This is a genomic window from Methylorubrum salsuginis (genome assembly GCF_900114375.1).
Classification (GTDB): Bacteria; Pseudomonadota; Alphaproteobacteria; order Rhizobiales; family Beijerinckiaceae; genus Methylobacterium; species Methylobacterium salsuginis.
This window is the reverse complement of sequence record NZ_FOSV01000013.1, coordinates 54607-137585: the sequence shown is the minus strand read 5'-3', so window position 1 is coordinate 137585 and position 82979 is coordinate 54607. Positions and strand designations below refer to the sequence as shown.

Below are 82979 nucleotides of genomic sequence, written 5' to 3'. Positions count from 1 at the left end.
GGCGCTGCGCAAGTGGGTCGCCAAGGTCGGACCGCAGATCCAGTACATCGCACCCGGCTCGCCGTGGGAGAACGGGTACTGCGAAAGCTTCAACGGCAAGCTTCGTGATGAGTGCCTACGTCAAGAAATCTTCTACTCGTTGAGGGAGGCGCAGACTGTGATCGCCCTCTGGCAGAACACCTATAACCGCGTCCGGCCGCACTCGTCGCTGGGCTACCGGCCACCTGCGCCCGTCACCGTCCCGGATCGAGCCTTCCGGCTACCCATGGCCGCCACCATGCAGTAGCCTCTCAATCGGCTCGGTCCAAAATGCCGGTCAGGTCAGTCGGCGCCACCACCATCAGGCTCAATTTCTCGATGTGGATGGTGAAATGCTCGTTCCGCAGGTTGGACCGTCCCAAGCGCACCGCATTACCCCGGCGTAGAGCAGGATGCCAAGCGGTGACTGGGCCGGATACACCTGCGTCCCGACCGCTATCGCGTCCACGCAGGAGGCGAGGCGAACCCAGGAGGCAGCAGCCGGCGATCGCCCGCCGTGGCCGAGGATCGTCCCGTTGCTCGCAACGCCATTCGGATCGGACTTTCCGAACATGGTCGGGGACGGCCGCGCTACCAGGCTCGAACGGTCTGGCCGCCGAAGATGGTCGGCAGCGGCAGGTCGAAGATGAAGTAGGGATTGAGGCTCGTTGGCTTGCCGGCGACGTCCAACCGCTCCTGCTGGTCGGCGGTCAACCCGATATCCAGCGCGGCGATGTTCTGCTCCAGTTGCTCCAGGCGGCTCGCACCGATCAGGACCGACGAAACTCCGGGCCGGCGTGCCACCCAGGCGAGCGCCACCTGCGCCATCGGACGGCCGATCTCCTCCGCCACCGCCCTCAGCACATCCACGACCGCGAAGTTCGCCTCCGTGAAGAGCATGCCGCCGAACGGATTGTCGCCGTTGAGCCGCCCGTCGCTGCCGCCCTCGACCGTCTCGCCGGCCCGGTCCGGGAGCGACACCGCCGATCCGGCCCTGGCGAGCATCTCGCGTCCGTACTTGCCGGTCAGCAGGCCCGCCGCCAGCGGGCTCCATGGCACCAGCCCCATGCCCAGCGCTCGGCCCGCGGGAAGGACGTCGAGCTCCACGCCCCGATCGACCAGCGAGTAGGCGTATTGCAGTCCGATCGGTTCCGGCAGGCCGTGGGCACGCGCGAGGGTGGCGATCTGCGCCGCGTACCAGGCCGGGGCGTTCGAGAAGCCGTAGTAGAGGATCTCACCGCGACCGACGGCGTCGGTCAGGGCGCGCAGCACCTCCTCGGGCGGCGTGGTCCGGTCCCAGACATGGGTCCAGTACAGGTCGATCCGGTCGGTGCGCAGCCGCCGCAGCGAGCCCTCCACGCCGAGGCGGATGTTGCGGGCGCTGTTGCCGCCCGCGAGCGGCGTGCCCTGTTCGCGCGAGAAGCCGGACTTCGTGGCGATGACGAGACGGTCGCGCAACCCGCGTTCGGAGACGAGCCGACCGAGCATCGTCTCGCTCTGTCCGCCCGAATAGACGTCGGCGGTGTCGACGAAATTGCCGCCCGCCGCGACGTAGCGGTCGAGAATTTCGGCAGAGGTCGCCGCGTCGCTGCCCCAGCGGCCCGCGCCGAAGGTCATCGTGCCGAGCGCGAGCGGGCTCACCGTAAGGCCGGAACGCCCCAGGGTTCGATAGTGCGTCAGGTTCATCGGCCGGGTCCCCTTCGAGGATGTCTCCTTGTGAGAAGCGAGAGGTAATCCGTGACGTGGGGCGTCATTATCCGCTAGGATCGGCATGGGCTTGTGAGCTTGGCTCAAGAATGCGGCGTAGCACCCTCGACGAGTTGGCGGCCTTCGCGGCGGTGGCGCGTCATCGCAGCTTCACCCGGGCAGCGGCCGAGATGGGGCTGTCGCCCTCCGCGCTCAGCCACACGCTGCGCGCGCTGGAGGAGCGTCACGGCGTCCGGCTCCTGGCGCGCACGACCCGCAGCGTGGCCCCGACCACGGCGGGCGAGCGGCTGCTGCGGACCATCGGCCCCGCCCTCGACGATGTCGCGCGGGGTCTCGACGCGCTGGCCGACTGGCGCGGCGAGCTGTCGGGACGCCTGCGCCTGACGACCTTCGCCTACGCCGCCCGCGCCGTCCTCGAACCGCGGCTGCCGCGCTTCCTGATCGACCATCCCGCCGTCTCGATCGAAGTCGTCGTCGACGACCGCCTGACCGACATCGTCGCGGCGGGCTTCGATGCCGGAATTCGGTTCGGCGAGACGGTCGAGAAGGACATGATCGCCGTGCGGGTCGGGCCGGACCTGCGCACGGTGGTGGTCGGCACACCGGACTACTTCGCCCGACATCCGCGCCCCGATACCCCGTCCGACCTAGAGGCGCATCGCTGCGTGAACTACCGCCTCGTCGGCGGAGGCGGCTTACTGCCCTGGGAGTTCGCCGGCGATGGACGCGAGCTGCGGGTGCGCGTGGGAGGCCAGTTGATCGTCAACGACGGGCAACTCGCCGCCGCCGCGGTGCGGGCCGGGGCCGGACTCGGTTACATGCTGGAGGACGAGGTCGCCGACGATCTGGCCGCCGGTCGTCTCGTCCAGGCGCTGGGGCCGTGGTGCCAGCCGTTCCCCGGCTGCCACCTGTACTATCCCGACCGGCAGGTCACGCCGGCCCTGCGGAGCCTGGCCACCGCTCTGCGATGGCGGGAGGAGGCGCCGCGCGTCGTCGCGCCGCCTTCGACGCCCAGCGAGGAGGTTCAGGCGCTGCGCCATTCCCGTGCGGCCTCGGCGGCGAAATCGCGGTAGCTGCCCGGCCTGCGCCCGAGCAGATCGGCGAATCGCTCGATCTCCGCCTCCGTCGCGACCGCGCCGTCCTCCTGGTAGCGGCGCATCGTCACCCGCAGATCGCAGGCGAGCCAAGCCGGCGCGAAGGCGCGCAGGCGGCCCTCCATCGCGTCGAGGTCGCCGCCGCAGCGCACCTCGCGTCCGAAGGCCTGGGGACCGACGAGGTCGTAGGTCTTGGCCGGTTAGCGGGCCTCCGCCCGCTCGCGATGCGGCAACGCGACGGCGGCCGCCTCGGCGATGACGCGGATGTCGACCATCGCGACATCGGCATGGCCGAGTGGTATCCCGAAGATGCCGTCGCCGAGCAGCGGCGCCTTCTGCGCGAAGTCGTTCTGCATGAAGTAGGCCGGGCGAAGAATCGTGACCGGCGGGTTCATCGGTCCTCGACGCCAATGCCCGTGATCCGAACGACCGAAGCGGTACGATCGCTATGCGCGCGTCGCGAGATGCCGGCTGCCGGTCGGCCGCCGACGACGCGCGACGGGGCCGCATGGTTGTAAAGTCGGCGAACGGGTGCCGGACGCGACCTGGGGGCCGGACCCGGAACCGAGACGGGCCGTCGCGTTTGCGTCTCCATGAGCCGGCGCCAGCCGGCGGGGAGACGGATCATGTCCACCGACACCGACAAGCACCGCGGGCTGCTCGAGGCCCTCAGGATCGCTCAGGGCAAACGTGACGGCACTTTCGAGAAGGCCGTCACCGCCGCCTTCGAACATGTGTTCGAGCACTTGGACCGACTGAACGACCACGTCTCGCCCGGTGGCCCGGATGGCGGAGACCGTCACCTGAAGCCGGGTGAGTCACCGACCCTCCGGTAGCCGTAACAGTGACCGAAGGCGCATTGGCTGCTCGCCGAGCGACGGCTTCGCGAGGGCTCAGTCGCTCTCAGCCGCCGTGGTTCCGGCGGGCAGCACCCAGTTGGGGCGCACGAAGTGGCAGGTGTAGCCGTCCGGCCGGCGTTCCAGATAGTCCTGGTGCTCCGGCTCGGCCTCCCAGAACGGACCTGCCGGCGCCACCTCGGTGACCACTTTCCCCGGCCAGAGGCCGGATGCGTCAACATCGGCGATGGTGGCCTCGGCGACCCGACGCTGGTCGTCGTCGACGTAGAAAATGGCCGAGCGGTAGCTGAGGCCCCGGTCGTTACCCTGCCGGTTCGGCGTGGTCGGATCGTGGATCTGGAAGAAGAACTCCAGGATCCGCCGGTAACTCGTGACGGCCGGATCGAACACGATCTCGATGCCCTCGGCATGCGTCCCGTGGTTTCGATAGGTCGCATCCGGCACGTCGCCACCCGTGTAGCCGACACGGGTCGACAGCACGCCTTCCTGCCGACGGATCAGGTCCTGCATGCCCCAGAAGCAGCCGCCTGCCAGCACCGCTCTTTCGCTACCCATATCGCTCCTCCGTGAGCCGCACGTATCCCCGCTACATGGGGACCGCGACGGCCATTTGCTCTGCGGCCCGGTATCCGTTCCCGATGCGAGATGACGGGGCACCGCGCCCTCGGCCGCCCCGACCGGCATGAAGGACAATATGGGGTCCGGGAGAGCGCGGTTCGGCGGGATCAGTGATCGTGAGAGCGGAGCGCCGACCGGCCCGGCCGGCAGACGAGAGGGGCGCTTGCTCGTGCCGCTTCTCGTGCCCTTCCGGAAACAACGGAGTCTCGCCCAGGCGAGGCGCGGCCGGGCCGGGTCGAGTTCAGCGGTCCGCTTTGACCATCGAGCGACCGGCCGACGCAACCGGAGCGAACTCGCGTCCCGGCCTCGCCGTCTCCCCCAGGAGCCCGCGTCTACGACCGGGCCGGGTGGTAACCTTTCGGTAAACAGACATGCCTAACATCGTCTTAGGACATCGGACCCGATCGCGGCCTCGCTCGTGACGAGCGGCGTGCCTGCGGGGGCGGGCCGGCGCCTCGCGTACGGCGGTCGCGCGGCTCGTCGAGCCCGGCCGGACCCTGCGCGCTGGACATCCATCAGGGAAAGCCCGGGTCATGGCGGAGTCGGTCGGAGCGGAGAAGGCGGCCCCCGCGGGCAAGGCCACCCCGGAAGAGATGCTGAAGCAGGCGGTGGGCGCGGCAAGCGCGAAGCTGGCCGAGGCGGGAGCTGCCATCGCCGCGCCGACGCGCCGACCGTTCCGGCTCAAGGCCAACGGGCGGCTCGCCGTGGCCTCCGGCGCCGCGCTTCTCGGCGGCATCTGCATCGGCTTGGGACTGGCGGATCCGCCGCGGGAGCGATCCGGCGAGGCGCTGGTGCAGCTGCGCGCCGGGATCGAGGCCGGTCGCGCCGAAACGCTGCGGCTGTCGCAGGAGGTGGAGCGGCTGGCCCGCACGGCCTCGGGCCTGCGCGAAGGGAACGAGGCCCTCCGCACCGAGACCAAGGCGCTCGGCGGCAGTCTCGGTGAGCGGATCGGACGTCTGGAGCAGGGCATGGACAAGCGCCTCGCCGCCCTGTCGGACACCTTCGCCCAGTCCGAGCGCGAGCAGGGGGGCCGCCTCGCCGGGCTGAGCCTGCTGATCGACAAGAAACTTCAGGCCACCGCCACCGCCCTGCCGAAACCGGAAGCCCGCATCGAGGCTAAACCCGAAACCCGGTCCGAGCCCCGCGCAGAGGCCAAGCCGGATCCGGTCCAGACCGGGAGCCTGCCGGATCGGACGAAACCCGAGACCGTCGAGGGCTGGGCGGTGCGCGATGTCTATGACGGCGTCGCCATCCTGGAGGATCGCCGCCGTCGGCTCGTGGAAGTCGGCGCGGGCGACGCGGTGCCGGGGGTCGGCCGCGTGGAGGCGATCGAGCGCCGCGGCCGCAACTGGGTCGTGGTCACGCGCCAGGGCCTGATCACCCCGCAGGCTTGGTGAGAATTAGACCGCCGGAGCGGCGTCCCGCACGGTCAGCGCTGCGAGCGTGGTGCCCGGTAAGGCGGGCGCCAGTTCGGCCAGCATCGTGGCCCGCTCGATCCGGGCCCGGCCCCGCTCGCGTGCCTGCTCTCGGGCCGCGGGGGTCGGGTGAAGGATCGTCGCGAGGAGGTTCAGGTCCTCGTCTCGGTGGGGCAGATTCTTCGCATCGAAGACTGGCATGACCGGCTCCCGCCCCGGTTCAGGGCATGCGGCCGCCGAGCACAAGCTCGACTGTGCGTGAATAACGAGGGCAGCGGGGGCAAGTTCCGCGTCCCGTCCACATTTTTACCGCAAATTCATATTTGCGCCGCCGCAGGTTTTGGTGCGGTGCGAATTGTCACCCGAGGATGCCAATAGTGCGCCTGTGCCGGTTTCGCGGCGGCCCTGCCGCTTCGGTTTTCGAGTGTGGTCAGCAGCCCTGAAGGTTTCGCAAGGCCGAAGCGTCAAATTTGCAAGGTTCGCGAGGCGTGGCGAAACAAGGCTGACGAAACCGGTTGAACTTCGCGAAACGGCGCCTGCGACGCCTTGGTTGACAATCGGCTTTGCGGCTAAGCTCCCGCCGCCAAGCCACCTGCACCCTGCAGCCGCGCGCTGGCCGTCCTGTCGGAGAGCATCGGTGCGCCCCTTCCCCTTCCTGGCGACGGCGTTGTCCGTCGCGTTCCTGCCGACCCTCGCCGAGGCGGCGCCGCGCGAGCCGTTCGAGATGGCGAAGGGCTGGGAGATCGAGCGCACGGTCGGCGACGCCAGCGCCAATCCCTGCCTGATGACCCACACCTACGAGGACAAGGACGACAACAACGCGACGAACGCGGTCGTCTTCGCCCTCGACGGCGACAAGGCGAGCCTCGTGCTGGCCTATCAGGGCTGGGACTTCGACAAGGACGAGGCGGTGAAGGTGCCGCTCTTCCTCGACAAGAAGGCGATCAAGACCAAGGTGACGTGGACCGGCGACGGCAAGACCCTTCGGGCGCAGTTCCCCGACACGCTGGTCCCCGATCTCCTCGCCGCCAAGACCGTGATCCTGCGCTTCGAGAACGGCGACGCCGACTTCCGGATTCCGAATTTCGCCGCTGGCTACGAGGCCCTGCGCCGCTGCGATGCCGCCCCGGCGAAATCCGCGCCGCAATCGGCGATCGGCGCGGCCATCGCCAGCCCGGCGCCGGCGTTGCCGCCCCAGGCCCGGATCGCGACCTACGCGGTCGGCATCGCGCTCCAGCGAGTGCTGAAGGAATGCGATGTCGCCTCGACCGGCCGGCAGCGCGCCGCGGTGGAGGCCCGGATGGCGGCGCTCCAGCCGGAGATGGCCCCGTTCGAGGCGAACATCCGCGAGCAGCTCGGCAAGAAGGGCTTCAGCTGCCCACCCGCCGACAAGGAGCCGGACTTCCAGGCGGCGATGACCCGCTTCATCGACCTCTCGCCGGAAGCCTTCGCGGCGGCGATGGAGAAGCAGGGCGAACCGGAGAAATCGGCCGAGGTCGCACCGAAGCCGTAACGGTTCCCCAGAGCGTCGGCCCTAAAGGCGGGAACCGGCTTTCGGATAAAAGCCGTTGCACCACAATAACGGCGAGGCTCGTCCTGGATCTGAAATCCAGGACGATGCTCTAAGAGCGGTTCCTAGGGCGGGGCGCCGGGTCGGTGCCCCGGCTTCCCTTCACCAGGGCTCTGCCCCGGACCCGCGAAAGGACGCGTCCTTTCGAAACCGGGATCTGCCGTCGCGGGTCAGTCGAACAGGGCGTCGATGGCGTCCTGGGGGGTGGCCGGGCCGCCCTTCTGCGGTCCGTTGAGCAGCAGCGACTCGTTGCGCTTGCGCCGGTCGACTTCCGACTCGTCGACGCCGCCAGCGTCGCGGGCCTTCACCGCCACGCTGAAGCGGGCGAGCCGGCCTTCCAGGAGGCTCATCGCCTCGGCGACCTTCGCGATGCGCTGGCCTGTGATGTCCTGGAAGGCGCAGGCCTCGAAGACCGCGAAAATCTTCGCCTCGACCGCGGCGCGGTAGCCGGGACCGTCGGGAAGGGCGAGGATGCCCTCGGCGCTCCCCATGATCGCGTTCGTGGCGCTCGCCGTGGCAGCGACCACCTCGCCGAGCTCTTCGTGAACCATCGGGAGACGGTCACGGGTGAGTTCATTCGCCCGCAGCAGCGCGATCGCGTCGCGTAGCTTGGCGATGTAATCCGCGATGTCGAGAAGTTCCTGGATCATCGCCGACGGGGTACTGGTCGGCGTCCGGGCATCGCGCGGGAAAGCCATCGATCCCATGGATATTCTCTCGAGCGTCCCTCGACCGGGGGACGATGCGGGATGGACCGGAGAGGGGCACCCGCCCCCGACGCGCGGCTTTCGCGCGACGGGGGTGGGCCTGCGGGCGTCACGCGCCGCAGACTGCCTCGATCTTCGTCTTCAGCGTCGCGGCGTTGAAGGGCTTCACGATGTAGTTGTTCACGCCGGCCTTCTTGGCGGCGATGACGTTCTCGGTCTTCGACTCGGCCGTGACCATGATGAACGGCGTCGTGCGCAGGCCTTCGTCGGCGCGGACATGGCGCAGCAGCTCGTAGCCCGTCATCGGCTCCATGTTCCAGTCGGAGATGACGAGGCCGTATTTGCGGCCCTTGAGGCGGGCGAGCGCGGCGGTGCCGTCGGAGGCCTCATCCACATCCTCGAAGCCGAGCTGCTTCAGGAGGTTGCGGATGATGCGCACCATGGTCTGGTAGTCGTCGACCACCAGGATCGGCATGCTGAGGTCGAGGGCCATGTGAATCGTGCTCCGTTGTCCCTGATATCGGTGCTGGCGGCTCTATCGGGCGACGGCATCGCCGCCCGAGCGCGAGTGCGGAGGAGCCTCCCGTCCTCGTGACAATAAGCAGCCGCGGATTGCGAAAGGTTTAACTGCCGCGCTTCGGCGGCGCCCCCGATGTCCCGGTTCGCCTTGGCCGGCGCGGCTGCGGTCTTCGCGTCGCGCGCCGCTACGGCGGCGAGGCCCGATGTCCGGCCTCACCGCCGGGGTCGTGGCCCCGCCTCGCTTGACCGGGCATCCGGTTTTCGCCAAGCCGCAGGATACGGTGCGGGCGCCCCTTGGCGCAGCCCTTTGGCGCAGCCCGCCTCCGGTTCGCCGTCATGCCCCGCAGGAGCCGATGCCGTCAGGCGATATCAAGAGCGAGCCCCGCTCCCCCTTCACGGTCTGCAGGGCGGGCGATCCCGTGCCGCCCGCGCTCCGCGGCGCCGTCGCAGCCCTCGGCAATTTCGACGGGGTGCATCGCGGCCACCGTGCCCTGATCGAGGCGGTCCGTGAGGAGGCCGGCCCGCGGCCCGCCGTCGTGCTGACCTTCGAGCCGCATCCGCGCGCCTTCTTCGCCCCCGACCAGCCGATGTTCCGCCTTACCGGTCCCCGGGCCAAGGAGATCGTGTTCGCCCGGCTGGGGCTCGACGGGTTGTTCGTGCGCCGGTTCGATGCGCGCCTTGCGGCGACCTCACCGCGCGGCTTCGTCGAAGGCTGGCTGCGTGACGACCTCGGCCTGTCGGGCGTCGTCATCGGCCACGATTTCCATTTCGGGCAGGGCCGGGCCGGCACGCCCGCGATCCTGGCCGAGCTTTGCCGGGAGGCCGGCATCGCCTGTCGGATCGTGCCCGCCGTGGCGGCCGGTGCAGGGGCTGAACCGATCTCGTCGAGCGCGATTCGCGCGGCTCTGGCCGCGGGCGACCTGGCGCGCGCCAACGCATTGCTCGGCTATCGCTGGTTCGTGCTGGCCGAGGTGCGCCACGGTGACAAGCGCGGGCGCACGCTCGGCTATCCCACCGCCAACCTCACCCTCGATTCCTGCGGCCTAGCCCATGGCATCTATGCCGTGCGGGTGCGCCTCGCCGACGGCCGCCTCGTGCCGGGCGTCGCGAGCTACGGCCGCCGCCCGACCTTCGACGACGGCGCACCGCTGCTGGAGGTCCATCTGTTCGACTTTTCCGGCGACCTCTACGGGCAGGAGGTCGCGGTCGAGCTGCTGAGCTTCCTGCGCGGCGAGGAGAAGTTCGCGAGCGCCGAGGCGCTGATCGCCCAGATGGATATCGATTCGGCGCGGGCGAGAGCGGCGATCCGGACGGACGCAGTGGCGTCGATGCTGGGGTAAGGCCGCAGCGCACAGCTCTTCAACGGCTCACCGGTCGCGTATCCCCTCGCCGCGCCCTACGCGAAAAATGGGGAGCCGGGCCGATCGCGAGGCGGTCAGCCGAACGCCGTTCTCATACGGAGCGGCACGGAACCGGACCGATGGTCCTGTTGCGTGCGTCCGGCGGACGCACGCCGCCCCGCCGTCGTGGGGGGGCTATCGGCGATGCATCAGGATCATCGCCGATTGGACTTACAGCATGCTCGGAAGGATCCGGTCCGGCGGGCGGTGGCCGTCCATGAAGGTCTTGATGTTGATGATGACCTTCTCGCCCATCTCGGTGCGGCTCTCGTGGGTGGCCGAGCCCATATGCGGCAGCAGCACGACCTTCCCGGTGCGGGCGAGCCGCACGAGGCGCGGGCTCACCGCCGGCTCCTGCTCGAACACGTCGAGGCCGGCGGCCGAGACCTCCCCCGCCTCGATCAGGCGCGCCAGCGCGTTCTCGTCGATCACCTCGCCGCGGGCGGTGTTGACCACGATCGCCTCGGGCTTGAGCAGCTTGAGGCGGCGGGCCGAGAGCAGGTGGTAGGTCGCCGGGGTATGCGGGCAATTGACCGAGACGATGTCGACGCGCGCCAGCATCTGGTCCAGCGATTCCCAGTAGGTCGCGTCGAGGGATTCCTCGATGGCGGTCGGGACGCGGCGGCGGTTGTGATAGTGGATCGACAGCCCGAACGCCTTGGCGCGGCGGGCGAGCGCCTGGCCGATGCGGCCCATGCCGACGATGCCGAGGCGCTTTCCAGTGATGCGGCGCCCGAGCATCCAGGTCGGCGACCAACCGGTGGTCCAGTCGTCGTCGGGGATGATGCGCGCGCCTTCCGCGATCCGGCGGGCCACCGCCAGGATCAGCGCCATGGTCATGTCGGCGGTGTCCTCCGTCAGCACGCCCGGCGTGTTGGTGACGGTGATGCCCCGCTCCAACGCCGCGCCGACATCGATGTGATCGACGCCGTTGCCGAAATTGGCGATCAGCCGCAGATTCGGGCCGGCCTGGGCCAGCAGGCCGGGGCCGATCTCGTCGGTGACGGTCGGGACCAGCACGTCGGCCTCCCGGATCGCCGTGGCGAGGGCCTCGGGGGAGAGGGGCGCGTCGTCGTGGTTGAGGCGCGTGTCGAACAATTCGCGCATGCGCGTCTCGACCGCGTCCGGCAGGCGCCGGGTGACGACCACGAGCGGCTTGCGCTTCAATGACGGCATGATCCCTCCCGGCGGCGCCGGCCCGGATGCGGTCCGGCTTACGCTCCCTTAACCACGCCGCGGCCAGATGGGGCCGGTGGCGTGCCGGCCTCCGGCCACGCCGCAGGACATCGGCCTCTCTATCAGAGAGGTCGGGGAACACAATGCAACACAATGCGGACCGGTTCGCGGCGCACCGGGATCCGGTCCGCGACGGTTTTTCGAGGACCCCGGTTCGGAGACGAGGACGATGCGCCCGCCCGCCCTTCCCCTGGTGAATCCCGCCCGCCTTGCGATTCTCGCGGCGGCGTTGGCCCTGCTCGCGCCGCTGACCGCGCGGGCCGCCCCACCCGCGCCCGCGGCCTCCGAGGTCGGCAAGGGGCCGGTCACGAAACTGCCGCTGCCGCGCTATGCCAGCCTCAAGACCGATCGCGTCAATCTGCGCGAGGGGCCCTCGAAGGATCACCGCACGCTTTGGGTGTTCCAGCGCGCCGGCCTGCCGATCGAGATCGTCGCCGAGTTCGAGACGTGGCGGCGCATCCGCGATTCGGAGGGCACCGAGGGCTGGGTGCTGCACTCGCTGCTCTCGGGCCGGCGCACGGCCGTGGTCATCCCGCCCTCGGGCGAGAAGGCGGATGCGGCCAAGACCACCGTGCCGCTCAAGGCGCGGGCCGACGAGGGGGCCGGCGAGCAGGCGCGGTTACAGCCCGGCGTGATCGGCAGCGTGAAGACCTGCAGCGGCCAATGGTGTCGCCTCGTCGTGGCCCTGCCGCAGAAGCAGGGCGACGTCGACGGCTATATCCGTCAGGACCGGCTCTGGGGCGTCTACCCGGACGAGAAGATCGACTGAGACAAACGATAAAGGGCCCGGCGAACCGGGCCCTTTATCGTTGTCGAGCTGGGAAAAGACTCAGCCGCGGCCGGACACGGCGCGGCGGCGCAGACGCACGATCACCTCGACGCCGGCGATCTCCATGCCCTCGGGGGCATCGGGGAGCGAATCGACCGAGATGCCGCATTCCGGCATGTCGAGCACTTCGCCTTCCTCTTCCAGGAAAAAGTGGTGATGCTCGCTCGGGTTGGTGTCGAAATAGGCCTTCGACCCGTCCAGGGCGAGCTGGCGCAGCAGGCCGACTTCGGTGAACTGGTGCAGCGTGTTGTAGACTGTGGCGAGCGAGACCGGCACCTTGGCGCGCATGGCCTCGTCGTAGAGCATTTCCGCGGTCAGGTGGCGGTCGCCGCGCCCGAACAGGAGCCAGCCCAGCGAAAGGCGCTGGCGGGTCGGGCGCAGGCCGGCGCGGCGCAGGCGGTCGCGCAGATCGGACAGCGGGCAGCCGCGGCGCGGGCCGGAACCATCGGCCGACAGAGGGCTCCGCGCGTTCAGCACGGCCTGGAGAGGCGTCAGATCGGACATCGCGGGGAGTGATTCCCAACCTTTGAACGGAAAAAGATCGAACGAGTATACGGATGCCCCCCGCCTGCGGCAACCCGAAGCATGGCGTTGCGGGCGGGTTACCCCCGTGGTGCATGGCTCGGTATCGTTTCGGGATCTCCGGCACTCCGTCGACAATGCTCGGAGTGCGTGGCTTGGAGCGCGTGCGGCGCCTGTGCTAACGAGGCGCCGATCCCGTCATTCCCCGTCCGGCGACCGATCGGACTCGTCCGTTACCGAGGACGCACCCCTCCATGGCCTCTTCCGACCCGCAGACCGACACCGCCCCCCCGCAGCGGGCGTCGAGCTATTCTTACGAGAAGCTGCTGGCCTGCGGACGCGGCGAGCTGTTCGGCGCCGGCAACGCCCAGCTTCCGCTGCCGCCGATGCTGATGTTCGACCGCATCACCTCGATCGGCACCGAGGGCGGCGCCCATGGCAAGGGCCACGTGCTGGCCGAGTTCGACATCCGTCCCGATCTCTGGTTCTTCCCCTGCCACTTCAAGGGCGATCCGGTGATGCCGGGCTGCCTCGGCCTCGACGCCCTATGGCAGCTCGTCGGCTTCCATCTTGGCTGGCTCGGCGCGCCGGGCCGCGGCCGTGCGCTCGGCGTCGGCGAGGTGAAGTTCTCGGATCAGGTGCTGCCGACCGTGAAGCAGGTCGTCTACGGCATCGACATCAAGCGGGTCCGCACGGGCAAGCTGGTGCTGGGCATCGCCGACGGCTGGCTGGAAGCCGACGGCCGCCGCATCTACGAGGCGAGCGACCTGCGCGTGGCCCTGTTCCAGGCCCAGGCGTAAGCCGCAGACGCACCTCAGCCTTCTCCAATGCGCTGCCGCCTCCGGTTGAACGGGCGGCAGCACCGTATAACCCGGCGCGAAGAGCGCCGCGCGCAGCGGCCTCGGCCGCGCCGAGGCGTCTAGCGGAGCGATAGCCCAAGGCCGCGGATGCGGCCGCCGGCGCCTGAGGCCACACAAAAAGACAGCAGTTGAGATTGATCGCGGGTCATCCTAGTTGACCCGTTAACGAAGTGCCGCGCGTCCGCGGCGCAGCAAGCCCGAGCCACCATGCGGCGTGTCGTCATCACCGGGATGGGCATCGTCTCGTCCATCGGCAACAACACCCAGGAAGTCCTGGCGTCCCTGCGCGAGGCCCGCTCCGGGATCGCGCGCTCGGAGTCCCAGGCCGAGCACGGCTTCCGCAGTCAGGTCGCGGGGATGCCGACCCTCGTGGCCGAGGAGGCGGTGGACCGTCGCGCCATGCGCTTCCACGGCGGCGGCACCGCCTGGAACCACGTCGCCATGGATCAGGCGATCCGCGACGCGGGGCTGGAGGCCAACGAGGTCTCGAACGAGCGTACCGGCATCATCATGGGCTCGGGCGGCCCCTCCACCCGTACCATCGTCGAATCGGCGGCGATCGCGCGCGACAAGGGTCCGAAGCGCGTCGGCCCCTTCGCCGTCCCCAAGGCGATGTCCTCGACGGCGTCCGCCACGCTCGCGACCTGGTTCAAAATCCGCGGCGTGAACTATTCGATCTCCTCGGCCTGCGCGACCTCGAACCATTGCATCGGCAACGCCGCCGAGATCATCCGCGGCGGTCGTCAGGACGTGATCTTCGCGGGCGGCTGCGAGGATCTCGACTGGACGCTCTCGGTCCTGTTCGACGCCATGGGCGCCATGTCCTCGCGCTACAACGACACCCCGGCCCGCGCGTCCCGCGCCTACGACAAGAACCGCGACGGCTTCGTCATCGCCGGCGGTGCGGGCGTTCTGGTGCTTGAGGAGTTGGAGCACGCGAAAGCCCGCGGCGCGCGGATCTACGGCGAGGTCGCGGGTTACGGCGCGACGTCGGACGGCCACGACATGGTCGCCCCCTCGGGGGAGGGCGCCGTGCGCTGCATGCGCCAGGCCATGGAAGAGCTGAAGGGCGCGAAGATCGACTACATTAACCCGCACGCCACCTCGACGCCGGTCGGCGACGACAAGGAGATCGAGGCGATCCGCGAGGTGTTCGGTGCCGGCGATGCCTGCCCGCCGATCTCCGCGACCAAGTCGCTCACCGGTCACTCGCTGGGGGCCACCGGCGTGCAGGAGGCGATCTACGCGCTTCTGATGATGAACAACGGCTTCATCTGCGAGAGCGCGCATATCGACGAACTCGACCCGGCCTTCGCCGACATGCCGATCTTGCGCGAGCGGCGCGACGGGGCCAAACTCGGCCACGTCATGTCGAATTCGTTCGGCTTCGGCGGCACCAACGCCACGCTCGTTCTCAAGCATCCCGACGCCTGAACGGACGAGCATTCTCCAGCCAAGGTTCTCGTCGCACTGCCCAGACGAGACTTCGCAACTGCGAACATACGGCCGAGCTTAGGCTCGGCCCTCCATTGAAGAGGCTGCGGAACCACGCCGTTAAAGTGGCGTTAATGGGAACGTAGCCAGGATCACTTCATGATCGGTTTACTCGCATTCCTTGGTGTGACCGGCGTCGCTGTCGTCGCCAGCGTGGCTTGGCGCGCCAAGCAGACGCTGATCAACGACGCTCAGTCCGGCACGCGCGGCTACTTCTGACAACCATCACCGACGCGGCTTGAAGGCCCCGTCCCGCGCGAGCGGGCGGGGCCTTCGCGTTTTCGCTCGTGCGTGGACAGGCCCGCATCCGGCGCGCTAAGCGTCAACGGCGGTGCCGAGGCGCCCCACCTGAAACGCGTACGGGTTTGAAGCGAATGACAGGGTTGATGGCGGGCAAGCGCGGCCTGATCATGGGCGTCGCCAACGATCACTCGATCGCCTGGGGCATCGCCAAGACGCTGCACCGGCACGGCGCCGAACTCGCCTTCACCTATCAGGGCGACGCCTTGGGCAAGCGGGTCACGCCGCTCGCGGCCTCGGTCGGCTCCGACATCGTGCTGCCCTGCGATGTCGAGGACATCGACAGCGTGGACGCCGTGTTCACTGCCCTCGACGAGCGCTTCCCCGACGGGATCGACTTCATCGTCCACGCCATCGGCTTCTCCGACAAGTCGCAGCTCAAGGGCCGCTACGTCGACGTGACGACGCGGGCGAACTTTTCGCGGACGATGACGATCTCGTGCTTCTCCTTCACCGAGATCGCCCAGCGCGCGGCCGCGCGCATGCCCCGCGGCGGCGCCCTGCTGACGCTGACCTATGCCGGCTCCACCCGCGTCATGCCGAACTACAACGTGATGGGCGTGGCCAAAGCCGCCCTCGAAGCCTCGGTGCGCTACCTCGCCACCGATCTCGGCCCCGACGGCGTACGGGTGAACGCGCTGTCGGCCGGCCCGATGCGGACGCTGGCAGGCGCCGGCATCGCGGATGCCCGCCTCATGTACAATCACCAGAAGGCGCACGCCCCGTTGCGCCGCACGGTGACGCTGGAGGATGTCGGCAATTCCGCTCTCTACCTCCTGTCGGACCTCTCGGGCGGCGTGACCGGCGAGGTCCATTTCGTCGATTCGGGCTACAACATCATCTCGATGCCCCGCCCCGCCGTGCTCCAGGCGCAGGACGAGGCCGGCGTCGTCGGCGACGGCGAGATCTGAGGCGGGCTTGTCCGGTGGGGAGCCGCGTCCCACGGTGCTGCCCGCGATGATCCGGTCGAATCGAATCCGTTCCGCCGCGCTGGCCGCGCTGCTCGTCGCGGGCAGCGCCGGTGCGGCGTGGGCGCAGAGCGTCACCCTCGATCTCGGCGCGGGCGGGACGACCGAGCGGGCGCTGCAACTCGTCGCCCTCGTCACCGTCCTGGCGCTGGCGCCCTCGGTTCTGGTGATGGCGACCGCCTTCACCCGCATCGTCGTGGTGCTGTCGATCCTGCGTTCGGCCCTCGGCACGCAGACCGCCCCGCCCAACGCCGTCGTCACGAGTCTCGCCCTGTTCCTCACTGCCTTCGTGATGGCCCCGACGGCGCGGGAGGCCTACACCGCCGGGATCGAGCCGCTTCTGGCCAACCGGATCAGCCAGTCGCAGGCGTTCGAGCGGGCGTCCGCCCCGTTCAAGACCTTCATGCTGCGCAACACCCGCGAGAAGGACCTGAAGCTCTTCCTCGACATGGCGCGCCAGCCCGCGCCCGCGGGGCCGGAGGCGATCGGGCTTGAGATCGTGACGCCCGCCTTCATGATCTCGGAGCTTCGACGCGCCTTCGAGATCGGCTTCCTCCTGTTCATCCCGTTTCTGATCATCGATCTCGTCGTCGCCTCGGTGCTGATGGCGATGGGCATGATGATGCTGCCGCCCGCGACCGTGGCGCTGCCGTTCAAGCTGATCTTCTTCGTGCTCGTCGATGGCTGGACGCTGGTGGCGGGTTCGCTCGTTCAGAGCTACGGAAGCTGAACGGGGCGAACCGAACCGAAAGACCGACGATGGACCTGACGACCACCACCGCCTCCTGGGCGCCCCGCATGCTGAGCGTCCTGCGGATCGTCTCGGCGCTGATCTTCATGGCGCACGGCACGCAGAAGATCCTGGGATTCCCGGCCAGCACCATGAACCCGGCGATGTTCAGCCTGCCGTGGATCGCGGGCGTGCTCGAACTCGTCGGCGGCGCGCTCCTCCTGATCGGATTGTTCAGCCGCCCGGTCGCCTTCGTCCTGTCGGGCGAGATGGCCTTCGCCTACTTCCTCGGCCACGCGCCCAAGAGCCTCTATCCGGCGCTGAACGGGGGAGACGCGGCGATCCTCTACTGCTTCGTCTTCCTCTACATCGCCTTCGCCGGCCCGGGGCCCTGGAGCGTGGACGCGCTGCGGGCGCGGGGTCGGTACTGAACGGTCAGCCCCGCCCCAGGCGCCGCAGCCTTTGCGCTGCGGCGAACAGCCGGGGCGAGCGCTTGATGCGGTGCTTCAATCGCACCGCGCTTCCGGCGGCCAGGGCGAAGAGATGGCCGGCGGCGCTCACCGGCACCACGGACTCCACGAGTTCGATGGTCTCGTCGCAGGTCTTGGCCTTGTAGCTCGCCTCGCCCACGCCGAGGTCGAGCGCCCGCCGCCCGCGGGCGGACTGATCGCCGATCAGCCGGTGCAGCAGGATCTCGCCGGGGCTGAAGCGGCCGAGTTCGGGATCGGTGTCGAACGAGGTCCACATTCCGCAGAAGCGGTGGGCATCGACCGCCCCGCCGAAGGTGGCGAGCACCCGGCCGGATTCGGTCTCCAGCGCATGCACCTCGATCGCCGGCCCGCGCCCCTCGGCGCCGGGGGCCGTGGCGGCGGCGACGAAGCGGCGAACCGCCGGATCGGCATAGGCGTCGGCGATGCCGAGCGCGGCGAAGCGCGCCGCCTTCTGCGCATAGAACGCCGCCTGGATCTCCGCCGCCTCCTCGGCGTTCGTCGCCACGCGGTGGCGCACCGGTCCCAGGACCTCGACCAGCTTGCGTTCCTTGGCCCGCACCTTCTTGCGCGCATCGCCGCTGAAGACGCGCCGCAGGGTCGCCTCCGCGTCGGGGCCGAGCATCAGGCCGTAGGCGTCGCTCGGCGCGGGCAGGCCGCCGCGGCTCAGCGGGTTCGGCACCCCGTCCCAGAAGCGCGGCTGATGGCCGAACCGGAACGCGTCGATCCCGGCCTTGCGCCCGGCCCGCACCAGCGCCTCGGCCAGTGCCTCGGGGCGCATCGCCGCCGCCTCGCGGCAGGCGAAGAGCGGCATATGGAAGTTGGCGTGGCGATCACCGATCATCCGCGCGATCCGCAGCGGCCCGAGGCGCCCGACCGCGAGCGGGATCAGCAGACGCGGGCGCGAAGCCTCGTCCTTCAGGAGGAGCACCAGCGTCTCGTCGCCGGTCTCGATCCCGGCGCCGACATAGGCCCGGACCCAGTCGATGCGCTGATACGGCGTCATCAGCGCCGCCGGGTCGGCTTCCAGTGCCCGCCATGCGGTTTCGACGACCGCCAGATCGCGAACGACCTCGACGGTCAGTCCATCGCGGGGGGCGGCCCCGTCGCGTTCGGTCCGACCCAGAGTCTCGGCGAGTGCCGTCATGATAGGTGATCCCTGGGGGCGATCCCGGCTGCGCCGCCGGCCAGCGCGCGGCCGAAGCGAAGGACCTGACCCTCGCCGCGATTCCCTCAAGCGACGGTTGACGCGCACCGTCGATCCGCCGCGATGGGTAACGAATGCTTGTCGGGGCGCCGTTACGATGCGGCCCATGTCCTCGTCCCGCCACCGTCTGTTCCGCGCCGGATTCGCCGCGATCACCGCGCTCGGGGCCGACCGCTGGCTCGCGCCCCTCGCCCGCGGGCGTGGCATCATCCTGACCTTCCACCACGTCAGGCCCGAGCCACCCGAAGCCTTCGCCCCGAACGCGCTCCTGTCGATCACCCCGGCCTTCCTCGATCGGACGCTGACCCGGCTGAAGGATCGCGGCTTCGAGATCGTCGGGCTCGACGATCTGCCCGAGCGCCTCGCGGATCCGGCGCCGCGCCGTCCCTTCGTGGTGCTGACCTTCGACGACGGTTATCGGGACAACCTCATCCACGCCCGGCCGGTGCTGGCGCGGCACGGCGCGCCGTGGACGCTGTTCGTGACGGGCGATTTCGCCGACCAGGGCGGGCGCCTGTGGTGGATCGAATTGGAGCGTGCGGTCGCTCGCCTCGACCGGGTGACGCTCGCGAGCGGCCTCGATTGCCAGGCGCGGAGCGGCCGGGAGAAGAGCGCCGCGTTCGAGGCCGCCTACCGGACGTTGCGGGCCGGGCCGGAACAGGTGCTCTTGGAAGAGATCGCCGGATTGTGCCGCCGCGCCGGCCTCGAACCCGGAACGGTGGCCGCGGAGCTGTGCCTGACCTGGGACGAACTCCGCGCGCTCGCCCGCGACCCTGCCGTGACGATCGGGGCGCACACGCTCTCGCATCCGATGCTCGCCAAGCACGATGCCGACTTCGCCCGCCGCGAACTGGCCGAGAGTCGAAGCCGGATCGAGGCCGAGACCGGAGGCTGCGTGCGCCACCTGTCCTATCCGGTCGGCGATCCGACCTCGGCGGGGGCCCGCGACTTCGCGCTCGCCCGCGACCTCGGCTTCACGACCGCCGTCACGACGCGGCCGGGCCACCTCTTCGCCGGGCACGCCGCTCATCTCCACGCCCTACCGCGGGTCTCGGTGAACGGGCTGCATCAGACCGAAGCGGCCCTGGCGAGCCTTCTGTCCGGCGTGCCGTTCCTGGCCTGGAATCGCGGGCGACGCCTCGATGTCGGTTGAGGACGGGCGACGGCCCGGCCCGCGTTTTATGAGGCATTCCTAAGGCCGCGCTCCCGAGCCTGCCCCTCGCCAATCGAATCGTATGTTGGCACATGGGGCGGACGCGGATGACCGGACCCAAGCCCTTGAAGAGGCTCCGGAGCCCGCCTCGCCGCTTCGGTGAGGGTGGGCGCATCCACCCATCGGCCGAGAGCTGCGACCCGACGCGACATGATCGGGCGGGCTCGAAGGAGGAAAGCACCCATGAGACATCGCGCCGCCGCCGCGGCCTTCCTACTCGCGCTGCCGCTCGCCGCGGGCGCACAGGAGGTTCCGAAGGACGCCACCCAGGTCGCTCCGAAGGAGACGCCTGCGGAGGCCCCGAAGGATGCCGCCCAACCGGAGCCGAACCGGCAGCAGGCCAATGCGGCCAAGCTCGCCGGATTGATCCGCTTCGTCGGCGAGTCCTGCCAGGATGTGCGGCCCGACTACGAGCGCTTCAAGTCGGTCGTCGCCGCCATGGGCGTCGATCTCGACGCGATCTCGAAGGGCGAATTGCTCATGCGCAGCATGAGCTACACCGAGGCCTATCGGAAGAACGTCGAGGAGAGCTGCCGGAAGGCAGCCGAGCTGTTCGGCGAGAAGGGCACCAGCATCCCCGGCCTCGTGCTGCGCAAGGCCTCTTAGAGCTGTGCCTCACAGCTTGAGGTTGGGACGAATCTCCAAGCCTTTGGTGTGCCGCGCTTTCCGACGAACCGGTCTCCGCTTCGTCGGAAAGCGTTCTCGCCCATCGCCGCCTTAAGCGCCCATTCACCGCGTTGGGCGAGACTGCCCGGCACGAGTGGCGTTCGGCGGCACGAGCCCGTTGGGGTCGGCGCCGCCGCGAGTGTGGGCGGGGGCGATGCAGGGAGGGTTCGGTCGGGCATCGCGTCATCGACCGGGCAGGACGTTCCTGCGGGCCGGGCTCGCGCTCGGCCTGTGCCTGACCGCGCTCGGCGCCGAAGCCGCCAAGCTCGTCTCGGCCAAGGGCAGCCAGGCCGAGGGCTACGGCCGCATCGTTCTCACCTTCGACACGCCGGTGTCGGTGAAGGCCCGGCAATCCGGTACGGTGCTGGTGCTCGGCTTCGGCGAGGCGGTCTCCGCCGGCCCCGAGAGGATCGCCGCCGGCATGCCCGATTACGTCTCGGCGGTGCGGCGCGATCCCGACGGCGCGGCGATGCGCCTCGCGCTTCAGCGCGGCTACCGGATCAACGTGCAGGATGCTGCCGAGCAGGTCTTCATCGACCTTCTGCCCGAGAGCTGGAGCGGCTTCCCGCCGCCGCTGCCGCCGGAGGTGGTGGCCGACCTCGCCCGCCGGGCCGCCGCGGCGGAAGCCCAGCTCAAGGCCCGCAACCCGCTCCCGGCCCGGCGTACGCTCTCCCTCGAACTGTCGCACAACCCCCAGCGCACGCGACTGAGCCTCGCCCTTCCCGAGGGCACCGAGGCCGCCTTCACCCCACAAGGCACGGCCACCCGGCTGACGCTGCCGGGGGTATGGCGCATCGACGACCGCAGCCTGCGCGGGCGCTTCGATCCGGCGCTCGGTCACGTCGCCGTGGATGCCGACGACAAGGAGGCGCATCTCCTGGTCACGCCCGCCGACGGCGTCACCGTCCTGACCGCCCGCGACGGCGACATCCTCACGGTCGATCTTCTGACCAAGCCGCTGCCGGCGCCCGCGCTGCCTGCCGTTCGGGAGGCCGCGGCCGCCCCGGCCCCGCCCCCCGCCAAGGCCGGGGAGGCGGCGCCCGTGGTCGCGCCGCCACGCGTCGCGCCGCCCGCCCTGCCCAAGGCCGGCGCCGGCCTCGTCTTCCCGTTCCAGAAGCGGGTGCCGGCGGCCCTGTTCGAACGCGGCGGCGTCGTCACGCTGGTCTTCGCCACGACCGATCCGGTGGTGCTGCCTGCGAAGGCTCCGGCCGATCTCGTCGCCCTGGGCGAGCCGTCCCGCAGCGGCGGCTTCACCGTGCTGCGCTTCGCCAAGCCCGCCGGCCGCCTCGTCGATCTGTTCCCGGTCACCGAGCCGGACGGGTGGGAACTCGCCTCGGGCGACGGCACGGTCGCGAGCGAGAGCCTGACGGCGCAGAGGCGCCAGGGCCAGCGCGAGCGCATCGGCGTTGCCGTGCGGCTGCCCGGCGCCGGTCCCGCGGGCTGGCTCGACCTCGACGGCGAGCGCATCGCCGTCGTCACCGCCGACGGCCTGAAGCGGGCGGCGGTCGCCAAGGCGCAGCGCTTCGTCGAATTCGAGCTGATCCCGAGCCGGGTCGGGCTCGCGGTGCTGGCGCTCGCCGACGACCTGACGGTCCGGCCCGATCTCGACGGCGTCGCGATCGGCCGCGAGGGCGGCATGGCCGTCTCCGGCTCGGACAACGTCGCGGCCGCTTCCGGTCCCCCGCGCGCGCCCGATCCACCGGTCGGCGCCGTGTCGGACCTCGTCATCGACAGCGACGCCTGGGAGCGGGCGCGGCGCGGGGACGTGCGCACCGCCCTGCGCGAGGGATACAATCAGGTCGCCGAGGCGAGCCGCCGCGATCGGGGTGCCGCCCAGGTGGCGCTGGCCCGGACCATGATGGCCAACGGCCTCGACGCCGAGGCGCTGGGCGCCCTGACGACCGCCGCCGCCGACGACGTGGTGGTCGAGGGCGATCCGATGACCGGATTGATGCGGGGTATCCTGCTCACCCGGATGGGACGCCTTCAGGAGGCGCGCCCGCTGCTCACCGCGAACCAACTCGTCGCCAACCCCGAGGCGCGGCTGTGGCGCGGCCTGCTCGACGCCGAGGCCGGGCGCTGGAGCGATGCCCGCGCCGCGTTCCAGGCGGGGGGCGGGGTGCTGCGGCGCTATCCCGACGAGGTCGCCGCCCGCTTCAACGTCGTTGCCGCCGAGACCGCGGTGGAACTGGGCGACTGGGAGGAGGCCTCCCGAGCCCTCACGGCCGCCGGCCGCGGGGCGAGCGACGAGATTCGCGACCGGATCACCCTTCTGCGCGCTCGCATCGACGAGGCGACGGGCCGTGGCACCGCGGCGCTCGCCGCCTACGAGGCGCTGAGCACCCAGTCGGCCTGGCCGGTCGCCGCGGCGGCGACCCTGCGGGCGACCGCGCTCGGCCACATGCTCGGCAAGACGACCCTGCCCGACGCCATCGACCGGCTGGAGGGACTCCAACTCACGTGGCATGGCGGGCCGACCGAGATCGGTACGCTCGCCGCCCTCGGCGGCCTCTACGAGGAGGCCGGCCGCTGGCGCAAGGTGTTCACCACCGCGCGGCGCGGCACCGCCCTGGCTCCCGAAGCCCCGGCGATCCGATCCCTTCAGGAGCACGCCCAGACGGCGTTCGAGGACCTGTTCCTCGGTGCCCGCGGCGAGAAGCTCGGCGGGGTCGAGGCGCTGGCGCTCTATTTCGACTTCAAGGATTTCGCCCCGCCGGGGCGTCGAGCCGACGAGATCGTGCGTCGCCTCGCCGACCGGCTCGTCGCCCTCGACCTGCTCGATTCCGCCGACGAGCTCCTGCAATACCAGATCGAGCGCCGCCTCACCGGCCCGGCCCGCGCCTCGGTCTCGGCCCGGCTCGCCACCATCCGGCTGATGGAGGGCAAGCCCCTGGAGGCGCTTGCCACCCTCGATGCCACGCACCTTCCCGGCCTGCCCGAGGACGTGCGCCGCGCCCGTGCCCTGTTGCGGGCCCGCGCCCTGTCGGATCTGTCGCGCACCGATCTGGCGCTCGAAACCGTCGAGGGCGAAACCGGTACCGACGCCGACCGGCTGCGCGCCGACATCCTGTGGGCGGCCCGGCGCTGGCGCGAGGCCGGCGAGGCGCACGAACTCCTGCTCGGGCCGGCCTGGCGTTCGGGCAAGCCCCTCGACGACGCGGCGCAGGCCGACGTGATCCGCGCGGCCATCGCCTACGGGCTGGCCGGGGAGGGGCTCGGGCTGGAGCGGCTGAAGGCGAAGTTCTCAGGGTTGATGGCCGAGAGCGCGGATGCCCGCACCTTCGCCATGCTGACCCGCCCCGACGCCGCCCGCAGTCCCGCCTTCCGCGACGCCGCGCTCAAGGCGACCAAGGCCGAGACGCTGGCGGCCTTCCTCACTGAATACCGCAAGCGCTACCCCGACACTGCGGTTCCCGAACGCGGCACCGAGTCCCCGGCCCCCCGTGCCGAGGCGCCGGGGGCGACCCCGCCGGGGTGAGGCGGGCTCTCGCCGGAGCAAGGTTGGTCGTCGCCGAGCGGTCGGTTGCCGCGCAGCCTCCCCGCCGGCCTTCCGGTCCGTGGTGACACGGGCGCGCGGGAGGCAAGCCTGCGTAGGCCGGAATTCGTGGCCAAGGATCGGCCAAGGATCGGCCAAGGATCGGCGAAGGATCGGTGGAGGCTGCAACGCCGTGCGTCGGCCGGATTTTCCGATCGAACCGCCGACGCAGCCCCGCACAGACCCTATCGCAGGCGTTCCGGTATCGGCCCGTGTCGCTCAGTCCTGCACGAAACGACCGAAGCGCGGGTCCGGAGGCCCGGCCCGCACACGGGCATCGGCTCTCAGGAGAGCCGACAGGAGAAGCTCCCGGCTGGAGCCTCCGTCCGAAAAGCGGGGACGGGCCTACGGGAAGAGCCGACGCGGCAAAGGAACCGAGCACATCGAGGGTGAGGCGCCACGTCGATGGGCAGCCGTGCCGTGAGCGCTCGCCGGCACGCGGAGCCATCGTTTCCCCCTCAGGGCATTCGATCGCCGAACGGGTCACGCGGATCGAGAGGCGTCTGATGCCAAGCGGCACGGAACCGGACCGACGGTCCTGCTCCGTGCGTCCGGCGGCGCCCGCCGCCCCGCGTTGCCGAAGCGCCCGACATCTCCCGCCTTGTCCGCTCGGTTTCACCGCACTGTCGGCGGAGCCGTGTCGATGCGGGATCGATCCGCCTCGCTCGGTTCGAGCGTATCGTCCTCAGGCCGAAAGCCGCAGCGGCGTCTCTTCCAGCGGCGCGTCACGCGGCGCCCGGCGGAGCGCGCCCTCGCGGTCCTGGGCGACGAGCACCTGGGCGGCGCCGGTTTCGCGGGCGAGGCGATAGAGCGTCACGAGGGCCGGGGCGTCGGGGGCCTCGTTGGACGCGATGACGATCGAGTCGGCGCAGGGGCCGCAGGCCTCGATCAATTCGCCGGCCTCGGAGCCCGAGGCGTCGAGGCGGCACAGCACCCAATCGTAGCTCTGCGTCATGGCGTTGAGCGCGATGGCGAGCGCCTGCGGCTCCTCCAGTAGCACCTCGCGCTCGGTGAGGCCGCGCCGCACGCTGTGCAAGCGCGAGCCGCGCACCGGCTGGATCACGTCGAGGAAGGCGGCCTCGCCCGCGACCAGGTCGGTCAGGCCGGGGCCTGCGGCCCCGCCGACATTCCCGTTGACGTCCACCAGAAGGGTACGGGCGCGCGGGCTCAAGGCGCGGGCCAGCTCGGCGGTGAGGCCCGGCTCGGAGTGCTCCTGTTCGGTCTCGATCACGAGGATGCAGCTGCCCTCACCGGTCTTGGCGGAGCCGAGCCGCTCGATCAGCCGCTCGAGGTCGATCGAGCCCGCGGGACGCGCGCCGGAGAACGGGGCGACCGGAGCGACGCCTTGCGCGCCGCCGAAGAACGGCTGCTGCACGGTGGCGGTCGCCCGCAGGGAGTTGGCGAAGGCGAGCGCCGGGGCGAACCGCTCGGCGGCGGACGCCGGCATCGGCGCGGCTTCGGGGGCGCGGCGGCGCGGCCCCTCGGGATCGGGGAAGTGATCCGGCGGCAACTCGTCCTCCGCCTCGAGCCGGAGAGGCCGGGGTGTGGGCGGGGTCTTGAGCAGGTGCCGGCCGATGACGGCGGCGGACGACAGGAGGAAGGCAAGCAGCGTCGCGAAGGCGACGATCGGCACCTTCTTGGGGAAGGAGGGCAGTTCCGGCGTCACCGCGCGGGAGACGACGCGGGCATCCGCCGGGGTCGCGCTCTCGGCATCGCGCGCGGCGGCCTCGCGGTAGCGGGACAGGTAGGATTCGAGCTGCTCGCGCTGAGACTTCGCCTCGCGCTCCAGGGCACGGAGCTGCACCTCGCTGGTGTTGCCCTTGGCGACCACGTCCTGCTGGCCGTCGACGGCCGCCTGCAGGCTCTCGACCCGGGCGCCGGCGATCTTGGCGTCGTTCTCGAGCGTGCGCACCACGCGATCGGCGGCGGCCTTGATCTGGCTCTCCAGATCCTGAAGCTGCGCGGTCAACTCCTTGATGCGCGGATGCGCGGGCAGCAGCGTGCGGGATTCGAGCGCCAGCTGAGCCCGCAGGGTGATGCGGCTCTCCACGGTGCGCCGGATCAACTCGTTGTTGGCGACATCCGGGATCTCGAAGGCGCGCCCGTCCTTGATCATGTCCTTGAGGAGCTTGGCGCGGGCGGTGAGGTCGGCCTTGATGGTGCGGGCCTGCGTCAGCTGGCTCGACAGTTCGGAGAGCTGCTGGCCCGAGAGCGGCTGGCTCGCGGTCGAGCCGGTGCCGATCAGGCCGTTCTGGGCACGGAACGTCTCGACCTTGGCCTCGGCCTCGGCCACCCGCGCCCGCAGGGCCTCGATGTTGTTGCCGAGCCAGGTCGAGGCGTAGCGCGCGGTGTCGACCGAAGCCGCGGCGAGGGAGGCGAGGTAGAGGTCGGCGACGGTGTTGGCGCCGCGGGCGGCCAGTTCCGGATCGCGCGACTTGAACTCGATGGCGAGGATGCGCGACTTGCCGACCGGATAGACCAGCAGGCGGTCCAGGTAATTGTCGAGCACCCGGTCCTCGGGCGAGCGCTCCATCGGCGAGGGCGCGACGCCGAGCACCATCAGGGCGCGCTGGAGCGGGGATACGCCCGCCGCCTGCGGGTCGAATTCGGGATTGCCGACGAGCTTGAGGCTGCGGATCGCCTGCCGGGCGAGGTCGCGCGACATCGCCACCTGCACTTGGCTCGCCACCGCCTGCTCGTCGATCGGCGCGGCCGGCTCGCCGCGCTCGGCCGCCGTGCGGGCGAAGGCCGGGTCGCGGCTCTCCAACAGCACCTTGGCCTCGCCGGTGTAGCGCGGCGCGACGACCTGCACGAAGACCCCGGAGCCGAGGGCCACGGCGAGCGTCGGCACCGCGATCCAGGCCCAGGACCGGCCGAGGACGGAGAGCATCTGCGACACCGACAGGCCGTCCCCGGTGGCGCGGAGGGCCTCACTGGAGGCGACGGGGTCGGTCGGCGGCCTGAGGCGAGGCATGGTCAGTCTTCACGCAAAGCAGGGCCGGGATCGAGGCCGTCGATCCCCATGGCCTCAATAGAACCCGTTAAGGTTTCCCGCAGGTTAAGATCTTCGGCTCATCCGCCGTCTTCAGCCGGCGCGTCAGGGTTCATTAACCATGGCGGTTTAGACGGGGGCTTCAGATTCACCATAACGGCGATGACGATGCATCGGCGCGCATTTCTCCTCGGCCTTCCGACCGTGCTCGCGCTCGGCGGCTGCCTGCGTCCGGACTTCCGGACGGCCGATCTCGATGCGACCGGCACCGGCTCCATCGGCAGCCGCTACACGCTGGCGGCGGGCGATAAGCTCCGGGTCATCGTCTTCGGCCAGGACAACCTGTCCAACATCTACGCCGTGGACGGGGCGGGGCGGATTGCCATGCCGTTGATCGGAACGGTGCAGGTCGGCGGGCAGAGCACGGCCCAGGCGGCCCGGACGATCGAGGCGAAGCTCTCCTCCGGTTACGTGCGCGAGCCCCACGTCACCGTCGAGGTCGATGCCTATCGGCCGTTCTACATCCTGGGCGAGGTCACCACCTCGGGCCAGTATCCCTACGTCAACGGCATGACGGTGGAATCGGCCGTCGCGATCGCGGCGGGCTTCGGCCCGCGCGCTGCTCGCGACTACGCGGTGCTGACCCGCGACGGGCCGGGCGGGCTGATCAACGGCATCGTGCCGATGTCGTACCCGGTGCGCCCCGGCGACACGATCGTGATCAAGGAAAGGTTCTTCTGATCGACGACCGTCGCGTGACGGGAGGGATCGCACCGGGAGGCTGTGGGGGCGAGCACCGACACTTGACGTTAAGAAAACGACCCGCCGCCAAGCCAGCGCCGCGGGACTCCATCGTTCACCGATGCCTAACCCAACCCGACAAAACACCGCCCCGACGGCCCGCGGCCGTGGGTGAGCCGGCATTGCGCCGGTTCCCTTAACCCGCCGCTGACCCCTTGCGCGCAATCGTCCGTCCATCGGGCGCCCGTCTTGGGCCGTCCCCCCCGCGGAGATTGCTCAACCGTGGTCGCCACCTTCGCTCCGGGCGTCGCACCGCCCCGATTGGCCTCCGAGCCGCTCGCCGTCGATCTGCCGGGCGTCTCGCCCAATCCCTGCCGGACGGGGGAGAGCCTGCGCATCCTCCATGTTTTCCGCGCCCCCGTCGGCGGGCTGTTCCGCCACGTCGTCGATCTCACCCGCATCCAGGCCGAGGCCGGGCATCGGGTCGGCATCGTCTGCGACGCCAATACCGGCGGCGAACGCGCCGAGAGGGCGCTCGCCGACCTCGCGCCGCATCTGGCGCTCGGCGTCGTGCGTCTGCCGATGCGGCGCAATCCGCACCTCGTCTCCGATGCCGCGGCGCTGATGGGTGTGCGGCAGCGCGTGCGGGAAGTCGGTGCCGACGTGCTGCACGGCCACGGCGCCAAGGGCGGCGTCTACGCGAGGCTCTGCCCCGTTCAGGGCGGCCCGATCCGCGCCTACACGCCCCACGGCGGCAGCTACAATTACCGCCCCGGCACGCCGCTGCACCGGCTCTACATGGGCATCGAACGGCTGCTCGCCCGAGCGACCGACGTCTTTCTGTTCGAGAGCGAGTTCGTGGCCGCCCGCCATCGCATCTATGCGGGTGGGCCGGAGCGTCTCGCACGCATCGTCCATAACGGCATCGCCGCGTCCGAATTCGAACCGGTCGGCACCGTCGCGGCGGCGTTCGACCTCGTCTATGTCGGCGAGTTGCGCGAGGCGAAGGGCCTGCCGTACCTGCTGCAGGCGCTCTCGCGCCTCAAGGCCGAGGGCCGCCGCTTACGGCTGCTGATGGTCGGCTCAGGCCCCGACACCGACAGCCTCACGCGCCTCGCCGACGAACTCGGCGTGCGCGACGCCATCGCCTTCGAGCCGCCCCAGCCGATCCGGCCGGTTCTCGGCCGCGGCCGGGTCATGGTGGTGCCCTCGCTCGCCGAATCGCTGCCCTACGTGGTGCTGGAGGCCGCCGCCGCCTGCCAGCCGCTGGTGGCCACCAATGTCGGCGGCATCCCCGAGATCTTCGGCGCCTTCTCGGGCGGCCTCGTGCCGCCCCGCGACGTCAGGGCGCTCAGCGGGGCCATCGCCCGCATCCTCGACGAGCCGGCCGAGACCCGCGACGGGCGGGCCAAGGCGCTGAGCGACTCCGTGCGGGCCCGCTTCTCCATGAACCGCATGGGGGCCGACGTGCTGTGCGGCTACGCCGCCGCGATGGCGGCGCGCCCCGCTGCGGCGCAGCCGGCCCCGGCCGCCGCCTGACCCTCCCTTGGGGACCGGTCCGGCCCCCGATTTCGAAACCTTCCCGCGCATCCTTTGTGGAAGTCCGCCATGAGTGCCATCGACGTCCGCGACCTGCTGAAGGCGGCCGGGCAAGCCGGCGCCACGACACCGGTTCCGCCGCCGCTCGCCCTCGGTGAGACCGGGGCCGGCTCCAGCCCGGACAGCGCTCCCCCGCCGCCCGCCAGCCCCTGGCTGTCGCCGGTGGTGCTGGCGGGATGCGTCCGCCTCGCCGAATGCGGCGGTCTCTTGCTGATCGGCTTTGGCCTCCACCTCGCCTTGCTTCACGGCAAGGTGCCGCTGGCCCCGCGCTACCCCGCCGCGATCTTCGCGGTGACGCTGGCCGCCGTCGGCCTGTTCCAGGCGTCCGGCTGCTACCGGATCGGCGCCTTCCGCCATCTGCCCAAGACCGCCCTCAAGCTCGTCGCCGGCTGGTCGCTCGCCTTTCTGATGGTGGCCGCCGCGATGGTGCTCGCCAAGGTGTCCGACCATTACTCGCGCGTCTGGCTGATCGGCTTCTTCGCCGCCGGCCTCGCCGCGCTGATGCTCGGCCGCGCGGCGCTTGCCAGCTTCGTGCGGGTGCAGATGTCGCGCGGGCGCTTCGACCGCCGCACCGCCATCGTCGGTGGCGGCGCGGTTGCCGAGGAGCTGATCGGCGCGCTCCACGCGGCGGGCCCCGAGAGCGGCATCCGCATCGTCGGGGTGTTCGACGATCGCGGCGACGACCGCGCCACCGACACCGTGGCGGGCTACCCCAAGCTCGGCAACGTCAGCGACCTCGTCGCCTTCGCCCGCCGCAACCGCGTCGATCTCGTGGTGTTCACCCTGCCGATCTCGGCGGAGACGCGCATCCTGCAGATGCTCGCCAAGCTCTCGGTGCTGCCCGTCGACATCCGCCTGTCGGCGCACGCGACCAAGCTTCGCTTGCGCCCGCGCGCCTATTCCTATCTCGGCAGCGTGCCGCTGCTCGACGTGTTCGACAAGCCGCTGGCCGATTGGGACGTGATCACCAAGGGGCTGTTCGACCGCTTCGTCGGCTTCGGCCTGCTGCTGGCGCTCTCGCCCGTGATGCTCGGCGTGGCGCTGGCGGTGCGGCTCACCTCGCCCGGTCCGGTGCTGTTCCGGCAGAAGCGCTACGGCTTCAACAACGAGCTGATCGAGGTGTTCAAGTTCCGCTCGATGTATGTCGATCAGTGCGATGCCGGCGCCGCGCGCCTCGTCACCAAGACCGATTCCCGCGTCACCCCGGTCGGGCGCTTCATCCGCAAGACCTCGCTCGACGAGCTGCCCCAGCTCTTCAACGTGATCCGCGGTGACCTCTCGCTGGTCGGACCCCGGCCGCACGCCCTCCAGGCCAAGGCCGCCAACACGCTCTACGATCAGGTGGTGGACGGCTACTTCGCCCGCCACAAGGTCAAGCCCGGCATCACCGGCTGGGCCCAGATCAACGGCTGGCGCGGCGAGACCGACACCAGCGAAAAGCTCCAGCGTCGTGTCGAGCACGACCTGCACTACATCGAGAACTGGTCGATCCTGTTCGACCTGAAGATTCTCGCCACCACGCCGCTGGCCCTGCTGAAGACCGACAGCGCATATTGAAACCGTGCCCCGTCATTGCGGGGTGAAACCGATGCAATCCAGCGCTCCGCATGATCGGGAGGGCGCTCCTCGACTGCGTTGTCGGCGCGGTCCGACGGGTTGCGAGCCGCGCCTGCTCCGCCGCGCGACGACGATGGAAAGCGACCGCCGACGTGCCGACATGGCAGGCGCCGTGAGGTTGTCCAGAAGGAACCGGATCGGCGGGGGGCGATCCTGACGCCGTCGCAGGATGTCCCTCCCGGAGTGGACGGGCCGCCGACATCCCTGACGCTTCGACCTGAAGTTTTGTCATGGGCCGTACCTTCAGCTCGGCTCCGTCCCGAGCCATTCCCATTGTCAAACTATTTTTTTAGCGCAGCTAAAAATCGAATATTAGCAGTAGTGCAATGAGAAGTAAGGACCTATGATGTGCCCGTCTCGGTTGCGACGGGCGATTCGATGAAGAGCAAGGCGCCTTATATAAGACTTGGCACCCGCATTCTCGCGTAGAGCTGCACGCTTCGAGATGAACACCGAAGAATCTGACTGCGCGCCCTGAAAAGGAGAGACGTTCCTCATGAAGCTCATTCGACGGCATATGCTCACCGGGGCCCTCGCGGCGGCCTTCCTCCCTGCCGCGCCCGCCATCGTGAAGGCTGCCACGGCCCGCCGGTCGATCGATGAATTTGCCGGCGCCCGGGAGATGAGGACCAAGACCGAAGCACAGGCCGACTGGACGCCCGTATTCCAAACCGCCGTGAATGAAGGGGCCTCGACCGCGATCTATGTTCCGCCCGGCAATTATCCGTTTCGCACCTATTCCGGGTTCGTGGTCGATGCGAACCGCTGTGTCTACAACAATCCAAATCAACCGCGATCGATCGACATCGCCTGTGATCCGGACGCGACTTTCATTGTCGGGGGGATTAAAAAAGGCGTCCGGAGCATTATTTAGTTTCTTTAATATCAATAGCGAGACTGTTCTTAATCCAAACATAGCTCTGAGCTTTGTTGGTGGGAAATTCAACTGTAACGTTCTAAAAACGTCCGATTACAACGGTATTGATATTAGCGTATTCGATATATTTGGATATGCTAACCCATATATCGCAGATATTGTTGCCGAAGGTGGGTCGGACCCGTTCGGTGGCATAGTTGGTGCAGACACATTCTTAACAACGCATTACTGCCTGAATGAGCGTGTATTCAATGTAAGGGGCGCCGGATTTTTTGACTGCCTACTATATTTCTCGGGCAATGGCTCTCATGATGTCTACGACGGTGCCGGACAGTCGGGCCTCGTGAGAGGAGGGGGTGCAGCGCGGTGTGGGAACGGGATCGCCGTCAAGCGCAATTATGTCGGCCTAACGGTCGAAAACTTCATGATCGCTAATTGTCAGAATGGCATTATCGGAAGCAATACTGATAATATCCCGAACAATCACGGCACGGGAACCCGGGTCCTTGGCGGACAGATCAGCAACATCCGCGGACGGCCTATCGTGATCTACGGAAAGAATCCTGTCGTCGAAAATGTGACGATCGGCGAGTTCGGCTACGATGTTCCCGATGGCCAGACGCCGACCGGGACGAGGAGCGGCAACGAGATCGCTGGTATCGATCTGCGCGGTGCCATCGGAGGTCGCGTGGCCAACAACGTTATTAGGACGCGCACTCTGACGAACGACCCGCGCCTCGGTATCTCCTTGCGCCAGGATGCCGACGGCGTCGCGTCAAGGGGCTGCAAGATTTACGGCAACAGCATCAGCGGTCCTGCACGCGCTATCTACACGCAACCGAACAGTTCATACGATCCGAATCCTTAAGGTCGATCGGTGGCCGCACCGTCCGATTTGAAGCGGGCGGGCGTCCGCGAGGCGATGGCGCGGTAGCTTCGCCAAAGAGAAAAGCCCGGAACTCTACGGCTCCGGGCCTTTCCCATGAGAACGACGAGACGGTTACGGCAGCGCGCCCGCCGCCTCCTTCACCTTCGTCATCGTATTCTGGCACTCGGTTTCCTTGCCGGCCTTGTCCTGCTCCTTGGCGGTGGCGAGCAGCTTGCGGGCCTCCTCGATGCCGGCCTTGGTCGGCTTGGTGGCGGGATCGGACGGCTTGCCCTCCGGCGGCTTGTCGAGGGCCATCGGCGAGTTCGAGCTGGTCGGGCCGCCGGGCGGCTCCTTGCCGGTCACCATCTCGGCCCCGGCGCTGTTGAGCCGCCGCTCGACCGCGGAGATGTCGTCCTTGCAGGTCACGGCGAGGGCGGGGCCGGCCGCGACGAGGAAGGCGAGGGCGGCCGGCAGGCCGAGGGCGATACGCATCAGGTGCTGTCTCCGGGAAGCGAAGGCCGGCGCGCGCGCCGACCGGGTGCCGAGAAAGCTGCCGAACCCCGGGGAAGTTTCAGGCCTGCGACGCTACGCCCCCTGCGCGCTTGCGTGCACGAAAAAGGGCGCGGACCTCGCGGTCCGCGCCCTCTCGTCGAGCGAGTGCTCGGTCTCAGCGCATCAGAGCGACGAGGGCCGAACCGGCCGGGCCCGACAGCTCCTTGGCGTCGATGGTGCCGTCGTTGTCCGGGTCGGCGGCCTTGAACTGGCCGGCCACCGCCGCGAGGTACTCCTTCTTGTCGAGGGTGCCGTCGCTGTCCGGATCGAACTGCTTGAGGTCGGCGGCGCTCATGCGGCCAGCCAGCTCCTTGGCGTCGAGGGTGCCGTCCTTATCCGGATCGAGCTTGTCGAAGGCGGCCGAAGCGGCGGCCTGAGCCTCCTTGAGATCGATCGTGCCGTCCTTGTCCGGATCGAAGGCGGCGACGTCGACCTTGGTCATCGACGGGGCGGCGAAGGCCGGGGCGGCGGCGCCCAGCGCGAGCGCGAGGAGGGCGGCATGGGAAAGGCGGAACGCCATGTTGGATCTGTCTCCTGGTCGAAGAGCCCGGCGGTGAGCCGGGCGAGTCGGCAAACGGGCTGGCCGGAGGCCCTGGCGCGCGTCGCGCATCCGTCGTCCCGGCCGGCGATCTTGCGTAACCCACCCGGGAAAATTTGGCAATTGGCTCGGGCTGGATTCCCAGGAGAACGTGTACGGCGCCGTACGGTTTCATCGCGGCCCGATGAAAGCCGGAAAACGCGAGAGGCGCGGCGCCGGGGGCCCGGCGTCGCGCCTCTCGATGGGTCGTCGCCGTCGCCGGGACCGCCGCGGCGGTCCCGGAATCCGGCCCGGTATCCGGCCTCAGCCCTTGCGGATCAGCGGCTCCACCGGCGGGGCAGGGGGCGGCGGGGCGAACAGGATACGCAGGCCGCCGAAGCCGGCGATCGGCGCGCCCGGCGCGAGGCTGCGGTTGATCGAGGCGTTCGGCACCGCCACGATCGGAACCTCGTCCACCGGCGAGAAGGTACCGAAGGTCGAGTAGCGGCGGTTGAGGGCGTTCTCGACGTAACCGTAGATCTCGATGTTCTCCGAGACGCGGTAGGCCGTGTTGAAGCCGAACACCGCGTAGTCGCCGGTGGTCCGGTTCAGGTTGGACGGATCGCCGACTAGGAACTTGCCGGTGGCGAAGCGGCCGAGCGCGCCGATCCGCCATTCCGGCGTGACCTGGTAGTTGAAGCCGAACTTGACCTGATGCGGTGCGACGCCGGGAAGACGGTTGCCCGGACGGACCTGGACCAAGCCGCTCTCGTCGCCGCCCGCGCTGTTGAACGGGTTGCCGGGCGCCGCGAGCTCGATCGGCGACTGGAAGGTCGCATCGACATAGGCGTAGTCGACGAAGGCCGACCATTTCGGGGTGGTGTAGTAGAGGCTCGCCTCGACGCCCTGTCGCTTGGTCGAGCCGACGTTGCGGAAATAGGCGCGGCCGATCGTGTCGGGGGCCGGCACGAACAGGATGTCGTCGTCGTTGCGGGTCGAGAAGAAGCCCGCCTTGTAGGACAGGATGCCGCCGAACCAATCGTCGGGCTGCGGGATGCGGCCGCGGATGCCGGCCTCGACGGTGCGGGCCTTGACCTGCTTCAGCGGCGGATCGCCGACGAAGAAGTTGGTGAGCGAGCACGGCGCCGTCGGATCGGCGCAGGAGAGCTCCGCCGGGGTCGGGGCGCGGTTGGCCTCGGAGTAGCCGCCGTAGACGTTGAGATAGTCGGGGATCACCTTGTAGGCGAGGCCGACGCCGGGATTGAAGCGCTGGTAGTAGTGATCGCCGTTGAGCGCGGTGCCGATCTGATCCTGCAGGACGATGTGGGCCATGTTGAACCGGCCCTGCAGCGTCAGGGTCAGGCGGTCGGTCAGGTCGGTGACGTTCGAGAAGTAGATGCCGCCGTAATCGTTCGAGGAGCGCACCGAGACCGGGGTGATGATGCCGTCGTCGCTGGAAACGACGATGCCGGGGGCGGCGAAGCCGCGGTCGAAGGTCAGGCCGCCGATCGAGTTGTCCGCGTTGAACCGGGTGCGGCCGCCGTCATAGGAGCCGCCGATGACGAACCGGTTCGGCAGGCCGAACAGCGTCTCGCGCACCGTGGTCTGGATCGTGGCGCCGAAATTGTCGGTGTCGGTGCGGGTCTGGTTGAGGAAGGCGTAGGGGCCGCCCTCGTCGAACCGGTCGGCGAAGGCCGGGTTGACCGAGCCGAAATCGAACGTGCGGATGCGGTTGGCCCGGACCCGGGCGCCGGTGCGGTCACGCAGGAAGAACTGCTCGTCGTCGGCACCCTCGGAGCACAGGAAGCGCTCGTCCGCCTCGCAGTTCTCCACGTCGGCGGCGTCGCCGTTGGCGGTGCGCTGCTTGAACACGCCGTAATAGGCGTTGCCCTGCACGCTGATCGTCGGAGTGACGTCATAGGTGCCCGACAACTGGAAGCGCAGGAAGTCGTTCTTGGTCTGGTCGGGATAGGTGAAGACGTCGTTGTACTTCACCTGCAGCAATTCCACCGGCGCGGTGCCGTTGCCGGTGAGGCTGTTGCTGGCGCCGATCACGTTGAAGTGGAACTCGCCCTTCTCGGCCAGGACGCCGAGGTCGGCGTAGATCTGGTTGAGGCGGGAGGGCGAATGCTTGCGCCAGCCCCGCTCGCCGAGCACGTTGCCGGCGACGTAGAGGCCGACATTGTCCACGCGCTGGCCGTGCTGGAACGCCACCGCGCCGCGGCCGTACGAGCCGCCGAGCAGATTGATCTCGCTGCCCTGGTAGGTGAAGCCGTTCTTGAGCGAGACGGCAAGCGAGCCGCCGAGCGCGTTGAGGCCGAAGGCCGGGTTGGAGCCTTCCAGTTCGATCCGGTCGACGGCGATGTCGGGGATCAGGTCCCACTGCACCGTATCGCCGAACGAGGTGTTGAAGCGCGCCCCGTTGACGTAGACCGCGACACCCTGCGGCGAGCCGCCGAGGGGCGAGGCCTCGAAGCCGCGATAGGTGATCGTCGGCTGGAAGGGGTTGCCCTGGGCGTTGTTGATGCTGATCGAGGCGACCCGTTCGTCGAGCGAGCGAACCACGCTCGGGAAGCCGACGCGGTTCACGTCGTTCGCGGTCAGCACGCTGGTGTTGTGCGGCACCTTGTTGCGATCGATGCCGTCGAGCACCGTCAGCTCACGCGGTGCGCCCGAGGCGGTCGGCGCGGCGACGATCCGGCGCGGTGCCGCGACCGGTGTGTTCGAGACGACGCTGATCTCGTCCAGCGTCACGGCCTGCTGAGCCATCACCTGTCCGGGCAGCAACGCAGCCGATGCGATCAAACTGCCGCGCAATACGCGCAATGTCATTCCCCAAGCCCTTATGAATTGGCATTCGTGGCCCACCCGGCGGGCCTTGGGACGACTGTCGCCCGACAAGCATGAGCGCCACAATCGCGCACGGCTTCCCGCGAGGCTTTTATGAGGGAACGCTCAAGCTTCGTGCCGGAGCGTGCCCTCGCAGCAACATATTTCTCATGGTCCGACAAGCACTTACGGACGAAGTGGCAGAAATGATCGGGAGCATTCGGCAATCTCGCCGCGGCTTCCGGTCCCGAGCCATGCTGTCCGTCGAATCGTGACCGGTGCCGATGCGGGCAGCCTCGGCTGGCATCGGCGGCGCACTGCGCCTACCTGTGCTCCCGCCTGTTTCCGCGAGACGTCCGATGCCCGACACGCTCCTCCGCTTCGATACCCTCGAACCCTTGCGCGCGCAGGTCGCGGCGTGGCGGCGGGCAGGCGAGCGCATCGTGCTGGTGCCGACCATGGGGGCGCTGCATGCCGGCCATCTCGCACTCGTGGCCCATGTGCGGGCGATCGGCCAGCGGGCCGTGGTCAGCATCTTCGTCAATCCGACCCAGTTCGGCCCGACCGAGGATTTTTCGAGGTATCCGCGCGACACCGACACCGACCTCGCCCTGCTGGCCGAGGCCGGTGCCGACGCGGCGTGGCTGCCCGCCGTCGAGACCATGTACCCGGCGGGTTTCTCCACCCGCATCGAACCCGGCCCCGCGGCGGAGGGCCTGTGCGGCACGTTCCGCCCCGGCCACTTCTCGGGCGTCGCCACGGTGGTGACGAAGCTTCTGAATCAAGTCGGGCCGGACGTGGCGCTGTTCGGCGAGAAGGATTTCCAGCAGCTTCAGGTGATCCGCTCGGTCGTGCGCGACCTCGACATCCCGGTCACCATCGAGGGCGTGCCGACCTTGCGCGAGGCGGACGGCCTCGCGCTCTCCTCGCGCAACCGCTACCTCACGCCGGCCGAGCGCGAGACCGCGCCGCGCCTGCACGCGGTGCTTTCGCACATCGCCGAGCGGCTGGCGGCCGGCGCCGAGGCGGGCCCATTGGTGGGGCAGGGGATCGCCGAACTGGAGGCGGCCGGGTTCGGTCCGGTGCAGTATCTGGAAGTCCGCGACGCCGACACGCTCGCCCCCGTCACGCGGGCCGCGCGGCCGGCGCGGGTGATCGCGGCGGCCTATCTCGGCGGCACGCGGCTGATCGACAACGTGGCGGTGGTGCCGGGCTGACGCCGCCCGGCACCACCGCCAAGCATCACGCCGCCTTCAGCGGCCCGGTGCGCTCGTGGAAATCCGGGCCGTTGCTGGTCTTGGCCACGTATCCGGCGCGGATGACGAAGTCGCCGAAGTGCTCGCCCGCCTGCCGGTCCTTGGCGTAGGCCGCAAAGAGCGGGTCGAGCACAGTCCGGATCTCGCTTGCCGTCACGTCCTCGCGATAGAGCTTGCTCAGGCGCGAGCCGTCGAAGGCGGCGCCGAGATAGAGGTGGTAGCGCTCGGGGCCGCGGCCGACGAGGCCGATCTCGGCGATGAAGGGCCGGGCGCAGCCGTTGGGGCAGCCGGTCGAGCGGATCGTGATCTCGTCGTCCTGCAAGCCGTGGCTCGCGAGGCTCTCCTCCAGCTCGGTCAGGAGATCCGGCAGGTAGCGCTCGCTCTCGGCCAGCGCGAGGCCGCAGGTCGGCAGCGCCACGCAGGCCATGGAGTTGCGCCGCAGCGCGCCCGCGCCCTTGGTCATGGCGTACCGATCGACCAACGCCTCGATCTCGGCGCGCTTCTCGGCCGGGACGTTGGCGATGATGACGTTCTGGTTGCCGGTGAGGCGGAAATCGCCCTCGTGCACCTCGGCGATGCGGCGCAGGCCGGTGAGGAATTGGGGGCCCCCCTCGACGTCCTTGATCCGGCCGGACGGCACGTAGAGCGTCAGATGGTGGCGCCCGTCATCCCCCTCGACCCAGCCGTAGCGGTCGCCGTTGCCGTCGAACGTGAAGGGCTTCGGCGCGCCGAGCTTCTTGCCGATGCGGGTCTCGACCTCCGCGCGGAACGCGTCGAGGCCGAAGCGCTCGATGGTGTATTTGAGCCGGGCGTTCTTACGGTTCTTGCGGTTGCCCCAGTCGCGCTGGACCGTCATCACGGCTTCCGCGACCTTGAGGGCGTCTTCCGGCTTGCAGAACCCCATCACGTCGGCGGTGCGGGGGAAGGTGTCGGGCTCGCCATGGGTCATGCCCATGCCGCCGCCGACGGTGACGTTCCAGCCCGTCACCTTGTTCTTCTTGTCGAGGATGGCGATGAAGCCGAGATCGTGGGCGAAGATGTCGACCTCGTTGGAGGGCGGCACCGCCACCACGGTCTTGAACTTCCGCGGCAGGTAGGTCTTGCCGTAGACCGGCTCGACCTCGTCCTCGCCGCCGACGACGCGCTCGCCGTCGAGCCAGATCTCGCGCCACGCATTGGTCTTGGGCAGCAAGCTGTCGGAGATGTCCTTGGCGAGCTGGTAGGCCGCCTTGTGAGCGCCCGCCTGGGCCGGGTTGGTGGCGGCCATGACGTTGCGGTTCACGTCGCCGCAGGCCGCGATGGTGTCGAGCAGCACCGCGTCGATCGCCGCCATGGTGCGCTTGAGGTTCGACTTGATGACGCCGTGATACTGGAAGGTCTGGCGCGTCGTCGCCCGCAGCGTGCCGTTGGCATAGGTGGTGGCGATCTCGTCCAGCGCCAGCCACTGCTTGGGGGTGACGACGCCGCCCGCGATCCGCAGGCGGATCATGAAGCTGAACGCCTTCTCCAGCTTCTTCTTGGTGCGCTCCGCCCGGATGTCCCGGTCGTCCTGCATGTACATGCCGTGGAACTTGACGAGCTGGCCGTCGTCCTCGGAGATCGCGCCGGTCGCGTGCTTCAGGAGCCCGTCGGCGAGGCCGCCGCGCAGATAGCCGGAGGCGATCTTGAGATGCTCGTTATGGGCGAGCCCGGCGGCCTTGGCGGCTTCGGCCTCGGTGATCGGGCGGTCGGTCGGCGGCGCGTCGTAGCGGCGCGCGCCCGTGCCGGGTGTTTCCACCGCGGGGCCGTCAGGGGTGTCGATCGGCTTGTGGTCGTCCATGGCGGTGATCCGATTCGAAATTCGAGCGTCTGCGCCGCCGCCTCTTCCCTCTCCCCTCTGCGGGAGAGGGTGGCCCGCGAAGCGGGTCGGGAGAGGGGAGCGACGCTTCCGGAAAGGGCGTTCCCCTCTCCCGCCTGCTCCGCAGGCACCCTCCCCCGCAGAGGGGGGAGGGTTACGGGTGGTTTCTCAGTAAACGTCCTGCTGGTAGCGCTTGGCCCGCTCCAGCCCGGCGACATGCGCCTCCGCGTCGGCGGCGGAGAGGCCCTTCACGGTCTGGAACGCCCGCACCACGGCAGCGTGGACATCCTTGGCCATGTTCTTGGCATCGCCGCAGACATAGAGGTGGGCGCCGCCGTCGAGCCATTCCACCAATTCGGCGGCGTGCTGGTCGATCCGGTTCTGCACGTAGACCTTCTCCGGCTGGTCGCGGGAGAAGGCGACGTCGATCTTGGCGAGCGAGCCGTCCTCCAGCGCGTCCTGCCATTCGAGCTGGTACAGGAAGTCGTGGGTGAAGTGGCGGTCGCCGAAGAACAGCCACGAGCGACCCGTTGCCTCGGTGGCCCGGCGCTCCTGCACGAAGGCGCGGAACGGGGCGACGCCGGTGCCGGGGCCGACCATGATGATGTCGGTGGCCGGATCGGACGGCAGGCGGAAATGCTTGTTCGGCTTGACCCGCACCCGGAGCTTGGCGCCGTTCTTGATCCGATCCGCGACGTGGACCGAGGCGACGCCGGAGCGGGCGCGCCCGTGGGTCTCGTAGCGCACTGCCGCGATGGTGAGATGCACCTCGTCCCCCACCTCCTTGCGCGAGGAGGCGATGGAATAGGCCCGCGGCGGCAGCGGCCGGGTGATGGTGTTGAGGTGATCGGCGGTGAGCGTCAGGGGGAAGCGCTCCAGCAGGTCGATCAGATGGCGGCCCTCGATCCAGGCCTTCGCCTCGCCGCTCTCCACGAGCTTCCGGGCGTCCGCATGCCCGGTGGCCTTGGCGAAGCGCTCGATGGTCGTCACGGAGAGCGTGGTGATGTCGCGCTCGGAGAGGAGCGCCTTGCGCAGCGTCTCGTCGTCCGACAGGCCGGCGGCCTTGAGGATCTCCTCGACGAGCTGCGGGTCGTTCTCGGGGAAAATCTCCAGAGAGTCGCCCGGCTCGTAGGCCGGCGCACCGTCCTCGAATTCGAGGGCGAGGTGAATCGTCTCCTTGTCGGAGCGCGAGGAATTGAGGTTCACGTGGTCGATCACCTCGACCACCACCGGCTCGCGGCTGACCTCGGCCTCGTCCTCCTCGCCGCCCGCGGCGCGGAAATCGACGGCGACGACGTTCCCGGCCGGGGCCTCGGCCGGGGCCAGCGCCTTGAGCGCGCCCTTGATCCAATCGGCCGCCGGCTTCTCGAAATCGAGGTCGAGATCGGCCCGCTCGTAAGCGCGCTTGGCGCCGAGCGCCTCGAAGCGGGCATCCAGCGCCTTGCCGATGGCGCAGAACTCCGCGTAGCTCGTGTCGCCGAGCGCCAGCACGCCGAACTCGACGCCGTCGAGGCGGGGCGCGCCGTCGCCCATCAGCTCGCCATAGGCCCGCACGGCGCGGGCGGGGGGCTCGCCCTCGCCCCAGGTCGCCGCGATGGCGACGAGCTTGCCGGCCTTCGGCAGGGTGGCCAGGTCGAGTTCGGCGAAGTCCACGACCTTCGGCTTGAAGCCCTGCTTGCGCGCGAGCTTGCTCACGTCGCCCGCGAGCTTTTCCGAATTGCCCGATTCGGAGGCGAACAGGATCGTCAGCGGCTCGGCGGCTTTCGGCGGCGCGGCCGGGACCGCAGCCGAAGCGGCGGCGGGTTGGCCCGCAGCCGCGTCGAGGCCGGCGAGGAAGCCCGTCAGCCACGCGCGCTGGATCGGCGTCGCGGCGGCGAGCGCCGCGTCGAGATGGGCCCGCTCCTGGTCGCCGAACGGGGCGGTGCGGGGGAGGAGTGCTGTCTTGGACATCGTGAGTGCCATGTCGTCCGACGGAGCGCCGCTGTCAACGGAGGAATGTCCGTTTTAAAGAACGCTCGCCAGAGAGAAGAGATTGTTTGTCGTTGCGACGCAAAAAGGAAGATTATTCCCCGACCACCGCGAGTCGCGGCTCGGCGCGGCCCCGCGGCGGGGGCGCCGGCAGCGGAAGGGCGGTCGTGGACTTCACCTTCTCCATCGCGAAGCGCGAGGTGACGTTCTTGAGGGGAAGGGTGCCGATCAGGTTCTTGTAGAAGGTGTCGTAGGCGGCCATGTCGGCTACGACGACGCGCAGCATGTAATCGACGTCGCCGGCCATGCGGTAGAATTCCAGAACCTCCGGCATGGCGGCGATGCGGTCGGCGAAGCGCTCGAGCCAGTCCTTGGAATGGTCGGCAGTCTCGATGGAGACGAACACGGTGAGCCCGAGCCCGAGTTTCACCGGATCGAGCACCGCCACGCGCCGGTCGATCACGCCGTCGGATTCGAGGCGCTGGATGCGCTTCCAGCAGGGCGTCTGCGACAGACCGACCTGCTCGCCGATGGCGGCGATGGAGAGCGTGGCGTCCTTCTGCAGGAGCGCGAGGATCTTCAGGTCGATCGAGTCCAAGGGGCGGCCTCTCTGAAGGGGCAGTGACGGGGAAGCGGTCGCCGCGGCGGCCTCGGGCCGCCGGACGAGAAGATTCTTTTACGAAGGGGCAACGATATGCGGTGACAGCCGTTGCCGCATCGCTTGCACCGCAACGCGGATTTGCGTGTGTGGCGGGTGCGACGCCTTGACAGCGTTCGTTATAGCGAACATCTCAGAACTCCGACAAGCAGGCAAATCGATTTTACGCACATGACCGCTGCCCTCGCTCGGGCGGCCGGGGATCTCGCCAGGGACATGGCGGGGCTGGACCTTCGCGGGCGCATCCGCCTCGTCGAGGACCGCATTCCCGGTCGGCTCGTCTTCACCACCAGCCTCGGCATCGAGGATCAGGCGCTCACCCACGCGCTCGCCCTGAACAAGGGCCGCACGGAGATCGTCACCCTCGACACCGGCCGGCTCTTCCCCGAGACCTACGACGTCTGGGCCGAGACGGAGGCCGCCTACGGGATTCGTATCCGCGCCTACGCGCCGGAGCGGATGGCCGAGGAAGCGTTCGTCGCGGCCGAGGGCATCAACGGATTCCGCCACTCCGTCGCCGCCCGGCAGGCCTGCTGCGGCTTCCGCAAGGTCGAGCCGCTCGGCCGCGCGCTTGACGGCGCGGCGGCGTGGTTCACCGGCCTGCGTGCCGGCCAGTCGGCCAACCGGGCCGACACGCCCCTGGCCGAGGCCGACGAGGGCCGCGGGCTCATCAAGGTGAACCCGCTTGCCGATTGGTCCCGCGCCGATGTCGATCGTTTCGTGCGCGAAAATTTCATCCCCTACAACGCCCTGCATGATCGGGGCTTCCCCTCAATCGGCTGCGCGCCCTGCACCCGTGCGGTGAAGATCGGCGAGGACGAGCGCGCCGGCCGCTGGTGGTGGGAACAGGAATCCAAGAAGGAGTGCGGCCTGCACCTGCACGCCCCCGAAGGCGACGTGGCTCCGGGACAGGAAGCCGCCGCTTTCGAGGAGCCGGCGAACGCCGCGACCTCACGCGAACACAGAAGGGAACTGGTCTGATGAGCGCCGCCATCGCCGCGCCCGCGCGCACCCGCCTGACGCATCTGCAGCGTCTCGAGGCCGAGAGCATCCACATCTTCCGCGAGACGGTCGCCGAGACCGAGAACCCGGTGATGCTCTACTCCATCGGCAAGGATTCGTCCGTCCTGCTGCATCTGGCGCTGAAGGCGTTCGCGCCCGGGCGGCTGCCGTTTCCGCTGATGCATATCGACACCACGTGGAAGTTCCGCGAGATGATCGCCTTCCGCGATCAGCGCGCCAAGGAACTCGGCCTCGACCTCATCGTCCACACCAACCAGGACGGTCTGGCCAAGGGCATCGGCCCGGTGAGCCACGGCTCCGAGGTGCATACCGACGTGATGAAGACGCAGGCCCTGCGTCAGGCGCTCGACAAGCACAAGTTCGACGCGGCCTTCGGCGGCGCGCGCCGCGACGAGGAGGCGAGCCGCGCCAAGGAGCGCATCGTTTCGCTTCGCAACGGCCAGCACCGCTGGGACCCGAAGCGCCAGCGGGCCGAGCCGTGGCACCTGTACAATTTCAAGAAGCGGCGCGGTGAATCCTTCCGTGTTTTCCCGCTGTCGAATTGGACCGAGCTCGATATCTGGCTCTACATCGAGCAGGAGAAAATTCCGATCGTGCCGCTCTACTTCGCCGCCGAGCGCCCGGTGGTGGAGCGCGACGGCCAGCTCATCATGATCGATGACGACCGGTTTCCGCTGGAGCCGGGCGAGAGCCCGCAGCTCCGTCAGGTCCGATTCCGCACGCTCGGCTGCTACCCGCTGACCGGCGCGGTCGAGAGCCCGGCGACCACGCTTCCCGAAATCATCGGCGAAACGCTGGCCGCCCGGACCTCGGAGCGGCAGGGCCGCGTGATCGACAAGGACGGCGCCGGCGCCATGGAGCGCAAGAAGCAGGAGGGCTATTTCTGATGACCATCCATCAGTCTCCCGAGGCATTCGGCTACGACGCCTTCCTGCGGGCGCACCAGTCCAAGGAAGTCCTGCGCTTCATCACCTGCGGCTCGGTGGACGACGGCAAGTCGACCCTGATCGGCCGGCTGCTGCACGACACCAAGCAGATCTTCGACGATCAGGTGACGGCGCTTCAGCGCGACTCGCGCAAGCACGGCACGCAAGGGGGTGAGGTCGATCTCGCGCTTCTCGTCGACGGTCTTCAGGCCGAGCGCGAGCAGGGCATCACCATCGACGTCGCCTACCGCTTCTTCTCGACCGACAAGCGCTCGTTCATCGTCGCCGACACCCCCGGCCACGAGCAATACACCCGCAACATGGCGACCGGCGCCTCGACCGCGGACGTCGCCGTGATCCTCGTCGATGCCCGCCAAGGCCTGACCCGGCAGACCCGGCGCCATGCGCTTCTCGTGTCGCTGCTCGGCATCCATCGGGTGGCGCTCGCCATCAACAAGATGGATCTGGTCGGCTGGTCGCAGAACCGCTTCGACGAGATCGTCGCCGGCTTCCAGGCCTTTGCGGCGCCGCTGAACTTCACGGAGGTGCGGGCGATCCCGCTCTCGGCCAAGAACGGCGACAACGTCGTGCTGCCGGGGGCCGCCGCGCCCTGGTACACGGACGTTCCGCTGCTGCGGTATCTCGAAGAGGTGCCGGTGAAGTCGGAGGAGCGCGCCGCCGCCTTCCGCCTGCCGGTGCAATGGGTCAACCGGCCGAACTCGGACTTCCGGGGTTTTTCGGGGCTGATCGCCTCGGGCTCCGTCGCGCCGGGCGACCGCGTCACCGTGGCGCCCTCGGGCAAGTCCTCGACGGTCGCGCGCATCTTCACCGCCGACGGCGATCTTCCGCGTGCCCATGAGGGCCAGTCGGTCACTCTGGTGTTGACGGATGAGATCGACGCCTCCCGCGGTGCCGTGATCGCGACCGCGGATGCCCTGCCGACGCTGACCGACCGCCTCGACGTGCGCCTGTTCTGGGCCGCCGAGAGCGAACTGACGGCGGGGGCCGAGTTGTGGGCCAAGGTCGGCACGCAGGTCGTCAACGCCCGCGTCGGCGCGGTCCATCGCCGGATCGACCCGGAGACCGGCCAGGCCGGAGCGACCGACCGCCTCGCCGTCAACGACATCGGCGACGTGACGCTCCAGCTCGACCGCCAGATCGCCGTCGATCCCTATCTGGAGAACCGCGACACCGGCAGCCTGATCCTGATCGACCGCGAGACCACGGATACGGCCGCCCTCGGTCTCGTCCAGGCCTCCGCCGCGCCGGCCGGAACCGAAGCCGCCCCTGTCGCGACGGCCGCAGCGCCGGAGCCCGCCCGCGGCGGCGGTCTGCTCGCCGGCATCAAGCGCCTGTTCGGCGGCTGATCGTCCCCGCCCTCCTCGGCCCCACCGGCCGGGGAGGGTTTTTTGCGTCCGACGCGCCTCGCGCGGGCGGCGTTTCAGGGCCGCTGCGCCAGGAACTCCAGCACGCCCTTGCGGTGGAGCTTGTCGCCGACCGCGGTGGAGTGGTCGCGGCCGGGCAGATCGAGGGCGCGGGCGTTCGGCATCAGCCGGGCGAGTTCGCTGCCCGAGCCCGCCACGGTGTCGAGGGTGCCGACCGAGATCAGGGTCGGTGTGTCGATGGCGGACAACTCGGCTCGCGAAAGAGTCTGGCGCGAGCAGCGGATGCAGGCGGCGAGCGCCTTGAGATCGCTCTTGGTCTGCTCGGCGAACATCCGGAACGAGGCGGCGGTCGGGTTCGGCGCGGGCGTGCCTGCGGGCGCCTCCAGTGCTTCGGCGATGCCTTGCGGCAGGCCGCGCCCGTCCACGAGATGGAAGCCCAAGCCCCCGATCAGCAGAGAGCGCACCGCGTCCGGATAATCGAGGGCGAGATAGGCGGCGATGCGCGCGCCCATCGAGTAGCCCATCACGTCCGCCCGCTCGATGCCGAGATGGCGCAGCAGGCGAAGCCCATCGCCCGCCATCAGGTCGGCCCCGTAGGCCTCCGGCGCGTAGAGTTTCTCACTCTGGCCGTGGCCACGGTTGTCCAGTGCGATGACCCGGTAGCCGGATTCCGACAGGAACTTGACCCAGAGCGTGTTGACCCAGTTCACCGCGTGGTTCGAGGCGAAGCCATGGATCAGCAGGACGGGGTCGCCCGTCCCCCCGCCCTTTGCCCCTTGGGCCGGCACGTCGATATAGGCGATGGCGACGCCGTCGGAATCGAAGGTCTGCATCGGCTCGACATGCGGCCTGGCTCCCCGGAATGTCAAAGGCCGCAGCATCACTCTCCCTCCCTCCGGCATAACAGATCGCACGACTTGCCGCGGCCCCAATCGGCTGGCATCAGGCGCGCACGATGAAGGATTCCCAGCCCTACGGCACTTACGCCCCGACCGGGCTCGTCGCCCGGATCGCGCAGCGGACGCAGACGCTCAACGAGCATTCCTGGCGCGGGCGGCGGATGGCGATGCTGCTGCGCCGGATCGCCATCTCGATGCTCGGCGGCCAACCGCTCGATGTCGAGCGCTACGGCGCGCGGATGCGGCTGCACCCCTACAATAACAATTGCGAGAAGAAGGTGCTGTTCACGCCGCAGTTCTTCGACTCCGAGGAGCGGGCGATCCTGAAGGCGCGCCTGTCGGACGATGCGGTGTTCCTCGATGTCGGCGCCAATATCGGCGCCTACGCCCTGTTCGTGGCGGCGCTGACCGGGCCGCGCGCCCGCATCCTCGCGGTCGAGCCGCAGCCCGACGTGTTCGACCGGCTGACCTACAACATCGCCCAGAACCCGTTCGGCACCGTCAAGGCCATCGCCTGTGCGGTGGCCGACCGGGCCGGCGAACTGACCCTCTTCATCGATCCGCGCAACCGCGGCGAATCGAGCGTGAAGATCGTCGGCACCCACAAGAGCGCGGCGATTCGCGTGCCCGCCGTGACCCTGCTCAGCCTGTGCCGTTCGGAAGGCATCGAGCGCATCGACGCGATCAAGCTCGACGTCGAGGGCGCCGAGGACCTCATCTTGGAGCCGTTCTTGCGCGAGGCGCCGGAGAGTTTGCGGCCCTCACTCCTGATCGTCGAGGACGGCACCGAGCAGTGGCAGCTCGATCTTCCGGCGTTGCTGGAGAGGTATGGGTATCGGCGGATCGCGCGGACGCGGTTGAATCTGGTGTTCGAGCGGGTGGGGTGAGGGGCGGGCGCTTCCTAATATTTCGGTTGATTTACGGGGTCCGCTGAGGGTGGTTAGTGAGCCTTGACGCTACACCCGCAAACGGACCTTTTACCTCCAACCAACTTCGGTCACGCGGACACCTCCAGGCGCGTGTCGTAGGCGATCATTCTTTAGCCATCCAGTAACACCTGTTCACGATAAATCCCTTTTTTGGGTATATAGATAATAAAATTAAAGACAATTCTACCAACAGCGTCTCTTGTGTAAAAATGAACTGAATTTAAAACAAATTACCTATGGTTGCATCCCGTCGGCTACCCATTTGTTGAATAATTCTATGTTTTCTTTTTGCCAAGCGCCGTCACATGGCATGCTTCCTGTAGAAATTTGTTCTAAAATATTTTGAGCATTGTTCTTCACATCTTCATAAGCACTCAAATCAAAGCCGCCAAACCTTTTCATTGCAGTTATATCCTTCGGTCTGAATAAATGACGAATATCTCTTTCAAAGCTTGTCAAACCAACCTCCCCTTAAGTGTTTACTTACCAATTGCAGCGCGCAGGAGCGGGTTTAGTCTCATTTTTTCCTTGGGTTCTGAATGTGAGTGAGTACAAAAAGTCAGTTTGGAAATACGCAGTCTTTCCACCTTTTACATACCACTCCGGCAAAGGCGCGCCGCGCTCAACATCAAGCTTCCCGTCGGAAAAATATTTTTCGCCTATCAGCGATTTACAGCGATCAACTGATAGTCCGAGACCAGGCGTATCAGGGGTTAAAAGACAAATGGCCATTTGTTGTGTCGGTCCTCGCGATCCATCTTGCGAAATTGTAGACGTCGCATGGCAGGTTATGCACGACGAGCGCTCGAAGCCATTTTCTACATAAGGATCTGATAAAATTGTCGGCTCTCCGGTTGGTTTGACAAAATCAATTTGAACTCCTCCAAGTCTATAGTTCTTCCAAACAGTTTTTTTCAAGAGATCTGGCATTCCAGCTTCGTCTGGAGTTCCAAAATCATTTTTTGGGGCATCGGCATGGTGAAAAGTCGCCCAATACCAATTTGGTATGTCTTTTGTAATGATGTGCAATGATGATAGTCCATACTTCTTCCCATTGTACTCGGCAGTATAGTAAGTACTTTGATTTTCCTCTGAGATCGATTGTGCAGCAAAATCAATCCACATAGCTTTCACTTCGATCGATTCAGAGGGAAATGATATATCTTTTTTCTTTCCTTCAAGTATAGCTCGGGCATATCTTTGCTGCCCCTGGGCACTCCAAAGACAATTATCCTTGATAAATTGGTAGGTAGATCTATTCATTCTAGTTTCCCCGCCACCATTGTTGAACACCCCATCCGGGGCGAACATTGGGGAAACGCCATTCGAATTGGGTGGTCCGCGCTTTACGAAGTTGCGAGATAGGTCGTGAAAGGATGCAAAACCTTTGCCTCCTAACGTAAATAACGCTTCTGGTATTTTCCCAGGAGAAAATTCATCGGACGATTTCTGGTCAAAATCTGGTGGTTCAGAGCCATCAGACAGAAATACCTCGTCTGCATGTCGCCAAGCTTCCCACTGAACGGTAGTTCCTGGGGTTCCGATAGGGATCGAACAATCTGGCTTATCGCGTCGCCCTGTTTTCTTGTCGGCGGGATGATTAAGGTACATGAACAAATTCCAAGCGTGTTTACTTGGAAAATCGACTGCATCAGATCGTCTTATGTTGAATTGGCATAAATCTGAGACCTTTTCCTCTGCAAATGCTGGCGACGAGGCCGCAATAATTGCAGAATAAATGTAGATATTTAACTTGAGCATTGCATCCTCCGAGAGAGCTTTAAGACTTCGGGAGCTAGTAGGATAAAAATCAGCCCCCGCGATGTCGAACCATCATCTAGGAATCAATGTAGGTCGCAATCCTAGCATGTGTGTTTCTTATGTTAAAGAGGCAATCCGAGCAGGTTGGTTATCAAAACTGGAAGCTATGGATTTTGAGACAGTCACCGTAATATCTGAGAATTAATTTGCTCGTAAAGTTAGTGCATGCTAGCACATTGACTGCTTATATTTGTAATTCTGACTCTTCCAGCGGTTGTTACTCCAAACAAATAGGGAGCACTATATTAGCTTATTGACCTAAATTTTCGAAAAACCATCTAATGCGCTCAGAGTGATTAGAGTTATGCGGTAGGTATAGCTTATATGTCGCCCATTTAAATCAGACTAGCGAGAAGCGCCCACCCTAACACTAGGCAGCTGGCACATCAGGTTTCCTACAAGCGGACGTTTCTAACTTCCGCAAAGGGTCGTGAGTAGACTTACCACGCCAGTCTCACCTTCCATTCGCGACACCGCCAACAATCGGCACCCCCTCGGCAATCACCACCCCGTCCAACCCCACGTCACACCGATAAGCGTACGCCTCGACCCCCGCGGTCAGCGCCCCCCGAAACGCCCGATCGAACCCCGGGTCGATGTCGCGCGCCACGTCGAACCGATCCGCCCGCATCTGGATCACCACGATCAGCATCGCCCGGCCGCCCTCTCGCACCACATTGGCCAGTTCCTCCATGTGTCGGGCCGAGCGGGCGGCTTTGCAGTCGGGAAACTCGGCAAGCCCCGCGTGGCGCATCAGGTGGCAGTTCTTCACCTCGACGTGGCAGGGCGGCAGGCCGCCGCCGCTCGCCAGAAAATCGACGCGGCTCGCGCGACCGTAGGCGACCTCGGGCCGGAGCGTCTCGTAGCCCGCGAGCGGGGCGAGGCGGCCTTCGCGAAACGCCTCCGCCACCAGGGCGTTGGGGCGCGCGGTGTTGATGCCGACCCATTGCGGCCCGCCGGGCAGGTCCGCCTCCACCAGCTCCCACGAATAAGGCAGCTTCCGCGATGGGTTGGTCGAGGTCGAGAGCAGCACCCGCGCGCCCTCAGTGTTGAGTCCGAGCATCGCACCGGGATTGGCGCAATGCGCGGTGACGAGGCGCCCGTCGGGGAGCGCCACGTCGGCGAGGAAGCGCTTGTAGCGCCGCACGAGGCGGCCTTCCGTCAGCTCCGAGGGAAAGCGCATCGGTCGCACCCGTGACGCCGCGCGGGACGGGCGCGGCGGCTTCGCCTAAACCGATCCCCGCTCTAGCTTCCAGGGGCATCATTGCCGCCGAGGCCGCATGTCCCAGGAATCATCGAAAACCGAAGTGACCGCCGCGATCCTGATCATCGGCGACGAGATCCTGTCGGGGCGCACCAAGGACAAGAACATCGGCGCCATCGCCGACGTGCTGACCGAGGTCGGCATTGATCTGCGCGAGGTGCGCATCGTCCCGGACGTGATGGACGAGATCGTCGACGCGGTGAACGCGCTCAGGGCCCGCTACACCTACCTCTTCACCTCCGGCGGCATCGGCCCGACGCACGACGACATCACCGCCGACAGCGTGGCCAAGGCGTTCGGGGTCGGCATCGACGTGGACGAGCGCGCGCGTGCCATGCTGCTGGAGCGCCATCGCCCGGAAGACCTCAACGAGGCTCGGCTTCGCATGGCCCGCATCCCGTTTGGCGCCGATCTCATCGCCAACCCGATCTCGAAGGCACCGGGCTTCCGCATCGGCAACGTCCACGTGATGGCCGGGGTGCCGCAGATCATGAACGCGATGCTCGAAGAAATCCGCCCGACCCTAACCTCGAACGCGCCGGTCATCTCCGAGACGATCGAGGCCGGCGCCATCCCCGAGGGCAATTTCGCGGGTGCGCTCGGCACCATCGCGGCGGCGCATGGCGGCGTGTCGATCGGCTCCTACCCGTCGATGACGGCGGAGGGGTTTCGCAACCGCATCGTCGTGCGCGGGCGCGACGCGGAGGCCGTGGCGGCGGCGCGGGCCGCGATCGAGGCGATGCTGGAGCCGTTGCGCGGTTGAGCGGGCGACAGCCTCGCGTCAGCCAGACGCGTTAGAGGGACGGGAAGGCCAGGCTTCAGACCCACGAGCTTACCCGCGATGAGCAGCCCGTTCCCCGACACCGAGACCGCCGCCGACACGCTGATCGGCGAGGGCCGCAACCTCGATTCGATCCTGCGCATCCCGGTGCTGATGCAGGTGGTTCTCGGCTCGGCCACCATGCCGGTCGCCAACCTGATGAAGCTCGGCCGCGGCGCCGTCGTCCCCCTCGATCACCGGGTCGGCGAGCCGGTGGACGTGATGGTCAACGGCCGGGTCATCGCCCGCGGCGAGATCGTCATCGTCGAGGAGGACAATTCCCGCTTCGGCATTTCGCTCACCGAGGTGGTCGGACCCTCCGGCTCCGATCAAGCCGGCTAGACTCTTCGTTCTGCAAGGCTTTCACTGAAAGCCGAAAGCCCCTCTTCAGGCCGACGCTCTAGCACTCCGACAGGGTGAGGATGTCCGCGAGCCCCGTTCCAGCTCCCGCACCGGCCCGCGCCATGGGCCGCCGGCTCGATCCGACCGATCAGGTCGCTGCGCTGCTGCTCGCCATGGGCAAGCCGGCGGCCGGGCGGCTGATCAAGTATTTCGAGCCGGACGAGCTGAAGCGCATCACCCGCTCGGCCTCGCAGCTCGGCGCGGTCAGCCCCGAGCAGCTCGACACGGTGGTCGAGCACTTCGCCGAGGAGTTCAAGGCCGGCAACAGCCTCGTCGGCACCGCCAACGAGGTCGAGAAGCTGCTCACGGGGCTGCTGCCCGCCGATCAGATCGCCGACATCCTGTCCGAGGTGCGCGGCAACGCCACCCGTTCGGTCTGGGAGCGCCTCGGCACGGTCCAGGAGAGCGTGCTGGCGAGCTACCTCGTCAAGGAGCATCCCCAGACCGCGGCCCTCATCCTTTCCAAGGTCAAGCCGGCCACCGCCGCCAAGGTGATGGGCCACCTGCCCGCGCCCACCCGCAACACGGTGATGCGGCGGATGCTGAGCTTCAAGCCGATCGTCGACGAGGTGCTCCAGAGCATCGAGAAGACGCTGCACGAGGATTTCATGATCAACGGCGTCCGCAATTCCGGCGCCGACACCCACGCCAAGATGGCCGACATCATCAACAAGATGGAGCGGCATCAGATGGACGACGTGCTCACCAGCCTCGGCGAGTCGCGTCCGAAATCGGTCGAGATCCTCAAGGGCCTGCTCTTCACCTTCGACGACATCGTCAAGCTGGCGCCGCGCGCCCGCACCACCCTGTTCGACGCCGTGCCGAACGACCGCCTTGTGCTGGCCCTCAAGGGCACCGACGCGGAGTTCCGCGGCACCGTGCTCTCCGCCCTCTCGGCCCGGGTGCGCCGCATGGTCGAACACGAACTCAACGGCGGCGAGCCGGCGGCGCAGCGCGACGTCATGGAAGCGCGCCGCTCCATCACCGACACCGCCATGGAGATGGCCAGCCGCGGTGAGATCGAGATCAATCCGGGAGGCGAGGATGAAGCCCTCATCCGCTGACCGAATCTTTTGGGAGTTTGCGTCGAGCCCATGCGGGGATCTTCGGCGCCCTGTCCTCCGCACCGACGCCCGAAGGGGCTGAGGCGTGGCGGAGGACACCGACAAGGAGAGCAAGACAGAAGCCGCCACCGAGAAGCGGGTCCGCGACGCGATCGAGAAGGGCGACATCCCGTTCTCGCGCGAGGCGCCGGTCTTCGCCTCGATCCTCGGCTTTCTTCTGGCGCTCGCGTTTTTTGCCAGGGGCCAGGCGGCGCAACTCGCGCAGAGCCTGACGCCGCTCCTCGACGAGCCGCGGGGCTTTCGCCTCGAGACCGGCGAGGACGCCACGATGCTGCTGCATCAGGTGGCGCTCGCCACCGGGCGCTTCCTGCTGCCGTTCCTGCTGCTGTTGTGCGTGTGCAGTCTCGTGGCGTCGCTGCTGCAGAACCTGCCGCGTTTCGTCGGTGACCGGATCACGCCGAAATGGTCGCGGGTTTCACCGATGGCCGGAATGTCGCGAATCTTCGGGTTACAGGGTCAAGTCGAGTTCCTGAAATCCGTCGTTAAATTCCTGTCGGTCAGTGTGGTCGCCATCCTGCTCCTTCGCTCGGAGCGGACCAGAGCCGTCAATGCCATGTTCGTCGATCCGAGCCAGCTGCCAGAGCTGATCCTGACCGTTTCGATCCGCCTCGTCTCGGCGGTCGCGATCGCCATCATCGTCATTGTGGCGGGGGACCTCGTCTGGTCGCGCATCCGCTGGCAGCGCTCGCTGCGGATGTCGCGCCAGGACATCAAGGACGAGCACAAGCAGTCCGAGGGCGATCCTTCGGTGAAGGCGCGCATGCGCTCGCTCGCCCAGGACCGTGCCCGTAACAAGATGCTCGCCAACGTCGATCGCGCCACCGTGGTGATCGCCAACCCGACCCACTTCGCCATCGCCCTGCGCTACGAGCCGACGGAAAACCCGGCTCCGCTGGTGCTGGCCAAGGGGCAGGACCTGATTGCATTACGTATTCGCGCAATCGCCGAGGAAAAAGGCATCGCCGTGATCGAGGACAAGCCTCTCGCAAGGTCGCTGTACGATGCTGTGCAGGTCGATCAGACGATTCCGGCGGAGTTCTACCGCGCCGTGGCGCAGATCCTATTCTTCCTCTTCGCGAGAGCCCGATGACTGCTCAGGCCGCTCCCCTCTCGCCCGGACGTCCCGGCCTTCCCCCCGGCATCGCCGCCGCCGAGGAGATTTTCGCCAATGCCCTGCGCGACTTCATCGGCGAACTCTGCCTCGTCGATGGCGGCGTGCTGATCGGCTGGATTCGCGGGCAGCACCACGGCAACATCGCCGACGTGGTCGCCTCCTCGGCCGAGCTGTTCTTCAAGGATTCGGTCCTGACCTATGCCGATGGTGCCGACGTGAACCTCGATTTCGGCCGCTCCATGCAGGTCGTGCTCGACATGGAATTCTCGGCCCAGCCGCTGACCGTGTTCTTCAAGCTGGTCCTCGATGAGATGTTCGCCGGCATCGCGATCCAGCGCATCGTCGCCGAGGATGCCGCCGCGCTCTGCCTCGACGGCTTCGCCCACGCTCTCGCCCAGGCTCGGGTCGGCAACGCCTGACGTCTCGTCCCCGAACGGCAGGCCGATCCGCCCCCATTCCCGTGCGGAGGGCGATTTCCCAGGGCCGCGCGAAAAGAGCAGGAATGCAACGTTCACTTCCGGAATTGTGAATACAATGCGACCGTAATTGACCGGCCTGCTGCACCGCGACATGGATGAGTGTGGCCGCGAATCGAGGGTTCGCGTCGGCTCCGCTCCGGGCGGCGCCCACCCCTCCGCGGCGCCCGGCCGGTGTTGGGCCGGCTCCGGGGGATGAACTGTCGATGTATTTCCTGGTCGATCCGCGGGAATCGGTGAATGCCGGCTACAGGGCGAGTTTCGAGCGTGAAGGGGTGTCGTCGTTCGGTCTCTTGCCCGACGAGTTCCTGAGCTGGATCGAGGCCGCCTCCCAGAGCGACCTCGACGCGGTACAGGGCTTCCTGCTCGGCGATTTCGAGGACCGGGCTAAATGCGCCACCTCGATCCGCCGCCATTCCCGCGCGCCGATCATCGCCCTCTCCGACCTGCGTTCGCTCGAGCAGACGGTGCAATTGCTCGACGCCGGCATCGACGACGTGCTGCCCAAGCCCGTCCATGTGCGCGAGATCCTGGCCCGCTCCGAGGCGATCTGGCGCCGGGTCAACGGTGCGCTGCCCGCCCCGACCGAGACCGCACCTGCGGCCGAGCGCCTCAAGGTGTTCCATGACGGGCGCGATCCCGAGATCGACGGCGTTCCGCTCTCCCTGCCGCGGCGCGAGCGTCATATCCTCGAATATCTCGTGCGCAACCGCGGGCGCCGGCTCACCAAGACCCAGGTCTTCAACGTGGTCTACGGCGTCTACAGCAACGGCGTCGAGGAAAGCGTGATCGAGGGCCATGTCAGCAAGCTTCGGAAGAAGATCGCCGAGCGCCTCGGCCACGATCCGATCGAGGCCAAGCGGTATATGGGCTATACCTACGTCGGGTGAGCCGACCTATCTTGTCCGCTTGAACCGCTTCGGTCCGGATCAGCATGACGGCGACCCATCGATCCGGTCGATTGTTCGCCCGGTCCGGCGCGCGATGCCGGGAGCGCCGGTGGCTGTGAGCCGGGGCCGGTTCACCCCGGCTGGCAGAACGCCTTCGCCCCCGGTGTCCAGTTGCCGAAGCCGGTCGCGACCATGTTGGCGATGACGCGGCAGACATAGATCTTCTGGGCCGGGTTGTTGTTCGGGCCGGCATGGTAGCGCGCCACCGCCAGCGTCCAGCTTCCCTCGCGGTCGCGCAGTTCCTTGAGGAAGCGGGTCGCGTATTCGACGTTCTGGGCCGGGTCGATCATCGCCTCCAGCGACGCGAACTTTTCGCGGTGATAGTGGTGGTTGATCTGCATGCAGCCGAGATCGACCAGCCGCACGCCCTCGCGCTGGGCCTGGCCCAGCCGCGCGATCACGTCCGCCGGGCCGGTGCCGAAATAGGCGCGGCCGCCGATGTTCATCGCATAGGGCTGGAGCGAGCCGCGTTTGCCGCTCTCGGTGAGGCCGACCGCGTAGAGCATGCCGAGCGGCACGCCGTAGCGCGCGGCGGCCCGCGCCATCTGCTGCTCGCAGACATTCGAGCCCGCCCGCGCGTTGCCGTCCGGCCCATCCGAGGCGGTGGCATGCCGGCCGCTCTCGGAAACCGGCGGCACCGCCGTCGCGGCGAGCGACGCGCTAGAGATACAGATCGCCGCGATCTCGAAGATCGCCGCGATCGCGAGTGGAAGACGCGCTGTCATGGTCCTGTTCCTGGACGCGAGAGGTGGCCTCCTGTCCCTCGCGGGACGGGCGCCGGCTCGGCGACTGGTCGGGGGCGCCGCCGCCCGATTGTCCGTTCTGGGGACCTGCTGCGAAATTCTGAGCAGATCCGCGTTCCGATGCGTGGCCGAGGGAGGCGCCGCCGCCCGCCTCGATGGTGAGCGATTGTGGCGCGTAGCCGGCCTCGCGCAGCAGGTCCGAGAGCGCGCCGCCCTCGCGGCGCAGGCGCTCGGCGGTCTCCTCGCGCCCGGTGCGCAGGTTCATTTCCAGCCGCCCGTCCTGCAGCCGCATCCGCACCAGCACGGTGCCGAGATCGGCGGGATGAAGCTGGAGTGTCAGGATGCGCAACGGCCCGGCCTCGACCGGCAGGGCCGTCCGGGGGGCCGCCGAGGGCGGGGCCGCCGGGAATTGCGCGCTCACCGCATCGACGATCTGGCGCAGCGGCGAGGCCGGCACCGAAGGCCCGGCATGGGTCGGCGCGATCGAGGCCGCGGGGACCGGCGCTTCCGGAGCGCGCGGCTCGGCCGAGGCCGAGGCGCCGGCGGTGCCGAGGCTTTCGTCCGATGTCCGCTCCGCGCCGACCGTCGTCTCGGCTCGGGCCGGCGGGACGCCGACCGTTTGCTCCGCCCGCTGCGGCGCCACGCTCGCCTCCGACCGCGACGGTGGGACGGCCGGCATCGCCCCGGCCTGTGCCTGTGCCCCCGCCGGGGACGGGGCATCGTCCTTCGGTGCGGCATCCGCCTTTTCGGGCAGGGCCGGTTGGGGTGCGCTGGGCGACGTCGTCTGCGCTCCGGCGTCGCCCGGCGGCGTGCCGGCCTGCGCCGTGGCCGTCCGTTCTGCGGATGCACGATGTGCGGCGCCACCCGGAACCGGCGCGACCGCCGCGTGATCGATGTGCGGCGCCGCGGCCTCGGCGCCCGCTTCCTGGGCGGTCGCCGCCTCGTCGAGCGGGCGCTGCGTCTCGCCGCGCGCGGCCCGCGGAGCCGCCGCCGCGATGGCGGGCGCCGCCGTCGCGAGGCGCACGATGTCGCTCGGTGCGGCATCGTGCGGCTGAACAGGCGCGGTGGATTCCGCGGGTGGGGCCGCGGGGGCAGGAATTGTCCGCCCGTCCGGGTGCGGGCGCACCGTTCCCGCTTCATCGGCGACCGCAGGACGCGCGCGCGCGATCTCCATCGAAGCGTGCGAGAGCGCCGCGGCGGTGATCGATGCGGACGGTATCCCCGACGGCGGGGCCGTATGCGCGGCGGGGGCGGTGGAGGGGACGGAAGGTGCTGCCACCGCAGCCTGGCTCACGTCGGGACTCGGCGGCGCCTCGGTCGCCGCAAATGCGGATCGGTCGGCCGCGGTCGCGTTCGACGCCGTTCCTGCGCCGGCTTCCAAGGGGGGCGCCCCTTGGGCGGGGAGCGGATCGGCCAATCCGGCCCGGCGAGGGGCCTCGGGCGCGACGCCCGCTCCGGTGGTCGCGGGAACTGGGCGCGGCGCGGTCTGCGGAGCCGGCACGTCGCTTGGAACGGAGGGCGCGGCCGGTATCCGGGTCGAGACGTCGCCGATCGGTGCCTCGGTCGGGACGGGCCGGATATCGTGCGAGAGAGAAGCGACGGCCGGGCGCGGCGCCGTGGCGGCATCCGCCCGCCCGGCGGGCGACATCGCCGCGTCCTCGGCCGAAGCCTGATGGGCCGTGGGGGCGCCCGGAGCCGTGATCGCCGCAGCCTGCCGGGGCGCGCCGTGCTCGGCTTCGGCTGGAGACCCGGTGTCGGAGGCGGCGGACGAAGGCGCGGCCGTCGGCATCGGTGAGGCGGCGGCATTCGGCGATCGGCCCGGTGCCGAGGGGACGCCCGGTTCGACGACGCGGGACGCCGAGCCGGCGGCAGGCGCGGGGGCTTCGAGGGGAGCGGCGTCGAGGGCAGGGGCGTCGAGGGCAGGGGCGTCGAGGGCAGGGGCGTCGAGGGCAATCGCGGTCGCGGCGGACGGCGCCTGCTCCGGAAGCGTGAATCCGACCGGCGGGGTCGCCGCGGCGCCCGGCAAGGCCCGAGGCTGGACCGGCGCGAAATGGGTCTCGATGCCGACGAGGGTCATGCGCGGCGCGGGCGCAGGCGCCTCGGCGGCGGGCACGCCCGCGCGGGCGGCGGCGCGCTGCACGATCGCCGAGAGGGCCGCCTCCGGCGGCAGGGCCGGCGGGGCGAGCCCCACAGGGACCGGTGCCGTGAGCGCCATGAGGTCGCGCAAAGACGCGCCGGTCTCGTCGGTCGCGGCTTCACCGGAGCCGGGATCGGCAGGGAGCCGGGGCGATGCGGCTTCGGCTTCCTTGCCGTCGGCACCCGCCTCCGTGGGGGCGGGACGAATCTCGAGCGCGTCCAGCATCGCCTCGAAACCGGGGGCCGCGCGCGGTCCGGCCTCGTCGCCCGTCGGCGCGCGGCCGGCCTCGGCCTTGGGGCGCAGGGGCGTCAGGATGTCGAGGGGCGTCATCACGCGGGGTCGAGCCTCATGGCGGTGTCGCGGCGATACGGGTTCAGGGGTCCAGCGCCCGCTCGGCGCGGGCCAGCGCCTCGCGGGCCCGGCCGATGGCCGGCGCATCCGGCACCGCGCGGCGGGCGGTGGCGTCGGCGGCCGACGGGGCTGCGGGCGCCGGACTCGGCAGCGGGCCGCGGATCTGGCCCGCGGCCGAGAGGGCGGCATCGAGCAGGTCTGCGTCGCCCTCGACGAAGGCGGCGCGGTCGAGGCTGCGCAAGGCCTCGTAGCCCTCCTCGAACCGGCCGTCGGCGACGATCAGCGCCGCACCCCGGTAGAGCCGGGCCTGGGCGGCCGCGCGCGTGTCCGGCGCCGCGAGCCCGGCGGCGCGCTCGGCGGCGAACAGCGCGGTCTCGCGCCGGCCCTGTTCCAGACCGGCGCGGGCGACGAGGAGGTAGAGATCGCGGCGGCTCTCGGGCTCGATCTCGTCGAGCATCCGCTCCAGACTCAAGGTGCGGGTTCGGTCGCTGTCGAAGTCGAGCCGGGTCAGCGCCCCGGCGAAGCGCTGGCGGAAATTGCCCGCATAGACCGAGCGGCGGAACCGGCGCAGGTACTGAATCGACAGCGCCTCGAAGCGCGCGGCATCGCCGCCCTGCGCCACCACGAAGATCTGGCGGCGCAGCGCCCCCTCCTCGACCAGCGTCCCCGGCGACAGCAGGCGGGCGAGATCCAGGAGTTCGAGCGAGCGCACCGGCGCCTCGCGCACCAGAAGAGCGGATTGGGTGAGCGCGAGCTGACCGGCGAGACCCGCCGGCATGGTGCGGGCGTCGATTCCGGCGAGCTTGGCGCGGGCCTCCTTCTCGCGGCCCTGGAGATAGTCGAGTGCGCCCTGCGCCAGCGGCGCCTCCGCCTCCGGCACCTTGCCCGTGGCGATCATGCGGCGCAGGACGCCCGGCCCGCCGCCGGCGAGCGCGAAGGTCACGACGGCGCGCACGTTCTCCGGCGCGACCCAGGTCTCGGGATCGAGTTCGGTCAGCTTCTGCTCGATGTGGACCAGGAGCTGGCGCTGGGCGAGGTGAGCCTGGGTCGAGCCGCGGGCGATGCGGTCCTGCAGCAGCTGGAGCGTGCGCACCAGTTCCACCGGCAGCCCGTGCGGCGTCACCGGCAGCGGTTCGATCGGCTTGGCCGGGGCACCGTGGCCGCCATGCCCGCCGTGGTCGTCCGCCGGGGCCGCGTGGGAGTCGGCCGCGGGCGCCGCGCCGTGACCCTCGCCATGGTCCGCCGCCACGGCCGGGAGGCCGAGGGCGAGGAGCAGGGTCAGGCCCATCCCGCCGATGCGCTTGAGGGAGCTGCGGGTTCGACCGGGGAGAGGACGGGGCCGTGCCGAGGCGGACGGAATCATTCCGGCAGCCCCCGCAGCAGGATCTCGATCCGGCGGTTCTCGGCCGCCTTCGGGTCGGCGGGCACCCGGGGCTGACGGTCGGCATAGCCCTCGATCCGCTCGACGCGGGCCTCGTCGACGCCGCCGCGTACGAGCATGTAGGAGGCCATCTGCGCGCGGGCCGAGGAGAGACGCCAGTTGTCGTAGGTCTCCGACTTGAACGGCCGCGCATCGGTATGACCGCGCACGACGATCTTTCCCGGGTGCTGGTTGATCACCTTGGCGATGCGCTCCAGGGCCTTGACCACCTTCGGCGTCGGCTCGGCCGAGCCGATCCCGAACATGCTGAAGTTGAGCTCGTCGCTGATGCTGATGAGGATGCCCTCGCCTGTGCGGCGCACTTCGACGTTCGGCACCGGGCTCGCGGTCGCCATCGGCTGCACCACCTTGGCGATCTCGGCCTTCATCTCCGCCATCGCCGCGGTCTCGGCCGATTTCGCGTCCTTCACCGGCTCCTTGGCAGGCTCCTTCGCCGTTTCCCTCACGGTCGCCGGCTTGACGTCGGCGGGCTTGACCTCGGGCGCCTTCGCCTCGACGGGCTTGGCATCCGCGGGCTTGGCCTCCGCGGATGGCGGGGCCTCCGCCGGCTTCGGCTCGGGCTCCTTGGCGACGGGCATCGGCTCGGCGGAGGCGAGGCGGACGCCGGCCGCCTTCATCGCGTCCTGCAGGCTCTGGCGCGCGGCTTCCTTCTTGGCCGCGTCCTTGGCTGGATCCTTGGCTGCATCCTTGGCCGCGTCCTTCGACGGATCCTTCGGCGTCTCCTTGGCCGGGGCCGCGAAGGATTGCGCCTTGGCGTCGAGGCGCGCCTCGGAGGGCGCCGCGGAGGCGGTGTCGAGGGCGCCGGGATTGTCGGTGCGGCGGCGCGGCAGGGCCGCGACCTGCCAATAGAGCGGATCGAACGGGTCGCGGCCGGTCTCGCCGCCGGCCACGCCCGGTTGACCCGATTCGAGGGCCGAGGCGTCCGCGCTCGCGGCCTCCGGACCCGGCTCGGCTTCCGCCGCGAGCTTGGCCAGCACCGCGTAGGGATCTTGGAACAGGGCGGATTCGCGGGCGCGGCTGCCCGGCGCGCCTTCGGCCTTGCTGCCTTCGCCCTCGCCGGTCCCGCTCCCCTTGCCGGCGGGGGGCGGATCGTTCGGCACGTCCTGCGGATCGTTGACGCCCTTCCGGTCGTGCGTGACCTCGGCGAGCTTCACCGGGTTGAAATACTCGGCGATGGTCTGCTTCTGCTCCTTGCTGGTCGAGTTGATCAGCCACATCACGAGGAACAGCGCCATCATCGCGGTCATGAAGTCGGCGAGCGCGATCTTCCAGGCACCGCCGTGGTGACCGTCTTCGTGGTAGTGCTTCTTGACGATGATGATTTCTTGATGCTCGGACATCTCACGCCTCCGCCACGGCGGCTGAGATCAGCCGGCCCCAGGCCGACAATTCGGTCTCGATCACGGTCTCGCCCGCGCTCACGGTCACCTCGGTCACGTCGGATGCCGTGAAGGCGACCGCCGCCGACAGGCCGCCCAGGCGTCCCGACAGGGCCGCGATCAGATCTTCCGGGCCGGTGATCGAAATTGCCGCCGGCTGCGGCTCGGCGAGCAGGCGCGTCACCGCCTGCGACAGGGCCTCGACGGCCTGACGCCGCAGAGCCTGATCGAGGACGGGGGCGAGCAGGCGGGCGACCCGCTCCGAAAGGGTCGCGTCGAGGCCGGCGAAGGCCGCCGCGAGCTGGCCTGCCAGCACGGTGCCCTCCGTCTCGGCCCAATCGCGGCGTGCCTCCGCGAGGCGCGTCTCGAAGGCGGCCCGCTCCCGGGCGAGCCGCTCTTCCGCCTCGGCCAGGGCTTCGGCCCGGCCGGCTTCGTGCCCGCGCGCCTCCGCCGCGGCGATCAGCGCCTCGCGGTCCTCCGCCGGTTGCGCCGGGGGGGCGGCCAGGGTCACGGGCGCGAACGCCGCGAGGCCGGGGGCGTGGAGGCCGGAGGGGGTGATCTCCGAGACGGGCGCGGCTGCCTGCGCGTCCGGGACGACGGCCGGCGCCGGCGCGGGGCTCGGTGGCTTGCTCCGCTGCGCGGGACGAAACCAGTCCCCGTCAAACTCGGGCGCGCGCGCGGCGGCCGGGGGCGGCGCCTTCCCGATCTCGGGCAGGAGCCGGGCGATCAGGCCCTCCATCACGCCGGCTCCTCACGCATCAGCCAGCGCTTGAGGACGGCCGCGACCTGCTCCTCGTCGATGTCGATGAGCTGCTCTAGGCGCTTCTGCGGCGAGCGGGCCAGCTTGTCCTCGAGTTCCTCCATCAGGCCGGCCAGGCCCGGCGCGGGGAGCTTCTGGGGTTCGCCGTTGGCCGCGACCGTGCCCGGCGCGGCGAGCGCGGGAGCCCCCTCGACGAGCCCGGCCGCCGCCGCCCCGGCGGCGAGCGCGGGGGCGCCCTCGGGAGCGTTGAGCGCGGCGACTTCCGCCTGCTGCGCCTCCGGCACGGCGAGGATCGAGCGAAGCGCCGGGCGCAGGCCGAACCAGATCAGCAGGGCGGCGACGACGAGGATGGTGACGGCGTTGATGAGCGTGCCCGACTGCTTCATCAGCACGTCGGTGACCGAGAGCGGCGGCACCGGCTCGAGCGGCTGGCCGTCGTTGATGAAGCCCACCGCCGCGACCTTGATCGTGTCGCCCCGCTCCTTGTTGAAGCCGGCGGCGGAGCCGACCAGCTCCTCGATCTCGGCGATCTGTTTTTCCAGCGCGGCCTTGTCGTCGGGGCCGGCGAGCGCGGTGAGGCGCGAGCGGTTGACCAGCACGGCGACCGAGAGGTGACGGATCGCGTAGCCGTCGCTCACCGTCTGCACGGTCTTCTGGGAGATCTCGTAATTGGTGAGGTCTTCCTTCTTCGAGCTCTCGTTGCTCGACTGGTCGTTGCCGTCCGAGCGGGTCCGCTGGTCGGGCAGGTTCTCCTGGGCGCTGGTGGGCCGCTGGCTGGCGCGGTTCTGCGCGTTCTCGCTCTCGCGCACGGAGCGGACCGAGCGCTCGACGCGCTGGTCGGGGTTGTAGATCGTCTCGTTGGTCGAGGTCTTGTCGGTGTTGAGCTGGGTGGCGACGCTGACCTCGAAATTGCCGACGCCGAGATAGGGCGCGAGCGTGCGGCGGATGTTGTCCTGCATCTCGCGGCTGACCGACTTCTCCAGCGTCGCCATCTTGCCGGTGGGCGCCGAGGCGGCATCGTCGCCGGCCAGCAGCACCGTGCCCTCGGAGCCGATCACGGTGACGCGGTCGGGCTTCATGCCCGGGATGGCGGAGGCCACGAGGTGGCGGATGGCTTGCGCGCCCGACACGTCGTCGGCGGGCTCGGTGCGCACCACCACGGAGGCCGAGGCCGGCTGCTGGTCGCGGCGGAACGAGCCGCGGTCGGGCAGGACCAAGTGGACGCGGGCGGCGCGCACGCCCTTCATGCCTTGGATCGTCCGGGCGATCTCACCCTCGAGCGCGCGGACGCGGGTCACTTCCTGCATGAACGAGGTCATGCCCAGCGAACCCAGATCGTTGAACAGCTCGTAGCCGGACTTGGAGCTTTGCGGCAGGCCCTTCTCGGCCAGCAGCATCCGGGCCTGGGCGGTGTGGCCGTAGGAGACCAGCACGGCCGAGCCGTCCGCCGACACGTCGAAGGGGATGCCGTTGTCCTTGAGCACGCCGCCGATGCGGCCGACATCCTCGCGCGACAGACCCGTGTACAGCGTCTCCTGCGCCGGGCGGCTCAGGTAATAGGCGCCGATGCCGACGCCTAGGAACACGAGCAGGCCGACCAGCCCGAGGGCGATCAGCCGCCTCGCGCCGAGGTCGACGATGTTGCTCCACAATCTCTCGGCTTGCTCGCGACCGGGCATCCTGAGGCCATCCGAACCGGACCTGATCCTTGGTCCGGGTGCCATGTTGCCGGTCAGCCTTGCGTGGGGGTTGCGTTCGCCTTCGCAGCCGGATCTCCGAGCGCCTGAGCCAGCGCCCTGGCGAGCGCCGGCTCCAGGCTGCGCAGCTCGGTCAGATGCGCCGCGGTCAACTGGTGCAGCCGCGCCTCCGCCTCGGGCGTGAGGGCGAGTTCCATCCGCCTGCGGTCCTGCACGCCCCGGCTCTTGGCCAGGAGCTTGGCCTCGACCATGCGGGCCACGAGTTCGGCGGCGCTGTGCGGGGCGATCATCAGCCGCTCGGCGACGTGACCGACCGTGGGCGGCTCCGGTCCGGGATGACCCGCGACGGTCAGCAGCGCCTGATGCTGCTGCGGCGGCAGTCCGGCCTGCGTCGCCGCCGCCTCGCTGAAGGCGAGGAAGCGCCGCAGCTCGTAGCGGAAGGCTGCCAGCGCCGCGTAGTGCGACCGCGACAGCGGCGCCCCCTTCGAATCCTCGTTCGTCATGCCGGCCACCTACCACGGACTGGAATATGTCGTAACACGATATATGATGGATGGACCGATCGAAGGAGGGATATCGTGAAGCACGAGGTTCCGGTGGGCGCACCGGTCCAGAGCCCGGTGGTGCGGCGCCCGCTCGCGGATTTTGCCGCCGACCCGCGCATCCTGATCCTACTCGCCATGGCGGTGACCATCGGCGCCGCGGCGACGCTGGCGGCGGCTGTCCTCCTGCGGCTGATCGCGCTCGTGACGAATGTTTCGTGGTTCGGCTTGCTCGACACCGTCCCCCATTCGCTCGTCGGCGTCTCGCCATCGCCGTGGGTTGTGCTGATCCCGGTGCTCGGCGGCCTCGTGATCGGACTCATGGCCCGCTACGGCTCGGAAAAGATTCGCGGCCACGGCATCCCCGAGGCGATCGAGGCGATCCTGCTCGGCGCGAGCCGGATGTCGGCCAAGGTCGCCGTGCTGAAGCCGGTCTCCTCGGCGATCTCCATCGGCACCGGCGGGCCGTTCGGCGCCGAAGGGCCGATCATCATGACCGGCGGGGCGCTGGGCTCGCTGTTCGCGCAACTGTTCCACCTCAGCGATGCCGAGCGGAAGACGCTGCTGGTGGCGGGCGCCTCGGCCGGCATGACGGCGATCTTCGGTACGCCGGTCGCGGCCGTGCTGCTCGCGGTCGAGTTGCTGCTGTTCGAGTGGCGCCCGCGCAGCTTCGTCCCCGTGACGGCCGCCGCCCTCACGGCCGTCGCGCTTCGCCCGCTGCTGTTCGAGGCCGGGCCACTCTTCCCCTTCGCGGCCCATCCGGCGCTGCCGGGCTGGGGGCTTCTCGCCTGCGCCGGCATCGGGCTCGCCGCCGGCCTGCTCTCGGGCCTGCTGACGATGCTGCTCTACCGGCTGGAGGACGGCTTCGAGCGGCTTCCCATCCATTGGATGTGGTGGCCGGCGCTCGGCGGCCTGTTCGTTGGCCTCGGCGGACTGATCGAGCCCCGCGCGCTCGGCGTCGGCTACGACGTGATCGCCGACCTGTTGAACACCGATCTCGCCGTGCGGGCGGTGCTGCTGATCCTCGCCGTCAAGGCGGCGATCTGGCTCGTGGCGCTGGCGTCGGGCACCTCCGGCGGCGTGCTCGCCCCGCTGCTGATCCTCGGCGGGGCGATGGGCTGGCTCGTCGGGCACCTGCTGCCGGGTGCTCCCGGATTTTGGGCGCTGCTCGGGATGGCGGCGATGCTCGGCGGCACCATGCGGGCGCCGCTTACCGGCGCCCTGTTCGCGGTCGAACTGACCGGCGACGTGCGGGCCCTCGTGCCGCTGCTCGCCGCCACCGTCACGGCCTATGCCGTCACCGTGCTCCTCCTGAAGCGCTCGATCCTGACCGAGAAGCTCGCGCGCCGGGGCCAGCACGTCACCCGCGAATACGCGGTCGATCCCTACATCCTCACGCGCGTGAAGGACGTGATGGTCCGCGCGGTCGACACCCTCGACGGTGGCCTGCCCCTCGACGAGGCGATCGCCGCGATGGAGGCCGGCCGCCACCGCGCCTACCCGGTGCTCGACGCCGAGCACCGCCCGCTCGGCTTCGCCACCCGCGCGCTCGGCCTGCACTGGACCCTGAACGGAACATCTGGCCGGGATCGCCTCGCCGCCCGCATCGCCGGCACGGCGCTCGCGGTCGTCCATCCCGACGACGTGGTGGCGCACGCTCTCGACGTGATGTCGGCGACCGGCCAGGGCCGCGTGGTGGTCACCGATCCCGAGTGCGGCGCGCTCGTCGGCCTGCTCACCTGTCGCGACCTGCTCCAGGTGCGTGCCACGGCGCTACGGGCCGAGACGGATCGGCGGGCCTACCGGGCGACGCTGCGCCTCAGAAGAACGACCGCACCAGCCCGCTCACCAGCAGATTCCATCCATCGATCAGGATGAAGAACAGCACCTTGAACGGCAGCGAGATCACGGTCGGCGGCAGCATCATCATGCCCATCGACATCACGATGGTGGAGACGATGATGTCGATGACGAGGAACGGCAGCACGATCAGGAAGCCGATCTCGAAGCCGCGGCGCAGTTCGGAGATCATGAAGGCCGGGATCAGGATGCGCAGGTCGATCTTTTCGCCTTGCTCGGCTTTGGGGAAGTTGCGGCTCGCCAGATCCGAGAAGGTCTGAAGGTCCTTCGGGCGCACGTGCTGGGTCATGAACTCCCGGAACGGCTCGACGATCTTGGTGAAGGCCTCCTCCTCGCCGATGCGGTTCTCCTGCAGCGGCTTCACGCCCTCGTTCCAGGCGCGGTCGAAGGTCGGGGCCATGACGTAGAAGGTCATGAACAGCGCGAGCGAGACGAGGAAGATGTTGGCCGGCGTGCTCTGAAGGCCGAGGCCCGAGCGCAGGAACGAGAACGCGACGGCGAACCGCGTGAAGCTCGTCACCATGACGAGCAGGCCCGGCGCCAGCGACAGCACGGTGAGCAGCGCGACGAGCTGGATGATGCGCCCGCTCGCCGCCCCGTTCCCGGGGGGAAGCAGCGCATCCAGGCCGGGCACACCGGTGACGCCGCCGGCCGCGCCCTGAGCGAGGGCGGCGGTGGCCGTGAGGCTCACGACGGCGAAGGCCGCCGCCGCGATCCGAGAGGCGCGTGCCACGGCCCGGCTCATTGAACCACCAGCGATTCGACGATGAGTTCGCGCACGGCGCCCTTGGTGCGGATGGCCACGCGCTCGTTGAGGTCCTCGCGCAGGTGCTGGAGGCCGCTGGCGCCCTCGATCTGGGCGAGCGACATCGTGCGCAAGTAAGCCACCGCGTCGGCGCGGATTTCGGCGAGCGTCACGTCCGGGTTCGGCAGCGTGCCGGTCTTGAAGACGATGGAGGATTCGATCCGCACCCAGGCGTCGGCGGGCTCGGCGAGATTCGTCACCGCCGAGCCGACGCTGCGCAGGGAGAGGTCGCCGGTATAGTTGAGCACCTTCACCGCCTTGTCGGCCTCGTCGCGCTTCTTGAGGTCGACCGACTTCTCGACATTGCCGAGCAGGTAGACGCCGAGGCCGCCGCCGGTGCCGACGGCGACCAGCGTGACCAGCAGCAGCGCCCCGATCCAGCCCTTGCCGCCCTTCTTCGCGCCGTCCTTGGTCTCGGCCATGGTCTCTTCCTTGTGTTCACGCTCACCGCTTCGCGGCGAGAGTGGCTCGCCGCATCAGCGGCGGCGCGACGCCTCAGAACGGCGCCACCGTCTCGAAGATCTGCTGGCCGACCGTCGGCCCCTGAACGTCGGTGAGGCGGCCGCGTCCGCCGTAGGAGATGCGGGCCTCGGCGATCTTGTCGTAATCGATGGTGTTCTTGCGCGAGATGTCGCGCGGGCGGACGATGCCGGCGACGTTGAGCACGCGCACCTCGTTGTTGACCCGCACTTCCTGCGAGCCCGAGATCATCACGTTGCCGTTCGGCAGCACTTCGGTGACGACCGCGGCGACCGAGAGGCTGAGCGTCTCCTTGCGGTCGATGTTGCCCTGGCCCTTCGTGGAGGTGCCAGAGCGGATGCCGGTATCGGCGGTGGCCGAATCCTTCAACGCCGAGACGCCGTAGCCGAAATCGAACCCTAAGAAGCTCTTCTGGCTGCGCTCGCGTTCGGTCGCGTTGTCGAACTGCGCCTTGTCGTTGATGGCAATGGCCACCGTGATGACGTCGCCGACGTTCTTGGCGCGCGGGTCCTGATAGAGGTCCGCGCTCGCGGGCGACCACGTCGAATGGTAGCTGTGACGCGGGCCGTAGGCGCCGAAGGTGGTCGGCAGCGGCTCGCGCGGGGCGTTGAGCCCGGTGCCGACCGGGGTCAGCACGGGCGCGCGGCCCAGGCGGTCGAGCTCGTTGGTCTGGCAGGCGCCGAGGCCAAGGGCAAGGCAGCCGGCGAGGGCAGGGAGCAAGCCGCGCATCACGATCTCTCGTTCTTTCTCGGGGCCGGGACCGGCGCGTTGGGCGCGGCGGGCGCGTCCTTGCGGCCGGCGTCCGACATCTTGCGGGCGAGGGTGGCCGCGCGGGTCGCCTCCATCTCGGAGAGGATGGCGCTGGCCGCGCGGGCGTTGAGCTTGGTGAGCAAAGCCGCGGCCGATTCCTCCGGCATGTTGGCGAACTGGAGCGCGGCCGCGTCGGGCTTCATCTTGGCGTAGACCGCGACAACCGTCTCGTCGGCCTTCGCCAGGAACTCGTTGCGGCGCTTGAGCCAGGTCTCGTACTCGGCCCGTTTCTCTTCCAGCGCCTTGATCCGCTCCTCGACCTGACGTTCGAGGGTGGCGAGCTGCTCCTTCTGCCAGGCGAAGCGGGCATCCGCCGCGGCGTCGGCGATGTTGGCGCAATAGCCGGACTTCGCCGGCTCCTTGGCGACGAAATCCTGGGCCGAGACTTCCTTGGGCGCGTCGCGGATGGCGAGCGCCTTCATGGCCGCTTCCTTGGCCGGGTCCGGCTTGTCGCCGCCGCCGGCCGCCAGGGCTACGCCGGAGAGAGCGAGCCACAGGGCGAGAGTGAGCGCGCCGCGGCTCATTGAACGACAAGCTCCGCCTGGAGGGCGCCGGCGGTCTTCACCGCCTGCAGGATCGCGATGATGTCGGTGGGCTTCAGGCCGACCTGGTTGAGGCCGCGCACCAGTGTCTGCAGATCGGAGCCGCCGAGGATGGCGAGCCGGCCCATCTGCTCCTGGGCAGCGACCTCGGTGCGGGGCACCACCACGGTCTGGCCGTTGGAGAAGGGCGCGGGCTGGGACACCTCGGGCGCCTCGGTGACCCGCACCGTGAGGTTGCCGTGGGTGACCGCGACCGTGGAGATCTGCACGTTGCGGCCGATCACGACGGTGCCGGTGCGCTGATCGACCACGACGCGGGCCGGAGTGTCGGGCTGGATCGTCAGGTCGCCGATTTCGGCCACCAGCCGGGTCTGCGCCATCTGGCGTCCGCGCATGACGACGACGGCGCGCTGGTCGCGGGCCGAGGCGATGCGGCGGCCGAAGGCGGAAAGCGACCACGCGTTGATGGCGTCCGAGATCTGGGTCGCGGTCTTGAAGTCGGGGTTCTTCAGCTCGAACACGAGTTCGGGCAGATCGCGGAAGGTGCCGGGCACCTCGCGCTCGATCAGCGCGCCGTTGGGGATGCGGCCGGCGGTCGGCACGCCCTGCGTCAACTGCTCGGCCGCGCCCTGCACGGTGAAGCCCGAGACCGCGAGCGGGCCCTGCGCCGCGGCATAGACGAGGCCGTCGCCGCCGGTGAGCGGCGTCATCAGGAGGGTGCCGCCTTTCAGCGAGGTGGCGTCGCCCATGGAGGTGACGGTGACGTCGATGCGCGAGCCGGTGCCGGTATAGGGCGGGAGATCGGCGGTCACCATGACGGCGGCGATGTTGCGGGTGCGCAGCCGCGCGTCGCGCACGTTGATGCCGAGCCGGTCGAGCAGCGATTGCAGCGATTGCTCGGTGAACTGCGCGTTGCGCAGGGTGTCGCCGGTACCCTGCAGGCCGGTGACGAGGCCGTAGCCGAACAGCTGGTTGTCGCGCACGCCCTTGAGCGTGGCGATGTCCTTGATCCGGGTGCCGGGCGCGGCGCGGGCCGGGCCGGCGACGAGGGCGAACCCGAAGCCGGTGACGAGCCCAAGCAGGACGGCGATGAGGACGCGGTGGAACGGGCGGCGCGACATCGAAGAAGGCATCACTGCGCGCCGACCTTGATGCGGCCGTCGGCCATCACGGTGCCCAGCACGATGCGGTTGGTGTCGGTGTTGCGCACCCGGATCGTCTCGCCGAGCCCCCCGTTCTGAAGGGGCGAGCCGACGGTGGTGATGATCAGGCCGTTCTCCTCGAACACCATCTGGGTCGGGGTGTTGCGGCTCACGAGGCGGGGATCGTCGACGGCGTTGACCGGCACCGGCTCGCCCGGCAGCAGCATCCGCCGCGCCTGCCGGCCGGCGATGGCGAGCGGGGCGTCGATCACGGCCGAGCGCGCCTTGAAGGTCGAGGGATAGGCCTGCATCCGCAGCATCGATTCCTTGATCGTGTCGCCGGGATAGATCGTGACGACGGGCACCGGCAGCATGATGTCCGGGGCGGCCGAGGGGGCTGCCAAGGGGGCAGCCAAGGGGGCCGCCAAGGGGGCCGCCATGCCCTCGACGGCGACGGCCGGAGCCTGCGCCGAGACGGCGAGCAGGGAGACGAGCAGGCAGCGGGCGAGAAGCGTGCGGGCCATGGGGATCGCGCCGATACGAGAGGGAGGGGAGGGCGGGCGTCGCGTCGCGAGAGGCCGCGTCAGCGGATACCCTTCGAGATCGTGCCGGCCATCTCGTCGGCGGCCTGGATCACCTTGGAGTTCATCTCGAAGGCGCGCTGGGCCGTGATCAGGTTGGTGATTTCCTTGACCGGATCGACGTTCGAGCCTTCGAGGTAGCCCTGGTGCAGCCGGCCGAAGCTGACATCGCCGGGATTGCCGACGACCGGCGCGCCGGAGGCCGGGGTCTCGCGATAGAGGCCGTTGCCGAGGGGCTCCAGGCCGGATTCGTTGGCGAAGTTGGCGAGCGTGAGCGTGCCGATGTTCTGCAGCGCCACCTGTCCCTGGACCTTGGCGAAGACCTGACCGGATTCGTTGATCGTCACCTCGGAGGTGTTCTGCGGGATCAGGATCGCCGGATCGATGGCGTAGCCTTCGAGCGTCACGAGCTGGCCGGTGGCGTTCTTGTTGAAGGCGCCGGCGCGGGTGTAGTTGATCTCGCCGCTCGGGCTGGTGATCTGGAAGTAGCCGCGCCCGTTCACCGCCAGATCGAGCTGGTTGCCGGTGTTGGTGAGCTGGCCCTGGCGATGCAGGTTGCGGATCGCGGCGGCGCGCACCCCGAGGCCCAGCATCGCGCCTTCCGGCACCGCCTCTTGGCCCGCCTGGTTCGGCGCGCCCTGCTGGCGCTCGGCCTGATAGAGCAGGTCGGTGAACTCGGCCCGCGCGCCCTTGAAGCCCGTGGTGTTGAGGTTCGCGATGTTGTTCGCGATGACCTCGAGGTTGAGTTGCTGGGCCGACATGCCCGTGGCGGCGATGGCGAGAGCGCGCATGGTCTAGACTCCTCAGATCGGCATGCGGCTGAGTTCGAGATAGGCGGCCACGACCTTGTCGCGGATCGCCACGACGGTCTGGAGGCTCTGCTCGGCGGACATCACCGCCTCGACCACCTGCTGGGCCGAGGCCGTGCCCTGGATGCCGGCGATCGACGTCGATTCGCCGACCCGCAGGGCGTCGCGCGCCTGGGTGGCGAACTGGGCCATGATGTCGCCGAACTCCGTGCCGGCGGCGGGGGCCGCCGCCTGGACCGGAAGCGCCGCGCGCTGGACCGGCGCGGTCTCGGCGAAGGAGGTGCCGGCGACCTTGTCGAAGGCCGACAGCGAGGTGAGTGCCTCGATCATCGTAGCTGTCTCAGGACTTGAGGAGATCGATCACGCCCGCGACCATCGCGCGGGCCTGCTTGATGACCTGGAGGTTCGCTTCGTAGGAGCGGTTGGCCTCGCGCATGTCCGCCATCTCGACGAGCATGTTGACGTTGGGCAGCTTGACGTTGCCGTTCTCGTCGGCCGCCGGATTGGCCGGGTCGTGCTCGGTGCGGAACGGGGTCTTGTCGGTGCCGATATCGGTGAGCTTCACCGAGGCGAAGCCTGCGGCGCGGTCGAGCTCGGCCCGGAACGTCACTGTCTTGCGGGAATAGGGATCGGCGCCGGGGGTCTCGCCGGTCGATTGCGCGTTGGCGAGGTTCTCCGAGACGACGCGCATGCGCACCGACTGGGCCTGGAGCCCGGCGGCGGCCAACCGGGAGGCGGAGAGCAGGGGATCGATCATGATCCGCTCCGCACGGCCGACATCAGCATCCGGTGGAACGACTTGACCACCGCGTTGTCGAGGTTGCTCTGGCGGGCGACCTCGCCGCCCTTGAGCATCTCCTGCTCCAGGCTCACCTCGCTCGACGATGTGAGCACCTCCCAGGCGCTTCCGGCTTGCTCGCGCACCGGGATGCGGTTGCCCTGCTGTTCGAGATGTGCGTCCGCCGTGGAGCGCATGTCGAGGCCGGTCCTGGCCAGCACCTGGGCGAAGGGCACCACGTCCCGCGCCTTGAAGCCGGCGGTGTTCGCGTTGGCGACGTTGCCCGCGATGGTGGCCTGCCGCACCGCGAGGTAGCGCGCGTGCTGCGAGGCGAGGTCGAACAGGTAGACGCCCGTCGTCATGGCAACGTCCCCCTCCTCAAAGGGGCCTTCGATGGCGGGGGCGCCGGTCGGAAGCCCCCTCGTCTCCTGGGGGTTTAGGTCGGCAATCTTGCACGGGGCTGGCTCGCGGCTTGACACGGAGCCCTCCCCCGGTGCGCCTGCGGCTATGGACGCGCGCAACGAGGAACGGCTTTCGGGAGAGACCGGAGACGGGGGGGAGGACGTGATCGTCCGCGCGCCGGTCTCGGCCCGCTATGCCGGCGGCGCCGGGCCGGGCGGGAATGCGGGCCTGCACGTCGTGGCGGCCAACCACCGCTTCGCCCGCGCCGTTCTGGGCTTCGAGGGTTTGCGCCCCGGCGCTTGGTCTGCCCTTCGCTTTCGTCTCGCTTACGAGGCGGGCGAGGCCTCGGGCCTGAGCGCCGACAGCATCGGGCTCGGCTTCGACTTCCTGGCCGGCGACGGATCGAGCCTCGACCTCGACCATGTGCCGGGGCTGGTGCGCAGCCTGCTCGATCCGCACGCGGCCTGGATTCCCGGGCCGGCGCTCGCCGAGGGGCTCGTGCGCGTGGCCTTCCGCATGCCCGATCAGGCCCGCGACCTCGCCGTGACCGTGCGCTCCTGGCGCAACACCGCTCCGGTCACCGTGTCCGATCCGGTGATCCTCGTCGGACTGCCCGACCCAGGCGTCGCGCCGCGTCGGCGACTCCTGGAAACGAACCCTCTCTCCCTGCATTTCGCGCTGCCGGACGGCGTCGGCCTGGCGCTTCGCGGCCAGATCACCGCGCCGCAGCCCGACGAGCACGCCGCGCGCGTGCGGCTGGTCTATCGGGACCGCGCGGGCTCCGAGATCGCGCCGCCCTATCCCGGTGCCGTCTCGGTGCCGGGGCTCGGAGCGGTCTTCAACCTCTCGGCGGTGCCGCAGGCGCGCCGCTTCACCCTGGACCTGCGCCCGCCGACCGGTGCGGCCGGCATCGATCTCGATTTCGGCCCCTGGGAGGATGCGACGAAGCCGACGGGCGCCGAACTGATCGGCGTGCTCGAACTGGCGTTGGAGGACGCGTTCCGCCTGGAGAGCCTGTGCGGCGAGGACGCCCTCGACGCGCCCGCCTTCCTCGCCCGCCTCGCCGACCGGCTCGGTCTGCCCGAGGATGCCGCGGCGGGCTGGCTCGCGCCGGCAGGGGAGGGGGCGACGGTCGCGCCGCTCGCCCGCGCCCGCGCCTTGCGCGCCGGTCCCGATCGAACGGCCCGGCTCGATCCGGAGGGCGGCGTTGCGCTGAGCCTTGCCGGCCTGCCCGAATGGTCACTGCCGGAAGCGCCGAACTGGCGCGAGGATCCGTTTCGCTCGGTCGCGTGGCGGCTCGCCTACCAGTCGCTGGCATGGCTCCTGCCGCTCGTCGGGCAGACCGAGGGGGCCGGGCGTCCCGCGGAGCTTGCCGCCGCCTGGTCGGCGGCCAATCCCTGGGGCCAGCCGAGCGATCCGCTGAGCCTGCATCCGGCCGCGCTCGCCCCCCGCGGCGAGGTGCTGGCGCATCTGCTCCGCGACGAGGCCGTGCCGCGCGGTGCCGTCGCGGCGGAGGCCGCGCGGCACGGTTTTGCCCTGGCCGAGATCGTCGGGCAGAACACGCTCGCCCGCGGGCTTCCCGGCATCCAGTCCGCCGCCGCCCTGCTGGCGCTCGCCCGCGCGCTGCCCGCCTTCCCCTTCGCGGCATTCTGGGAGACGCTGGCCCGCCGCAGCCTGGACCAGGGCTTCGACGCGCTCCTGGGCGCCGACGGCGCCTTCGCCGAATCGGCGCTTCAGCGCCGGCTCGACCTTCTGGGCCATGGCCGCGGCCTCGCCGAAGCCTTGGGCGAGGCGGCGCCCGGCCCGACCCTCGCCGTCCGCGTCGCCGCCGCCCTGCCCGGCCTCGCCCACCTCGTCGATCCGGGCGGGCGGCTGCCGCCCTTCGGCGACGGCGCGACGAGCCTCGACCAGGCCGGCTGGATCGCCCGGCTGCTTCAAGCGGAGGCCGGCGACCTCGTCGCCGCCCGGGACGAAGCATCGACGGAGCCGGCGGCGGAGGCGGCCGACGTCACGGCTCTGCGCTACGACGGGCCGGAGCGGGGTTGGGCCTCCTTTGCCTGCCAGCATGCCGGCCAAACGCCGCAGGAGCACCGCGACTGCACTTCCTTCGTCTTCGCGACGGGCGGATCACGCTGGATCGTCGAGGGCGGCGGCGAGGGCGTCGAGACGGGCGCGGCGCGCCATTTCCTGCTCTCGCCCCGCGCCCACAACGTCGCGATCCCCGATGGCCGTGAGCCGATGGCGGGACGGGCGTGGCCCACTGCGCGGTTCGACCTCGATGGGGCGCGGGTCCTGGGATTTGCGAGCAACGTCCACGGGCCGGACTACGCCCATGCGCGCTTCTTCGTCATCCTCGACGATCTGAGCGGGCTCGCCGTGCTCGACCGCTTCGTGCGGCGCGGCGATGCGGAGGTCCGGGCGGTTTCGTTCGAAGGATTGCTGCACCTGCCGCCCGAGACGCTCGTGGCCCTGTCCGGCCCCCGTCGCGCGCTCGCCCGGCAGGAGGGCGGACGGCTCGATTTCCAGCCCTGGACCGTGACGGGCCAAGGGGCCGGCCTGGACGTGGTGATCGGGCGCAGCGACCGGCCGGGGCGGATGCAGGGCTTCGTGGCCGCGGGCAATGGCAGCCTTCGGGCCGCCCCGGTCCTGCGCTACGCCTTCACCGGCCGCGGAAGCGTCTGCGGCGGCATGATCGTCGCCACCGATGGGGAGGCGGAGCGCCGCCTCGTTCGCCTGCTCGGGACGGAGACTGTGCGGCGCCTCGTGGAAGGCGGTTAGAACCCTGCCAGGAGGACCGCGACGGCCCGGTCGATCGACAGGTAGAACACGCCGAAGGCGACGGCCGCGGCGGCGGCGAATTCGAGAGTCTGGTTCGGCAGGGTCTGGAACCGGCGCATGGTCTCGCGGCCGAAATAGGCCGAGGCCCAGGCGAAGGTCAGAACGGCCGGCAGCACGAACAGGTAGGACAACGTGCTCTCGACCCGGAGCGGGCCGGCGGGGTCGATCAGCGCCCGGATGTTGCGCACCCACGGGGCGTTCGCCGCCGCGTAGAGCGCCGTCAGCCACGACAGGCCGACCGCCACTCCGAGATGCAGCGTGAACTGGCGGTGCAGGCGCGAGAAGTCGTCGCGCGCGTCGTCGAACGTCATCCGGCAAACCCCCAAATCGAGCCGGCCGGTGATTCTGGCGTCCCCGGCCTCGTGAGCTGTTGGGATGCCGGGGAAGGTTGAGTTTTTTGTGACGTGGGCAGGAACCTTTCGGCGCGACCCCTAAAACACCTCACGGCGCATAGGAACGAACCGAGGTGCCGCGGACCGATGCGAAACCCGTCAGGGTTTGGCGTAGCCGCCGACACGGATCCGGATGGCCCGATCGCGGGCCCGGAGGGCATCGTATTGCGATTGGCTGACTCTCCCGCTTGCGGCCAGCGCCGCGATGCGCGCGTCCAGCCCTAGCCAGACGGCGCGCTCGTCGGGTGTCAGTCCCGCCAACCGCCGCGTGGCGACCGCCCCCATGCCGAACTTCGGTGGTGGATTCTCCTTCCACCAGGGGCCCGGCGCAGCCGGAGGCAGAGCCTCCAACTGCTTGATGTCCTCCAGAAGCGCCAAGCCCGCTTTCATGGCCTCGGTGCCCATGCGACGTTCGTCGTCCGGGTTGACCGTCCGCCACCCGAGACGATCGAGATGGCCGCGCAAGGACGTCATCACTGTTGCGCCGGTAGGCTCCTGGACCTCGGCGAGCTGCGCCTTGAGTGCCGCGAGGCGAGCGTCGCCGAGCGGCTTGGATCGCTCGAAGACTTCGCGCATCTGCTGCTTGGCGCGTTCCGCCTGCTCCGGCGTTTCAATGGTCTTGCCGTCGAACCGAGCCCAGAGCGGAACGTCGAACGGCATCTCAGCGGCGGCCGCCAGCTCCAGGGCTTGGATCAATTGGCGCAGCTGCGCCTCGCGACGCGGCCGGTCGTCGGGCCATCTCTCGGGAAAGTCGTCACGCAGGAAGTAGTCCTGATAGCTCTCGCCGACGCCGCGGAGGTCGGCCACGATGCGTGCCGCCTGCCTGTCGCCGCAGGACCACGTGCCGAGATCGGACAGCCGAACGAACTCGTGATCCTTCAGGACGATGTACGTCGCCTGAGCGAAGCGGTCGTCCCGAAGCGCGGCGAGAAAGGCGGGATCGCCCGCGAGCCTCCGCTCCAAATTCGGCTCGTCGCCCGGTAGCGGTGGCGTGTAGGCGGGCTGCATCGGGGCGTCCGTGAACGCCACCTCGTTGGGACGGATGTCGATCGTCCCGTAGATCCACCGCCTCGCGCCGGTAACCCGGCGGCGGAAGCCGTGATCCAGCACATGCTCGACGTCGCCGCGCGTGCCGTCGGGCAGGCGCGCGCCGGTCACGTCGCGAGGGTTGCCGAGGCTCCAGCGGACGACGGCCTCACCGTGGCGGGTACGCCAGCCCGTCGCGCCTTCCCAGCGATGCCCCTTGCCGTCCGGGTTCGGGACGGAGCGACCCGGCGGTTCGGCGCCCTTCTCGAGAAAGGGGGACCGATCATCGAGATAGGCTCGAGCCGTATCGCGTTCCGTCGCTGTGTCGGGTTCGGCCATGGCCAGAGAGGATGCAGCCAGCAACGCGGCCATCAGGATCGATGCGAGGCGCCCGCCTCGACCGCGCTGGGATCGGCCTCCGCCGTGCATGAAGCCTCGCGTCCCATCGCGGCGAGCAAGCGAGCCGACACCGTGAGGGCGTCGGCTCGCGTCCGATCAGTTATCGAGGAAGCTGCGCAGCTTGCGCGACCGGCTCGGGTGCTTGAGCTTGCGCAGCGCCTTCGCCTCGATCTGGCGGATGCGCTCGCGGGTGACCGAGAATTGCTGGCCGACCTCTTCGAGGGTGTGATCGGTGTTCATGCCGATGCCGAAGCGCATGCGCAGCACCCGCTCCTCGCGCGGCGTCAGCGAGGCCAGCACGCGGGTGGTGGTCTCGCGCAGGTTCGACTGGATCGCCGCGTCGATCGGCAGGACGACGTTCTTGTCCTCGATGAAGTCGCCGAGATGCGAATCCTCCTCGTCGCCGATGGGCGTCTCGAGGGAGATCGGCTCCTTGGCGATCTTCAGAACTTTTCGCACTTTCTCCAAGGGCATGGCCAATTTCTCGGCCAGTTCCTCGGGCGTGGGCTCGCGACCGATTTCATGGAGCATCTGACGCGAGGTGCGGACGATCTTGTTGATCGTCTCGATCATGTGCACCGGGATGCGGATCGTGCGCGCTTGGTCGGCGATCGAGCGAGTGATCGCCTGCCGAATCCACCACGTGGCGTAGGTCGAGAACTTGTAGCCGCGGCGGTACTCGAACTTATCGACCGCCTTCATCAGGCCGATATTGCCCTCCTGGATCAGGTCCAGGAACTGCAGGCCGCGGTTGGTGTACTTCTTGGCAATCGAGATCACGAGGCGCAGGTTGGCCTCGATCATCTCCTTCTTGGCCTGACGGGCCTCGCGCTCGCCCTTCTGGACCATCGCGACGATCTTGCGATACTCGCCGATCTGCAGGCCGGTCTCGGAGGCGAGCGTCAGGATCTGCTCGCGCAGGTCGGCGACCTGACGGCCGCCCTTCTCGACGAAGTTCTTCCAGCCCTTGCCGCCGAGCGTGCCGACGCGCTGCATCCAGTTCGGATCGAGCTCCCAGCCCTGGTAATGGCGCAGGAACTCGTCGCGGGCGACGCCGTGGTTCTCGGCGGCGCGCATCAGGCGGCCCTCATGCGAGATGAGGCGCTTGTTGATGTCGTAGAGCTGCTCGACCAGGGCCTCGATGCGGTTGGCGTTGAGCGAGAGGGACTTCACGTCGGTGACGACGATGTCCTTCAGCTCTCCCTGCTTCTTGCCCTGCGCGGCCGTCGGCGTGCCGCCGGAGGCCTTCAGCTCGGCTTCCTCGTTCTGGAGCTTGCGGAGTTTGCGATAGTTCGAGGCGATGTTGTCGAACGTCTCGAGAACGCGCGGCTTGATCTCGGCCTCCATGGCCGCAAGCGACACGTTGTTCTCCATGTCGTCCTCGTCGTCGCCGCCTTCCGGCGGGACGGGGCCTTCGCCCTCCTCGGATTCCTCCGCGCCTTCCTCAGCCTCCTGCGGCGCGCCGCGGGCGTCGGGGCCGGCATAGGTCGCTTCGAGATCGATGATGTCGCGCAGCAGCACCTTGCCGTCGACGAGTTCGTCGCGCCAGATGATGATCGCCTGGAAGGTCAGCGGGCTCTCGCAGAGACCCGCGATCATCGCCTCGCGGCCGGCCTCGATGCGCTTGGCAATGGCGATCTCGCCCTCGCGGGAGAGCAGCTCCACCGAGCCCATCTCGCGCAGGTACATGCGCACGGGATCGTCCGTGCGGTCGGTCGGCTCCTTGGCGGTGGGCGTCGCGACGGTGACGGCGCGCGCGGCGCTGGTCTCGGCGACCTCGCCGCCCTCCGACGCTTCCTCGTCCTCGCCCGCTTCGCCGTTGGCCTTCGCCTCGGTCGCGGTCTCCTCGGATTCCTCGGCCTCGACGACGCGGATGCCCATGTCGTCGAGCTGGGCGAGGACGTCCTCGATCTGGTCGCCGTCGACCTGACCGTCGGGGAGGACCTCGTTGATCTCCTCATAGGTGACGTAGCCGCGCTTCTTGGCGAGCTTCACCATCCGCTTCACAGCGGCATCCGTCAGGTCGAGGAGCGGCCCGTCCGTCGGTTGCTCCTGGGCGGCGTCCGCATCGTCCCGCTCGGTTGCCTTCGTTGCCATGCTCAGCCTATTGTTCTCGTGGCGGCGGCCGGACCTTCGGGAGGCCCACGCGCTTCCCGCGAAAGACACGTCGCAATGTAGTGGAATGGCGCGCTTGTCGAGTGCCCGCGCCGATTCTCGTTGCATTCGCTCTAGCGTTACGCCCCTTGACCGTCCGTTAACCATAACGGCCGGCCTGCCGCCATCGCAGCGGGGCCACGCTCGCGCGAAATCATTCGTCCCGGGCGACCTCCGCTTCCGCCTCGGCTGCGGCGATCACCGCGAGTTGCTGCTGCACGTCGCAGAGCCACGCGAAATTGGCCTCGGACCCATCCTCGGCAAGGGCGCGCTCGGCTTGGTGGAGTTCGCTATGTAGCGCTCCCGACTGTCTATGCAAGATCACAGCCTGGTGCAGGGTATGTTCCAGACGCTGCGGGTCGGCATGCGGATCGAGCATCCAGCGGTCGCCGGGATTGACCAGGGCGGTCAGCCGCGCATGCGATTCCTCGAGTCCGGCGCGGCGCAGGCGTGATTCCATCAGTTCGGGTTCCGGCGCATCGACTTCGGCCGCGCGGTCCAGCAGCACGTCGCGCAGGGCCTGCGCGTCCGGGTTGACGAGTTCGAGGGCCGCGAGCGCCTCCTCCTCGATCCCGAGCAGTTCGGGGTGGGCGAGTAGGCTCGCGACGATCATCGCCTCGCGCTTGGCCGCCCGCCCGCCCTGCGCCGGCACGGGCGCCGTCACCTTCAGGAGCGGGTTGAAGCCGGTGACGATGCGCGGCGAGGACGGCGGATCGCCGGGGCGCGGGCGGCGCTGGAACGGCGTGCGGGGAGGGCGCGGCCCGGCGGCGTAACCGCCCTCCGCGCGTTCTGGCCGTCCTCCCGAGAGGGAACGCAGGCGCCCGTCGATCTCGTCGCGGTAGAAGCGGCGCACGGTCTCGTCGCGGATGCCGGCCACCGCCTCGCGCAGGGTCTTGGCCAGACCCGCCCGGCGCTCGGGCGTGTCGAGGGGACCGGCCTCGGTCTCGCGGGCCCACAGCACGTCGACGAGGGGCTGGGCGGAGGCCAGCACCGCGTCGATCGCCGCAGCGCCCCCGGAACGGGCGAGGTCGTCCGGGTCCTGCCCCCCCGGCAGCATCGCGACCCGCAGGGATTTGCCCGGCTCCAGCATCGGCAGCGCCACGTCGAGCGCCCGGAAGGCGGCGCGCTGGCCGGCGCCGTCGCCGTCGAAGCAGAGGATCGGCTCGTCGGCATGGCGCCAGAGCAGGGCGAGCTGGTCCTCGGTCAGCGCCGTGCCGAGCGGCGCCACCGTCTCGGGAAAGCCCGCCAGCGTCATGGCGATGACGTCGACATAGCCTTCCACCGCGACGATCCGCGAGCGGTCGTGGGCGGCCTTGCGGGCCAGATCGAGGTTGTAGAGCATCCGCCCCTTGTGGAAGAGCGGCGTCTCCGGCGAGTTCATGTACTTGGCCTTGGCCTCGGCCTGCATCGCCCGGCCGCCGAAGGCGACGACCCGGCCGCGCACGTCGCGGATCGGAAACATCACCCGGTCGCGGAACTTGTCGTAGGGCACGGCGACGCCTTCGGCGGTGGCCAGGAGCCCGAGTTCGAGCATCGTGTCGCGCTCGACGCCCTTGGCGGCGAGGTGGTCGCGCAGGCCGTAGCGGGCGCTCCCGGCATAGCCGAGGCGGAATTTTTTCCGCGTGCCGTCGCCGAGGCCGCGACGGTCGAGATAGGCTCTTGCGTCGCCCCCTTGGGGACCCCGCAACTGCTCCTCGAAATAGAGGGCGGCGAGTTCCATGATCTCCAGCGCGCCGGTGCGCCGGGCCTCGGCCTGCTCGCTCTCGACGGTCATCTTCGGCAGGCTGACGCCGGCCTCGCCCGCCAGCCGCTCGACGGCCTCGGGGAAGCTGAGTCCTTCCGTCTCCATCACGAAGGTGAAGATGTCGCCGTGCTTGCCGCTGGAGAAGCAGTGGTAGAACTGCTTCTGGTCGTTCACGTAGAAGCTGGGCGACTTCTCCGCGTTGAACGGCGACAGGCCGCGCCATTCCCGGCCGGCCTTCTTCAGCTTCACCCGCCGCCCGACCACGTCGGAGGCGGGCAGCCGGGTGCGGATTTCTTCGAGGATATGGGGCGGGTAGCGCACGGATTTTTTCGCTTCGATGGCCGACCGCGGAGGCCCTCCGGCGTGGGGCGGTATTCTAGCGCGCCATCCCTAACGGAGTCTCGCCGACCGGAGCCTTCGCCCACCCGGCGCGTTGGCCGGGCGATGACGGACCCCGCCTCCACCCGCGGCCTCACCCGCCGCCCGCTCCTCGGCTTGGCGCTGCTGGCGCCCCTCGCGGCCCGTGCCGCCGACGGGCTCGCTGCGATCCTCGCCCCGGGGGCGGAGGTGCGGACGCTTTATTCGGACGGGGAATGGTGCGAGGGGCCGGTCTGGGTGCCGGCGCTCGACAGCCTCGTTTTCAGCGATGTCCGCCGCAACCGGATGATCCGCATCCCCGACGGCGGAACTCCGGAAGTCTTTCGCGCGCCCTCCGAGAACGCCAACGGCAACACCCTGGACGCAAGAGGGCGGCTCATCACCTGCCAGCACCGCACCGGCCGCGTGGTGCGCCAAGAGGCCGACGGATCGTTCACGGTGCTGGCCGAGCGCTACCGAGGCGGCCGGCTCAACTCGCCCAACGACGCCGCCGTGGCGGGCGACGGGGCCGTGTGGTTCACCGATCCGACCTACGGCATCACCCAAGCCTCGGAGGGCGAGCCGCGCGCCTCGGAACAGGCCGGGAGCTTCGTCTACCGCCTCGCGCCGGACGGCACGCTCGCGGCGGCGGCCACCGATTTCCATCAGCCCAACGGTCTCGCCTTCTCGCCCGACGGGCGCGTCCTCTACGTGGCGGAGAGCGGCCAGGCGCCCGACGGATCGCGGCCGCGGACCATCCGGGCCTTCGATGTTTCAGGCGGGAGCCTGACCAACGGACGCGTCTTCGCCCGGCTCGAATCCGGCGTTCCCGATGGGCTCAAGACCGACATGGAGGGCCGGGTCTATGCCGGAACCGATGACGGTGTGCGCATCTGGAGCCCGGCCGGCGCCTTCCTCGGCCGCATCCCGACGGAGGGTCCCTGCGCCAACATCGCCTTCGGCGGCCCGGATGGGCGCCGGCTCTATATCTGCGCCGGCCCGAAGGTGCTGGCGATCGAGATGCGGGTGCGCGGCGCCGGGATTCCGGCGTGAAGGGTTCCGGGATGATGCAAGTCGAACGCCGCCGTCTTCTCGGCGGCGCGGCAGGCCTCTTCGCCGCAAACCTTCTCGGACTGCGCCCGGCGAGGTCCGAGCCCGGCACCGGTCCGCTCGAACTCTTCGTCGCCGCCCAGGCGCCGACGACGCCGACCGGGCTGACCCTGGCCCCGGACGGCCGGATGTTCCTGTTCATGCCCCGCTTCGACGAGCGCACGATCTTCACCGCGGGCGAGGTTTTTCCGGATGGCCGCGTCGTGCCCTATCCGAGCGAGACGGCCAACAACCCCGATCCGGCCAAGGCCGGTGAGCGGCTGTTCCATGTCCCCAACGGTGTGGTGGATCGGCAGGGACGCC

General features: G+C 69.1%; 77 protein-coding genes (1 of these 77 running past the window's edge). 35 read left to right on the top strand and 42 right to left on the bottom strand.

What is annotated here, in order from left to right:
- The coding region (locus BM140_RS16165; RefSeq protein WP_131803857.1) for an integrase core domain-containing protein at positions 1 to 286 on the top strand (286 nt) is incomplete at its 5' end.
- Between the two features lie 323 nt (positions 287 to 609).
- Here BM140_RS16165 and BM140_RS16160 read toward each other — a convergent pair.
- Positions 610 to 1704 carry an aldo/keto reductase gene (locus BM140_RS16160; protein WP_091948463.1) on the bottom strand — a complete coding sequence of 365 codons (1095 nt, stop codon included), beginning with the start codon at positions 1702 to 1704 and terminating at the stop codon, positions 610 to 612.
- Positions 1705 to 1814: 110 nt separating this feature from the next.
- Here BM140_RS16160 and BM140_RS16155 point away from each other — a divergent pair, with 110 nt between their 5' ends.
- Positions 1815 to 2798, top strand: a complete 984-nt coding sequence (locus tag BM140_RS16155) for a LysR family transcriptional regulator (RefSeq protein WP_091948460.1) — start codon at positions 1815 to 1817, stop codon at positions 2796 to 2798.
- Here the strand turns inward: BM140_RS16155 and BM140_RS26320 are convergent.
- Positions 2750 to 2971 (bottom strand): hypothetical protein, encoded by a 222-nt coding sequence (locus tag BM140_RS26320; RefSeq protein WP_244535456.1) that lies wholly within the window; start codon positions 2969 to 2971, stop codon positions 2750 to 2752. The two genes, BM140_RS16155 and BM140_RS26320, sit on opposite strands and share 49 nt — an antisense overlap.
- Positions 2972 to 3019: 48 nt before the next feature.
- On the bottom strand, positions 3020 to 3214 hold the full coding sequence (locus BM140_RS26315) for an SDR family oxidoreductase (RefSeq protein ID WP_244535455.1): 195 nt from the start codon (positions 3212 to 3214) through the stop codon (positions 3020 to 3022).
- A gap of 231 nt (positions 3215 to 3445) precedes the next feature.
- Here BM140_RS26315 and BM140_RS16145 point away from each other — a divergent pair, with 231 nt between their 5' ends.
- Positions 3446 to 3655 (top strand): hypothetical protein, encoded by a 210-nt coding sequence (locus BM140_RS16145; RefSeq protein ID WP_091948458.1) that lies wholly within the window; start codon positions 3446 to 3448, stop codon positions 3653 to 3655.
- 57 nt (positions 3656 to 3712) lie between these two features.
- Here the strand turns inward: BM140_RS16145 and msrA are convergent, their stop codons facing one another.
- Complete coding sequence (gene msrA, locus BM140_RS16140) at positions 3713 to 4231, bottom strand: peptide-methionine (S)-S-oxide reductase MsrA (RefSeq protein ID WP_091948454.1); 519 nt, start codon at positions 4229 to 4231, stop codon at positions 3713 to 3715.
- 596 nt (positions 4232 to 4827) lie between these two features.
- Between msrA and BM140_RS16135 the strand changes: the two genes are divergently transcribed.
- Positions 4828 to 5691 carry a hypothetical protein gene (locus BM140_RS16135; protein ID WP_091948451.1) on the top strand — a complete coding sequence of 288 codons (864 nt, stop codon included), beginning with the start codon at positions 4828 to 4830 and terminating at the stop codon, positions 5689 to 5691.
- 3 nt (positions 5692 to 5694) lie between these two features.
- Here BM140_RS16135 and BM140_RS16130 read toward each other — a convergent pair whose 3' ends face one another.
- Positions 5695 to 5910 carry a hypothetical protein gene (locus BM140_RS16130; RefSeq protein ID WP_091948448.1) on the bottom strand — a complete coding sequence of 72 codons (216 nt, stop codon included), beginning with the start codon at positions 5908 to 5910 and terminating at the stop codon, positions 5695 to 5697.
- Between the two features lie 436 nt (positions 5911 to 6346).
- Between BM140_RS16130 and BM140_RS16125 the strand changes: the two genes are divergently transcribed.
- The gene (locus BM140_RS16125; RefSeq protein ID WP_091948444.1) at positions 6347 to 7222 is read left to right on the top strand and encodes a hypothetical protein; all 876 of its coding nucleotides are present in this window, start codon (positions 6347 to 6349) and stop codon (positions 7220 to 7222) included.
- 227 nt (positions 7223 to 7449) lie between these two features.
- Here BM140_RS16125 and BM140_RS16120 read toward each other — a convergent pair whose 3' ends face one another.
- Both BM140_RS16120 and BM140_RS16115 read right to left on the bottom strand, forming a co-directional pair.
- Positions 7450 to 7986, bottom strand: a complete 537-nt coding sequence (locus BM140_RS16120; protein ID WP_425287067.1) for a protein phosphatase CheZ — start codon at positions 7984 to 7986, stop codon at positions 7450 to 7452.
- Between the two features lie 109 nt (positions 7987 to 8095).
- Positions 8096 to 8479, bottom strand: a complete 384-nt coding sequence (locus BM140_RS16115; protein ID WP_056243882.1) for a response regulator — start codon at positions 8477 to 8479, stop codon at positions 8096 to 8098.
- A 379-nt stretch (positions 8480 to 8858) separates the two neighbouring features.
- On the opposite strand from BM140_RS16115, the gene BM140_RS16110 reads away from it, so the two are divergent.
- Entirely contained in the window at positions 8859 to 9845 is a 987-nt protein-coding gene (locus BM140_RS16110) for a bifunctional riboflavin kinase/FAD synthetase (RefSeq protein WP_091948442.1), read from the top strand.
- Between the two features lie 231 nt (positions 9846 to 10076).
- On the opposite strand, the gene BM140_RS16105 is transcribed toward BM140_RS16110, so the two are convergent.
- Positions 10077 to 11081 (bottom strand): 2-hydroxyacid dehydrogenase, encoded by a 1005-nt coding sequence (locus tag BM140_RS16105; RefSeq protein WP_091948439.1) that lies wholly within the window; start codon positions 11079 to 11081, stop codon positions 10077 to 10079.
- Between the two features lie 229 nt (positions 11082 to 11310).
- On the opposite strand from BM140_RS16105, the gene BM140_RS16100 reads away from it, so the two are divergent.
- Positions 11311 to 11910 carry an SH3 domain-containing protein gene (locus tag BM140_RS16100; protein ID WP_091948436.1) on the top strand — a complete coding sequence of 200 codons (600 nt, stop codon included), beginning with the start codon at positions 11311 to 11313 and terminating at the stop codon, positions 11908 to 11910.
- A gap of 60 nt (positions 11911 to 11970) precedes the next feature.
- Here BM140_RS16100 and irr read toward each other — a convergent pair whose 3' ends face one another.
- Positions 11971 to 12474, bottom strand: coding sequence for a Fur family transcriptional regulator Irr (irr, locus tag BM140_RS16095; protein WP_091948433.1), 504 nt, complete (start codon positions 12472 to 12474; stop codon positions 11971 to 11973).
- A gap of 272 nt (positions 12475 to 12746) precedes the next feature.
- Between irr and fabA the strand changes: the two genes are divergently transcribed.
- The 5 genes from fabA (at position 12747) to BM140_RS16070 (ending at position 17275) form a co-directional block, all read left to right on the top strand.
- Positions 12747 to 13292, top strand: coding sequence for a 3-hydroxyacyl-[acyl-carrier-protein] dehydratase FabA (gene fabA / locus BM140_RS16090; protein ID WP_091948430.1), 546 nt, complete (start codon positions 12747 to 12749; stop codon positions 13290 to 13292).
- A 267-nt stretch (positions 13293 to 13559) separates the two neighbouring features.
- A complete protein-coding gene (fabB, locus tag BM140_RS16085) occupies positions 13560 to 14786 on the top strand; it encodes a beta-ketoacyl-ACP synthase I (protein WP_091948427.1) in 1227 nt (408 codons plus the stop codon).
- Between the two features lie 434 nt (positions 14787 to 15220).
- The gene (gene fabI, locus BM140_RS16080; protein ID WP_091948424.1) at positions 15221 to 16057 is read left to right on the top strand and encodes an enoyl-ACP reductase FabI; all 837 of its coding nucleotides are present in this window, start codon (positions 15221 to 15223) and stop codon (positions 16055 to 16057) included.
- Positions 16058 to 16103: 46 nt separating this feature from the next.
- Complete coding sequence (gene fliP / locus BM140_RS16075; RefSeq protein ID WP_091948493.1) at positions 16104 to 16844, top strand: flagellar type III secretion system pore protein FliP; 741 nt, start codon at positions 16104 to 16106, stop codon at positions 16842 to 16844.
- Between the two features lie 29 nt (positions 16845 to 16873).
- Complete coding sequence (locus BM140_RS16070; protein ID WP_091948421.1) at positions 16874 to 17275, top strand: DoxX family protein; 402 nt, start codon at positions 16874 to 16876, stop codon at positions 17273 to 17275.
- A 4-nt stretch (positions 17276 to 17279) separates the two neighbouring features.
- On the opposite strand, the gene BM140_RS16065 is transcribed toward BM140_RS16070, so the two are convergent.
- A complete protein-coding gene (locus tag BM140_RS16065) occupies positions 17280 to 18479 on the bottom strand; it encodes a GNAT family N-acetyltransferase (protein WP_091948418.1) in 1200 nt (399 codons plus the stop codon).
- 166 nt (positions 18480 to 18645) lie between these two features.
- Between BM140_RS16065 and BM140_RS16060 the strand changes: the two genes are divergently transcribed.
- The 3 genes from BM140_RS16060 (at position 18646) to BM140_RS16050 (ending at position 23896) form a co-directional block, all read left to right on the top strand.
- Positions 18646 to 19692 (top strand): polysaccharide deacetylase family protein, encoded by a 1047-nt coding sequence (locus BM140_RS16060; RefSeq protein ID WP_091948415.1) that lies wholly within the window; start codon positions 18646 to 18648, stop codon positions 19690 to 19692.
- Positions 19693 to 19935: 243 nt separating this feature from the next.
- Positions 19936 to 20358 carry a hypothetical protein gene (locus tag BM140_RS16055; protein ID WP_091948412.1) on the top strand — a complete coding sequence of 141 codons (423 nt, stop codon included), beginning with the start codon at positions 19936 to 19938 and terminating at the stop codon, positions 20356 to 20358.
- Positions 20359 to 20572: 214 nt separating this feature from the next.
- Positions 20573 to 23896 carry a hypothetical protein gene (locus tag BM140_RS16050; RefSeq protein WP_091948410.1) on the top strand — a complete coding sequence of 1108 codons (3324 nt, stop codon included), beginning with the start codon at positions 20573 to 20575 and terminating at the stop codon, positions 23894 to 23896.
- A 742-nt stretch (positions 23897 to 24638) separates the two neighbouring features.
- Here the strand turns inward: BM140_RS16050 and BM140_RS16045 are convergent.
- On the bottom strand, positions 24639 to 26927 hold the full coding sequence (locus tag BM140_RS16045; protein ID WP_091948406.1) for a GumC family protein: 2289 nt from the start codon (positions 26925 to 26927) through the stop codon (positions 24639 to 24641).
- A gap of 180 nt (positions 26928 to 27107) precedes the next feature.
- On the opposite strand from BM140_RS16045, the gene BM140_RS16040 reads away from it, so the two are divergent.
- From BM140_RS16040 to BM140_RS25460, 5 genes are all read left to right on the top strand, one after another.
- Positions 27108 to 27686, top strand: a complete 579-nt coding sequence (locus tag BM140_RS16040) for a polysaccharide biosynthesis/export family protein (RefSeq protein ID WP_091948403.1) — start codon at positions 27108 to 27110, stop codon at positions 27684 to 27686.
- Between the two features lie 348 nt (positions 27687 to 28034).
- Entirely contained in the window at positions 28035 to 29225 is a 1191-nt protein-coding gene (locus BM140_RS16035) for a glycosyltransferase family 4 protein (RefSeq protein WP_244535459.1), read from the top strand.
- Between the two features lie 69 nt (positions 29226 to 29294).
- A complete protein-coding gene (locus BM140_RS16030) occupies positions 29295 to 30842 on the top strand; it encodes an undecaprenyl-phosphate glucose phosphotransferase (protein ID WP_091948400.1) in 1548 nt (515 codons plus the stop codon).
- A 556-nt stretch (positions 30843 to 31398) separates the two neighbouring features.
- Positions 31399 to 31776, top strand: a complete 378-nt coding sequence (locus BM140_RS16025; RefSeq protein ID WP_131803855.1) for a hypothetical protein — start codon at positions 31399 to 31401, stop codon at positions 31774 to 31776.
- Positions 31715 to 32647, top strand: a complete 933-nt coding sequence (locus tag BM140_RS25460) for a hypothetical protein (RefSeq protein ID WP_165616476.1) — start codon at positions 31715 to 31717, stop codon at positions 32645 to 32647. The genes BM140_RS16025 and BM140_RS25460 overlap by 62 nt, the downstream gene beginning before the upstream one ends.
- Before the next feature lie 132 nt (positions 32648 to 32779).
- On the opposite strand, the gene BM140_RS16020 is transcribed toward BM140_RS25460, so the two are convergent.
- The 3 genes from BM140_RS16020 to BM140_RS16010 all read right to left on the bottom strand — a co-directional run bounded on the left by BM140_RS16020 (position 32780) and on the right by BM140_RS16010 (position 36542).
- Positions 32780 to 33139 carry a hypothetical protein gene (locus tag BM140_RS16020; protein ID WP_091948394.1) on the bottom strand — a complete coding sequence of 120 codons (360 nt, stop codon included), beginning with the start codon at positions 33137 to 33139 and terminating at the stop codon, positions 32780 to 32782.
- Positions 33140 to 33314: 175 nt separating this feature from the next.
- A complete protein-coding gene (gene lanM / locus BM140_RS16015) occupies positions 33315 to 33719 on the bottom strand; it encodes a lanmodulin LanM (protein WP_091948391.1) in 405 nt (134 codons plus the stop codon).
- Positions 33720 to 34040: 321 nt separating this feature from the next.
- Positions 34041 to 36542: a TonB-dependent receptor domain-containing protein gene (locus BM140_RS16010; protein ID WP_091948487.1), complete on the bottom strand. Its 2502-nt coding sequence runs from the start codon at positions 36540 to 36542 to the stop codon at positions 34041 to 34043.
- Between the two features lie 362 nt (positions 36543 to 36904).
- On the opposite strand from BM140_RS16010, the gene panC reads away from it, so the two are divergent.
- Positions 36905 to 37762 carry a pantoate--beta-alanine ligase gene (panC, locus tag BM140_RS16005; RefSeq protein ID WP_091948388.1) on the top strand — a complete coding sequence of 286 codons (858 nt, stop codon included), beginning with the start codon at positions 36905 to 36907 and terminating at the stop codon, positions 37760 to 37762.
- Between the two features lie 25 nt (positions 37763 to 37787).
- Here the strand turns inward: panC and BM140_RS16000 are convergent, their stop codons facing one another.
- The 3 genes from BM140_RS16000 to BM140_RS15990 form a co-directional block, all read right to left on the bottom strand.
- The gene (locus tag BM140_RS16000) at positions 37788 to 39620 is read right to left on the bottom strand and encodes an NADPH-dependent assimilatory sulfite reductase hemoprotein subunit (protein ID WP_091948483.1); all 1833 of its coding nucleotides are present in this window, start codon (positions 39618 to 39620) and stop codon (positions 37788 to 37790) included.
- A 186-nt stretch (positions 39621 to 39806) separates the two neighbouring features.
- Positions 39807 to 41588: a diflavin oxidoreductase gene (locus BM140_RS15995; protein ID WP_091948479.1), complete on the bottom strand. Its 1782-nt coding sequence runs from the start codon at positions 41586 to 41588 to the stop codon at positions 39807 to 39809.
- Between the two features lie 112 nt (positions 41589 to 41700).
- Complete coding sequence (locus BM140_RS15990) at positions 41701 to 42204, bottom strand: Lrp/AsnC family transcriptional regulator (RefSeq protein ID WP_091948385.1); 504 nt, start codon at positions 42202 to 42204, stop codon at positions 41701 to 41703.
- A gap of 231 nt (positions 42205 to 42435) precedes the next feature.
- Between BM140_RS15990 and BM140_RS15985 the strand changes: the two genes are divergently transcribed.
- Genes BM140_RS15985 through cysN form a run of 3 tightly spaced genes read left to right on the top strand, consistent with a single transcriptional unit; the run spans position 42436 to position 45580 of the window.
- Positions 42436 to 43245: a phosphoadenylyl-sulfate reductase gene (locus BM140_RS15985; RefSeq protein ID WP_091948383.1), complete on the top strand. Its 810-nt coding sequence runs from the start codon at positions 42436 to 42438 to the stop codon at positions 43243 to 43245.
- Positions 43245 to 44174: a sulfate adenylyltransferase subunit CysD gene (cysD, locus tag BM140_RS15980; RefSeq protein WP_091948380.1), complete on the top strand. Its 930-nt coding sequence runs from the start codon at positions 43245 to 43247 to the stop codon at positions 44172 to 44174. Before BM140_RS15985 ends, cysD begins: the two co-directional genes overlap by 1 nt.
- Positions 44174 to 45580 (top strand): sulfate adenylyltransferase subunit CysN, encoded by a 1407-nt coding sequence (gene cysN, locus BM140_RS15975; protein ID WP_091948377.1) that lies wholly within the window; start codon positions 44174 to 44176, stop codon positions 45578 to 45580. Before cysD ends, cysN begins: the two co-directional genes overlap by 1 nt.
- 74 nt (positions 45581 to 45654) lie before the next feature.
- On the opposite strand, the gene BM140_RS15970 is transcribed toward cysN, so the two are convergent.
- The gene (locus BM140_RS15970) at positions 45655 to 46431 is read right to left on the bottom strand and encodes an alpha/beta fold hydrolase (RefSeq protein ID WP_091948374.1); all 777 of its coding nucleotides are present in this window, start codon (positions 46429 to 46431) and stop codon (positions 45655 to 45657) included.
- A gap of 122 nt (positions 46432 to 46553) precedes the next feature.
- Here BM140_RS15970 and BM140_RS15965 point away from each other — a divergent pair, with 122 nt between their 5' ends.
- Positions 46554 to 47384, top strand: a complete 831-nt coding sequence (locus BM140_RS15965) for an FkbM family methyltransferase (RefSeq protein ID WP_091948370.1) — start codon at positions 46554 to 46556, stop codon at positions 47382 to 47384.
- A gap of 276 nt (positions 47385 to 47660) precedes the next feature.
- Here the strand turns inward: BM140_RS15965 and BM140_RS25455 are convergent, their stop codons facing one another.
- From BM140_RS25455 to sfsA, 3 genes are all read right to left on the bottom strand, one after another.
- Positions 47661 to 47885, bottom strand: a complete 225-nt coding sequence (locus BM140_RS25455; protein ID WP_131803852.1) for a hypothetical protein — start codon at positions 47883 to 47885, stop codon at positions 47661 to 47663.
- A gap of 24 nt (positions 47886 to 47909) precedes the next feature.
- On the bottom strand, positions 47910 to 49187 hold the full coding sequence (locus BM140_RS25450) for a hypothetical protein (protein ID WP_131803851.1): 1278 nt from the start codon (positions 49185 to 49187) through the stop codon (positions 47910 to 47912).
- A gap of 514 nt (positions 49188 to 49701) precedes the next feature.
- Complete coding sequence (gene sfsA / locus BM140_RS15960; RefSeq protein WP_091948367.1) at positions 49702 to 50430, bottom strand: DNA/RNA nuclease SfsA; 729 nt, start codon at positions 50428 to 50430, stop codon at positions 49702 to 49704.
- A gap of 97 nt (positions 50431 to 50527) precedes the next feature.
- Here sfsA and BM140_RS15955 point away from each other — a divergent pair, with 97 nt between their 5' ends.
- The 6 genes from BM140_RS15955 (at position 50528) to BM140_RS15930 (ending at position 55337) form a co-directional block, all read left to right on the top strand.
- Entirely contained in the window at positions 50528 to 51274 is a 747-nt protein-coding gene (locus BM140_RS15955; protein WP_091948364.1) for a competence/damage-inducible protein A, read from the top strand.
- A gap of 78 nt (positions 51275 to 51352) precedes the next feature.
- Positions 51353 to 51673 (top strand): flagellar motor switch protein FliN, encoded by a 321-nt coding sequence (fliN, locus tag BM140_RS15950; RefSeq protein ID WP_091948361.1) that lies wholly within the window; start codon positions 51353 to 51355, stop codon positions 51671 to 51673.
- Positions 51674 to 51753: 80 nt separating this feature from the next.
- Complete coding sequence (locus tag BM140_RS15945; protein ID WP_091948358.1) at positions 51754 to 52797, top strand: flagellar motor switch protein FliG; 1044 nt, start codon at positions 51754 to 51756, stop codon at positions 52795 to 52797.
- 85 nt (positions 52798 to 52882) lie between these two features.
- Positions 52883 to 53947: a flagellar biosynthesis protein FlhB gene (gene flhB / locus BM140_RS15940; RefSeq protein ID WP_091948353.1), complete on the top strand. Its 1065-nt coding sequence runs from the start codon at positions 52883 to 52885 to the stop codon at positions 53945 to 53947.
- Positions 53944 to 54390 carry a hypothetical protein gene (locus BM140_RS15935; protein ID WP_091948350.1) on the top strand — a complete coding sequence of 149 codons (447 nt, stop codon included), beginning with the start codon at positions 53944 to 53946 and terminating at the stop codon, positions 54388 to 54390. Before flhB ends, BM140_RS15935 begins: the two co-directional genes overlap by 4 nt.
- A gap of 263 nt (positions 54391 to 54653) precedes the next feature.
- Entirely contained in the window at positions 54654 to 55337 is a 684-nt protein-coding gene (locus BM140_RS15930) for a response regulator transcription factor (protein WP_091948347.1), read from the top strand.
- A 131-nt stretch (positions 55338 to 55468) separates the two neighbouring features.
- Here the strand turns inward: BM140_RS15930 and BM140_RS15925 are convergent, their stop codons facing one another.
- The 7 genes from BM140_RS15925 to BM140_RS15895 all read right to left on the bottom strand — a co-directional run bounded on the left by BM140_RS15925 (position 55469) and on the right by BM140_RS15895 (position 64408).
- Positions 55469 to 56122 (bottom strand): transglycosylase SLT domain-containing protein, encoded by a 654-nt coding sequence (locus BM140_RS15925; protein ID WP_207549466.1) that lies wholly within the window; start codon positions 56120 to 56122, stop codon positions 55469 to 55471.
- Positions 56058 to 58607, bottom strand: coding sequence for a flagellar hook-length control protein FliK (gene fliK / locus BM140_RS26095; protein WP_244535458.1), 2550 nt, complete (start codon positions 58605 to 58607; stop codon positions 56058 to 56060). The genes BM140_RS15925 and fliK overlap by 65 nt, the downstream gene beginning before the upstream one ends.
- 43 nt (positions 58608 to 58650) lie before the next feature.
- On the bottom strand, positions 58651 to 59916 hold the full coding sequence (locus BM140_RS15915) for a chemotaxis protein MotC (RefSeq protein ID WP_091948343.1): 1266 nt from the start codon (positions 59914 to 59916) through the stop codon (positions 58651 to 58653).
- A 71-nt stretch (positions 59917 to 59987) separates the two neighbouring features.
- Entirely contained in the window at positions 59988 to 61409 is a 1422-nt protein-coding gene (locus tag BM140_RS15910; RefSeq protein ID WP_091948338.1) for a MotB family protein, read from the bottom strand.
- Between the two features lies 1 nt (position 61410).
- On the bottom strand, positions 61411 to 62187 hold the full coding sequence (locus BM140_RS15905; protein WP_091948335.1) for a hypothetical protein: 777 nt from the start codon (positions 62185 to 62187) through the stop codon (positions 61411 to 61413).
- Complete coding sequence (gene fliF, locus BM140_RS15900) at positions 62187 to 63887, bottom strand: flagellar basal-body MS-ring/collar protein FliF (RefSeq protein WP_091948333.1); 1701 nt, start codon at positions 63885 to 63887, stop codon at positions 62187 to 62189. The genes BM140_RS15905 and fliF overlap by 1 nt, the downstream gene beginning before the upstream one ends.
- Before the next feature lie 53 nt (positions 63888 to 63940).
- Complete coding sequence (locus tag BM140_RS15895) at positions 63941 to 64408, bottom strand: MarR family winged helix-turn-helix transcriptional regulator (protein WP_091948330.1); 468 nt, start codon at positions 64406 to 64408, stop codon at positions 63941 to 63943.
- A 177-nt stretch (positions 64409 to 64585) separates the two neighbouring features.
- Between BM140_RS15895 and BM140_RS15890 the strand changes: the two genes are divergently transcribed.
- On the top strand, positions 64586 to 66325 hold the full coding sequence (locus tag BM140_RS15890) for a chloride channel protein (RefSeq protein ID WP_091948470.1): 1740 nt from the start codon (positions 64586 to 64588) through the stop codon (positions 66323 to 66325).
- On the opposite strand, the gene fliP (BM140_RS15885) is transcribed toward BM140_RS15890, so the two are convergent.
- From fliP (BM140_RS15885) to flgB, 10 genes are all read right to left on the bottom strand, one after another.
- On the bottom strand, positions 66267 to 67052 hold the full coding sequence (gene fliP / locus BM140_RS15885) for a flagellar type III secretion system pore protein FliP (protein WP_091948327.1): 786 nt from the start codon (positions 67050 to 67052) through the stop codon (positions 66267 to 66269). The two genes, BM140_RS15890 and fliP (BM140_RS15885), sit on opposite strands and share 59 nt — an antisense overlap.
- Positions 67049 to 67534 (bottom strand): flagellar basal body-associated FliL family protein, encoded by a 486-nt coding sequence (locus tag BM140_RS15880; RefSeq protein WP_056244590.1) that lies wholly within the window; start codon positions 67532 to 67534, stop codon positions 67049 to 67051. Before BM140_RS15880 ends, fliP (BM140_RS15885) begins: the two co-directional genes overlap by 4 nt.
- Positions 67535 to 67607: 73 nt before the next feature.
- Complete coding sequence (gene flgH, locus BM140_RS15875; protein WP_091948324.1) at positions 67608 to 68321, bottom strand: flagellar basal body L-ring protein FlgH; 714 nt, start codon at positions 68319 to 68321, stop codon at positions 67608 to 67610.
- The gene (locus BM140_RS15870) at positions 68321 to 68926 is read right to left on the bottom strand and encodes a MotE family protein (protein WP_091948321.1); all 606 of its coding nucleotides are present in this window, start codon (positions 68924 to 68926) and stop codon (positions 68321 to 68323) included. Before BM140_RS15870 ends, flgH begins: the two co-directional genes overlap by 1 nt.
- Positions 68923 to 70065 (bottom strand): flagellar basal body P-ring protein FlgI, encoded by a 1143-nt coding sequence (gene flgI, locus BM140_RS15865; RefSeq protein WP_091948318.1) that lies wholly within the window; start codon positions 70063 to 70065, stop codon positions 68923 to 68925. The genes BM140_RS15870 and flgI overlap by 4 nt, the downstream gene beginning before the upstream one ends.
- An 11-nt stretch (positions 70066 to 70076) precedes the next feature.
- Entirely contained in the window at positions 70077 to 70610 is a 534-nt protein-coding gene (gene flgA / locus BM140_RS15860; RefSeq protein WP_091948315.1) for a flagellar basal body P-ring formation chaperone FlgA, read from the bottom strand.
- 59 nt (positions 70611 to 70669) lie between these two features.
- Complete coding sequence (gene flgG / locus BM140_RS15855; RefSeq protein ID WP_091948312.1) at positions 70670 to 71458, bottom strand: flagellar basal-body rod protein FlgG; 789 nt, start codon at positions 71456 to 71458, stop codon at positions 70670 to 70672.
- Between the two features lie 12 nt (positions 71459 to 71470).
- The gene (gene fliE, locus BM140_RS15850) at positions 71471 to 71806 is read right to left on the bottom strand and encodes a flagellar hook-basal body complex protein FliE (protein ID WP_091948309.1); all 336 of its coding nucleotides are present in this window, start codon (positions 71804 to 71806) and stop codon (positions 71471 to 71473) included.
- A 10-nt stretch (positions 71807 to 71816) separates the two neighbouring features.
- A complete protein-coding gene (gene flgC, locus BM140_RS15845) occupies positions 71817 to 72233 on the bottom strand; it encodes a flagellar basal body rod protein FlgC (RefSeq protein ID WP_091948306.1) in 417 nt (138 codons plus the stop codon).
- Entirely contained in the window at positions 72230 to 72616 is a 387-nt protein-coding gene (flgB, locus tag BM140_RS15840) for a flagellar basal body rod protein FlgB (RefSeq protein ID WP_091948303.1), read from the bottom strand. The genes flgC and flgB overlap by 4 nt, the downstream gene beginning before the upstream one ends.
- A 145-nt stretch (positions 72617 to 72761) precedes the next feature.
- Here flgB and BM140_RS15835 point away from each other — a divergent pair, with 145 nt between their 5' ends.
- Positions 72762 to 75434, top strand: coding sequence for a heparinase II/III domain-containing protein (locus BM140_RS15835; RefSeq protein WP_091948301.1), 2673 nt, complete (start codon positions 72762 to 72764; stop codon positions 75432 to 75434).
- Here BM140_RS15835 and BM140_RS15830 read toward each other — a convergent pair.
- From BM140_RS15830 to dnaG, 4 genes are all read right to left on the bottom strand, one after another.
- Positions 75431 to 75805 carry a hypothetical protein gene (locus BM140_RS15830; protein WP_091948298.1) on the bottom strand — a complete coding sequence of 125 codons (375 nt, stop codon included), beginning with the start codon at positions 75803 to 75805 and terminating at the stop codon, positions 75431 to 75433. The two genes, BM140_RS15835 and BM140_RS15830, sit on opposite strands and share 4 nt — an antisense overlap.
- A gap of 180 nt (positions 75806 to 75985) precedes the next feature.
- A complete protein-coding gene (locus BM140_RS15825) occupies positions 75986 to 77284 on the bottom strand; it encodes a hypothetical protein (RefSeq protein ID WP_131803849.1) in 1299 nt (432 codons plus the stop codon).
- Between the two features lie 123 nt (positions 77285 to 77407).
- Positions 77408 to 79408, bottom strand: a complete 2001-nt coding sequence (rpoD, locus tag BM140_RS15820; RefSeq protein ID WP_091948293.1) for an RNA polymerase sigma factor RpoD — start codon at positions 79406 to 79408, stop codon at positions 77408 to 77410.
- A 211-nt stretch (positions 79409 to 79619) separates the two neighbouring features.
- Entirely contained in the window at positions 79620 to 81530 is a 1911-nt protein-coding gene (gene dnaG / locus BM140_RS15815; RefSeq protein ID WP_091948290.1) for a DNA primase, read from the bottom strand.
- A gap of 123 nt (positions 81531 to 81653) precedes the next feature.
- Here dnaG and BM140_RS15810 point away from each other — a divergent pair, with 123 nt between their 5' ends.
- Entirely contained in the window at positions 81654 to 82619 is a 966-nt protein-coding gene (locus BM140_RS15810; protein WP_091948287.1) for an SMP-30/gluconolactonase/LRE family protein, read from the top strand.
- 14 nt (positions 82620 to 82633) lie between these two features.
- On the top strand, positions 82634 to 82979 hold the 5' portion of the coding sequence (locus tag BM140_RS15805; protein WP_091948467.1) for an L-dopachrome tautomerase-related protein. 806 nt of this gene lie beyond the right edge of the window; 346 of the gene's 1152 nt are visible here — the first part of the coding sequence; its start codon is at positions 82634 to 82636; its stop codon lies beyond the right edge, outside the window.

Excerpts from the sequence above, each read along its gene's own strand:
- irr (WP_091948433.1), bottom strand. The coding sequence starts at position 12,474 with ATGTCCGATCTGACGCCTCTCCAGGCCGTGCTGAACGCGCGGAGCCCT.
- BM140_RS16160 (WP_091948463.1), bottom strand. The coding sequence starts at position 1,704 with ATGAACCTGACGCACTATCGAACCCTGGGGCGTTCCGGCCTTACGGTG.
- flgH (WP_091948324.1), bottom strand. The coding sequence starts at position 68,321 with ATGCGCGGCTTGCTCCCTGCCCTCGCCGGCTGCCTTGCCCTTGGCCTC.
- BM140_RS15830 (WP_091948298.1), bottom strand. The coding sequence starts at position 75,805 with ATGACGTTCGACGACGCGCGCGACGACTTCTCGCGCCTGCACCGCCAG.
- BM140_RS16100 (WP_091948436.1), top strand. The coding sequence starts at position 11,311 with ATGCGCCCGCCCGCCCTTCCCCTGGTGAATCCCGCCCGCCTTGCGATT.
- BM140_RS16065 (WP_091948418.1), bottom strand. The coding sequence starts at position 18,479 with ATGACGGCACTCGCCGAGACTCTGGGTCGGACCGAACGCGACGGGGCC.
- BM140_RS15870 (WP_091948321.1), bottom strand. The coding sequence starts at position 68,926 with ATGAGCCGCGGCGCGCTCACTCTCGCCCTGTGGCTCGCTCTCTCCGGC.
- sfsA (WP_091948367.1), bottom strand. The coding sequence starts at position 50,430 with ATGCGCTTTCCCTCGGAGCTGACGGAAGGCCGCCTCGTGCGGCGCTAC.
- fliF (WP_091948333.1), bottom strand. The coding sequence starts at position 63,887 with ATGCCCGGTCGCGAGCAAGCCGAGAGATTGTGGAGCAACATCGTCGAC.
- flgA (WP_091948315.1), bottom strand. The coding sequence starts at position 70,610 with ATGGCCCGCACGCTTCTCGCCCGCTGCCTGCTCGTCTCCCTGCTCGCC.
- BM140_RS16055 (WP_091948412.1), top strand. The coding sequence starts at position 19,936 with ATGAGACATCGCGCCGCCGCCGCGGCCTTCCTACTCGCGCTGCCGCTC.
- BM140_RS15945 (WP_091948358.1), top strand. The coding sequence starts at position 51,754 with ATGTCCGCGAGCCCCGTTCCAGCTCCCGCACCGGCCCGCGCCATGGGC.
- BM140_RS15965 (WP_091948370.1), top strand. The coding sequence starts at position 46,554 with ATGAAGGATTCCCAGCCCTACGGCACTTACGCCCCGACCGGGCTCGTC.
- panC (WP_091948388.1), top strand. The coding sequence starts at position 36,905 with ATGCCCGACACGCTCCTCCGCTTCGATACCCTCGAACCCTTGCGCGCG.
- BM140_RS16050 (WP_091948410.1), top strand. The coding sequence starts at position 20,573 with ATGCAGGGAGGGTTCGGTCGGGCATCGCGTCATCGACCGGGCAGGACG.
- BM140_RS15905 (WP_091948335.1), bottom strand. The coding sequence starts at position 62,187 with ATGGAGGGCCTGATCGCCCGGCTCCTGCCCGAGATCGGGAAGGCGCCG.
- BM140_RS26315 (WP_244535455.1), bottom strand. The coding sequence starts at position 3,214 with ATGAACCCGCCGGTCACGATTCTTCGCCCGGCCTACTTCATGCAGAAC.
- cysN (WP_091948377.1), top strand. The coding sequence starts at position 44,174 with ATGACCATCCATCAGTCTCCCGAGGCATTCGGCTACGACGCCTTCCTG.
- flgG (WP_091948312.1), bottom strand. The coding sequence starts at position 71,458 with ATGCGCGCTCTCGCCATCGCCGCCACGGGCATGTCGGCCCAGCAACTC.
- BM140_RS15895 (WP_091948330.1), bottom strand. The coding sequence starts at position 64,408 with ATGACGAACGAGGATTCGAAGGGGGCGCCGCTGTCGCGGTCGCACTAC.
- fabB (WP_091948427.1), top strand. The coding sequence starts at position 13,560 with ATGCGGCGTGTCGTCATCACCGGGATGGGCATCGTCTCGTCCATCGGC.
- BM140_RS15955 (WP_091948364.1), top strand. The coding sequence starts at position 50,528 with ATGTCCCAGGAATCATCGAAAACCGAAGTGACCGCCGCGATCCTGATC.
- BM140_RS15915 (WP_091948343.1), bottom strand. The coding sequence starts at position 59,916 with ATGGGCCTGACCCTGCTCCTCGCCCTCGGCCTCCCGGCCGTGGCGGCG.
- BM140_RS15835 (WP_091948301.1), top strand. The coding sequence starts at position 72,762 with ATGGACGCGCGCAACGAGGAACGGCTTTCGGGAGAGACCGGAGACGGG.
- BM140_RS15910 (WP_091948338.1), bottom strand. The coding sequence starts at position 61,409 with ATGTCCGAGCATCAAGAAATCATCATCGTCAAGAAGCACTACCACGAA.
- BM140_RS16045 (WP_091948406.1), bottom strand. The coding sequence starts at position 26,927 with ATGCCTCGCCTCAGGCCGCCGACCGACCCCGTCGCCTCCAGTGAGGCC.
- BM140_RS16060 (WP_091948415.1), top strand. The coding sequence starts at position 18,646 with ATGTCCTCGTCCCGCCACCGTCTGTTCCGCGCCGGATTCGCCGCGATC.
- BM140_RS15925 (WP_207549466.1), bottom strand. The coding sequence starts at position 56,122 with ATGACAGCGCGTCTTCCACTCGCGATCGCGGCGATCTTCGAGATCGCG.
- lanM (WP_091948391.1), bottom strand. The coding sequence starts at position 33,719 with ATGGCGTTCCGCCTTTCCCATGCCGCCCTCCTCGCGCTCGCGCTGGGC.
- BM140_RS16120 (WP_425287067.1), bottom strand. The coding sequence starts at position 7,986 with ATGGGATCGATGGCTTTCCCGCGCGATGCCCGGACGCCGACCAGTACC.
- fliN (WP_091948361.1), top strand. The coding sequence starts at position 51,353 with ATGAGCAGCCCGTTCCCCGACACCGAGACCGCCGCCGACACGCTGATC.
- BM140_RS16115 (WP_056243882.1), bottom strand. The coding sequence starts at position 8,479 with ATGGCCCTCGACCTCAGCATGCCGATCCTGGTGGTCGACGACTACCAG.
- fabI (WP_091948424.1), top strand. The coding sequence starts at position 15,221 with ATGACAGGGTTGATGGCGGGCAAGCGCGGCCTGATCATGGGCGTCGCC.
- fabA (WP_091948430.1), top strand. The coding sequence starts at position 12,747 with ATGGCCTCTTCCGACCCGCAGACCGACACCGCCCCCCCGCAGCGGGCG.
- flgB (WP_091948303.1), bottom strand. The coding sequence starts at position 72,616 with ATGACGACGGGCGTCTACCTGTTCGACCTCGCCTCGCAGCACGCGCGC.
- BM140_RS16145 (WP_091948458.1), top strand. The coding sequence starts at position 3,446 with ATGTCCACCGACACCGACAAGCACCGCGGGCTGCTCGAGGCCCTCAGG.
- fliP (WP_091948493.1), top strand. The coding sequence starts at position 16,104 with ATGATCCGGTCGAATCGAATCCGTTCCGCCGCGCTGGCCGCGCTGCTC.
- BM140_RS15985 (WP_091948383.1), top strand. The coding sequence starts at position 42,436 with ATGACCGCTGCCCTCGCTCGGGCGGCCGGGGATCTCGCCAGGGACATG.
- BM140_RS16110 (WP_091948442.1), top strand. The coding sequence starts at position 8,859 with ATGCCGTCAGGCGATATCAAGAGCGAGCCCCGCTCCCCCTTCACGGTC.
- BM140_RS15930 (WP_091948347.1), top strand. The coding sequence starts at position 54,654 with ATGTATTTCCTGGTCGATCCGCGGGAATCGGTGAATGCCGGCTACAGG.
- BM140_RS15995 (WP_091948479.1), bottom strand. The coding sequence starts at position 41,588 with ATGTCCAAGACAGCACTCCTCCCCCGCACCGCCCCGTTCGGCGACCAG.
- flgI (WP_091948318.1), bottom strand. The coding sequence starts at position 70,065 with ATGTCGCGCCGCCCGTTCCACCGCGTCCTCATCGCCGTCCTGCTTGGG.
- BM140_RS15880 (WP_056244590.1), bottom strand. The coding sequence starts at position 67,534 with ATGGCCGAGACCAAGGACGGCGCGAAGAAGGGCGGCAAGGGCTGGATC.
- BM140_RS15825 (WP_131803849.1), bottom strand. The coding sequence starts at position 77,284 with ATGGCCGCGTTGCTGGCTGCATCCTCTCTGGCCATGGCCGAACCCGAC.
- BM140_RS16135 (WP_091948451.1), top strand. The coding sequence starts at position 4,828 with ATGGCGGAGTCGGTCGGAGCGGAGAAGGCGGCCCCCGCGGGCAAGGCC.
- BM140_RS16030 (WP_091948400.1), top strand. The coding sequence starts at position 29,295 with ATGAGTGCCATCGACGTCCGCGACCTGCTGAAGGCGGCCGGGCAAGCC.
- fliP (WP_091948327.1), bottom strand. The coding sequence starts at position 67,052 with ATGAGCCGGGCCGTGGCACGCGCCTCTCGGATCGCGGCGGCGGCCTTC.
- cysD (WP_091948380.1), top strand. The coding sequence starts at position 43,245 with ATGAGCGCCGCCATCGCCGCGCCCGCGCGCACCCGCCTGACGCATCTG.
- BM140_RS16070 (WP_091948421.1), top strand. The coding sequence starts at position 16,874 with ATGGACCTGACGACCACCACCGCCTCCTGGGCGCCCCGCATGCTGAGC.
- BM140_RS16105 (WP_091948439.1), bottom strand. The coding sequence starts at position 11,081 with ATGCCGTCATTGAAGCGCAAGCCGCTCGTGGTCGTCACCCGGCGCCTG.
- BM140_RS16025 (WP_131803855.1), top strand. The coding sequence starts at position 31,399 with ATGAAGCTCATTCGACGGCATATGCTCACCGGGGCCCTCGCGGCGGCC.
- fliK (WP_244535458.1), bottom strand. The coding sequence starts at position 58,607 with ATGACGCCCCTCGACATCCTGACGCCCCTGCGCCCCAAGGCCGAGGCC.
- BM140_RS16155 (WP_091948460.1), top strand. The coding sequence starts at position 1,815 with ATGCGGCGTAGCACCCTCGACGAGTTGGCGGCCTTCGCGGCGGTGGCG.
- BM140_RS16130 (WP_091948448.1), bottom strand. The coding sequence starts at position 5,910 with ATGCCAGTCTTCGATGCGAAGAATCTGCCCCACCGAGACGAGGACCTG.
- rpoD (WP_091948293.1), bottom strand. The coding sequence starts at position 79,408 with ATGGCAACGAAGGCAACCGAGCGGGACGATGCGGACGCCGCCCAGGAG.
- BM140_RS16020 (WP_091948394.1), bottom strand. The coding sequence starts at position 33,139 with ATGCGTATCGCCCTCGGCCTGCCGGCCGCCCTCGCCTTCCTCGTCGCG.
- flgC (WP_091948306.1), bottom strand. The coding sequence starts at position 72,233 with ATGATCGATCCCCTGCTCTCCGCCTCCCGGTTGGCCGCCGCCGGGCTC.
- BM140_RS16040 (WP_091948403.1), top strand. The coding sequence starts at position 27,108 with ATGACGATGCATCGGCGCGCATTTCTCCTCGGCCTTCCGACCGTGCTC.
- BM140_RS16000 (WP_091948483.1), bottom strand. The coding sequence starts at position 39,620 with ATGGACGACCACAAGCCGATCGACACCCCTGACGGCCCCGCGGTGGAA.
- BM140_RS15970 (WP_091948374.1), bottom strand. The coding sequence starts at position 46,431 with ATGCAGACCTTCGATTCCGACGGCGTCGCCATCGCCTATATCGACGTG.
- BM140_RS15810 (WP_091948287.1), top strand. The coding sequence starts at position 81,654 with ATGACGGACCCCGCCTCCACCCGCGGCCTCACCCGCCGCCCGCTCCTC.
- BM140_RS25450 (WP_131803851.1), bottom strand. The coding sequence starts at position 49,187 with ATGCTCAAGTTAAATATCTACATTTATTCTGCAATTATTGCGGCCTCG.
- fliE (WP_091948309.1), bottom strand. The coding sequence starts at position 71,806 with ATGATCGAGGCACTCACCTCGCTGTCGGCCTTCGACAAGGTCGCCGGC.
- BM140_RS15935 (WP_091948350.1), top strand. The coding sequence starts at position 53,944 with ATGACTGCTCAGGCCGCTCCCCTCTCGCCCGGACGTCCCGGCCTTCCC.
- BM140_RS15890 (WP_091948470.1), top strand. The coding sequence starts at position 64,586 with ATGGCGGTGACCATCGGCGCCGCGGCGACGCTGGCGGCGGCTGTCCTC.
- msrA (WP_091948454.1), bottom strand. The coding sequence starts at position 4,231 with ATGGGTAGCGAAAGAGCGGTGCTGGCAGGCGGCTGCTTCTGGGGCATG.